The organism is Mycobacterium sp. NGS33, assembly GCF_059812885.1.
Genome location: NZ_JCALDN010000006.1, coordinates 111,901 through 220,344, shown reverse-complemented (window position 1 = coordinate 220,344; position 108,444 = coordinate 111,901). Strand labels below are relative to the sequence as shown.

Sequence of the window (108,444 nt, the reverse complement as noted above, 5' to 3'; positions counted from 1 at the left end):
CCGGTTCAACGCGGTGGCGGTGGACAACCCGAACGCCTGGATCCGCACCCCGTCAAGCGCCGACGACATCAGCCGGCCGGGCCCGCAGAACCGGATGATCAGCTGGCCCTACACCAAGCTGATGAATTCGAACAATATGGTCGACCAGGGCGCGGCGCTGGTGCTGACCTCGGTCGGGGAGGCGACCCGGCTGAAAATCCCGGCCGAGCGCTGGGTGTACCCGCACGCGGGCACCGACGCCCACGACACCGCGTCCATCGCCGAGCGCCACGAATTGCACCGCTCAACCGCGATCCGGATCGCCGGTGCGCGGGCGCTCGAGCTGGCCGGCCTGGGCATCGACGACATCGACTACGTCGACCTGTACTCCTGCTTTCCCTCCGCGGTTCAGGTGGCGGCGGCCGAGCTCGGCCTGAGCGCCGACGATCCCGCCCGCCCGCTGACGGTGACCGGCGGCCTGACGTTCGCGGGCGGCCCGTGGAGCAACTACGTGACGCATTCCATTGCCACCATGGCGGAGTTGCTGGTGGCCAATCCGGGCCGGCGCGGCTTGATCACCGCCAACGGCGGCTACCTGACCAAACACAGCTTCGGGGTGTACAGCACCGAACCGCCGGCCGAATTCCGTTGGGAAGACACGCAACCGGCCGTCGATCGGGAGCCGACGACGGACGCGGTGGTCCAGTGGGAGGGCGTCGGCACCGTGGAAGCCTGGACGACGCCGTTCGACCGCGACGGTCGGCCCGAGAAGGCATTTCTGGCCGTGCGTACGCCCGACGGGTCGCGCGCGCTGGCCGTGGTCACCGATCCCGCTGCGGCGCAGGCGTCGGTGCGTGAAGATATCGGCGGCGCCAAGGTTGCCGTCGCCGCGGACGGCAGCGCGACGCTGCACTAGCCCGGCCGGCAACATCACAGCAGGTCGCCGAACCGTTACCGGACTAACGGTCGCGTAGCCCGTGCTTACTTGCCTATTGTTGAATGCTGAGGGTTGGGGGAGGTGAGCCCAGGTGCACATCCTGGTTACCGACGCCACCGGCGCACTCGGGCGGCTGGTCGCTGGGCAGCTGATCGCTGCCGGGCACACGGTCACGGGCATTGCTGAACTTCCCCACCCATGTCTGGACCGCAACGTCGAGTTTGTTTGCACGTCGCTGCGCGATCGGGTCCTGCGGGAGCTGGCCGACGAGGCCGACGCGGTGATCCACCTGGCCCCCATTGACCCGTCCGCGCCGGGCAGCGCGGATATCGAGGGCCTGGCCCGGGTGACCGACGCCGCGGCCCGCGCCGGTTCCCGGCTGCTGTTCGTATCGCAGGCCGCCGGGCGCCCCGAGCTGTATCGGCCGGCCGAGGACCTGGTCTCGTCGAGTTGGGGACCCACCGTGGTCGTCCGGATCGCACCGCCCGTCGGTCGCCAGCTCGACTGGATGGTGTGCCGCACCGTGGCCACCCTGGTGCGCGCCAAGACGTCGGCTCAGCCCATCCGGGTGCTGCACCTCGACGACCTGATGCGGTTCCTGGTGGCCGCGCTCGACACCGACCGCACCGGTGTGGTGGACCTCGCCAGCCCCGACACCGTCAACCTGATCACCGCCTGGCGGGTGTTGCGTGCCACCGACCCGCGATCCCGGTTGCATCGGGTGCGCAGCTGGTCGCAACTCGTCCCGGATATGAATCTTTCTGCCGCACAAGAAGACTGGTCGTTCGAGTTCGGCTGGCATGCTCTGGACGCGGTCGCCGACACCGCGCGCGGACTCGTCGGTCGCCGGCTCGACACCGCGGGCGCGATCAATCACGGCGGTCGACTCGCCCTCCCGGTCGAAGTGCTCGCACACGGGAGGCGGTCCGAGGACGCGCGCAGCGCGGCGCCCGAAGGCATCGAGGGCGAATTCGACGACCAGATCGATCCGCGGTTTCCGGTCTTCAGTGGTTCCGCCCTCAACGAGGCGCTGCCCGGGCCGCTCACCCCGATAACGCTCGACGTCCAACTGAGCGGATTGCGCACGGCGAGCAGGGTATTGGGCCAGGCGCTCGCGCTCGGCGGCGCGGTGGACGAGGAATGGGGCAGCAGGGCCATCGCGGTGTTCGGCCATCGTCCCTACGTCGGGATCTCGGTCAACATGGTTGCGGCCGCTCAGCTGCCCGGCTGGGATCAGGAGGCGCTCACCCGTGACGCCCTCGTCGGCCGGCCCCACATCGGCGATCCCCTCCCGCTCGGTGAGCCGGCCCTGGTCGGCGGCGCCCTGGGCTCGCTCGCCAAGGCCGTCGCCGCGGGTCGGTCGGTGGCGCTGCTGCGCCATCTGCGGGCCGACACGCGCGCCTACGCCGCCGCCGCGACCGCGGAACACCTCGACGCCGACCAACTGGCGCTGCTGCCGGAGGCCGCACTGGAAGTTCGGCTCCGGCTGTTGCGTGACCGCATCCATCAGGGCTGGATCCTCAACGCGCTGTGGCTGATCGACGCCGGCGTTAGCGCCGCGACACCGGTGCGCGGCCAGGCGGCCCGCGGCGTGTCCGGGGTGGGCATGATCGCCGACAGCCAGCTCGTCGCCGCCGAGATCGCCGGGTTGGCGGCGGCGCTGCGCGCCGACCCCCCGTTGTGCGCGCTGGCCGCCGACGGCAACCTCGCCAGCATTCGCGCATTGTCGCCCAAGACCGCCGCCGCCGTGGATGACGCCGTGGCGCGGATCGGGCACCGCGGGCCGGGGGAGGCCGAGTTGGCCAGCAAGACATTCGCCGACGATCCGACGATGTTGCTGATCGCCGCGGCCGCCTGCGAACAGCCCCAGATGCCGGAGGAACGGCAGGCCCGCGCGGCCCGCGGTTCGCGGGAGCTGGCCTACGACACCACGATGCGGTTCACGCATGAACTCCGGATGACGTTGCGCGCCTTGGGTTCTCTGCGGGTCGAGGCGGACCTGATCGACGATGTCGACGACATGTACTACCTGACCTGCAACGAACTGGTCACCCTGCCCGGCGATGCGCGGCTGCGGATCAAGCGCCGCCGCACCGAACGCGAACGGCTGCAGGTGCAATGCCCGCCCGACGTCATCGACGGCGCGTGGGCTCCGGTCCAGCGCGGTTCCGACGACGCCGAGCGCACCGCCGGCTGAGCCCGGCCGAACCGGTCCGCCGGCGGTGACCGAGGACGCGGCCCTCCCGGCGCTCAGCTCAACAGCTCGCGCAGCGCCAGCGCATTGCGGACCGCGTGGCCGCCGAGGTCGTTGTTGAAGTACATCCACACGTCGCGTCCGTCGCCGTCCCAGCCCGCGATTCGCTCGGCCCAGCGCCGCAAATCGTCGTCGGAGTAGGAGCCGGCGTAGTTGGCTTCCGGATCCGGGCCGTGCATCCGGATGTACACCAGGTCGGTCGTGGCGCGGGGGATGCACTCGAGCCCGAGGCCGCTCATCACCACATAGGCGGCGCGGCGGCGTTCCAGTAGCTCGAACACCGCGGGGTCATTCCACGAGGGGTGGCGCAATTCGACGGCGACTCGGATCGACTCGGGCACCAACGCCAGAAACGAGTCCAGGCGCGCGTCGTCGCGCTGCTGCTCGGGGTGCAACTGGGCGAGCAGGACGCCGTGCCGATCACCCAGCAGGCGCCAACAACGTTCGAATCGTTCGATCCACGGTTCGGGTGAGGCCAGCCGGCGGTAGTGGGTCAGTCCGCGGTGCGCCTTCACCGACATGGTGAAGCCCTCCGGCAGCTGGCGTCGCCAACCCGTGAAGGTCGAATCCTGCGGCCACCGGTAGAAACTGGCGTTCAACTCGACGGTGTCGAACACCTCGACGTAGCGGGCGAGGCGGCGCCCCGACGGCGTGCCCGTCTGATACAACACATTCACCCAGTGGTTGTAGGACCACCCCGAGGTACCGATGCGTATGGTCACGGGCCGCTCAGCCGGTCACCCGTGCGCGCACATCGTCGTCCAGCGACGCCCTGACCAAAGCGGCGGCCAGCCGCGCATTCGCCTGCGGCGCAAGCGATCCCAGCCTTTCCGGATCGGTGGGCAAGCCCAATCGCTTGGCGGTGCGGGTAGTCCGGTCATCGAAATACGGACGCACCCAGGTCCACACGTCTTGCACTTCGCGCAGGTAGATGTCGGCACCGGTGTCACCGATTCCCTTGAACTCCTTGAGCATTCGTTTGGCCGCTGTGGTGTCGTGCCGGCTGCGGTCGGCCAGCCGGCGCAGATCACCGGAGTAGTCGTCACGAACCCGGTCGGCCATGTCCGCCAGCCGTGTCGCCGAGCTCTCGTCGTAGCGCACGTAGTGCGCACGCCCGAACGCCTCGATCATGGTGTGCCGGTCGGCCGCCTGCACGGCTTTGGGGGTCCGCAGGCCGGCTTTGAACAGTTCGCGCGCGGCGGCCATCGCGATGCCGGCGTCGATCGGCTTGCTGGCGAGCATGCACAGGACGAGAAGCTGAAACAGCGGCATCGGCTTGTCGCTCAGCTTGATACGCGCCTGCGAGGCATACGTCGTGCCGGCAACGTCGAGCAGTCGTCGCACCCGCTTGTCCATACGCACCCGCGTACCCGCGCCCCGTGCGAGCAAACCGCACGCTACTTGGGCGGCAGGGTGCGCGCGTAGCCGACTCCACGGCTCACCCAGCCCTGCAGCTGCCGTTTGGTCCGCACGCCCGCGGCGTCGACACGCAGCCAGCCGCGCATCTCTCGGCCGCCCATCACCATGGGGTGGACGTGCGCACGTCGTAGGAGCGATTCGAACTCGGCGGCGGGCGCCCGCACCAGCAGCCCGCCCTGCCCGCTCGCGGCCACCGACATGTTGCCGCCGACCAGAAACGCCAGGCCGCCGAACATGCGTTTCTCCTCGATGCCGGACTCCGCACCCAACAGCTCGCGGATCCGGTTGGCCAGGTCTTCGTCGTAGGCCATGGAATCAGTCCAGATCGACGCGGACGGTCAGCAGGTCGCTGCCCATCAGGCGCACCACCGCGCTGTTCATCCGCGGCAGTTGGCCCAGCCGCTGCACGGCATCGTCATCGGGCAACAGGTGTGCGGTGCCGTTGCGCCACCGTCCGCCAACCCGCACGCGCACAGCGGGATTGGCTTTGATGTTGCGGACATAGTCGGAGTGCTCGCCGTGCTCGGAGACCATCCAGAACTGGTTGTCCACGACGCGCCCGCCCACCGCCGTCCGGCGTGGCCGCCCGCTCTTGCGCCCGGTGGTTTCCAGCATGGTCATCGGCAGTTGCCGACCCACCGGGTTGACGAGCAGCCGCTGAACCCGATGGACCACTTGCCGTTTCAGTTTCGCCAAGTCACTCATGGCTTGGATTCTGCCGCAAACGAGAACAGCCGCCACATGCGCGGCGGCTGTCTCGTCGTGCGGCTTACGCGACGTAGGCCACGAACTGTCCGCCGGGCAGGAAAACGCCCCACTGGTTGACGTTCGGGTTAAAGACGACCGGGTAGTCGCCCGGCTGGCCCGGCGGCGTCCAACGCGCCGGGTACCCGAAGCCGACCGGGTCGTTGAAGTGCCCCGGCGGCGGGAATCCGTGCTGCCCCGGCGGAAGCGGGGTGCCCGGGCCGTTGCAGTTCGCACCGGGCCCGCCGACGCAGCCCGGCACCGGAGGATTCGGCCCATGCGGGTCGGCCTGCGCCAACCCGGCACCGATTCCCACCGCACCGGACGTCAAAGCACCCGCAATTGCAGCGCTAGCAGCAATTTTGTTCAACCTCATGATGAACTCCTTATCCAGCCAATCGGCCGCCAGCGGCGGCGTCACGGCAGTGATCTGTTGTTCGTCACCCGCGCCGTGTGGCGTCGGGTAGAGGTCACACCCCCCTCGGCCGGTCTTCCCTCTGCGCTGACAGATACCCGGCCCCGGGGGAGGCCAAAACGTTCCGGCCCTCCCCGGGGCCCACTCGGCACGGGTTCAACAACGCACGGGCGCCATCACGCGGCCACCACCCCGGCGTCCTGCGCCGCCGGCTCCAGCGCCTGCGCAACGATCTCGGCGACATCGGTCATCGGCCGCACGTCCAGCGCCCCGAGCACCTCGCCCGGCACGTCATCCAGGTCGGGCTCGTTGCGCGCCGGAATGAAAACCGTTGACAGTCCGGCACGTTGGGCCGCCAGCAGCTTCTGCTTCACCCCGCCGATGGGCAGCACCCGCCCGTTCAGCGTGACCTCGCCGGTCATGCCGACGTCGGAGCGGACCTGACGCCCGGTCGCCATCGACACCAGCGCGGTCACCATGGTGACACCGGCCGACGGGCCGTCCTTGGGCACCGCACCCGCGGGCACGTGCACGTGGATGCGCCGGTCCAGCGCGTGGGGATCGACCCCCAACTCTGCGGCGTGCGAGCGGACGTAGGACAGCGCGATCTGCGCCGACTCCTTCATCACGTCGCCCAGCTGACCGGTCAGCTGCAGACCCGGCTCACCGTCGGTCGCGCCGGCCTCGATGTAGAGCACGTCACCGCCCAGACCCGTCACGGCCAGGCCGGTGGCCACGCCCGGCACCGCGGTGCGCTCGGCCGACTCCGGCATGAACCGCGGACGGCCCAGGTAGTCAACGAGATCGGGCTCGTCGATGGTCAGCGACGCGGCGTCGTCTGCCAGCTTGGTGGTGGCCTTGCGCAACGCCTTGGCCAGCAGCCGCTCGAACTGCCGCACACCCGGCTCGCGGGTGTAGTCCGCGGCGATCTTGCGCAACGCGGCGTCGGTCACCGTGACTTCGTCCTCGGTCAGCGCCGCCCGCTCCCGCTGCCGGGGCAGCAGGTAGTCACGCGCGATGGCGACCTTGTCGTCCTCGGTGTAGCCGTCGATGGCCACCAGTTCCATGCGGTCCAGCAGTGCCGACGGGATGTTCTCGATGACATTGGCGGTGGCCAGGAACACCGCGTCGGACAGGTCCAGATCCAGATCCAGGTAGTGGTCCCGGAAGGTGTGGTTCTGCGCCGGGTCGAGCACCTCCAGCAGCGCCGCGCTCGGGTCGCCGCGATAGTCGGAACCGACCTTGTCGATCTCGTCCAGCAGCACAACGGGATTCATCGACCCCGCCTCACCGATCGCGCGCACGATGCGGCCCGGCAACGCGCCCACGTAGGTGCGCCGGTGCCCGCGGATCTCGGCCTCGTCGCGCACGCCGCCCAGGGCGACGCGAACGAACTTGCGACCCAACGCCCTGGCCACGCTTTCGCCCAGCGACGTCTTGCCGACGCCGGGCGGCCCGGCCAGCACCATCACCGCACCCGAACCCCGTCCGCCGACGACCTGCAACCCACGCTGGGCGCGGCGCGCCCGCACGGCCAGGTACTCGACGATGCGGTCCTTGACGTCGTCCAGCCCGTGGTGATCGGCGTCCAGGACTTCCCGCGCGGCCCTCAGGTCGGTGGAGTCCTCGGTCCGGACGTTCCAGGGCAGGTCGAGCACGGTGTCCAGCCACGTGCGGATCCAGCCGCTTTCCGGGCTCTGGTCGCTGGACCGCTCCAGCTTGCCGACCTCGCGCAGCGCGGCTTCGCGCACCTTCTCGGGCAGCTCCGCGGCCTCGACGCGGGCGCGGTAGTCATCCGAACCGTCCGGCTCACCCTCGCCCAGCTCCTTGCGGATGGCGGCCAGCTGTTGGCGCAGCAGGAACTCCTTCTGCGTCTTCTCCATGCCCTCGCGCACGTCCTCGGCGATCTTGTCGCTCACCTCGACCTCGGCGAGGTGCTCGCTGGTCCAATCGATCAGCACGCGCAGCCGCTCGGTGACGTCGACGGTCTCCAGCAGTTGCCGCTTCTGCGCGTTGGTCAGGTACGAGGCGTAACCGGAGGTGTCGGCCAGCGCCGACGGATCGGTCAGCCTGTTGACGTAATCGATGATCTCCCAGGCTTCGCGGCGCTGCAGCATGGCCAGCAAGAGCTTCTTGTACTCCGCGGTCAGCGCCTTGATCTCGTCGGTCGTTTCGGTCTCGGGCACCTCGGTCACCTCGACCCACAGCGCCGCCCCGGGTCCCGACGCTCCCGCCCCGATCTGGGCCCTGCGCTCACCACGGACCACCGCGGCGGTGCCGCCCCCGGCGATGCGCCCGACCTGCAGGATCTTCGCGATCACGCCGTGCGAGGGGTAGCGGTCTTCGAGCCGGGGGGCGATCAGCAGTTGGCCCGATTCGCTCGCCTGAGCGGCGTCGATCGCCGCGCGGGCGGCGTCGTCCAGCGCGATCGGCACCACCATTCCGGGCAGCACGATGGTGTCAGTGACAAACAGCACCGGCACCGACTTGGCTTCAGCCATCAAATCCTCCACAAGTTGAGTCTGATGCGCTTAACCCAGCCCGGCGGCGGTTTGTTCCCGGCCAGGTCAGGCCCCGGCCGAATGTGCGACCGGCCTCACACCTGCGGCGGCAGGGGGCCCAGTCGCCGGAGCTGCGTGACGTGCTGGGGCGTCAGCTCGTCCAGGCAGGTGACGCCCAGCAGCGCCATGGTCCGCAGAATCCCGCCGCGCAGGATGTCGATCGCGCGGCTGACTCCTGCCTGGCCGCCGGCCATCAGGCCGTACAGGTAGGCCCGCCCGACCAGGGTGCAGCGGGCCCCCAGCGCGATCGCGGCGACGATGTCGGCGCCCGACATGATGCCGGTGTCTACCAGGATCTCGGTGTGTCGCCCGAGCTCACGCGCGACCGTGGGCAAAAGGTGGAAGGGTACCGGGGCCCGATCCAGCTGGCGCCCACCATGATTCGACAAGACGATGCCGTCGACGCCGCGGTCGACGACGGCGCGCGCGTCCTCGATTGTCTGAATTCCTTTTACGACGAGCTTGCCGGGCCATTGCGCCTTGATCCATTCCAGGTCGTTGAAGGTGAGGCTGGGATCGAACATGGTGCTCAGGTATTCGGCGACGGTGCCCGGCCAGCGATCCAGCGAGGCGAAGGCCAGCGGCTCGGTGGTCAGCAGATCGAACCACCATTTCGGATGCGGCACGACATCGAGCACGGTGCGCAGCGTCAGTGTTGGCGGGATCGTCATGCCGTTGCGGTTATCCCGCAGCCGGGCACCGGAGACCGGCACGTCGACGGTGGCCAGCAGCGTGTCGAAGCCCGCATCGGCGGCGCGCCGCACCAGTTCCATGGAGCGCTCGCGATCGCGCCACATGTAGAGCTGGAACCACTTTCGGCCCTGCGGGACGGCGGTGACCAGATCTTCGATCGCGCAGGTCCCCAGCGTCGACAGCGAGAACGGGATCCCCGCTTCGGCTGCCGCTCGCGCGCCGGCGATCTCGCCCTCGGTGTGCATCAAGCGGGTGAATCCGGTGGGCGCGATCCCGAACGGCAACACGACCGGCTGGCCAAGTACATTCCAGCCGGCGGTCACCTGGGAGACGTCGCGCAGGATCGTCGGGTGAAACTCTATGTCGCGGAACGCTTGTCGCGCGCGCTGGATGGACAGCTCGTCGTCGGCGGCGCCGTCGGTGTAGTCGAACGCCGCCTTGGGGGTGCGGCGCTTGGCGATGGCGCGCAGGTCCTCGATGGTGTAGGCGGCGTCGAGGCGGCGCCGGGTCGCGTTGAGTCGGGGCCGCTTGAATTGGATCAGCGGTGCGAGGTCGCGCACCTTGGGCACTCGTCGTTGGACCGCCTTTCGCCTTTCGAGTTCCATAATGTGCAACCGTAGTCATATGGAATCGGCAGGCGACCCCTTCGATCTCAAGCGTTTCGTGGACGCCCAGGCTCCCGTGTACGGCAACGTGGTCGGCGAACTGCGCGACGGGCGCAAGCGCAGTCACTGGATGTGGTTCGTCTTCCCGCAGCTGCGCGGCCTGGGCGGCAGCCCGACGGCGCTGCGCTATGGCATCTCCTCGCTCGAGGAGGCCCGCGCCTACCTCCGGCACGACCTCCTCGGTCCACGCTTGCACGAGTGCGCCCAGCTGGTCACCGCGGTGCAGGGACGTTCCGCCGGGCAGATCTTCGGCTCGCCGGACGACCTCAAGCTGCGCTCGTCGATGACGCTGTTCGCCCGCGCCACCGAAGACAACGAGGACTTCGTCGCGGTGCTCGACAAGTACTACGACGGCCGCCAGGACGAGCTGACGTGCGAGCGCCTAGGCCGGACGTAGAATCCGCCAGCCGTTCGCCTCGACGGTGACCGCGTCGACGACCTCCTGCGGCGGGGCCGCCGAGCCGCCGAGCACCTCGGCACGAGGCGCGCCCAGCTCCGGCAACGACACACGCAGCGGATCGTCGTCGATGTTGAGCACCACCAGGAGGGCATCGTCGCCGTTGCGCGTCTCGTAGACGTAGTGCCGGTTCTGCAGCAGCAGCGCGGTGGTGGATGCCGCATGCAACCAGGGGTAGCGGCGTCGCAACCCGACCAGGTATTGGTGCAGCCGCCAAATTTCGATGCCGAAGCCATCGAGTTGCAGTGGGGGAGAACCGAACTCGGGGCGCACCGCGTCGTCGCCGCCGAAGCGTTCTTCCTTGACGCCGCGGAATCCCAGTTCGTCGCCGGCGTACACGCTGGGTACCCCGCCGACCGTCAGCAACAGAACCAGCGCGTGGGCGACGTGTTCGCGATTTTCCAGGCGGCTGGCGATGCGGGTGACGTCGTGGTTGCCGATGAACGTCAGCGGCGAGAAGCCGGTCAAGAATTCGTTGTGGCGCTGCAGCGCCCAGTCCAGCTCGAAGAAATTGCCGTCGTTGAGGCCGCTCCAGATCGCCTTCCACAGCTCGTATTGAGTGGCCGAATCGAAGGTGGCGGCCTTGACGACCGCGGCGTAGTCGCCGTGGATGAGTTCCCCGACGAACCAGGCATCCGGGTAGCGCTCGCGCACCCGCGGCAGCGTGGCAGCCCAGAAGTGCTGTGGCACGGCATATGCCGCGTCAAGTCGCCATCCGTCGGCGCCGCGGCCCAACCAGTGCGCCATGACGTCGACGGTGTAGTCGACCACTTCCGGATTGTCGTGGTTGAGGGTGATCAGCCCGTCGTGGCCTTCGAAGGTGTGAAACCGGCCGGGCCGTCCGCGAAACCAGCGTGCGGCCGCGTCGTTGTCGGCCGCCTCGCGGTAGCGCGCGAAATCCTGGCCGACGTGGTTGAACACCCCGTCGAGCAGCACCCGCAGCCCGCGGCGATGCGCCTCGGCGATCAGGTGGTCGAAGTCGTCGTCATCGCCCAGTCGGGGGTCGATGCGGTAGTGGTCGGTGGTGTCGTAACCGTGTGTGCGCGAGGCGAAGACGGGCCCCAGGGCAACGCCGGAGGCCCCGAGTTCGATGGCGTGGTCCAGCCAGTCGACGAGCCGCCGCAACCGGTGCTCCTCCGGTTGCGGCGGCTCGCTCGCCTGCGGGGTGGGAAACGCTCCCACGAACCCCAGGGGATAGACCTGCCACCAGATCGCGTGCTGGACCCAGGCGGGCCCGGTCACGGTTCTGGTCACGGCTCGATCAGCCGACGGTGGCCAGCGTCTGGGAGGCGATGATCGCTTGCGCCACGCCGGAAATGATCGCCGCGGCCTTCAGCGCCTCCTGGATGGTTTCCCGGCTGACTCCGGCCTCGCGCAGCGTGTGCTCATGAGAGGCCACGCAGTCCGGGCAGCCGTTGATCGACGACACCGCGAAGGACCACAGCTCGAAGTTCGCCTTCTCCACGCCGGGGTTGGCGATGATGTTCATCCGCAACCCCGCGCGCAGATCGTCGTACTTGCCGTCCAGGAAGCCCCGGCCACGGTAGAACACGTTGTTCATGCCCATGATCGACGCGGCTCCCAGCGCCGCGTTGTACGCCTCGGCGGACAGGATGTCGGCCGCCTCGGCCCCAATCTCGGCGAGCACCTGGGTGTTCCGCGTGGCGGCGGCACTCGCCAGCAGGGTGCCCCAGAGCTGCTCCTCGTTGAGCTCGGTCGTGCGAGTGATCGAGCCCAGGTTGAGCTTGAGGTCCTTGGCGTACTCCGGCAGCGCTTCTTTGAGGTTTTCGACGCTCATCTCGCCTCCTTATCCGACCTTATGCGATCCACGCCCGGATCAGGCCGACTGCTTGAGCAGCTCGGTGGCGTCCAGCGTCGGGTCACCCTTGCGCCAGTTGCACGCGCACAGCTCGTCGGACTGCAGGGCGTCCAGCACGCGCAGCACCTCTTCGACGTTACGGCCCACGGAACCCGCGGTCACAGAGACGAACTGGATCTCGTTGTTCGGGTCGACGATGAAGGTCGCCCGGTCGGCCACGCCGTCGGCGTTGAGCACCCCGGTGCCCAGGCTCAGCTCGCGCTTGATGTCCGAGAGCATCGGGAACGGCAGCTTCTTCAGGTCCTCGTGCTGCGCGCGCCAGTTGAAGTGGACGAACTCGCTGTCGATCGAGACACCGAGCACCTGCGCGTCACGGTCGGCGAATTCGTCGTTGAGCTTGCCGAACGCGGCAATCTCGGTGGGGCACACGAAGGTGAAGTCCTTCGGCCAGAAGAACACCACGCGCCACTTGCCGGCGTGGTCCTCGCTGGTGATGGTGGTGAAGTAGTCCCCAGGCTGCTTGGCGTCGACCTTGGACAGATCGCCCGCGATCAGCGCAGTGAGTTCGTAGGCGGGGAACTGGTCGCCGATGGTCAGCAGAGGCATATCGCTCCTTATCTGGAATAACTCAAGATTAGATGTCCTCCACCATGTTGCCGCGTAGCCTTATTGAAGTAAAGGTGATATTTCCCACTAGACTCATAGGTATGTCCGATAAGACTTATCAGCCCACGATCGCCGGCCTGCGCGCCTTCGTGGCGATCGCCGAGAAGCGGCAATTCAGCAGTGCCGCAACGGCTCTCGGCGTCAGCCAGTCAACGCTGTCGCAGGCCCTGGCGGCGCTGGAGACGGGCCTGCGCACCCAGCTGGTCGAGCGCTCGACGCGGCGTGTCTTCTTGACAGCGCAAGGCGCCGAACTGCTCCCACGCGCCCAGGCGGTCGTCGACGCGGCCGACGCGTTCAGCGCCGCCGCGGCCGGCTCCGCGGATCCGCTGCACACCGGCATGCGGCTGGGGCTGATACCGACGGTGGCACCCTATGTCCTGCCGACAGTGCTGGCCGGGATCGCCGAGCGACTCCCCGGCCTGACCTTGCGGGTGACCGAAGACCAGACCGAACGGCTGTTGGCGGTCCTGCGTGAGGGCGCGTTGGACGCGGCCCTGATCGCCCTGCCCGCCGAGGGCGCCGGCGTCACCGCGATCCCGATCTACGACGAGGATTTCGTCCTCGCCCTGCCGCCCGGCCATCCGCTGGCGGGCAAGCGCCGGGTTCCGGCGACCGCGCTGGCCGACCTCCCGCTGCTGTTGCTGGACGAGGGCCACTGCCTGCGCGATCAAGCGCTCGACGTCTGCCACAAGGCGGGGGTGCGTGCGGAGCTGGCCAATACCCGGGCGGCTTCGCTGGCCACCGCGGTGCAATGCGTGACCGGCGGCCTGGGCGTCACCCTCATCCCGCAGAGCGCGGTGCCGGTCGAGGCGTCGCGCAGCCGCCTGGGCCTGGCGCAGTTCGCCGCGCCCCGTCCGGGGCGGCGGATCGGTCTAGTCTACCGCTCGTCGAGCGGGCGCGACGAGTCCTATCGCCAGCTCGCCGCGCTTATCGGCGCAGTGATCAGCAGCCACCACCAGGTGCGACTGGTGAAGTAGGCCTGCGCGGCCGCCCGGCCCAGGTAGGTTCTGCCTATGGAAAAGGTGATCGCCGTGCTCAGGCGTGCCGAGCCGGATGACGCGTGGTGTGCCCGGCAACGGGGTCACGTCGCCGACGCGCTGCTGCAACTGGGCGTCGCCGGGCTGCAGATGAACGTTCGTGACAGCACCGTGCGTCACTCGCTGATGACGTTGACCACCCTGGACCCGCCGGTCGCGGCGGTGGTGAGCATGTGGACCCAGCAGTGCTACGGCGATCAGATGACGGCGGCGCTGAAATTCCTCGCCCAGGAATGTGAGCAGGTCGCCGCGTATCTGGTCACCGAATCCGTCCCGCTGATTGCGCCCGCGGTCGAATCCGGTTCTCGCACACCGGGTTTGGCTAACATCGCGCTGCTGCGCCGGCCCGCCGACATGGACCAGGCAACCTGGCTGACGCGTTGGCAGGGCCAGCACACCTCGGTGGCCATCGAAACGCAGTCGACGTTCGGCTACACGCAGAACTGGGTGGTGCGGGCCCTGACTCCGGACGCGCCGGGAATCGCGGGCATCGTCGAGGAGTTGTTCCCTATCGAGGCCATCACCGACCTCCACGCTTTCTTCGGAGCCGCCGATGACGAGGAGCTACAGGACCGGCTGGGCCGAATGGTCGCCAGCACCAGCGCCTTTGGCGCGAACGAGAACATCGACACGGTGCCGACGAGCCGCTACGTCTTCGCCAGCCCGTTCAACGGATGAGGGGCTCACATGACCACACTGCGCGACGCTGTCGCCTTGGCCGCCGCGGAAAGCGGTCTGGCGGTGGTGTCGACCGTTCGCGCTGACGCGACGGTCCAGGCTTCGCTGGTCAACGTGGGGCTGCTGGCACACCCCGCGGACGGTCAGCCCGTGCTGGGCTTCACCACCTACGGCAAGGTCAAGCTGGCCAACCTGCGGGCCCGGCCGCAACTGGCCGTCACCTTTCGCAACGGGTGGCAATGGGCGACGGTCGAGGGCCGCGCCGAGCTGGCCGGCCCGGACGACAGCAGGCCCTGGTTGACGGACGCCGATCAGTTGCGCTTGTTGCTGCGCGACGTGTTCACCGCCGCGGGCGGCACCCACGACGACTGGGACGAGTACGACAGGGTGATGGCCTCCGAAGGCCGCGCCGTGGTGCTGATAGCGCCAACCCGCGTCTACAGCAACGGTTAGCCCCGTTAGGCTGCTGGCGTGACGCTGCAGATCGACGACGACAAGCGAGTTCGCACCCTCACGCTGAACCGGCCCGAGGCGCTCAATGCGTTCAACGAAGCCCTCTACGACGCCACCGCCGAGGCGCTGCTGGCCGCCGCCGAGGATCCCGAGGTCGCGGTCGTGCTGCTGACCGGCGCGGGCCGTGGTTTCAGCGCCGGCACCGACCTGGCCGAGATGCAGGCACGAATCACCGACCCCGACTTCACCCCGGGTAAGCACGGCTTCATCGGACTGATCACCGCGCTCAGCGCGTTTCCCAAGCCGCTGATCTGCGCGGTGAACGGCGTGGGCGTGGGCATCGGGGCCACCATCCTGGGCTACGCCGACCTGGCGTTCATGTCGTCGACCGCCCGCCTGAAGTGCCCCTTCACCAGCCTGGGCGTGGCGCCCGAAGCGGCCTCGTCATACCTGCTGCCCCAGCTGGTGGGGCGACAGAACGCGGCCTGGCTGTTGATGTCGTCGGAATGGGTCGGCGCCGACGAGGCGCTGCGGATGGGGTTGGTCTGGCGGGTCTGCGAACCCGACGAGCTGCTGGCGCAGGCCCGTCAACACGCGGAAATCCTTGCCTCCCGGCCGATCTCGAGCCTGATGGCCGTCAAGCACACCATGATGGAACCCGTCCGGCCTGAGATTGTGGCGGCCACCGCCCGGGAGAACGCCCACTTCGCCGAACTCATGGGCGCGCAAGCCAACGCCACGGCCCTGGCCGCCTTCAACAAAACGTGAAGCAATAAACGCTGACGCGCCGGCTAGGCCGACTGAGCCGTCTCCAGCTTGGCCGAGGCGGCGAGGATGGCCCGCAGCGTGCGCCGGCAACGACCGCAGTCACCACCGGCCCCGCACGCGGCCGCGATCTCCTTGGAGGTTGATGCGCCCTGGGCGACGACGTCGCACACGGTCTGGTTGGTGGCCCCAACACAAAGGCACACGTACATCAGCGCACCTCCTGCATGCCGGCGTCCCCTTCGTCGAAAGCTCGGACGGGCGTCTGCGATTCGTCCCCGCCGCCGGCAATCCCGTTCACCGGGCACCGTGGCGATGACGCCGAATACACCTGCCGCGTATTAGTGCAGTCTATCCTAACTTCGTTAGCCCAGTCTAACCTAACCAAGGGGCGACTTACCGCGCTAGGGGGCTCACTGAGCGCAGCCAAACCTTGCTGGAACATTCCCACCGGCCGTGGCAAAGTGCTGCTACAGCCCAGGTTTGTGCGCTCCAGCCCAGCGCATCCGCCGCGGTCACATACGACAGCCGCTCACACCATAGGAGTGACAATGCAAGGGGATCCGGAAGTTTTGCGTCTGCTCAACGAGCAGCTGACCAGCGAGCTCACCGCGATCAACCAATACTTCCTGCACTCCAAGATGCAGGACAACTGGGGTTTCACCGAGTTAGCTGAGCACACCCGGGCCGAGTCCTTCGACGAGATGCGCCACGCCGAGGCGATCACCGACCGCATCCTGCTGCTCGACGGGTTGCCGAACTACCAGCGCCTCTTCTCGCTGCGCATCGGTCAGACGCTGCGCGAGCAGTTCGAGGCCGACCTGGCCATCGAATACGAGGTGATGGAGCGGCTCAAGCCGGCGATCATCCTGTGCCGGGAAAAGCAGGACTCCACCACCGCCACCCTGTTCGAGAACATCGTCGCCGACGAGGAGAAGCACATCGACTACCTCGAGACCCAGCTCGAGTTGATGGACAAGCTGGGCGTGGAGCTGTACTCGGCGCAGTGCGTGTCGCGGCCACCCAGTTGACCCGGCCGGCGGCGAAATAGGTAACGTCGTAGAAGGTATGACGAGCCCGAAAGCAGCGACCCGATCTCGCCCGGCTTCCGGTGCCGCCTCCACCGGCGAGCTGATCAGCCCCCAGCGACGCAATCTGATCTTCATCGCGATCGTGCTCGGCATGCTGCTCGCCGCGCTGGACCAGACCATTGTCGCGACGGCGCTGCCGACCATCGTCGCCAACCTGGGCGATGCCGGCCATCAGTCCTGGGTCGTCACCAGCTATCTGCTCGCATCGACCATCGTCACCGCGCTGGTGGGCAAGCTCGGCGACGTGTTCGGCCGCAAGCGCGTATTCCTAACGGCCGTAGTCTTTTTCGTCATCGGCTCGATATTGTGCGGACTGGCGCAGTCGATGGCCATGCTGGTGGGGGCGCGCGCCCTGCAAGGAATCGGCGGTGGCGCCATCACCGTCACGGCCAGCGCGCTGATCGGCGAGATCGTCCCACTGCGGGAGCGGGGCCGATATCAGGGTATCCTCGGGGCGGTCTTCGGCGTCACCACGGTCATCGGTCCGCTGCTCGGCGGCTACTTCACCGACTACCTGAGCTGGCGATGGGCCTTCTGGGTCAACGTGCCGATCTCGGTGGTGGTCATCTTCGTTGCCGCAGCGGCGATTCCCGCGCTGACCGCGTCCGCCAGGCCCGCCATCGACTACTCCGGGATTACGTTCATCGGCCTGGGCGCCGCGGGCCTCACACTGGCCACCAGTTGGGGCGGCACCCTCTACCCGTGGGGATCACCGACGATCATCGGACTGTTCGTGGGCGCCGCGGTGGCGCTGGGTGTGTTCGCGATGGTGGAGCGCCGCGCCGCCGAACCCATCTTGCCCATTCGGCTGTTCGCCAGCCCGGTGTTCGCCGTGTGCTGCGTGCTGTCCTTCGTCGTGGGCTTCGCCATGCTGGGCGCGATGACCTTCCTGCCGACGTATATGCAGTACGTCGACGGTGTCTCGGCGACCACCTCGGGCCTGCGCACCCTGCCCATGGTGCTCGGGATGCTGGTCACCTCGACCGGCAGCGGCACCATCGTCGGCCGGACCGGCCGATACAAGATCTTTCCGGTGGTCGGCACGGCGCTGATGGCGCTGGCCTTCCTGCTGATGTCGCGGATGCAGCCGTCCACCTCCACCCTGATCCAGTCGCTCTACCTGGTGATCCTCGGCGCCGGCATCGGATTGTCCATGCAGGTGCTTGTCCTCATCGTGCAGAACACGTCGAATTTCGAAGACCTCGGTGTCGCCACCTCGGGTGTGACGTTCTTCCGGACCATCGGAAGTTCGTTCGGTGCGGCCATTTTCGGCTCCCTGTTCGTGAACTTCCTCAACCGCCGAATCGGTCCGGCCCTGGCGGCCAGCGGCGCGCCCCCCAGCGCGGTCAGTTCGCCCGGGGCCTTGCACCGGCAACCGCATGACGTGGCCGCCCCCATCGTGGCGGCCTACGCCGAGTCGCTCACCCAGGTCTTCTTCTGGGCGGCGCCGGTGGCTCTGGTCGGATTCGTGCTGGCGTTGTTCTTGCGCGAGATTCCGCTGCGCGATATCCACGACAGCACAATCGATCTCGGCGATGCGTTTGGCATGCCGACCACCGAGACGCCCGACCAGATGCTGGAGAACGCGATCGCGCGGATGCTGCGCGGCGAGACCGGCATGCGGCTGCGCAGCATCGCCATGCGGCCCGACTGCCGGCTCGACGTCGCCGGGCTGTGGGGGGTCTTGCGGATCAATCGCTACACCCAGATGTACGGGACCGCCCGGCTCACCGACATGGCCGACCACCTACGGATACCGTTCGAGGTTCTCGAGCCCACCTTCGCCCGCCTGGTATCGGGGGGTTACGCGCAGCGCGACGGCGAGCAGATGTGGCTCACCCCGGCCGGGGGACAGCAGGTCGCGTACGTGCACTCGCTGCTGTTGGCCTGGCTGGTCGACAAGCTGGCCCGGTCACCGGGATTCGAGGGCCGCCCGGACCGCCGCGCGGTGGAGGCGGCGCTGGAGCGCGTCGCGCATCGCGTTCTGGCCCAACGGGATTGGCATGAGGAACAGCCGACCATGGCGATCCCGTCGGCCGCTCGCTAGCGGGTGTCGATGCGCATTCGCCGACATCGCCGTCCCGGGTGATGACGCGGGCGTACCATCACGCCATGAGCCGAATCGGAACATTTGCTGACGACGACCTGGCCGGCTGGTTTGTGAAGTCTCCGGACATCGGCGGCGCGCTCGGCGGCTTCAGCCAGGCGGTGTACACCAAGAACCGGTTGCCGTTGCGCACCCGCGAACTGGCCCGCGCCGTGATCGCCCACCGCAACGAATGCGTCGTCTGCGTCAACACCCGCGACGAAGACGGACCCGCCGCGGGCGTCGACGAGGAGCTCTACGACCACGTCCACGAGTGGCGCACCTGGCCCGGCTACAGCGAGCAGGAGCGGCTGGCCGCCGAGTTCGCCGACCGCTTCGCCACCGAGCACACCGCGCTGCGCGACGACGAAGACTTCTGGAGCAGGTGCGCCGAACACTTCTCCGACGAGTTGCTCGCCGACCTGGCACTGTCCTGCGCGCTGTGGGTCGGCATGGGTCGAGTGCTGCGGACCCTCGACATCGGCCAAGCCTGCAAACTGACCATCCCCAGCCGCGGTTAGTTTCTCCCAGCCCGGGCAACCGGTTCTTGACGCGCGCCCGCCGGGCACAAAAGCCGGGCCGTCGATGTTGCGCTGTGGGTGAGAGAACTCAGAGGGAGGCGGCGGTGAAGATTCGCTTCGGCGTCGGCCTGGGTGGCGATAGCGCGCCGGACCAACTGGCCGCCATCGTGGATCACCTCGAGGCCAGCGGGGTGGACTCGCTGTGGTTTTCCGAATTGTTGTACTCCCCGGCGGTCGATCCGATGGTCGGCATGGCGTATGCGCTTGCCCGCACGACCAGATTGAAGGTGGGCACGTCGGTGGCCGTGCTCCCGGGCCGGCACCCGGTGCTGGTGGCAAAGCAGTTGGCGTCCCTGGCGGCCGTCGCACCCAAACGGGTCCTTCCCGTCTTCGGCTTACGTTCGGCGATACCGGCCGAACGCGAGGTCTTCGTGGTCCCCGAGGGCGAGCGCGCGGCGGTGTTCGACGAGTCGCTGCGGCTGCTGCGCGCGGCGCTGGTTGAGGAATCGGCGACGTTCACCGGCCGGTATTTCAGCGTCAGCGACGTGGCCGTCGCGCCGAGACCGTCACCGCCGCTTGACATCTGGGTGGGCGGCTCGGCGCCGGCCGCCTTTCGACGCATCGGGGCGCTGGGCGACGGCTGGCTGGGCAGTTTCCTCACTCCGGCTGAGGCGCGGGCCGCGCGCGATGCGATCGAGCTAGCCGCGGCGCACGCCGGCCGCAGCATCGAGCCCGACCACTTCGGCATCTCGTTGGCCGTGTGGGAGGGGGAGGGGGAGCTGCCGGAGCAGGTGGCCGCGGCGGTACTCCGGCGTCGGCCGGACAGTGACCCTAACGAACTGATCGCCGCCGGGTGGGACCGGCTGCACCGGCAGCTCGACGCCTACATCGAGGCGGGTTTGACGAAGTTCGTCATCCGGCCGGTGGGTAAGGCACCGGTGGACGGCTTCCTCGATCGGTTCGTCACCGAACTCGTCGGCCGGCAGAACTGAGCTGCGGTGATGCCGTTTGCCGTGTGGAGCAGTGCGGGGTTGGGAGAATGGCTGCCATGACCGGCACACCGCTTGCCGCCGCGGCGATTGCGCAGCTGGAGGCCGAGGGCGTCGACACGGTCATCGGCACGGTGGTGAATCCGGCCGGGCTCACCTTGGCCAAGACGGTCCCGATCCGGCGGACCGACACGTTCGCGGATCCCGGCCTGGGGGCCAGCCCGTCCTGGCATGCGTTCGCCATCGATCAGACCGGGATCGCCTTCACCCCCGATGTGGGGGTGGTGGGGGACCAGCGCATTCGGATCGATCTGTCGGCGCTGCGCATCGTCGGTGACGGGCTGGCCTGGGCGCCCGCCTCATTCTTCGAGCAGGACGGCGCGCCGGTGCCGACCTGCAGCCGGGGCACGCTGCGACGCGTCGAGGCGGCGCTCGCCGAAGCCGGCCTGGAGGCCGCGGTCGGGCACGAAATCGAATTCCTGCTGGTCGGCCCCGACGGCGCCCGGCTGCCGTCGACGCTGTGGGCGCAGTACGGCCTGGCCGGCGTGCTGGAACACGAGGCGTTCGTTCGTGATGTGATCGGATCGGCGATGGGGGCCGGGATCGCGATCGAACAGTTCCACCCCGAGTACGGCGCAAACCAGTTCGAGGTCTCGCTGCCGCCGCGGTCCCCGGTGGCAGCCGCCGATCAGCTGGTACTCATGCGGCTGGTCATCGGGCGCGCGGCGCGCCGGCACGGGCTGCGGATCAGCTTGTCGCCCGCCCCCTTTGGCGACGGCGTTGGATCCGGTGCGCACCAGCACTTTTCGCTGTCGGCTCCGGGAGGCCCGCTGTTCTGTGACGGCGACGGACCCCGGGGCATGACCGCGGCGGGGGAGAGCGCGGTGGCGGGTCTGGTTCGCGGGATGCCGGAAGCCCAAGGAGTAATGTGCGGGTCGATCGTCTCCGGCCTGCGGTTGCGGCCGCGCAACTGGGCCGGCGCCTATGCGTGCTGGGGCACCGAAAACCGCGAGGCCGCGGTGCGATTCGTCACCGGGGGACCCGGAAGCCCGCGCGGCGGCCACGTGGAGGTCAAGATCGTCGACCCGTCCGCGAACCCGTACCTGGCGACGGCGGCCATCCTGGGCCTCGCCCTGGACGGGATCAAGCGCCAGGAGACCCTGCCGCCGGAGGTCCCGACCGACCCGGCCACCCTGCCCGAATCCGACCGCGCGCGCGACGGTATCGTGCGCCTGACCGATTCGCAAGCCGAAGCGATTGCGGCGCTTGATAATTCGGAACGGGTGCGCCGCATCCTGGGCGACCCCGCGGTCGACATGGTGGTCGCCGTTCGCCGCCTGGAGCAGGAGCGCTACGGCGACCTGGCCCCCGAACAACTGGCGGACAAATTCCGCATGGCCTGGAGCCTGTGACGGGCGATCATGGTCTCCGACACTCGCGCCCTGGCTCAGCACATCGGCGATGTGGCGCTGATCGATCAGCATGTCCACGGTTGCTGGATGACGCCCGCCGACCGGCCGCGATTCGAGAACGCGCTCAACGAGGCCAACAGCGAACCCATCACCCATTCGGGCTTCGACTCACAACTCGGGTTCGCGGTCCGCGCGCATTGCGCTCCCGTCCTGGGTTTGCCCAAACACGTTGGCCCGACGGCATATTGGGAACGCCGCAGCCAACTCGACGAGGACGAATTGGCGCGCCTGTTCTTGACGGCCGCCGGGGTGAGCGACTGGCTGGTGGACACCGGGATCGGCAGCGGTGACGTCGCCGGGGTCGCGGATATGGCCCGGGTGTCCGGCGGTGATGCCGGCGAGCTCGTTCGCCTCGAGGAGGTCGCCGAGCAGGCGGCGCAAACGCAGGGTGACTACGCGGCGGCGTTCGAGGAGATCCTGCACCGGCGCGCGGCAGGCGCCGCCGGCACCAAATCGATCCTGGCCTACCGAGGCGGGTTCGACGGCGACCTGAGCGATCCGACGCCGGCGGAGGTCGCCGAAGCCGCAAGCCGCTGGCGCGACCGCGGCGGTACGCGGTTGCAGGACAGGGTCCTGCTGCGGTTCGGGTTGCATCAGGCGCTGCGGCTGGGCAAGCCCCTGCAGTTCCATGTCGGGTTCGGCGACCGCGATTGTGATCTGCACAAGGCCAACCCGCTGCTGCTGCTGGACTTTCTGCGCGAGACGGCAAACGTCCCGATCGTGCTGTTGCACTGTTACCCCTACGAGCGCGAGGCTGGCTACCTGGCCCAGGCGTTCAACAACGTCTATGTCGATGGCGGGCTGAGCGTCAACCACCTGGGGGCGCGGTCACCCGCGTTCCTTGCGCGATTGCTCGAGATGGCACCGTTTTCCAAGATCCTTTATTCGTCGGACGGATTCGGTCCGCCAGAACTGCATTTCCTCGGCGCGATCCTGTGGCGCAGGGGCATCGAGCGGGTACTTCGCGAATTCGTGGACCGCGGCGAGTGGTGCGAGTCGGACGCCATCCGGGTGGTCGACCTCATCGCCCGCGACAACGCCACCCGCATCTACCGCCTGACACGTCGCGACGGCCGGCCGTGACCACCCATCCGAAGCCGACCGATTCCCGGCCTCGCGGGCCGCGGAGCGTTCGGCGCGGCGGCCGGACGCGACGACTGGCCGCAGCTTTCGGGCAGGTGGTCATCGGGCCCAATACCGCGGTCGCTTGGCGCGTGCGCGCGCGTGACGTTGCACGGCTGGGTGGAGGTCAAGGGAAAGCACGATCCGGTCCGCGTCCGGGTGCTGGATGCGCTGGCGGAATAGCAGCACTTTCGTCGTCTGGAACGCCAGAAGTTTTTCCAGATTCGCCTGTGGCCGTCCGTTCGGGCGCCTAGGCTTCGATCGACGAATCGGGCAAACGTCGCCAAACTGAAGATGGACTAGGGAGGTTTGGGCACGTGTTGTCCCGTGCTGCGTTCGTCATCGCAGCCGTCGTCTTCGGCGCCGCCGCTGTGGCGCCATCGGCCTACGCGTCACCCAGCGGCGGTTGCTACACCGCCAGTTCTGGTGACTGCGTGCCATATCCGCAAAAGGGCGGCCCGCAACCGCCGGGGGCCACGGCCCAGTGCTCGGATGGAAGTTGGTCTTTCAGCGAGCACCCGCATGCCAGTGGGACCTGCCACGGTCACGGAGGCGTCCAGCAGTACTTGTAGCCATCGGCTGCCAACAACACCGGGATGGTCAAAGCACGAGGGGTGACCATCCCAGGTGTTTGCGGCGGCCCGGTATTTACCGGCCCAGCCGGCTTCATCTACGGCGTTTGACCCCCGGTGACGCCGGGGTATGCGTCCCGTCATGGCGACCGCGCAGGACGTCTTGAATTGGGCTCGCGACAAAGTTGTGTCGTGGGTGCCCAAAGCCGACCTTGACCAGCGGGATCCGGATTACATCCGCGATCAGCTGCCGGGAACCTGGTTGCTGGCGTCGTTCTATTTCAGGGCGGACGTGCGGGGTTTGGACCGCATTCCGGCCGAGGGACCGGTGCTGCTGGTGGGCAACCACAGTGGCGGCAATGTACCGCCCGACACCTTCGTGTTCACCCTCGCCTTCTGCTCGTATTTCGGCGTCGAGCGGCCTTTTTACCAGTTGGCCCATGACCTCGTCGTCTCCGCCCCGCCGCTGGGAGCGTTGCGGAAATTCGGCACCGTCGCCGCCAACCCCGAAAATGCCCGTCTCGCACTGGATTCCGGCGCAGCGTTGCTGGTCTATCCCGGCGGTGATTACGAGGTGTTCCGACCCTCGTGGGAACGTCACAAGGTGGACTTCGGCGGGCGCATGGGCTATGTCAAGCTGGCCCGCGAGGCCGGGGTGCCGATCGTCCCCGTCGCGAGCATCGGTGGGCAGGAGAGCGCGCTCTTTCTCAATCGCGGGCAGTGGCTGGCCAAGTTGCTGATGGCGGACAAGTTGCTCCGGCTCAAGAGCATCCCGATATCGCTGGCGCTGCCCTGGGGACTCAACATCAGCGACCTGGCGGGCCACATTCCGCTGCCCACCAAGATCGTGATCGAGGTTCAAGACCCGATCGAGGTCGACGGCGACGATCAAGCGGTGCATGACAAGGTGATGGCCTCCCTGCAGGGGGGCGTCGACCGGCTGGCCGCCGAACGACGATTCCCGGTGATCGGCTGATGCGCGTCGAACGCCGTTGCGTCATCAACGCCGACCGTGCCGCCGTCTGGAAAATCGTCAGCGACCCGGACTGTTACCCGTCGTTCATGGCGAGCCTAGAGCGGTGGGAGTCGTCGAACGACCAACCACCCGGCGTCGGTGCGCGGTACACCGTCCACTGGAAGATCGGCTCCGTACCCGTTGGCGGCGTGATCGAGGTGGTCGAGTTCGACGACGGCCGCGACCTTGCCTGGGTGGGAATTACCGGCGTAACGCTGCGCGGGCGGATGCGGTTGCGCGACAGAGGCGACGGCTGCACAAGGGTGACATTTCGGCTGTCGTATCAGGCGCCCGGGGGAATACTTGGGTATATCGCCGATCGGATCGCCGTGCGTCAGGTGGGACGCACACTGACGGAAACGTTGAAACGCCTCCGGAAACTGGCCGAGGCGTAGCCGCGATGATGCGTTTTACCGCCGTGGGCAGTAGACAGTCCACGTTTCCTTGAAAGGGGATCGTCAGACGAGCGCTGAGGCGTCGAATATCCAGCTGGTGTCGCCGGTCGCCAGCCCCTCGAAGTGGTTCGGGGGAGCGAAGGCCACCAGGCTGTTCATGTCCCAATAGTCTTTCCACACGGCGATCTTGCCGTCGACGACCTTGTGGACCGTCACGAACCGCAGCACGCCCTGCTCGCCCGTGGCGAAGGTCCAGGTCTCGGAGTGCTCGTAGAGCACGTCGGAACCGTTGGAGACCAGCACGCCCGGGTGGTTCTCGTAGCCGGCCAACTGCTCAAGCCCCATCCTCAGGCGCTGCACGATGCCCTCTGGGCCGCGCGCCGACAGTGCGGGGACCGGCATGTCGACGTAGAGGCAGTCGTCGGACAAAAAGGTCTTGATCGCTTCCCAATCTCGCCGCGAAAGCGCCTGCCACAGCCCCCGTACGACATCCTCGACCGCGATCATAGATACCTCTGTCATAGCGGCAAATAAACCCCGTCGCCGCCCCGGTGTCAACTGGTTCGGTCGTACTCGCGCACATACGGCCCAAGGGCCACCGGCAGCGACGACCATCCCCGCAGCACCCGGGTTTCGCGCCGGCTTCCGGCGCCCGCCGCGCGCACCTCGGGGAAGCGATCGAAAAACGTGCGCAGTCCGACTTCGCCCTCGGACCGGGCAAGGGCCGCACCCAGGCAGAAGTGCCGGCCGCCGGAAAACGCGAGATGCCTTCCGGCGTTTTCCCTTTCGATGTCGAAGCGGTGCGGATCGGGGAACACCGACGGGTCCCGGTTGGCGGCGGCCAGATACACCAGCACCAAGTCGCCACGGTGTAACTGCCGGCCGGCTATCTCGACATCGTCTCGCGCCATCCGCGCGGTCAGCTGCACCGGCGATTCCAGCCGCAGGATCTCTTCGACGGCGTTGGGCCACACCTCGGGACGCCGCCGGAGGGTGTCGAGATGCTCCGGCGCGTCCAACAGCATGCGAATACCGTTGCCGAGCAGGTTCACCGTGGTCTCGAAGCCGGCGGCCAACACCAGCCCGGCGATCGCCTGGAGCTCCTTCTCGTCGAGATACGTTTCCGCAGAACCGCCTTCGGCCGTCTGGATCAGCTGGCTCATCAGGTTGTCACTGGGGTCCAGGCGTAGCCGTTGCAAGTGCTCGGCGAGCCAGGCGCTGAAGCCGGCGATCCCGTCCTGCACGCTGCGGTACTGCCGCCATGGCAACCCGATGTCGAGGCTCGGCGCGGCCAGTTCGCCGAATTCCATTACGCGCCGCCGCTCCGACTCAGGCACACCGAGGATGTCGCTGATGATCGATACCGGAAGCTGCGAGCAGTACCGTCCGACGATGTCGACGACGCCGGACTCGCCGGCCAGCCGATCCAACAGCTCCGCGGCCGTCTGCTCGACCCGATCCCGCAGTGCGGCAACGGCTCTGGGCGTGAATACCGCCGACACGGTCTTGCGGTAACGGGTATGGTCGGGCGGCTCGACGGCCAGCAACGACGGCGCACGCAGCGGATGCAGCAGGTCGTCGCGGGTACGGCGCTCCAGCCATCGCAGTGGCGCCGGGAGATTCGATCCGAAGACCAGCACCCGGAAATCATCGGAGCGCAGCAGTTCATGCGCCAGTGCGTGATCCGCCGTCAGATACGCGACGCGGCCCTTCACCAGCTTGCCCCGCGCGCGGACTTCGTCGTAGTAGTGCACCGGGTCAGCGGCCACCGCCGGATCGGCGATCAGCCTGGCCTGGACCTCGCCCCGCCGGGCCCCGAGTGCCGCGGCCCCCCGGATGAAGCCATGCATCGCGAACCAGTGCAATCGTTCCCTCACTGGTTCCTCCCTCGATCAGGTGCCGTTTCGAGCCTAGGCCCCGACCACCTGCGGAGTCAGCACTGCGCGACGATTTTGAAGTCCGTGGTGACCACTTTGTTGGGGTTGCTGCTGTTGATGCCGTACGCGCTGCCCGTGATGGTGTAGGCGTCGTTATTGAGATCGACGTGCGCGTCGCCCACCCCGCCCTGCCAGAAGCTGCCGCTGAACCCGTCGACGTTGCGAATCTTGACCCACTGCGGCATCACCCGATAACCGCTGAGCAGCACCACCGCTTCGACCCCGCCATCGCGGTCGGGGATGGTGATGGTCCGATACATCTGGTCTTGCCGGCACGCCGGGGGACGCGTCGTGTGCGTGGCACCGTCGATGGTCAGACGCGCGGCCCGGCGAGGTGTCGTCTGCGCGGCGCTGCACCCCGCGACGCCGACGACGACGACTAGGCAAACCAAAGCGACTGTGAGCAAACGCTTTTGCACCAGCCGACCTCCTTACTAACGCTTCGGCACCAGCGCGGGCAGGGACTTGACGATGCTGCGTCGCACGAATTCCGGGCTCAGGCCCTTGAACAAGTCAATCAGGCGAATGCTCTTGGGTACATACCAGTGCAACCGCTTCTGGTTGTGGTAGGCCTGCCACGCCGTCTCGGCCACGCTGCTTGCCGGCATCAACCGGAGCATGCCCTTCTTGGGGGCGGTGGCCCGCAGTTGCTCCGCCGTCATGGGCGCTCGGCCGTCATCGGAGTGGTTGGTCGTGGTCGTCAGGATGGCGGTGTCGATCAGACCGGGCAGCACGTCGGCGACGCGCACCCCGTGTCGCTGCCACTCCACGCTCAGCGCCTCGGTCAGACCTTTGACCGCGTGCTTGGTCGACGAATAGACGGCCAGGCGCGGCATGCCGTAGGTCCCCGAGGACGACGACGTGGAGAACATCAGGCTGCCCGGGGTCTTCTTGAGATAGGGCAACGACGCGTATGCGCCCGTGAGGACCGCCTTGAAATTCACGTCGACGACGCGCATCGCGGCGTCGTAGGGCACGTCCTCGAACCAGCCCGATTCGCCGATGCCGGCGTTGTTCCACATCATGTCGAGCCCGCCGCCGCTGTTGCCGGCGCAGAAGTCGGCCAGCGCGCCGTCGAGGGCTAGCTTGTCCGTCACGTCGACGACGCGGGTCCAGAGCCGATCGCCGCCGAGTTCGTCGTTCAGCGTCGCCAGGCCGTCTTCGTTGCGGTCCACCGCGCCGACGCGCCAGCCCTTGGCGTGGAACAGCTTGGCTCCCTCGCGACCCATGCCGCTGCCCGCACCGGTGATGAAGACGGATTTCACGAGCCTCAGTCCGCCTCGACCACGTCTTTGATGCGGTTCAGCGTCTTGGTCATGTCCCGGATGTTGCGGCGTTTGCGCAGGAAGCCGCCGAACAACCAGTACACGCCGAGCCACGGCGCCGGGTTGAGCCGAAACGACTCGGTGACGTCCGTCCCGCCGCCGCTCGGCGCCAAGCGGTAGTGCCAGTTGTTGACGGCCCTGTCACCGAGGAGCACCGCGAAACCGAATTCGCGGCCCGGTTCGCAGGCGGTGACCTTGCAGGTCGTCCAATACACCGGCCCCATCTCATTGCGCCGGACGTGACCGCGGAATTTCGCACCCAGGGCCGGGCCGTTCGCATCACCGAGCCACTCGGCTTCAAAAACTTCCGGCGAAAACTTTCCGGTGTTGCGGACGTCTGCGATGAGGTCCCAGATCTTGGCAGCAGGCGCAGCCATATGAACAGTCGCCGAACCTTCCATGGGCTGATCCAAACACAGGCGGGCGCCGGGTCATAGACCGCAGGTGCGTTTCATCAGTGCGGTACGGCCGCCTGGATCAGCCCGTTGATGATCTGCTTGATGCCCTGAGCCGGGTGCGAGTACCAACCGATCGGCAGGCCGGACTGCGCGCCACACTTTGGCCAGGCCTCCACGCCCTCTTCGGCGAAAACCCGGTTGGCGACGGCGATTTGCTGCTCCCTGGACGCGGCAGCTGGGTTGCCGACACCGCCGTAGCGGGCCCAGGTGCTCGGTTTGAACTGCAGCCCACCGTAATTGCCGTTCCCGGTGTTGGCGTGCCAGTTGCCACCGGATTCGCACTGGGCGATCGCGTCCCAGTTGGGAGCGGGTTCTGCGCTCACCACACCCGTGGACGAAGCCATCGACGCTGCAACGACCCCGCCGACCATTACGGACTTGACGAGAAGCTTGCAGAGATATTTCATGTCCAGGATTTCGGCACGTGTAGCCAAAGCGTTACCTATTCGAAAATGGCGCGAGATATGCCATCTATCTGGGGAAATCGCCTTATCGACAGGCCAAATGGGACAGTTAGAAATTGGTGAGGAAAAATTAAGTTATTGCTGGCAGTAGGACTGCGTCGCTGATGACAGGGCCCGCTGGTAGAGGTCGTCGAGCGCACGGTCAGCGACGACGCCGCTTCTCGCCGCGTCGAGTTGGGCGGCGCATTCCGGCGAGTGCAGAACGCCCCAGTCGGCCGACAGCTGAGCCAGCATCGTTTGGTTGAGGGCGTCGATCGCCGAGCGTGACGACGATAGGTCCGGCGCCTCAGCCGGAGCGCTGCCCGGATCGAGTTTCCAGTCCGCGAACCGGCCATATTCGACGGCCTCGGTGGCGCTGATCTGGTCCCCGAAGACCCGGGTGACGTAGCCACGGTCGATGCGTTGGGCGACGGCCTGGTCGCCCAGCCTGGCCAGCTCTTGCCGTACGCGCGCCGGATCTTCGATGGCGCCATGGTTGTGCCACTTGTAGGCGGCGACCGGGTCCGCGATCTGCAGCCGTTGTGCGGCGGCGTCGACCAACGGGGTGAGTGGACTGGTGGCGTCCGCCCGAGCGGGCGCGACCAGCAGCGCCAGGCTCACGACCGCGATCCCACAACGCACTACTGCGCCTGACGGAGTCGTCAGGCGCAGTAGTGACCGAGCGGGTGGTGGGTTATCCGCCGCCGCCCGGGGAAGCGCCCAGCGTGCCCTGCAGGTCGGGCTTCATGGCGTTGAGCTGAGCTCCCCAGTACTCCCAGCTGTGCGTTCCGTTGGCGTTGAAGTTCCACACCGCGTTGTGACCGCCGGCGCCGTTGTAGGCGTCCTGAAACTTCAGGTTGCTGCTGCGCACGAAGTTCTCCAGGAACTCGGCCGGCATGTTCGCCCCGCCGAGCTCGGACGGCGTGCCGTTACCGCAGTACACCCAGAGCCGGGTGTTGTTGCCGACCAGCTTCGGGATCTGCAGGGTCGGGTCGTTTCGCGCCCATGCCGGGTCGCTCGACGGCCCCCACATGTCGTTGGCCTTGTACCCCCCGGCGTCACCCATCGCCAGACCGATCAGGCTTGGCCCCATTCCCTGCGACGGGTCCAACAGCGCCGAGAGCGAGCCGGCGTAGATGAACTGCGCCGGGTGGTAGGCGGCCAGGATCATCGCCGACGAACCGGCCATCGAGATGCCGACCGCCGCGCTTCCGTTCGGCTTCACACTCTTGTTGGACTGCAGGTATTGCGGCAGCTCACTGGTGAGGAAGGTCTCCCACTTGTACGTCTGGCAGCCGGCCTTACCGCAGGCCTGGTTGTACCAGTCGCTGTAGAAGCTGGACTGACCACCGACCGGCATGACGATCGACAGGCCGGACTGGTAGTACCACTCGAACGCCGGGGTGTTGATGTCCCAGCCGTTGTAGTCGTCCTGGGCGCGCAGACCGTCCAGCAGATACACCGCGGGAGAACCGTTGCCGCCGCTTTGGAACTGGACCTTGATGTTGCGGCCCATGCCCGCGGACGGCACCTGCAGGTACTCGACTGGCAGGCCCGGCCGCGAAAACGCATTCGCGGTTGGAGCGCCGCCGGCAAGACCGATCAGGCCCGGCAGTGTGGCTGCCGCCGCTGTGCCGACCAAAAGCCGGCGCCCCCAGGCCCGGACCTTCTCGCTCAGATCTGTCATACCTGCCCCTTGTCGATGTGGTCAGTGTGATCGTGGTCTCACAGGAATTTACCGTGTGAGTCCGTCAAATGTCGATTGGGACGCGAACGCGTCTCGTTTCGGCATCGCTTTTCACTTCACAATTTCGCCACCCGGCACAACCGGGCGGCGACACGCCCCGCGTACCCGCTGCACGGCCACCCCACACACCGGGTAGGGAAACGCCAGGCAGCAGCGGGTTTACGACGAGTCGAGCGCGCTCGGCGGGCGGCGCCGCTACCCCGTTATAGAAAGCCCCCGAAATGACGCGCGGGACGGGCATTTATTTTGCGCCGTCGATAAAAACGGCGTTCGTTTCGGTGCGGGGGGACCGCGCCGTACCGATCCCGCGTCGTCGCGCTCCCGCAACCGGCGCCACGGCGCCGACGCATCGACGCGGCGAACCCGCCTGCGGCGCCTGCCCGTTTCGCCGCGTCGCCCTTCCCATCTGGCGATTCCGCGCCGATGGCCGACCGGCGCAGCCGGACTTGCGCCGACCGCGTAGGCTGCTGTCGAAGCAAGCCGATGAAGACCACGCTATCCCGGGTCTGTTCCGGCTCTCACGAATCACCGCGCCCGCGGCTTCATGGTGCGCGTAGATGCGGTCGAGGGCGTCGGACGCGGGACCGATTGGGGCATAGATTTGGACACGGTTCTTGGCCTGTCGGTGACGCCGACCGCCGTTGGTTGGGTCCTCGCCGAAGGACACGGCGCAGACGGCACCATCCTGGATCACCAGGAACTGGTCTTGCGCGCAGGCCACGGGGTGCGCGCCGTGGGTACCGCAGAGCAAGTCGTGGACGAGGTACTGCGCGTCGACACGGCGGCGGCTGCGAGCGATCGCCGGCTGCGTGTCATCGGAGTGACTTGGAACGACGAGGCATCCGCACAGGCCGCGCTGGTCTTGGAGGCGTTGACCGATGCGGGATTCGACAATGTCGTGCCGATCCGGTTCCTCGAGGCCATCGAGACGTTGGCTCAGGCCATCGCGCCCGTCATTGGCTACGAGCAGACTGCCGTCTGCATCCTCGACCACGACCTGACGACCGTGGTCATGGTCGACACGCACGACGGTGAGACCCGGACGGCCACCAAGCAGGTGCGCGGCGGCTTCGACGGCCTGACCCGCTGGCTGACCGGCATGTTCGAGCGCAGCGGATGGCAGCCCGGCGGCGTTGTCGTGGTGGGCGCCCACAGCGACATCGAGGGTCTCTCCTGGCAGCTCGAAAAGACTTTGCCGGTACCGGTTTTCGTGCAATCGATGGCCCAGGTGACGATCGCGCGCGGTGCGGCGCTGTCCGCGGCTCGCAGCACCGAATTCACCGACGAGCAGCTGGTCGAGCGCGTCAGCGAGCCCGCTGCGGCACCCACTCAGAAGCGGCAGTTGTCCTATGCCGGGGCCGTGACCGCGTTGGCCGCCGGTGCCATCACGTTCGTGGGCTCGGTGTCACTCGCGGTGGGGATTCACGTCGGCCCGGCCAGCGCCGCCGGCGGTCCGAGGCACGCCACCCACCCGCCCACGCCCCAGGTGGCCGAGGCGGTCGCGGCCGTCGCGCCGCTTCCGGCGGCCCCACGGACCAAGTCGCCCCTACCGCAGGCCAAACCCCCTGCCGGCGAACCGGTTTCGCAGCCCAGCGTTCCGGAGGAGGAGCCGGGCGTTAACGGCGAACGACAGGCGGACGGCGCTAACCGACAGCCCTACCTGACGCGGGTACTCGAGCACATACCCGGTGACACCGGCGATCCGGCGACCGACCCGCAACCCTGACTTCGCCCGGCGCCGGCCAACGGCAGCGCTCAGTTGCCCTGGGCGCGAACGGCGGAGAAAGACAACGACACGTCGTCGGCGACCTGTACCGATCCCATCATCAGCGAGTACGGCTTGATGCCGTAGTCGGATTGGCGAACGGTGGATTCGACTGACATCCGCCATGATTCCCCGAGATCTTGCGCGTGCACCTCGACGACGTGGTCCCGCGACACGCCCCGGATTTCCAGGGTGCCAGCCAGACGGTAAGCACCGCCGACGTTGTCGATGACGTCTGCGCTATAGCGGATCTCGGGGAATCGATTGGCGGACAATGATTTCAGGGCGTTCGACCGCACCAGCACCTTCTCCACCCCGGACAACCCTTTGACGCCGCCGTCGCCGCGCAGCACGTCGAGCGAATCGGTCTCGACCGTGAGGCGTGCGCTCACGGGTTGGGAGTCCGACCAGCCCACGGTGGCGCGCCAGCGCGTCATCGCGATGGTGAGCCGATGGCCCATCCGTGCCGCCCTGCCGGTGACGCCGGTGTACAGCAACAACTCACCGTCGGCCGGGCCGATTGTCCACACCGCGTCTTGGTCAGAAGTCACGAATCGACTGTGTCACATGGTCAAAACGGTGCGGTAGTGCGCCCGGCCCCCTTCCAGGGCCGCGTAGCCCTCCGCGGCTTGCGATAGCGGCAGTTCCTCGATCCAGGCGCGCACACCGGACACGACCGCGAAATGCATTGTGTCCTCGACATCTTTCGCCGTCCCGGAGGGGTGGCCGACGATGCTGACGCCCGGCGTTATCAGCTGCACCGGGCTGATCGGCAGCGGCTCGGGCGTGACCCCGATGGTGACCAGTTGGCCCTGGGGGAGGATGCCGCCGACCGTGGCGGCCATGGCCTGCGAATTTCCGGCGGTGGCCAGGACGACCGTTGCGCCGCCCAGATCCTTGAGCGCTTCGGCGGGGTCGTTGGCCGTGGAGTCGATGTAGTGATGGGCGCCCAGCTTTCGGGCGTCGTCGGCCTTGCCGGTGCCGCGGTTGATCGCGATGGTCTCGAAACCCATGGCCCGCGCGAATTGCACGCCGAGGTGTCCCAGGCCGCCGACGCCGAGGATCGCCACCCGGTCGCCGGGCAGCGCCTTGGTGTGCCGCAGGGCGTTATAGGTGGTCACGCCGGCGCACCCCATCGGGGCGGCTTCGGCGTCGGAAAGCTCGGACGGTATTCGCGCCAGCGCGCTCACCGGCACGGTCACCGACTCCGCGTATCCGCCGGGATACTGCCAACTCGGCACCTTGCCGTTCTCGCAGTGGATGAACAGGCCTTTGCGGCATTGGTCGCAGCGGTAGCAACACCCGCCGAACCAGCCGACCGCGACGCGATCGCCGATTGCGAAATCCTGGACGCCGTCGCCGATTTCGGCGATCGTGCCGGCGATCTCATGCCCGGGAGTCAGCGGCCACGAAATGCCGGGGAAGCCGCCGTTGACGAAGTGCGCGTCGGTTCCGCAGATGCCGCACGCGGCGACGGTCAGCCGTACCTCATCGCGACCCGGCGGCTTGGTTTCGGCGTCGACCAGCTCCAAAGCTGCGCCGGCGGACGGGACATGGACGGCTCGATGAGTGGGCATGCCCTTAGCTTGTCACCCCTGGGCCTGATGTGCGACAGGACATTTCTGAGCGCCGTTGGTGTGGTAGTCGACCTGCCAGTGCTTGATTCCATTGAGCCATCCCGACCGCAGCCGTTCGGGCTTGCCGACCGATTCCAGGTCGGGCATGGCATCGGCGATCGCGTTGAACATCAGGTCGATAGTCATCCGCGCGAGGTTGGCCCCGATGCAGTAGTGCGCGCCGGTGCCACCGAAGCCCACATGCGGGTTGGGGTCGCGCAGGATGTTGAAGGTGAACGGGTCGTCGAACACGTCCTCGTCGAAATTGGCTGAGCGGTAGACCATTACGACGCGCTGACCCTTTTTGATCTGCACGCCCGACAGCTCGTAGTCCTCCAGGGCGGTCCGCTGGAACGAGGTGACCGGGGTGGCCCACCGGACGATCTCGTCGGCCGTGGTGACGGGACGCTCCCGTTTGTACAGTTCCCATTGGTCGGGGAAGTCGGTGAAGGCCATCATGCCCTGCGTGATGGAGTTGCGGGTGGTCTCGTTGCCGGCCACGGCCAGCAGGATGACGAAGAAGCCGAACTCGTCGTCGGAGAGCTTGTGTCCGTCGACGTCGGCCTGAATCAACTTGGTGACGATGTCTTCCCCGGGGTTCTGCGCCCGGTCGGCGGCCATCTGCATGGCGTAGGTGATCAGTTCGACCGAGGCACCCATCGCGTCGTTGCGGGCGAATTCCGGATCCTGGTCACCCACCATTTCATTCGACCAGTGGAAGAGCTTCATGCGGTCTTCCTGCGGCACGCCCAGCAGTCCGGCGATCGCCTGCAGCGGAAGCTCACAGGACACCTGCTCGACGAAGTCGCCGGAACCGGCAGCGGCCGCCTTCTCGACGATCTGACGCGCGCGCTGCTTCAAATCGTCGCGCAGCAGCTCGACGGCGCGCGGTGTGAAGCCGCGGGAGATGATCTTGCGCAGGTGGGTGTGCTGCGGGGCGTCCATGTTGAGCAACACGAACTTGCCGGTGTCGCGCTGTTCGCGCACCGTGCCCTCCTTGTACCGGGGCAGCGCCGTGTTCTGCAGGCTGGAGAAGACGTCGCTGCGCCGCGAAATCTCTTTGACGTCCTTGTGCTTGGAGACCACCCAGAAGCCGCCGTCATCGAATCCGCCCACCCCGTTGGGCTGTTCGTTCCACCAGATCGGCGCTGTGCGGCGGAGTTCGGTCAGTTCTTCGACGGGCAGCCGCTCGGCGTGGATGTCCGGGTCGGTGAAGTCGAATCCGGGGGGCAGATTGGGGACCGGCTTGGCGGTTGGCTCGACGGTTGGCATGGCCCGCTCCTCGATGACGAAGTGGTCTAGTCGTCCTTGTGCAAGGAAACCACTGCCGCACCTTGGTTGGGAAGCATTGACGCAAGATCGCCGGGCGCGAATTGGAACGTGTTCCTCACCCGGCGTTTCGCGCCCTGTAGCGCGCCGGCCGCCGCCGATCGGGCCCGCACGCCGGAACGGTCTTGTGGCCGACGGTCCGACCGATATGCTTTGGTGCAGGTCACCGGCGACGACAGGCGGGGTAGGACATGATTCGGCAACTGCTCAGCGCCGCTTCGATAGCGGGCATCACCATCGGCTTGGCACCGAGCGCGGCCGCCGGCTATGACGGCGACGTGCCGGGCATGAACTATCAGGCTTCGCTGGGTGCGCCGTGCGACAACTACGAGCGCTTCATCTTCGGACGTGGGCCCAGCGGCCAGGCCGAGGCCTGTCACTTCCCGCCCCCCAACCAGTTCCCGGCGGCGACCACCGGGTATTGGGTGGCGTCGTATCCGCTGTACGGAGTCCAGCAGGCCGGCGCCAAGTGCCCCGGCCCGCAGAGCGCGGCGCAGTCGGACCGCGGACTTCCGATGCTGTGCTTGGGACCTCAAGGATGGCAAGAGGGCTGGTTCACCGGCGCAGGGTTCTTCCCGCCGTCCGAGTAACGACCATGGCCGACCGCCCGCCGGCTCAGCATCCGATTCCACGCTGGCTGCGTTTGGTGCTGGCGTCCGACCGGGCCGGCTCGGCCTGGTACATCGGGACCGGCTTCTTCTTCGCGCCGGTGCTGGCGGTGCTCTCGCCCTGGCCGACCGTCACCGCCGTGCTGTGGGGTGTCATCGCGGTGGCCGGACTCTGGCTAGGATTGCTGGGCATCGCGATGGCGGTCGGACTGGCCCGAATATTGCGCTCCGGGGCCGAAATTCCCGAAGACTACTGGCGCAGCTTGGTGCACTACTAGGCCTGGACGGGCGTCGGCGCCCGCGGAGAAATGCCGCGCGACCCCGTCTAGAGTCGTAGCAACCATCCCGCAACAAAAGGAGACTCGAGATGGCCTTCAATGCCAGGGATGCAGTCGACGCGGTCAGGGACATCGCTACCAACGCCGTCGAAAAAGCCTCCGACATCGTCGAACACGCGAGCGACATCATCCGCGGCGACCTCGCCGGCGGCGCCAGCGGCATCGTCCAGAATTCGATCGACATCGGCACGTACGCGGTGGACCGGACGAAGGAAGTGTTCACCGGCCGCGACGAAGCTGACGACGTCTAGGCGCGCCGCCTCCGCGTTAAACGGAGGCAGCCTCGTTCAGTTCGTCCAGCCGGTTGGTGGCCTCCAGGTACTCCTGCACCCAGCGCTCGATGACCGTTGAGGTCTTCTCCACCTTGGTGAACTGCCCGACCACCTGGCCGACCGGGTTGAATGCCACGTCGACGGATTCGTTCGGGTACCTGTTGGTGGCCCGCACGGCCATGCCGGAGACCATGTACTGCAACGGCATTCCGAGCGGCTTGGGGTTCTCCGGGGCCTCCCACGCCTCGGTCCAGTCGTTGCGCAGCATGCGGGCCGGCTTGCCGGTGAACGAGCGGCTGCGGACGGTGTCGCGGCTGCCGGCCTTGACGTAGGCCTGCTGCTGAACCGGGGTGTTCGAGGACTCCTCGACCATCAACCACTGCGATCCGGTCCACGCGCCCTGCGCGCCCAGCGCCAGCGCCGCCGCGATCTGCTCACCGCTGCCGATGCCGCCGGCGGCCAGCACCGGAACCGGGGCGACCTCCTTGACGACCTGCGGCCACAGCACGATCGAGCCCACCTCACCGCAGTGCCCGCCGGCCTCGCCGCCCTGGGCGATGATGATGTCGACGCCCGCGTCGGCGTGCTTGCGTGCCTGCGAGGGGGAGCCGCACAGCGCGGCGACCTTGAGCCCGGCCTCGTGGATGTGCTTGATCATGTCGGCCGGCGGGGTGCCCAGCGCGTTGGCGATCATCTTCACCTTCGGGTGCTTGAGCGCCACCTCGACCTGGGGCGTGGCCGTCGCCTCGGTCCAACCGAGGAGCTGCAAGCTGTCGCCGTCGCTTTCCTCGACCGGCACACCGTGGTCGGCGAGGATCTTCTTGCCGAAGTCAAGGTGCTCCTGCGGCACCATCTTGCGCAGCGTGTCGGCAAGCTCCTCCGCGGACAGATGGGAGTCCATGCCTTCGTACTTGTTCGGGATCACGATGTCGACGCCGTAGGGGTGGTCGCCGATGTTCTCGTCAATCCAGTTGAGTTCGATCTCCAGCTGCTCGGGCGTGAAGCCGACCGCCCCGAGCACGCCGAACCCCCCGGCCTTGCTGACCGCCACGACGACGTCGCGGCAGTGGGTGAAGGCGAAAATCGGGAACTCGATGCCGAGTTCGTCGCAGATAGGGGTGTGCATTACAACTCCTGGAAGCTCGCCGAATTGGAACGTGTTCTAGTTTAGTACGTAGCGCACTGACGTGGCCAGCGGGTCCTGACCTGCGCCTTGTGACTACGACCCGTCACCGCCGTCAGATCGCGGCGCTGTTCGCCACCCACAGGACGAGAAAGGCGAGCATGCAGGCGGCGCTGAGCAGATGGTCGCGGCAGACCGAGCGCGCCAGGCGCGTCTGCTCGGGCGGACTGTCGTCGCGGTGCCCGAGTTGCACCGCATCCGGAACCGTGTGCGTCAGCGCCAGCATCGTCGGGATGCCGGCCAGCGCGGCCGACGTCACCAGCAGCCAACCGGGATCGTGCCCCCGCGCGGCCTGCAGGACCAGCGTTCCGAGCAGGGTGAGCATGACGAGCGCGATCAACCGGCTCATCGGCCGAGACGTGGTGGTCGCGCGGTGGTAATACGCCGCGATGGACGCGAGCACGGCCTCAGGCAGGTCGGTCGCGGCCTTTCGGTAGCGAAGAACCTGGACGTCGAAGATCAAGTCCATCCACAAGACGGCGAGCAGGAACCCGCTGCAGGCCGTGAGCAACGAGGCCATGGCACTCACCTCTGATCCATCCCGGAACTGTGCACCGCACCGCGGCTGCCACTTGGACCCATTGTTCTCGGCGGCGCAATAGGCGGCGGGGGACCGGCGCAGCGTTGGGTCGCTCCCCGCATGGAATCACTTGTGCCACTTCTGTTTCAGTGGTTTCGGAGTGGCCTTTCTTGTCGGTGTCGGGGCCTAGTATTCGAACATGCGTTCGATTGATGGCGAGGAGCTTCGGGACGATGTCGAGGCGTTGCGCGCCGCCATCTCCCGCTTCCAGGACCATTCGTACGAGGCGTTGACCACTCCGGAGCGGTTGGGGCTGTTGGGAACGCTCGAACGCGAGGTGCGTCGCATGCAGGCTCTCGGCCACCAGTTGATCAATCAGATTGGCCAGCAAGCGGATCCGGCCGAGTTGGGCGGCAAGCTGTCCTGGGCGTTGGCCGATCGGCTGCACATCACCCGCGCGGAGGCCAGCCGGCGCATCGCCGAGGCCGCCGAGCTGGGCCCGCGCCGCGCACTGACCGGTGAACCGCTAGCGCCGCTGCTGCCCGCCACCGCGGCAGCCCAACGCACCGGAGCCATCGGGGCCGACCACGTGGCAGTGATCCGGCGGTTCTTTCACCAGCTGCCCGAGGCCGTCGACCTCGACACCTCTACGCACGCCGAACAACAACTAGCCACCAAGGCCACCCAATTCCGCCCCGACCAGCTCGCCACACTGGCCCGGCGCCTGATGGACTGCCTCAACCCCGACGGCACCTACACCGACACCGACCGCGCCCGCATGCGCGCACTGATGCTCGGCCACCAGCAGACCGACGGCATGTCACGGCTCAGCGGCTGGCTCACCCCCGAAGCCCGCGCCACCCTCGAGGCGGTACTGGCCAAACTGGCCGCCCCCGGCATGGCCAACCCCGACGACCAACAGCCCCTCGTCGACGGTCCACCCCCCGAAGACGCGATCCAACGCGACACCCGCAGTGCGGCCCAACGCAACCACGACGGCCTCAACGCCGCCCTACGCGCGGTCCTGGCCAGCGGAAAACTCGGACAGCACAACGGCTTACCGGCAACGATCATCGTCACCACCACCCTGGCCGCCCTCGAATCAACCACCGGCACCGGCCTCACCGCCGCCGGCACCCTGCTACCCATGTCCGACGTCATCCGCCTGGCCCGCCACGCCCACCACTACCTGGCGATCTTCGACCACGGCACCGCCCTAGCGCTCTATCACACCAAACGCCTGGCCTCACCCGGGCAACGCATCGTCCTACACGCCCACGACCGCGGCTGCACCCATCCCGGCTGCGACGTCGCCGGCTACTACTGCGAAGTCCACCACGTCACCGACTGGGCCCACACCCACCGCACCGACATCAACCAACTCACCCTGGCCTGCGGCCCCCACCACCGCCTCCTCAACCACGGCTGGACCACCCGCACAAACACCCACGGCGACACCGAATGGATCCCACCACCACACCTCGACCACGACCAACTCCGCACCAACACCTTCCATCACCCCGAAAAACTCCTGTCCGACGACGAAGGCGATCCATAGCGGCTAACGGGAGATACGCGTCCAACCGGAGTTAATCTGCGCGAATACGCCGATGTTTTGCTACGCGTCGATCGCCAACCGGGTCTTGCCCACACCGCTTGAAATTCAGCTACCGGCGCGGGTGCGCGCCTTGTCCCGCGCTCTCGGCGACCGGTTGCGGCTGGGCCACATCCTCAGCATCGAGGCGCTCGTGACCGTGACGACCGGCGACCTCACCGCGGCGCGCGCGGTCGCCGAGGAGGGCTGTGAGCTTTCCGAGGCGATCGGCTACCGTGCCGGCCTGGTGCGGTGCCATTGGTGCCTCGGACTGGCGGAACTAGGGCGCGGCGATGTCGCTCGGGCCATCGGAAATTTCCGTGCCGCCAGTGCGGTGGCCGAAGCAGGTCACTATGCGAACTTCCAGAAATTGGGGCTCGCCGGCCAGGGTATGGCGCTGGCGTGCCAGGGCGACGTCGACGCGGCGAGGGCTGCCGCAGACCAGGCGGTAGACGGCGCCGACGAGTTTGGGAGTCTTTTCGCCGGCATCGCGTACACGGCGTTGAGCATGGCGGCTTTGGCCTCGGGCGATGCTGCGACCGCACGGGATGCGACGGATGCGGCCTACAGATACGGGATGAGTGTCATTCCGGGGTTGGGCGCCGTGGCACGGACGTTCAGTGCGCAGGCGGCATTGGCTTACGGAGATCTACTCACGGCGCGCCGCGCGGCAGACGGAGCGGTAACGACCGCCTCGGGCTGGTACTCGATGTGGGCGCTGGCCACGCGTGCGCGAGTGGCGATGGCGCAAGGCGAGCCAGAGCCAGCCGAAAGCGATGTCCGCGCGGCCATTACGTGCGGGGTAGAAGCGGGGGCTTACCTGGGGATCGCCGACAATTTGGAGTGCCTCGCCGCCTTGACCGCCGATCGTCCCCAGGCCGCACGGCTGTTCGGCGCGGCAGAGACAATCCGGCAGCGCAGTGGCGAAGTCCGATTCAAGATCTGGGATAGCGGCTACCAGTCCTCGGTCGCCGCACTGCGTGATGCCATGGAGGCGAAGGCTTTTGACTCCGCGTGGGCAGAGGGTGCGGCCCTGTCCACCGACGAGGCGATCGCCTACGCCCAGCGCGGCCGCGGTGTGCGTAAGCGACCGACCAGCGGCTGGGGTTCGCTCACGTCGACCGAACGGCAAGTGGTGGAGCTGGTCAGCGAAGGCCTGGGCAACGCCGACATCGCGAAGCGACTGTTCGTCTCGCCGCGCACCGTGCAAACCCACCTCACCCACGTCTACGCGAAGCTCGGGCTATCCTCGCGCGTGCAACTCGCCCGGGAAGCGGCTCAACGCACCTGACCCCCCGACGATTCGTAGTGGCGCATCCCTTGATCCAGTACCGAGCGACCGGGTACCGTAGTGCTGCCAATTACGAAACTACGCGTAGCGTAATTGGCTTCCAAGCCACCGAGAGGATCTCCCGTGATGCGTAGCCGCTACGCCGGCGATCCCTTCACCACGTCCACACCCGAGATCGCAGCCGCGCTAGAGGATGTCAGCATCCCCACGCTGCTGCTCTCGCTCGTTCACATCACCGGCGACCCACGATTCATCCGCGACTTCAAGCAGATGGGCATCTTCCTCAACGAGGTCCAGGGCTTCATGTCGGAGGACGACAAGGCGCGGGCCCGGGCCGAGGCCCTGTCGGTGATCACCGAGTACCGGGACCGCGGCTGCCCCGAACCGCAGCCGCTGAGCCCCGAACTCATCAGGGAGATGATGGACTGGGCGGCTTGTGAACACGTGCCCGACGACTACTTGCCACTGGTCTCCGAAGAGCTCGATCTCGACGGCGTCGACCCCCGGCGACCGGCCGCGCTGCCCGCCGAGCGCGCCGCCGAACTTCCGGTCCTGGTCGTGGGGTGCGGCGAATCCGGCATCCTGGCCGGTGTGCGCCTCAAGCAGGCCAACATTCCGTTCACCATCGTCGAGAAGAACGCGGGTCCCGGCGGAACCTGGTGGGAGAACAGCTATCCCGGCGCCCGGGTGGATGTGGCGAACCACTTCTATTGCTACAGCTTCGAACCCAACAACGACTGGACGCATTTCTTCGCCGAGCAATGCGAGCTGCAGGACTACTTCACCAAGGTCATCGACAAACACGACCTGGCCGAGCATGTGCGCTGGCGAACCGAGGTTCTCGCGGCCGAATGGAACGACGACGACGGCGCGTGGAGCGTTTCGCTGCGCTCGTCCGACGGCCAGACGACCACCGTGCGCGCCCGCGCGCTCATCACCGCCGTGGGGCAACTGAACCGTCCGAACATCCCCGCCTTCGACGGCGCGGACACCTTCGCGGGGCCCTCATTCCACTCGGCAGCCTGGGATCATTCGGTAGACCTGAAAGGCAAGCGGGTCGCGCTCGTCGGCGCCGGCGCCAGCGGCTTCCAGATCGCCCCCGCGATCGCCGAGGACGTGGAGCACCTCACCGTGTTCCAGCGCACCGCGCAGTGGATGTTCCCGAACCCGATGTATCACGACGAGGTCGGCGACGGGGTGCGCTGGGCGATGCGTCACCTGCCGTTCTACGGCAGGTGGTATCGGTTCCTCGTGCTCTGGCCCGGCTCGGACAAGGGCCTCGATGCGGCCGAGGGCGACCCGGGTTACGCCGACCAGGAGCACGCCGTCAGCGACATCAACGCCGCCGCGCACATGATGTTCTCGCAATGGATCACCAGTCAGGTCGGCGAGGATTCCGAGTTGTTGACCAAAGTGATGCCGGACTATCCCGCCTGCGGCAAACGCACCCTGCAGGACAACGGCAGCTGGCTGCGAACGCTGCAGCGCGACAACGTCGAATTGGTCCGCACACCCATCGACAAGATCACCCCGCGCGGCATCGTCACCACTGACGGCGTGGCTCATGACGTCGATGTCATCGTGTACGCCACCGGGTTTCGGCACACCGACGTGCTCTGGCCGCTGAAGGTCACCGGCCGCGGCGGCACCGATCTGCACGAGATGTGGGGGAGCCGGCCGTATGCCTACCTGGGCATCACGGTCCCGCAGTTCCCGAACTTCTTCATCGTCTACGGCCCGGGAACCCACCTGGCCCACGGCGGCAGCCTGATCTTCCAGTCCGAGCTGCAGATGCGCTACGTGGACCAGTGCCTGGCGCGACTGGCCGAAACCGGCGTGCATTCCCTCGAACCGAAACCCGAAGCCGCCACGGATTGGCACCGGCGGACGCAGACCCAGATCAAGAAGATGGTGTGGTCGCATCCGGCGGTCAAGCACTCGTATTTCAAGAACGCCGACGGGGAGATCCACACGGTGAGCCCCTGGCGCCTCAACGAATACTGGTCGGCGGTGCGCGAGCCCGATTGGTCACAGTTTGTCGTCCGGACCAAAGATTCGGCGCGACAGGGAAAGTGAGCACGTCAACATGCGCACCGTAGTCGTCGACGGTCCCCGCAGCATTCGGGTGGACACCCGGCCCGATCCGGCCCTTCCGGGGCCCGACGGAGCGATCATCGAGGTGAGCGCCGCCGGCATCTGCGGATCCGACCTGCACTTCTACGAGGCCGACTTTCCGATGCCGGACCCGATCGCGCTCGGTCACGAAGCCATCGGCACCGTCGTGGAAGCCGGACCGCAGGTGCGCAACGTCAAGGTCGGCGATCAGGTGATGGTCTCCTCGGTCACCGGCTGCGGCGCATGCGCGGGATGCGCCACCCGCGATCCGGTGATGTGTCACTCCGGATTTCAGATCTTCGGCGGCGGCGTGCTCGGCGGCGCGCAGGCCGATCTGCTCGCCGTGCCCGCCGCGGACTTCCAGCTGCTCAAGATGCCCGAGGGCATCAGCACCGAGCAGGCGCTGCTGCTCACCGACAACCTGGCCACCGGCTGGGCCGCGGCGCAGCGGGCCGATATTCCCTCGGGTGGCACAGTGGCGGTGTTCGGCCTGGGTGCGGTCGGCCTGTGCTCGCTGCGCAGTGCGCTGTTTCAGGGTGCGGCAACGGTTTTCGCGGTCGATCAGGTCGATGGCCGCCTGCAGCGTGCCGCCCGATGGGGCGCGACGCCCCTCAAAGTGCCGGCGCTCGAGGCGATCCTGGCCGCGACCGCAGGCCGCGGCGTCGACGCGGTGATCGACGCCGTCGCCACGGACGCCTCCCTGACCGACGCGATCAACGCCGTCCGGCCCGGCGGCACGGTTTCGGTCGTCGGCGTGCACGACATGAATCCGTTTCCGCTCAACGCGCTGGGGTGCCTGATCCGCAGCACGACGGTGCGGTTCACCACGGCGCCCGTGCAGCGCACCTGGCCGGAATTGATTCCGCTGCTGCAGTCGGGCCGGCTCGACGTCGACGGCATCTTCACCACCACAATGCCGTTGGACGACGCGGCCAAGGGTTATGCCACCGCGGAGTCGCGATCGGGCGACGACGTGAAGATCCTGCTCAGGCCCTAGGTCGTCACCGGGTCGCCGTGATGTACTGCGACCGCATGAAGCTGTCGATCTTGACGTCGACGTCCGGCGGGGTCATGCCGTAGCCGGCCTGAAGGTCGAGCGTGTTACGGACGGGTGCCACGGCCCAGTCGTGCGCGCTGAGCCACTCCGCGGGGTCCGACTGGGGTTCATAGGTGAGGGCCGAAAAGTCCACATTCCCAGACACGTTCACGCCGGGGTGGTTCGTCTCCAGGGCGTTGAGTTGGTCGTGGTCCAGCCGCGATCCCAACGCACCGATGGCGATCCGGCTGCCCGGCGCGCTGAGCCCGCTGATCCGGGTGAAGAGCGCGTGCTGCGCCTCGTCGGTGAGGTAGGGGAGCAGCCCCTCCACCGACCAGGCGCTCGGGATCTCGACGTCAAACCCGGCCGCTTCCAACGGCCGCGACCAGTCGGTGCGCAGATCGGCGGCGACCTCGATCCGACGGGCCTTCGGGGTCGCGCCCTGCTCCGCTAGGACCCGGGACTTGAATTCGAGGACCTTCGGCAGGTCGACTTCGAAAACCCGTGTGTCTTGCGGCCATTGGAGCCGATACGCGCGCGAGTCCAGCCCGGCGGCGACGATCACCGCCTGCCGGATGCCCGCCGCGGCGGCCTCCTCGAAGAAGTCGTCGAAGAACCGGGTCTGAACTCCGTAGAGGCGCGGGAAGGCCGTCTCGTCGTCGGAGGTGCCCGGGTTGGCAAGGACACCCGCCAGATACGGGTCCCGCGACGCGGCGATGAACACTTCCGCGTATTCGTCGCGCACCAACGGCCGCGGGCTCACTGCGTGCAGGGCACGCCATCCCGCGACGAGCAAGGCCGTGTATCCCACGCTGCTGACGATGTCCCACTTGTCGTCGTCGGAACGGAGCGACCCGAATTCGGGTGTGGTGCTCATGGTTGCCCTCCCGTCGGCGCCGGCCGTGACGAACCGCCGTGTCCACGGTACCCGCGGGGGCCGGCTCACAGCTCCAAGAACACCGTGACGGGCCCGTCGTTGACCAACTCGACCTGCATGTTCGCACCGAACACCCCGGTCTGCACCTCGGCGCCCAGCCGCCGCAACGCCTCGGCGAACTCCGCCACCAGCGGCTCGGCGACCACTCCCGGGGCGGCCGCGTTCCACGACGGGCGGCGGCCCTTGGCGGTGTCGGCGTACAGCGTGAACTGGCTCACGACCAAGACGGGTGCGTTGACATCGGCCGCGGAACGCTCGTCGGCCAGAATCCTTAGCTGCCATAGCTTCTCGGCGAGCCGGCGCGCCGTGTCGGCGTCGTCGCCATGGGTGACACCGACGAACGCCAGCAGGCCCTGGCCTGCAGGACGGATGGCGCCGACCACCGCGCCCTCCACCGAGACCGTTGCCGAGGCGACCCGTTGCACCAACACCCGCATGGGCCTCGATGGTGCCAGACCGGCCCGGTGAATCTTGGGTACGCTCGATGAATGTCCGTGCTCGTCGCGTTTTCCGTCACCCCGATGGGGGTGGGCGAGGGCGTCGGTGAGATCGTCGCCGAAGCGGTTCGGGTCGTTCGTGATTCGGGGCTGCCCAACAAGACGGATGCGATGTTCACCGTCATCGAAGGCGAAAGCTGGGCAGAAGTCATGGCCGTGGTGCAGCGCGCGGTGGAGGCCGTGGCCGCCCGGGCGCCCAGGGTCAGCACGGTGATCAAGGCGGACTGGCGCGCCGGGACCAGCGATGCGATGACGCAGAAGGTCGCCTCAGTCGAGCGTTACCTCTCCGGGGGCTGACCCCGCACCGCCAGTCGAAACGCCCGTTCGGCCGCGTCGCCGTGGACGGCGAACACCACCTTGCCCAGCGCGCCCGGTTGGTGCCGCCGCACGGCCTCGACCATCAGTCGCGCCGCCTCGTCGAGCGGGAAACCGCCGACCCCGGTGCCGAATGCGACCAGCCCGAGCGAGCGGCAGCCGAGTTCGTCGGCCCTGCGCAGCGTCGAGGCCGTCGCGGCGGCGATGATCTCGGCCGACGTCGGTCCGCCCAACTCCATGGTGGCGGCGTGGATGACGTAGCGCGCCGGCATGTCGCCGGCCGTGGTCTCGATCGCTTCGCCGAGCCCGATCGGCGCCTTCGCGGTCGATTCGCGCTGCACGTCCGGCCCGCCGGCACGCGAGATGGCCGCGGCCACACCGCCGCCGTGGCGCAGCTGCGTGTTGGCCGCGTTGGCGATCGCGTCGAGTTCGAGCTTGGTTACGTCGGCCTGCCTCACCTCTAACTCGATCATGGGCCCATTGTCCTTCCGAATGAGCATCCGCGGAGCCCATGCGTAGGCTCAGGGCGGTGAGCGCACGCGCGGGAATCGTTGTCACCGGAACCGAGGTCCTGACCGGACGGGTCCAAGATGCGAACGGCCCCTGGATCGCCGATCGCCTCCTGGAGCTGGGCGTCGAGCTGGCCCACATCACGATCTGCGGCGACCGGCCGGCCGACATCGAAGCACAGCTGCGGTTCCTGGCCGGCCAGGGCGTGGACCTGATCGTCACCAGCGGGGGCCTGGGGCCGACGGCCGACGACATGACCGTCGAGGTGGTCGCGCGCTTCTGCGAACGTGAGTTGTTGCTGGACGCCGAGGTCGAGGAGAAGATCGCCAACATCCTCAAGAAACTGATGGGGCGCAATCCCGCGTTCCAATCCGCCTTGGATCCCGGCACTTTCGAGTCGCTGCGGGCGGCCAATCGCAAGCAGGCGATGGTGCCGGCGGGCGCGCAGGTGCTGGACCCGGTGGGGACCGCTCCGGGCGTCGTGGTGCCCGGCAAGCCGACCGTGATCGTGCTACCAGGCCCCCCGCGCGAGCTGCAGCCCATGTGGCACACGGCCATCGAGACGCCCGCGGCACAAGAGGCGATCGCCGGCCGGACCATCTATCGCCAGGAGATGCTGCGCATGTTCGGGCTGCCGGAGTCGGGGCTGGCCGAAACGCTGCGCGACGCCGAGACGGCCGTGCCCGGCTTCGAGCAATTGGAGATCACCACCTGCCTGCGGCGCGGCGAGATCGAGATGGTCACCCGTTACGAGCCGGATGCCGCGGACGCGTACGCGCAATTGACCAAGCTGCTGCGGGAACGGCACGGGCATCAGCTGTACTCCGAGGACGGCTCGCGCGTCGACGATCTGGTGGCCCAGCTTCTAGCCGGTCATCGGATCGCGACGGCGGAGTCCTGCACCGCGGGACTGCTGGCCGCGCGACTGACCGACCGGGCCGGGTCGTCGGATTATGTGGCCGGCGGTGTCGTGTCCTATTCGAACGAGGCGAAGGTGGAGTTGCTCGGCGTCGACCCCGCGCTGATCGACACGCACGGCGCGGTGTCCGAGCCGGTGGCCGAGGCGATGGCCGCGGGTGCGCTGCAGCGCTTCGGGGCCGACACCGCGGTGGCCATCACCGGGATCGCGGGCCCGGGTGGGGGTACCGACGAAAAGCCGGTGGGCACAGTCTGTTTCAGCGTGACGGCCGCCGGACGAACCGATACCCGCACACTGCGGCTTCCCGGCAACCGGTCGGATATCCGGGAGCGCTCGACGACGGTGGCCATGCACCTGCTGCGGCGCCTTTTGGGCGACGGCGCGTAGCGTCACGTCACTTCGCTTGCGAGGAAGGCGGTTTCGGTGGTGCCGAACCGGATTCCGGTGGCGTCCTTCCCGATCAGCGTCAGCGCCGCGACCGCGATCAGGACCGTCACGATCGTCGCGGCCAACGCGAACGGGTAGCCGTGCGATTCGGCGAGGCGTTCCTGGATCGGTAGGTTGAACGCCGCCAGCAGGTTTCCCAGCTGGTAGGTCACCCCGGGGTAGAGGCCGCGGATGGCGTCCGGGGACATCTCGGTGAGGTGGGCGGGGATCACCCCCCACGCGCCCTGCACGAAGAGCTGCATCAAGAACGAACCCAGGCACAGCATCGCCGCGCCGCGCGAGTACGCGAACAACGGGACGATGGGCAGCGCCAGGACGGCACAGAATACGACGGTGTAGCGCCGGCTGAATCGCTGCGACAGCGTGCCGAAGACCAGGCCCCCCACGATGGCGCCGACGTTGTAGACCACCACGATCCACTTGACCGTCGTGCTGGACAGCCCGGCACCCTGATTGGTGTGCGCCCCCAGGAAGGTGGGGTAGACGTCCTGCGTGCCGTGGCTCATCCAGTTGAACGCCGTCATCAGCAGCGCCAGGTAGATGAACCGCCGAATGATGGCGCCGCTGCGCAGCACGTCGCGGATCCGGGTGCTGGTGAGCTTCATCTGATCCTGCGCGGCTTCCCACACCTCGGACTCCTCCACGCGGTAGCGGATGACCAAGCTGATCAGGGCGGGAACGATGCTCAGACCGAACAGCCACCGCCACGACAGCCCGATCCAGTCGATGACCACCAGGGAGGCGACGCTGGCCAGCAGGTAGCCGAAGGCGTACCCCTCCTGCAGCAGCCCGGAGAAGAACCCGCGCCGCTCGACGGGGACCTTTTCCATGGCGAGCGCGGCGCCCAACCCCCACTCGCCGCCCATGCCGATGCCGTACAACAGTCGCAGGATCACCAGCACGGTGAAGTTGGGCGCGAACGCGCACAAAAAGCCGACCACGGAATAGAACATCACGTCGACCATCAGCGGCAGGCGCCTGCCGACGCGGTCGGCCCACAGCCCGAACAGCAGTGCGCCGACGGGCCGCATGATGAGGGTGGCCGTCGTGACGAAGGCGACCTCGGCCTTGCTGTGGTGGAACGTCTTGGCGATGTCGGCGTACACGAGCACCACGATGAAGTAATCGAAGGCGTCCATCGTCCAGCCGAGCAACGCCGCGATGAAAGAGTTTCGCTGATCGGCGGTCAACTTCTTTTGAGGACTTTGTGTGGTCACGTCAGCATCGTGGCCTACCCAGCGCGCCGGCGCGACTTGTTCCACGATGTGGGCTGCGGGAGTAAGTTCCGGATACATGCGGATCATCGACGCCGACGGACACGTGGCCGAGAATTCCTCGCTGGCAGTCGAAGCGATCAGACGATGGCCGGAGCACGTCAAGCCCAGCACGGACGGTCGGCCGGGGTTGACGCTGGAGGGCCGCAACTACCCCGAGGACACGGGGCCGGGCGCGGGGTGCCCGCCCGAACACGGGATCAGCAAGGCGCCCGAGATCAACTGCCGCTCACCCGAGGGCGTGCTGGGGGATGCCGATCGCGATCACATCGACACGATGGTGCTGTATCCGAGCATGGGGCTGTGCGCGCCCAGCCTCGAGGACCCAGAGTTCGCCGCGGGATTCTCGCGGTTGTACAACCAGTGGATCGCGGACTACTGCGCCGCGTCCGGTGGCCGGCTGCGCGGGGTCGCCGTGACACCGATCGAGCACGGCCGCGTCGCCATCGACGTCATGACCGAAGCCAAAGAGCTTGGGCTAGTAGCCACTTTGGTGCCGCCCGCACTCAAGAGCCGCAACCTCGACCATCCCGACCTCGATCCGTTCTACGCCGCCGCCGTCGACCTAGGCATGCCGTTGGGTGTGCACGGCGCCCCGGGCATCCACCTGCCCAAGATCGGTGTGGACCGCTTCACGAACTACATTCAGGTGCACTGCATCAGTTTCCCGTTCGACCAGATGACGGCGATGACCGCGATGGTCTCCGGCGGCGTCTTCGAGCGCCACCCAGCGTTGCGGGTCGCCTTCCTCGAGGCCGGCGCGGGCTGGGTCCCGTTCTTCATCGATCGGCTGCACGAGCACTACGAAAAGCGCGGCGATTGGGTCCAGGGCGGCTGGCGGCGTGACCCGCACGACTATCTGGCCGCCGGAAACATCTGGGTGACGTGCGAACCGGAGGAACCGATCCTGCCCGGCGTGATCGACGTGCTGGGTGACGACTTCATCATGTTCGCCAGCGATTACCCGCACTGGGACGGTGAGTGGCCGGAGAGCACCAAACACCTGCGCACGCGAACCGACCTTCGTGAGGACTCCCGGGAGAAGATCGGCGGGCTGAACGCGCAGCGCTTCTACAACCTGAACTGAGCGGCCGCTCAATCCTCGTGGCGGTCGGCCCGATAACCTGAGGGGAAAGCTTGGATTACTGGAAGGCGACGATCCGAGATGACTGACCAATGGTTCTCCGATAGCAGCGCGCCCGGACAGTTGACCCTCGCGGATCTGTGCGACCAGATCGAGCAGAAAATGCACCTCAACGCCGACAACCACAAAGCCCCGCAGGAGTTCCCCGACTGGCAGTCGTGTTTGGAGGATCGGGACGCCACGATTTACAAGTTGAGCGCGGCCGTGGTGAACCTGTGCCAGATGGTGAAGTACCTGGCGGCGCAGCGCGGCGACGCTTAGCGAGGAACCCAACAGTCAACAAGCCGCCGTTCGCGCACGCCGGGTGAGAGGATCGTGCGCATGGGCCCTTTCCTGCTTCGCGCCACACTGACCGGTTTCGCGCTATGGCTGGTCACGAAATTCGTCCATGGGATCACGTTCGTCGGCGGCGACACGAAGCTGGAGCGCGTCGGCATCGTCTTCGTCGTTGCCGTGATCTTCGGGTTGGTCAACGCGTTCATCAAACCGATCGTGCAGATCCTGTCGATCCCGCTGTACATCCTGACGCTCGGCCTGTTCCATGTCGTCGTCAATGCGCTGATGCTGTGGATCACCGCGCGGATCACCGAGCACACCACGCACTGGGGACTGCAGATCGATCACTTTTGGTGGACGGCGATCTGGGCCGCGATCGTGCTGTCGATCGTTAGTTGGTTGCTGTCCTTGGTGATTCGGCGTACCGGCGCCCGACGCTAGCCGCCGTTGGCCAGGCGCACCACGTCGCGCGCACAACCCCACGACAAGGTGACGCCGTTGCCGCCGTGCCCGTAATTGTGGATGCACCGCGCCCCACCCAGCGGCTCGGCTTCCAGCCGCACCGCCGGGCGGTCGGGACGCAGGCCGGTGATCACCTCGATCACGTCGGCGTCGTTGAGTCGCGGCTCGATCCGGCGACAGCGCTGCAGGATGCGTTCGGTGATGTCAGGGTCGGCCGCGGTGTCCCAACGCCCGGGGATGCTGATGCCCCCACACACCACCCGGTGCGGATGGGGGAAGTAACAGGTCCAGTCCGGGCCGCCGTTGATTTCCAGAAACAATTGCCGCAGACCGGGATTGGTGAGCACCACGTGCTGGCCGAACAACGGCTGCACGGTGTCGTCACCGGTCAGCGCTCCCGCGGCGAGCCCTGCGCAGTTGACCGCGATCTCGGCGGCGTCGGCGGCCTCCTCGAGGGACCGCACGGGACGCTCCTCGACTTCGCAGCCGGCCGTTGCCAGCCGCCGGGTCAGGTAGTCGAGATAGTGCGGCATGTCGATCATCGGCAGGGTCGCGCGGAACCCGGTGCCGGAGCCCTCGGGCAGATCCACCCTGTCGGCCGCACGCAGGTCGGGGATCAACGCCGCCGCCGATGACATCGCCTCGCTCGCGGTCAGCTCCCCGACGGCCAGCGCCGGAGCCAGCTGCACCCCGGAGTCGGGATTGCCGGCAAGATCGGTGAACACCCGCAGCGAGTGCTCGGTCCAGGCCAGCGTCTCGGCCGCGCGCGCGGCGGGTCGTGGGGGAAGCCAGACGGCGCCGGCCACCGCCGATGTCGTCCGCTTCCGCGTCGCGGCCGCCCAGACCCGTACCGGCCAGCCCGCCTCGGCGAGGCAGATGGCCGACGTCAGCCCGCTGACGCCGGCGCCGACGACGACGATCCGCTGCGTAGGTGCCACGGCGCCACGGTAGCGAAAACTGCCGGGCCGCGGAACGCGGCGGGTCCAGCGTCGGGCGCTTTACGGTCGATCAGGAATGCGCGGCTTGCGGCGCCGGTGAACCGGCCGGGGCCGACGAAGACGGCGAAGCCGGGGAAGCAGCCGGAGCCTGCGGGGCCGGCGACGCGGCCGGGGCCTGCGGGGCCGGCGAGGCCGACGGAGCCCGCTGGGCACCCCCGCCCAGGAGGCTGTTGAGGATGCCGAGCGTGCCCTGCACACCCGCGGGGGGCGCGCTGGGCGGCAGCGCCGCATCGGGCGTCAGCTGCCAGGGCTGGCAGCCCGAGGTCTTGAACGCCTTGTCGCCCGGATCGATCTGCACGACCTGGGGCTTCTTGGACATGGCGTTGTCGATGATGGTGCCGTCGGGATTGCCGGTCCGCTTCCAGTAGCAGGTGCCGTCGCCGACGGGGCCGCCGGAGCTGTAAATGCCGGGCACGATGTCGCTACCCACGGCGTAGATGCCGTCCTTGTCGATGGACGTCTTCGGCCCCGCCGGCGCGGGCGAGGCCCCCGGGGACGCGGCGGGTGACGGCGACGCCGAAGGCGCTGCCGGCGCCGCCTGCGACGGCGAAGCGGCCGGCGATGGCGAGGCCGACGCCCCCGGTGCGGGGCCGGGCGCCGGCCCCCGCGTCTCGTCCGGATCGGCGCTGGCGACGACCGTGGACGCGGCCCAGCCGGCGACCATCAGGCTCGCAGCGACCAACCTTGCCGCACCAGGTACTCCACCCATAGAGATCGAGGGTACCGGGGCGAACAACCTAATTCACATCGTTGTGAAATCCGCGGCGTGGCAAAGAACGCCTAGTCGAGCCGCCGCACCCGGCCCGCATACCCGAGCGCGTGCTCGTAGGTCTCGAGGTTGTCGCGGGAGATCTTCGCGTGCACCGGGCGTTCGAGAAAGAAGCGCAACACCGGGTTGTAGGCGTGATACGTCTCGTGGAATGTGAGCACGGTGCTGCCGTCGGGCTGCTCCTCGAGCCGGTGATATCCCTCGGCGCGCGACCACAGCGGGGCGCCGACGGCGACGTAGCGCGAGAGCTTGTTGAGTTCGGCCTCGGTCACGGTTTCCCACGATCGCGCCCTACCGCCGGTCAGCAGGTATTTGGGCACTTCGAAGACGCAGGTGCGGACCAGACCCTCGCCGGCCGCGTTGCCCTCGTTGAGGATTTCCATGCTGCCGGTGGGCCACGTGAGCACCCGCGGCCGCGGGGCGTTCGGTGGGGCCGGCGGATGCAGCACCCGCCAGACCTTGCCCGGCGGCGCGTCGACGTGGAATCGCACGGTGTAAGACCGCATCAGCGATCTCCGACCTGCCGTTCCCAGGTGTCCCAGTACGTGATGGTCTCCGCGGGCGGCCGCTTGGCCGGCCGGAAGTCGGTGCCGATCGTGTAGGCGACGGGGAACAGCGCCGCCTGGGTGACGGTGGGCGGAATGCCGAGCAGCTCGCCGACCTCCTTTTCCTTGAACAGATGCATCGTCGTCCATACCGATCCCAGCCCGCGCGAGCGCAGCGCCAGCAGAAAGCTCCACCCCGCGGGAATGATCGATGCCCAGGCCGCGGCGGCGATGCCCGGTTCGGCGGTGTCGATGCGCTCGTTGAGGCAGGGGATGACGTGCACGGGCACCTCCGCCAGCGTCTCGGTCAGGCTCATCGCGCTCTGGTACACCCGCTGCGTCTGGTCGTCGCTCGCGTTCTGGGCCGCATAGGCCAGGTACTGCGCGCCGATGCTGCGGTAGATCTCGGCGATCGCGGCACGCTTGTCCGCATCGGTGATGACCAGCCAGCGCCAGTTCTGCGTGTTGCTCGCCGTGGGCGCCTGCATCGCCAGCTGGATGCACTCCAGGATCACCTCGCGACCGACCGGGCGGGTCAGGTCGAGGCGTTTGCGAACCGACCGCGTGGTGCTCAGCAGTTCGTCGACGGTGGCGATGTCCATTGGTTCCTTTCCGTTGGGTGATCAGAGATCGATGGCGCAGGACTGGTCGACACCGAGCACGCTCAGCGAGCGTCCCAGGCCGAGGAAGACGGCGACGCACAGCGTGAGATCCAGGATCTCCTCGTCGGAGAACGACTGCCGAAGGCGTTGGAAGAACGCGTCGTCCATCGATGCGTGGTCGGTGGCGAAGCGTTCGGCGTACTCGATGCAAAGACGTTGGCGCGCAGTGTATCCCGGGTAGCTGGCGTAAGCGGCGACGTTGTCGTAAAGCTCGGGAGCCACGCCGGCGTCCAGCACGGACTGGGCGCGGAAATCGGCGCAGGCGATGCAGTCGTTGATCATGGCGATGCGCATTCTGGCCAGCTCCCGTTCTTCGGCCGGCAGGATGCTCTGCTGATACGCGCCGCGGATCATGCGTTCGACCATGCCGCCGAGTTGCGGTCGCAGCGTCCAGATCATGGCGGCTTCACCGCCGGGGCCATCCGGCACGTTGAGACGGGCCATCGCGAACTCCTGCCCGCGGAAATAAGCTAGCCAGCTGAGCAAACCAGACTCGTCGCTCGGCTGTCTAGGGTGCGGGGCGACGGTTGAGGATGCGCTCGGCCTCACCGACCATGTCGGCGACGATCTCAGCGGCGGGTCGGATATCGCGGATGCATCCCACCCCTTCGCCGATGAGGATGGCGGCAGTATCGAAATCCTCGGCGGCGACGGCATTTTCGTAGGCGTCGACCGCTTCGGGCAGCCGCGCCGACAGCTCGACCTCGTTGCCGTGCCAGGTGTCCAGGAAGGGATTGCCCAGCGCCCGCACGGTGTACTCGGCGGGCCAGTCGAGGCGGCGCACCACGTCATAGACGCGGGTGCGCACGGTGTCGTCCCCGCCGGCCGCCACGGCGCGCTGCTGGGCTCTGGGCGAGACGAGCGCTTCCGGTGTCGCCCAGAACCTGGTTCCGACGACCGCGCCGTCGGCCCCCAACGCCAGCGCAGCCGCCAACCCGCGGCCATCGCCGACGCCGCCCGCGGCCGCCACCGATGTGCCGGGCGCCCGGTCCGCCACGACGTCGACGACCTCGGGGACCAGGGTGAACGTCGAGCGCACGCTCATGCCGTGTCCTCCGGCCTCGCCGCCCTGTGCCACGATGACGTCGGCGCCGGCATCCAACGCGCGCCGGGTCTGATCGAGGTTTTGCACCTGCGCGATCAGCGGTACGCCGGCCGCATGGATGCGATCGGCGAAGGGCTGCAACTCGCCGAACGACAGCATCACGGCCGCGGGCCGCCGGTCCAGCGCGATGTCGAGCACCCCCGGGTTGCGGGCCAGGCTCCAGGTGATGAACCCGTATCCGACCCGGGCCCCCTCGGCCAGCTCGATCTGCGTCTGCAGCCATTCGGCGTCGGGATAGCCCCCACCGATCAGGCCGAGTCCGCCCGCTTGTGTCACCGCCGCCGCGAGCCGGCCCCCGGAGACCAGGGCCATCGGCGCGAGCAGGACGGGCTGCTCGATCCCGAACAGTTCGGTCAGGCGCGTCGTCAAGCCCGTGGCGGGGCTCACTTGAGTTCACCGGTGAGGAACTGGGCCCTCCCGTGGCCGAAAGACCAGTCCTCGTCGTCGTTTTCGGTGACCGAGACGATCAGGTCGGCGGGGTCGAGCCCGCACCGGGCGGCGAGGCGCGACGCCAGCAGCTCGTAGAACTTCTGCTTGAGCTCGCGCGGACGCCGTCGGCTCACCACGTGCACGACCACCTGGTGAGACGACCGATTGATGCCCAGACCGGTGTCGAGCGTGACGATCTCGTGCGCCGGGTGAGAATGCACCACCTGGTAGCGATCCCTGGCCGGAACGCCGAACGCCTCGACCACCGTGTCGTGGATCGCGTCCAGCAGCGCGCGGACCTCCGACGGCGTACGACCCTCGATGAGGTCGATATACAACAGCGGCACTTTTCCTCCCGAAACATCAGCGCGGATTGCGCATGCTGTGCAACCGACGGTAGGTCTCCCGCAATCCCGCGTGAAATGCCTGCTGTGAGGGATCTATGCTCATCGGGCATGGACGTGGTGCAATCCGGCCGGATCGAGTTGCGTCACCTCCGGGCGTTCGAAGCGGTGGCGCGCCTCGAGTCGTTCACCCTGGCCGCCCAGGAACTCAGCATCACCCAGCCCGCGCTGAGCCGCACCGTCAAACAGCTCGAGGACGCGCTCGAAGCGACGCTGCTGGACCGCAGTTCGCGCCACGTGGCGATCACCCCGGCCGGGCGGGTCTTCCTCGGTCACGTCGAGCGGGTCCTGGCCGAGCTGGGGCGCGGCGTCGATGCGGTCCGGCAACAGGCGAGCATCCGCCTCGGGTTCAGCTGGCTGCTGCCCGACCCGTGGGCACAGGACACCGTTGCGCGGTTCGAGCGGGCCACCCGGACCACCGTCAGCCTGATCCGCACCGACGACGCCCTCGGCGCGGTCCAGCAGGGCAGGGTCGATATCGCCCTGGTGCGCGGCCACGTCACCTCGACCGCCGTTCGGCTGGTGCACCTTTTCGACGAACCGCGGGTGGCGGTGTGTTCGGTGCATTCGCCGCTGGCAAGGCGAACGAAGTTGGAGTGGGCCGAGGTGCCCCGCTGGCCGCTGGTGGTCAACACCGCCAGCGGCACCACCGGGCCGTGGTCGTGGCCGGCGGGGGATGGGCCCGAAACCATCATCGAGACAACGAATTTCGACGAGTGGATCGAATCCGTCGCTGCAGACCGGGGCATCGGGGTCATTCCCGACGTCGCCATCAGGCGCAACATCCATCCGGGTGTGCGGTTCGTCGCGCTGCGGGGCGCACCCGACATCCCCGTCGCGCTGGCGTTTGTGAAGCGGGCCAACAGCCCGGCGCTCCGGCGCTTCATCGAGGCCGCCGTGGACGCCGCGGCCGACCAGTGACGGATTCCCCGCGGGGGCGCGGTCAGGCGAGCGGCGCCAGACCGGAGCGCACCAGACCCAAACTTGCGGCGACGTCTTCGCCGAGGTCACCGGAACAACCTCTGCGGCCCCAATTCTCCACCGCCGCAACCAGTGCCGCGGCGATCGCGGAACCCGCGACCTCGGCCAACAGATCGATGTTCGCCAGCTCCGGATTGCGCCGCCTGACGAAGTCGGTGAGCACGCCGGCGAACGAGGACTGCACGACACGCAGGTGACCGGCAATCCGCTCGGCGCTGATCAGCTCCGCGCGGGCTGTCGCGGCCTGGCGCACCACCTCGAGGTCGTGCGGGAAGGTGGCCACGCTGGCCAGCACCGCATCGAACAGCGATTCCGACGGCGGACGCTGGGCAAGCGCGTCGGCCAGCCACTCCAACTGGGTCTCGTAGTCGGCGAAGAGCACGGCCTCCTTGGTGGGGAAATGCCGGAAGAAGGTGCGTTCGGTGACGCCCGCCTCGCGGGCCAGCTCGGTGACCGTGACGTTGGCAAACCCCTTGCGCGCAAAGCTCTTCAACGCCGCTTGGCGAAGCGCCTCGTGCGTCGATCGTCGCCGTTGTTCGTGACGGTTGCCCGGGCCGGTCATCAGCGGTGATCGTATCCCAGGCCGGCGGGTCAGAACTGACATCTTTTAATTATGTCAGGACTGACATATTCTGGCATGCGGTTGCCGGATGGAGGGTCCAGAACATGAGCACGGGTTACGACGCGATCGTGGTGGGCGCCGGCCACAACGGGCTGACCGCCGCGGCGCTCTTACAGCGGGCGGGGTTGCGCACCGTCTGCCTGGAAACCAACACCTACGCGGGAGGCATGGCGGCGACGGTCGAGTTGATCGACGGTTTCCGCTACGAGATCGCCGGTTCGGTGCAGTTCCCCATGGCAAGCGAACTCGCCAAGGACCTCGGGCTGGATACGCTGCCGGCGGTGGAGCCCGACGTGATGTCGACGAACATCGGTGAGCACGGCGAAGAGCCGATGATCTTCTACCGCGACCCGATGCGGTTGATGACGCACCTGAGCGACAAGCACGGGATCGATGCCGTCACCGGCATGGCCGAACTGATCGGCTGGAGTCGGGGACCGGCGAAGGCGCTGGGCCGCTTCGACGTCCGCCGACCGCCCAAGACTCTCGACGAGATGTATGCGTGCGCGACCGACGACGATGAACGCCGTGCGATTCACGAAATGCTGTTCGGCTCGGCCATGGACGTGATCGACCGCTACCTGCCGGACAGAGAAAAGCACGCGGTCATGCGCGGGATGCTGGCATTCCTGGCCGTCAACTCGACCTACCGCGGCCCGTACACCCCAGGCAGCGCAACCTGTTTGGCCTTCGCGCTGGCGGTGCCCGACGACAGCACCGCGATGATGACCAAGCTGAGGGGCGGCATCGGCGCGCTCACCGAACACTTGCGTGAGCTCTTCGTCGCCCATGGCGGCGAGATCCGGTTTCGCACCAAAGCCGAGGAGATCCTGGTCGCCGGGCAGCGGGTCACCGGCGTGCGGCTGCGGGACGGGTCGACGATCTCGGCGCCGATCGTGGTGTCCAACCTGTCGCCCGACGTCACGCTCACCGGGCTGATCGCACCCGAACATGTTCCCGCGCGGCTGGTCTCGCGCGTCTCCGGCCGCGACCACCGCGCCTCGTTCGTGCAGATCCACTTCGCCCTGGACGGGCTGCCCGAATTCGCCCCGCCCTACGAGTTCCTCAACGAGGAAGACATGCAACAGTCGGTGGGCATCTTCGGGTCACCCGAAGAGCAGCAGCTGCACTGGGAAAACTGCCGCCGGGGCGTCGTTCCGGACAACCCGTCGATGGGCATGCAGATCCCGTCGGTGCACGATCCCAGCATGGCGCCGCCCGGCAAGCACGCGGCCAGCGCGTTCGCGTACGCGTTCCCGGTCGAGGCCGACCGTGATCAGCATGGCCATCTCAAAAACGAGATGGCGCAACGGGTTATCGACAAGATCACCCGGTTGGCGCCGAACTTCAAGGACATCGTGATCCGCCACATCACGTTCGCGCCTTATCACATGAACACCATGTTCGGCGCCCCCTCGGGCGACTTCTGCCACGGGCTGCTGCACCCCGACCTGATGGGGCCGAATCGGCCCGGGCCTAAAGGCTTTCTCGATATGCCCATCGGAATCGAAGGCCTCTATCTCGCCGGTGCGGGATGCCACGGCGGGCCCGGAATCACGTTCACTCCCGGTTACAACGCCGCCTATCAGGTGCTCGACGACGCGTCGTGACAGGCCGAATCAGCCGCCGAACACCCCGGTGAGCTGGGCCTGTGCCGTGGCGGCGCCGCCGATCGTCTGTGCCGCCTGCACCCCTGCCAGGCCGGCGGGCAGCTGATAGTCGTTGGGCAGCTGATAGTCGTTGGGCAGCTGATAGAGGGTGAACCGGTAATGATGCGTGCCGGTGCCCGCCGGGGGACAGGGGCCCTTGTAGGCCGGCTGGCCGGCCGTGTTCGGCAGAGCGGTCGCCCCGGCCGGGGTCTGACCATCGGCGGTGCTCCCGGAACCCGGAGGGATTCCGACGACAACCCAATGGACGTAGAGCCCGTTGACGGCGTCGGGGTCGTCGACCACCAGCGCCGCACCCAACGGCGCCGTCCACGTCAACGGCGGTGCGATGTCGGCACCCTTGCAGGTGTACTGGACCGGGATCGGCGCCCCGTCGGCGAAGGCGGGACTGGTGATGGTCAGTGATCCGCCGGCGGGTGCCCGCGGCGCCGTGCGGCCCAGGGTGGTGATCTTCGGCGCCGACGACGTCGTCATGTGGCCATCGCCTTGGCCGCCGCAGCCGGACAGCGCCGGCGCAATGGCCAGCGCACCGAAGATCGCTGCGATGCGGCCAAGCCTGCCCGCCGACGCCGGTTCCATGACTACCAGTCTGACTCCCGCGCCCGCGCTCGGGAAGGACCCGATTTCATCCGCGCGGACGGCGGTTACTGTGCGCGCTTCTCGACTTCGAGGACCCGCTTGCGCAGGCCCTCGGTGGCCGTGTCCATCAGGCTCTTGGCCCCCTTCTTCACCAGAAATCCAGGGACCGGCGCCACCAGGTCCACGGTGAGCTCGAAACGGACCCTGGTGGCGTCGCCCTCGGGGGTCAGCGTGTACCGACCCTCCTGAGCACGTTGCTGTTTGGCACGGACCAACGTCCAGCCCACACCGTCGTCGTGAACGGTGTATTCGAGTTCCTGCTCGTCGCTGACGCCGACGAGCTTGACGACCTGCCTGGACCTGGTCGGACGATTCTGGTCGTCGCGCTCGAGCACCTCGACCTTCTTGTGCGCCGACGACCACTCGGTCAACGACTCGAGGTCGAAGAGCACATCCATGATTTCGTCGGGCGTCGCCTCGATGACGACTTCGCGGGAATCGGTGATAGCCATCCCGGGGAAATAGCCCGAGCGGTCTGGCGCGAAACCAGTCGCCGGGGGCGGCTAGAGGCTCGCCCGGGCGCCAACGTGCGCGAGTCGGGGGAGGATGACGTCGCGCCATCCCGGCCCCATGCGTTCGAACGCGCGCGCCATGCGGCCGTCGTCGAGGTCAAAACCGCTGTGCTCCAAGAAGACCCGGGTGCCGGCCCCTTCGGCTTCCAGCCGCCAGGTCAGCGTCCAGGCCGCGGTGAACGTGTAGACGAAGCGGTGCGGTGCGTCGACCTCGAGCACCGTGCACGGCTGCTTGCCATAGCCCGGCATGTCGAGGGTGAACTGGTGACCTACCACCGCGGCCACCTCCCCTTCGGCCCACCAGAGCTTCATCAGTGCGGGTTCGGTGAGCAATCGCCACACCTTGGCCGGTGGCGCCGCCACGAATTGGTCAACCCGGATCGTCGCGGGCCCTGACGTTTCGGTCATTCCAGCTCCTCTGCCACCTCGGCGAGCGTGGCCAGTCGGCCGCGCCAGAACTTCTCGAAGGGATGCAGCCAGTCGCCGAGCTCCGCCAACGGCTCGGCGGTCAGGCGGTAGATGCGATGACGTCCATGCGGCTGGTCGGCCACGAGTCCCGCGTCGCGCAGCACCTTGAGGTGCTCGGCGACCGCGGGCCGGCTGAGCTCAAACCGATCGCTGAGTTCCCCCGCCGACAGCGGCTGGGCGACGAGGATCTCCAGCAGTTCGCGCCGCACCGGGTTGGCCAGGGCAAGGAAGACACGATCGACACTCGGCACGTTCGCCAACATATGTCGGATATTCCCGACATGTCAACTATTTCCGACATAAATGCCGCCGCGGCATCCACGCTGCCCGCAGACCGGGACGGCTACCTTGCTGGATGTGCATCTTGACTGGGAATGGTTGACCGGCAGCGTGCGTCGCTGCCGGCTTCCGTTCTGCGACGTGACCGTCGGGCTGGTGTGGGGCCGCAGCGGCGCAGTGCTCGTCGACACCGGGACCACGCTCACCGAGGCGGCGGCGATCGACGCCGACGTGCGGCTGCTCGCGGGGCGCCCGGCGACCCATATTGTGTTGACGCACAAGCACTTCGATCATGTGCTGGGCTCGTCGCTGTTCGAGGGGGCGCAAGTCATCTGCACCCCCGAGGTCGCCGAGTATCTTTCCTCGGCGACCGGTGACCTCCGCGAGGACGCGCTGCGTCATGGTGCCGACCCCGCCGAGGTGGACGCGGCGGTCGCGGCCCTACGGCCCCCGCGCAGCGGCGGTTACGACGCCACCATTGACCTGGGGGATCGGGCGGTGACGATCGCCCACCTCGGGCGTGGCCATACCGCCTCGGATTTGGTGGTGCTCGCGCCCGCAACGGAAGGCGGCCAGCGGACCGTGGTCTTCACGGGCGACCTGGTGGAGGAGTCCGATGACCCCGCGATCGACGCCGACTCCGACGTCGCGGCCTGGCCCGCGACCCTGGACCGGCTGCTGGCGGTCGGTGGGCCCGACGCGATCTACGTCCCGGGCCATGGCCGGGTCGTCGACGCGGAGTTCGTCCGCCGTCAACGGGACTGGCTGGCGCGTCGCGCGGCAGCCCCGTGACCGATACCGTATCGAAACGTATTGTCTCCCAACGCGTTGGAGTCGAAGGGCGCTCGCAAGAACCGGGCGGGCCAACAGTTTTGGCTCAAGTCCGTCGACCCTGATTGAACTGCCGTTGCCGGGGATAGACTCACGTTCAGTGAATTCGTGCGCGAAGAGGAGCGAAAGACATGGCGATCATTGAGAAGGACACCCAAGTCCGGCCATCGTTTGACGACGAGGTCGCTGCCACGCAGCAATACTTCGACGACCCGCGCTTCTCCCGCATCACCCGCCTCTTCACGGCCCGCCAGGTAGCGGAGCAGCGCGGCACCATCCCCACCGACTACACCGTCGCCCGCAACGCGGCGGCCGCGTTCTACGAGCGGCTACGCGAGCTGTTCGCCGAGAAGAAGAGCATCACCACCTTCGGCCCCTACTCGCCCGGCCAGGCCGTCGCCATGAAGCGGATGGGCATCGAGGGGATCTACCTGGGTGGTTGGGCGACCTCGGCCAAGGGTTCCACCACCGAGGATCCCGGACCCGACCTGGCCAGCTACCCGCTGAGTCAGGTGCCCGACGACGCCGCGGTGCTGGTGCGCGCGCTGCTGACCGCCGACCGCAACCAGCAGTACCAGCGCCTGAACATGAGCGAGCAGCAGCGGGCCACCGCCACCGAATACGACTACCGGCCGTTCATCATCGCCGACGCCGACACCGGCCACGGCGGTGACCCGCACGTGCGCAACCTGATCCGCCGCTTCGTCGAGGTCGGGGTCCCGGGATATCACATCGAGGACCAGCGGCCCGGCACCAAGAAGTGTGGCCACCAGGGCGGCAAGGTGCTGGTGCCGTCCGACGAGCAGATCAAACGCCTCAACGCCGCGCGCTTCCAGCTCGACATCATGAAGGTGCCGGGCATCATCGTCGCCCGCACCGATGCCGAGGCGGCCAACCTGCTGGACAGCCGGGCCGACGAGCGCGATCAGCCGTTCCTGCTCGGCGCCACGAACCTCAACATCCCGTCGTACAAGTCCTGCTTCCTGGCGATGGTGCGTCGCTTCTACGAGCTGGGCGTCAAGGACCTCAACGGCCACCTTCTCTATGCGCTGCCCGAAGGGGAGTACGCCGAGGCCTCGGCGTGGCTGGAGCGCCAGGGCATCCAGGGCGTGATCTCCGATGCGGTCAACACCTGGCGCGAGAACGGTCAACAGTCGATCGACGACCTGTTCGACCAGGTCGAGTCGCGGTTCGTGGCGGCATGGGAGGACGACGCCGGGCTGATGACCTACGGCGAGGCCGTGGCCGAGGTGCTCGAATTCGATGCCAGCGAGGGCGAGCCGGCCGACATGAGCGTCGACGAGTGGCGGGCCTTCGCGGCGCGTGCGTCGCTGTACTCCGCCAAGGCCAAGGCGAAGGAACTGGGCGTCGACCCGGGTTGGGACTGCGAGCTGTCCAAGACCCCGGAGGGCTACTACCAGATCCGCGGCGGCATCCCGTACGCCATCGCGAAGTCGCTGGCGGCCGCGCCGTTCGCCGACATCCTGTGGATGGAGACCAAGACCGCCGACCTGGCCGACGCCAAGCAGTTCGCCGATGCCATCCACGCCGAGTTCCCCGAGCAGATGCTGGCCTACAACCTGTCGCCGTCGTTCAACTGGGACACCACCGGCATGACCGATGAGCAGATGAAGCAGTTCCCCGAGGAACTGGGCAAGATGGGCTTCGTCTTCAACTTCATCACCTATGGCGGACACCAGATCGACGGCGTCGCGGCCGAAGAATTCGCCACCTCGCTGCAACAGGACGGCATGCTGGCGCTGGCGCGCCTGCAGCGCAAGATGCGTTTGGTCGAATCCCCTTACCGCACACCGCAAACCCTGGTCGGCGGGCCGCGCAGCGACGCGGCGCTGACCGCCTCGTCGGGTCGCACCGCGACCACCAAGGCGATGGGCGAGGGGTCGACCCAGCACCAGCACCTGGTGCAGACCGAGGTGCCGAAGAAGCTGCTCGAGGAGTGGCTGGCGATGTGGAGCGAGAACTACAGCCTGGGGGAGAAGCTGCGGGTGCAGCTGCGGCCCCGCCGGGCCGGCTCGGACGTGCTGGAGCTCGGGATCTACGGCAACGACGACGAGCAGCTGGCCAACGTCGTCGTCGACCCGATCAAGGACCGGCACGGCCGCAGCATCCTTCAGGTCCGCGACCAGAACACCTTCGCCGAGAAACTCCGGCAGAAGCGGCTGATGACGCTGATCCACCTCTGGCTGGTGCACCGCTTCAAGGCCGACGCGGTGATCTACGTGACGCCGACCGAGGACAACCAATATCAGACCGCGAAGATGAAATCGCACGGCATCTTCAGCGAGGTCTATCAGGAGGTCGGCGAGATCATCGTCGCGGAGGTGAACCGGCCCCGCATCGCCGAACTGCTGCAGCCCGACCGGGTCGCGCTGCGCAAGCTGATCAACAAGGAAGATTAGCCAGCAACCCACCGGCGGCCGCCCATCCACCGATGCGGCGGCCGCTTGCGGATTGCGTGATCCAGGGCCGACTCGCACCGGCGCGCCGCCCGCGCCCGCCGCGAACCACTCTCGTCACCGGGGTGTCCGACGCGCATCGGTTCGCCGTCCGCGGTCCGATGCCAAAAATTTACCGTGCGCACAGTTGCACAGGTGTAGGATTTAGCTTGTAACAAACGCACCGAGCTGAGGGGAGCGCCCGATGAAGACCCCAATCACGAAGGCAATCGCGGTGTTCGGCGGTGCAACGGCGGCCGTTTTGACGGTCGGATTCGGTGCCGCGGGTGTTAGCCCGGCCGGCAGCACAACGGCGGTGGCGCCGCATCCGTCGTCCAGTGTCGCGACGACACAGCCCGGCACGTCCGTCCCCGGCGCCCACATCGCCACGCTCGTCGGGTGCATTCCGGGAGCGAATTGCTAGCAGACCGCCGTTCGCGATGGCCCGTCACATCCCCGTGACGGGCCATCCTCGTCTCGGCGGATTTCGCCGCCCGAATCTGTTTGCGCGGCGACGCCCCGGGGTAAGAAAAAGTGGGCGGCGCGAAGTGGCGCATGTGGAGATTGGGGGATCTGATGAGATCTGGACCGAGGACGACGGTCGCACTGCTCGGCGGTGCGGCGATGCTCGTGTTATCGGTCGCCTGCGGCGGCGGCCATAAAGGCGGCCCCAGCAGCACCACCACCCCGACGACCACCCCGTCGTCTAGCGTCGCGCCCACCACTGTGCCCGGTGGCGGCGAACCCGGCGGCCCCAATGGCGGCGGCGGCAGCGTGCCCGGCGGTCCGACCGGTGGCGGCGGACCCGGCGGCGGTGGCGGCGGCGTGCCGGGTGGCCCGACCGGTGGCGGCGGCCCCGGCGGGGGCGGCGGCAGCATTCCCGGCGTCGGCGGTGGCGGCGGCGGACCGGGCGGCGGCGGAGGTTGCGTCGGCAACGTCTGCGGCGGCTACTGATCGCCCGATGAGCCAGCGCTAAAGCGCAAACACCAAGACTTGCTCCCTAGCCGGTGGGGCCGGGATAACCTGGCCCCATCGGCTAAACCCTGCGTCTGGGCCTAGGGCGGAGCCCGCATTCCGAGTTATGGTTCTGGCCAACTCGGATGCAAGGGGACGTCAATGTCGAAGCTGCGGTTCGGATACTTCATCGCCCCATTCCACCGCGCGGGCACCAATCCGACGCTGGCCTTGCAACGCGATCTCGCGTTCGTCGAGCATCTCGATGCCCTGGGTTTCGACGAGGTCTGGTTGGGCGAACACCACTCGGCGGGTAGCGAGATCATCAGTTCCCCAGAGATTTTCATCGCCGCCGCCGCCGAACGCGCGAAGCGCATCCGGTTCGGCACGGGCGTCATCTCGCTGTCGTACCACAATCCGTTGTGGGTCGCCGACCGGCTGATGCTGCTAGATCACCTCACGCACGGCCGCATCATCGGCGGCGTGGGCCCGGGCTCACTGCCCAGCGACTCGTCGATGATCGGGCTCACCCCGACCGACACCCGCGAGCTGCTGGAAACCAATCTCGACATCGTCGTGCGGCTGCTGGCGGGCGAGACCGTCAGCGCCAAGACCGCCACCCATCAGCTCTTCGACGCCAAGCTGCAGCTGGCCCCCTACTCCGACGGCGGGATCCCGCTGTCCGTCGCGGCTGTCGCCTCGCCCACGGGCGCGCGGTTGGCCGGCAAGCACGGCATCGGCCTGCTGTCCATCGGGGCGACGCTGACCGTCGAGGGTTTCAACGCGCTGTCCTACCACTGGGGCATCGTCGAGGAGCGCGCCGCGGCCTTCGGCACCCAGGTCGACCGCAGAAACTGGAGCCTGGTCGGTTTGTTCCACCTCGCCGAAACCGAGAAGCAGGCGCGCGAAGAGGTCAAGTTCGGCATCGAGCCGTGGTTCCGGTACTTCCAGAAGGTGGCCGCGTTCCCTCAGATGACGATGCCCGGGGAACAGCTCGACGAGATGATCGACGTCATCAACGACAATGGCGCGGGCGTGATCGGCACCCCCGAGCGGGCGCGCGAACAGGTGCAGCGGCTCTGGGATCAGTCCGGCGGGTTCGGCTGCATGCTGCAGATGGGTCACGAGTGGGCGAACCCCGCCGCCACCCGGCGGTCCGCCGAGTTGTTCGCCGCCGAGGTCATGCCCCACTTCCAGGGCCAGGCGCAGCCGACGCTGGACGCCGCCGCGCGCGCCGGTCAGGCCCGCGAGAACCTGGCGCAGTCGCAGCTGGACGCCGTCGCGCACATGACCAAGAAGTATGAAGACGAGGTCGAGGCGAAATAGCGCCTCGTTGCGCGGCTTCATATCGGGCCGACAGCCGGGACCCAGTGGGCGGCTAAGGACGCGGCGCATACCTGGAGGATGAGCAGCGACAGGCCCCACCCCACGACGACCGGCGGACGCCGCGGCGTGCTGCGCCTCGTTGTCGGGATCGCCGCGACCCTGGCCATACTCGCGCTGTACGACGCCGCTCGCGTCGCCACACCCGGGGGCGCGCCGGGATGGGCTTTGGCGAGCCGGACGGACCTGGCCGTTGCGCCCGAGGCGCCGCCCGGCCTGACCGGCGGCGGTTTCGCGGCCGATGACGACGATCAGTCCCGGCTGCAGGAGCAGCTCGACCAGCAGCAGCTGCAGCAGTCCATGCAACAGGCCGAACAGCAAAACGAGCAGGCCCAGCAGCAGTTCAATCAGGACATGCAGCAGCAACAAACGTACGAAAACCAGTTCAACGAACCGTAATTCGTGAATGGCAGCGTGGCGGCCGCTTCGCGCGGCCGTCACGCGTTCTGCGACAAGGTCAGCGCCCGGCGCGGGATTCCCGTTCGGCCGCCTTCACCAGCCGGCCCGCGAAGAACCGGACCGCTCCACCCATGGCCGCGCGCATCAGCGGACCCGTCCCGCGAACGCCTTCGGTGAACGAACCCGTCCAGCGGATGTCGGTGCCGCCCGCCGCATTCGGCGTCAGGACCACCTCGCCGGCGTAATCCTGCGCCGGGGTGCGCGGGCCCACCAGCTTGTAGGCGTGGCGCCGGTCCGGCTCGTAGGCGACGGTTTCCTCCTGCACGTAGACGGGCCACATGCCCACCTTGCGTATAGCTCCGATGCCACCCGGGGCGGGGTCGCCCTGGCGCGCCCAGCTCGAGTGCACCACGATCGGCTTGGCCCACTGCGACCAGTTCGCGCCGTCGGCCACCAGCCGGAACACCGTCGCGGGGGGCGCGCTGCTGGTGCGAGTGACTTCGAAGGAATAGTTGCGGCCCGGCATGACGACTCCTGGTGGTAGCAAACGGACGGCCCTGGACGCCGCTCGCCGGTAGGCTACCGCCCGTCCCGCGCTATAGCGGGATTGGGTTCGGCGCTGCGCCGCGCACCTTGGGCGTCCGCTGACCCGACGACCCGTAAAAGGGCCTGCGCGCGAACGCCACTGGCTAGTCTCCACTCGAAAGGTGGGAGATGGTTCTGAAATTGCGGGTGTCGCCCGATCTGATCGGCGGCGACGTGGAGGCCGGCTACGGCAAGGTGGCCGACGCGTTCCGGGCGACCCTTCGCGACGGCGCCGAGGTCGGCGCGGCCGTCGCCGTCTACCGCGACGGCGTCAAGGTGGTCGACCTGTGGGGTGGCTACCGCAACGGGCTGACCAAGGATCCGTGGCAGGCCGACACGATGGTGAACATGTTCTCCACGACCAAAGGCGTCGCCGCCCTGGTCGTGGCGGTGGCGGCCTCGCGCGGACTCATTTCCTATGACGCCAGGGTCGCCGATTACTGGCCGGAATTCGCGCGGGCAGGCAAGGGGGACGTCACGGTCCGCCAACTTCTGGCCCATCAGGCCGGAGTCTGCGCGCTCAAGCCGAAGCCGACGCTGGCCGACGTGGCCGATCCGCAACGGTTGTCGCCGATCCTGGCGGCCCAGGTGCCGGCGTGGCGGCCGGGCACCCGGCACGGCTATCACGCGATCACGCTGGGCTGGTACGAGTCCGAGTTGATCCGCCGGACCGATCCGGCCGGGCGCACCCTGGGCCGGTTTCTGGCCGACGAGATCGCCGCGCCGGCGGGACTCGACCTGCACATCGGCCTGCCCGCCTCGGTCGACCGCGCTCGGGTCGCCCATATTCACAATTGGGCGCGCGCGGAAACGATGCTGCATCTGGGCGTCATGCCCGCAGGATTCGTGGGCGCGTCGCTGAATCCGGTTGGCCTGACGGCCCGCACCATCGCGGTCCCGCGCGGCGTCAACCCGTTCGACGGCGACTACAACCGCGACGACGTCCGGGCGGTCGAGATCCCGTCGGCCAACGGCATCGGTACCGCCCGGTCGGTGGCGCGGATGTATGGCAGCGCGGTGTGCGGGGGCGCCGAGGTGCAGCTGCGCCAAGACGTCCTCGAGGCGCTGACGGCGCCCGCGGTTCCGCCGAGCCGCGGCGTGCGCGACAAGGTGATGCACATCGACGTGGCGTATTCCCTGGGTTTCTGTAAGCCCGTGCGGCAGTTCACGTTCGGCTCGTCGGATCGGGCGTTCGGCACGCCGGGCTTTGGGGGATCATTCGGGTGCGCCGACCCCGACACCGGCGTCGGGTTCGCCTATGTCATGAACCGGCTCGGGTTTCACCTGTGGAGCGACCCGCGTGAACTCGCGTTGCGGCAGGCATTGTTTCGCGACGTGCTGGGGGTGCGTCCGCAGAGTTGACGCCAACAACGGCCGTCGCGAGTGGCATCCTGGCCAGGTGGGCCTGATATTCCGGTTGGCGGAGCTGCTGATCTTGATCCTGCCGCTGACCGGCGCGATCATCGCCGCGGTGCGCGCATTCGGCGCCTACCGCCGGCGCGCCGACGAGCGGTCGCGGGAAATCGGTCCACCACCGGCACCCGGCACGGCCACCGCCGATCGGGCGGGCGTGAATCAGGCGGCCCAGTGGCGCTCGATCCGCCGCGTTCTCGATGAGCACGGCCGCACGGACGCGCGCTGGCTGGAGTACGAACTCGACGTCGCCAAGCTCCTGGACTACCCCCTGATGACCGACATGCGCGACGCAAACACGATCGCGTTCCACAAAGCCAAGCTGCGGGCCGACTTCCTGCGCCCCGTCAAGGCCGAGGACCTGCTCGACGACCGCGAAGGCGCCGCGCGATACATGGCCGCCGTCGAGGACTACGTCACCGCGTTCGACGCCGCCGAGTCCGAAGCGATCCGCCGTCGCCGCACCGATTTCTCCCGGGCGGATCAGCAGCGAATTGCGCGGGCGCAGAGCCTGTTACGGGTCGCGGCCGATCCCGGGGCGGCGCCCAACGAACGTCAGCGCGCCTACGACGTGGCCCGCAGCGAACTCGACGGCCTGCTGGTGCTGCCGTCGGCGACGCAGGCCAACCTCGAGCGCGGGATCTCCGGCGAGCTCGAGCGATAGGGCCGGCGATCGGATGACCGCGACACCCGGGCCGCCGGCCGCCCAACCGAACGAGCCACCAGGCCTCGAGGGGTTCCCGCGCACGCCGCCACCGCTTGCCGGCCCGGTGACGTTCGACCAGCACTGGCGCGATGTGACCTTCATCCATTGGCCGGTGCGTCCCGAAAGCGTCGAGACGATGTACCCGCCCGGCACCCGTCCCGACGTGTTCGCCGACGGGATGACCTACGTCGGGCTGATCCCGTTCGCCATGAGAAGTACCAAAGTTGTTGGTGCACTTCCGCTCCCATATTTCGGGAGTTTTCTGGAGACCAACGTCCGGCTTTATTCGATCGATGACGCAGGTCACCACGGCGTGCTGTTTCTGTCGCTCGAAACGGCGCGATTGGCCGTCGTTCCCGTCACCCGCCTCGGCCTCGGTGTCCCCTACACCTGGGCCAGGATGCGGCTGCGGCGCCACGACGGACGCATCGGGTACGACAGTGTCCGCCGATGGCCCCGGCGCGGCGTGTACAGCCGCATCGAGATCGCCGTCGGCGACGCGGTCGAACCGACGCCGCTGGAAATCTGGCTCACCGCCCGGTGGGGCGCACGCACGGCCGGCCGGACGTGGTGGGTGCCAAATGAACACGGACCCTGGCCGTTTCGCGCCGCGGAGGTTGTCGGGCTGGACAGCGAGCTGGTGAAGGCCAGCGGGGTGCGGCCGGTCGGCGATCGGTTACGCGCGCTGTATTCCTGCGGTGTGCGAACGCGTTTCGGCCGCCGGCAGCTGGTCCGTTGAGCTACGGACAGGTGTAGCCTCCGTCGATCACGACGTCCGAACCGGTCATGTAGCTGGACGCCTCGGCGGCCAGATAGACGTAGAGGCCGACGAGTTCCTCGGGCCGCCCGATGCGGCCGAGCGGGATTTTCGGCTCCCACTGGCGGTGATACTCGGTTAACGGCTCGACGAGCTCGGTGAGGATGTAGCCGGGGCTGACGCTGTTCACCCGGATGTTGTGCGGAGCGAACTCGACGGCCATGGCCTTGGTCAGGTGGATGACGGCCGCCTTGGCGGCACAGTAGTGGCCGACCTGCTGCGGAACGTTGATGATGCTGCCCGACATGGACGCGGTGTTGATGATGACGCCGCCGCTGCCTTGCGTGACCATCGCCCGGGCCGCCGCCTGCGCGGTGAGGAAGACCCCGGTCACGTTGGTGTCCTGGATCCGCTGAAATTCCTCCGGCGACATCTCCAGCATCGGAACGACCGCGATGATGCCGGCGTTGCACACCGCGACGTCGATGCCGCCCAGCTCGGCGGTCACCTGGTCCACCATGCTGGTCACCTGGTCGGGTTGGGTCACGTCGCATCGGATCGGCACGATCTCGCCCTGGACATCGCCGGCGTCCGCCGCGAGCTCGTCGGCGACGTCGTGCAACGCATCGAGATGCCGGGCCGCGATGGCCACGTGGGCGCCGGCCTGCACGTAGGCCTGCGCGACTTTCCTGCCGATCCCGCTGGACGCCCCGGTCACCACCGCCCGCTTGCCGCGCAGGCTGAACAACTCCAACACGTTCATTCGATCTCCCCATTCATACGAGCGACCCGAAAACCGAAACACGTTCTAGTGTGTCCGCTATGGGCAACTTCACCAGGGCAGAAATCGATGCAGCCGTCGAGAACTACACACGGGTCGTCGAAGGGTGCAGCGCCTCGGGCGACTGGCGGCCGTTCGCGGACCTGTTCACCGAGGACGTCGTCTACACCGAGCATCACTACGGCGTCTTCCACGGACGCGAGGCGGTCCGCGACTGGATCGTCGCGGTGATGGCGCCGTTCCCGCACATGCGCTTTCCCAGCGACTGGATCGCTTACGACGAGGACAACGACGCCATCGTCGTCATGATCAAGAACCTGCTCGACCACCCGACCGATCCGAACGGCGAACCGTTCTGGTTCCCCAACTGGACCCGCCTGGTCTACGCCGGAGACGGGCTGTTCTCCAGCGAGGAAGACATCTACAACCCCGACCGGGACGCTCCCGGCGTCGTCGCGGCCTGGATGCAGGCGGGCGGCCAGCTCGCCACCACCGAGATCCTGCAGCCCAGCACCTGACGCCCTACCGCCGAGCGTGCGGTCCGCGACGCATCAGCGGCGTGTCGCGTCGTGAATCGCGCGCTCGGCGTGGGAATCCGACCGCCTGCGCCGCCGCGCCCGGACCTTGCCCAGCGCCTGATCCCAGGCGAGCAGGGTGGTGGCCTTCACGTTGGCGGGCTTCACGCTGTCCTTGGACAGCAGCGCCGTCGCGGCCGCCTTCGTGGTCGCCGACGCCTTCGACATGTGGCCCGAATCGAACGGGGGCTGCGGGTCGTACTCGAGCGCGAGCTGGATCGCCTTCGCGCGGGATTCGCCGGCGATCTGTCCGGCCAGCCACAACGCGAGGTCGAGCCCGGCGGACACGCCCGCACTGGTGACGATGTCGTCGGAGTGCACGATTCGCTCGTCGGCCACGGGAACCGCGCCGAATGCCTTGAGCGCGGGGACCGTCAGCCAATGCGACGTCGCCCGCCGGCCGTCGAGCAGCCCCGCGGCCGCCAAGATCACCGACCCTGAGCACACCGACGTCGTCCAGCTCGCGCCGCCATGGGCCCGGCGCAGCCAGTCGAGCAACGCGTCGTCGCGGGCGTGCACGGGAGTCGACGGACCGCCGGGAACGAGAATGACGTCGGGGGAGGGCGTTTCGGACAGCGAGTGGGTGGCGCCGATGACCAGCACCCCGGAGTCGGCGGTGATCGGTCCCGCCTCGTGCCACACGAAGCGCACCTCGGCGCCGGGCAGGTTGCGCAGCACCTCGTACGGCCCGATCATGTCGAGCGCGGTGAATCCGGGGTAGGCCACGATGGCGATCTGGGTCATCGGTGTCGTCCTTTCGGTGTCAGGCGAAAGCCTTGCGGTATTGGTCGGGCGAAATGCCCACGCGGCGAAGGAAATTGCGCCGCATGGTTTCCGCGGTGCCGAAGCCACACCGGGCGGCGATGGCGACGACGGTGTCGTCGGTCTCCTCCAACTGCCGGCGCGCGGCTTCGGTGCGGATGCGTTCGACGTATTGGCCGGGCGCCTCACCGATTTCGGCGGTGAACACCCGGGTGAAGTGGCGCGGGCTCATCGCGGCGCGGCGGGCCAGGTCATCGATGCTGTGCGGGCCGCCCGGCTCCGCCTCGATCCTCTCCTGCACCTCGCGAATCGAATCCCGTCGGGCCCTCGGCATCCACACCGGCGCCGCGAACTGGGTCTGCCCGCCCGGTCGGCGCAGATACAGCACCAGCCAGCGGGCGACCGTCTGCGCGATCTCGGTGCCATGGTCGTCCTCGATCAGCGCCAGCGCCAGGTCGATGCCCGCGGTGACGCCCGCGGCGGTCCACACCGTCTCCGAGCTCCGCACGAAGATCGGGTCGGCATTGACCTCGATGGCGGGGAATTCGGCCGCCAGCCGCTCGGCGAACGCCCAGTGCGTGGTCACCCGTTGCCCGTCCAGCAGCCCCGCCTCGGCCGCGAGAAACGCGCCGGTGCAGACCGTCACCATGCGGCGGGCATGACCGGAGACGGTCTTGACCCAGGCGACGAGCTCGCCATCGGAGCGGGCCGCCTCCACGCCCGCGCCGCCGGGCAGCACCACCGTGTCGATCGGGTCGGCCGGGTCCGGCAGCGGGGTCGTCACGAAGGCCAGCCCGGTCGCCGTCGCGATGGGTTGGCCGCCGACCGAGGCAAAGGCGACGTCGTAGCCGCCGCCGGTCAACAACGACGCGCCGGTGAACACGTCGTAGGGACCCACCACATCGAGCGCCTGCACACCGGGGAAACCGGCGATCACCACCTTGCGAGGCATGGATTCAGTGTTGGACACGCGGGGGCATGTCGTCTACGCCATGTACCCCACGAATTAGGACACGGGACCTGCCCCATGACGGCCGCGGCGGCCTTGGCAGACTGTTGCCCATGGCACAGATAACGTTGCGTGGAAACCCGATCAACACTGTCGGCGAGCTGCCTGCCGTCGGATCAAAAGCCCCGGCCTTCAGTCTGGTCGGCGGCGATCTGGCCGCGGTCAGCAGCGAGCAATTCGACGGTAAGCCCTTGGTGCTCAACATCTTTCCGTCCATCGACACGCCGGTGTGCGCGACGAGCGTGCGGACCTTCAACGAGCGCGCCGCCGGCGGCGGGGCGACGGTGGTGAACGTCTCGAAGGACCTGCCGTTCGCGCAGGCGCGGTTCTGTGGCGCCGAGGGCATCGAGAACGTCAAGACCGCGTCGGCGTTCCGGGACAGCTTTGGTGAGGACTACGGCGTCACCATCACCGACGGCCCGATGGCCGGATTGCTCGCCCGCGCCATCGTGGTGGTCGGGGCCGACGGCAACGTCGCCTACACCGAGCTGGTGCCCGAGATCGCGCAGGAGCCCAACTACGACGCGGCTCTGGCGGCCGCGGGCTGATCTTAGCCCGCCGCGCGTCAGGCCTGGTCGAGTTCGGCCCGGCCCACTCGCTGCGCGGTGGCCGCCAGCACTTCGCGGCAGCCACGCCACATCTGGGTGATGATGTCGGCGGCCGGGGGCAGGTCCTGGATGCGTCCGGCCACCTGGCCGGTGTTGGCGACGCTCGCGTCTAGGTCGCCGTCGAAGTAGAGCCGCTGCACGCGTTGTAGCGCGGCGGCGCCCGCCTCGGCGGACGTCGCCGCGTCGAGCCGCTCCGCGGCGGGCGTCCGGATGACGCGCATCATCCGGTTGCCGTCGAGGGGCAGCAGGACCGTGCCGGTTTCGTCGGCGTCGACGACCGCTTGCTTGAGGTTGCCGTGCACCGGCGATTCCGCGGAGGCGAGCAGCCGGGTGCCCATCTGCACCGCCTCGGCGCCCAGCACGAAGGCGGCCGCCATGGACCGCGCGTCGCAGATCCCGCCGGCCGCGACGATCGGGACGTCGACGTGGGCGGCCACCAGCGGCAGCAGCACCATGGTCGACGCGCCGAACCGGTTCTTGAAACCGCCCCCTTCGACGCCTTCGACCACGAGCCCGTCGACGCCGGCGTCGACGGCCTTCTTGGCCGCGGCCAGGGTGCCCACCACGTGGAACACCGTGATGCCCGCGTCGTGCAGGCGTTCGGTGAAAATCGATGGGCTGCCGGCGGAGGTGGTCACGAATCGAATGTCGTTGGCGACAAGCAAGTCCAGCATCGCAGGATCACGGTTGAACAGCAGCGCGATGTTCGCGCCGACGGCACCGGCGGTCAACTCTCGCACCCGCCGCAGGTCGGCTCGTCCCTGATCCGAGGTGGTCTCGATGATTCCCAGCGCACCGGCGTTCGACACCGCCGCGGCAAGTTGGGCCCCGGCGATATAGGTCATGGGCGCCTGGATGATCGGGATGTCGATGCGCGCGAGCGCGCAGACGCGGTTGGTTGGTGGACCGGGGACGCCGGTGGTCATCGGTCCCGCGGATCGACGAGGTCGCGGAAGCTTTCCGACCGGTGGACGGATGCACCCAGGCTTCGCACCCGGTCGGTCAGCGCTCGGTCGGAGGTCACCACGCGAATGTCGTGCGGCGCAGCGTCGGCCGCGACCAGCGCGACGATCTCGTCGTCGGCCGAATTCGCCGCGGCCGTCGGCGCGTGCGCTATCTCGATCACCGATGACGTGAGGGCCGTCGACGGCGGTCGCTCAAAAACCACGGTCACCGTTTCTCCTTGGCTCGACGCCCATCGATCCAGCTTGTCCACCAACGTGACCATCGCACCGTCGCGGTCCTTCCACCAGCCATCGGGACGGCTTCCGATCACATTCATGCCGTCGACAATCCAGCGCACAACCCACACCGTAAACGACGTGTCGCGACGGGTGATTTTCGTTCGCAATGCCCGGAGCGGTTGATACGGTCACCCTCATGACCTCGATCGCCGACACGCAAGACCGGGTTGTGGCGCTGGCCCGCGGTATGCGGGAGCTGGTGCAGTCCGAAGCCGCCGCATCCGAGCGGCTGCGCACGCTGACCCCGGCGATCGTGGATGAGATGTGGGCCAGTGGGCTGATGTCGGCGTTCAACCCGGTCGCGGCCGGTGGCGTCGAGCCGTCGTTCGCCGAGATGATCGAAACCTGGATCGAAATGGCTTGGCAGGACGGGTCATTCGGCTGGGTGGGGATCGCCAATCTGCCGTCGTCGTTCGCCGCGGCGGCATACCTGCCCGACGACGGCTTCGCCGAGGTGTTCACCGCGCACGACAACCGAGTCACCCTGGGCGGCCAATTCTTTCCCAATGGGCAGGGCGCCGCCGTCGACGGTGGCTACCGGGTGAGTGGCGCGTGGAACTTCGGTTCGGGCGTCGGTCACGCCGAATACGTTGCCGCCGGCTTCCTGCCGATGGACGACGGCGAGATGCGCTGGATCAGTGAGGGTTTCCCCGAGATGCGCGTCGCCGTCATTCCGCGGGACGAGATCAGCTTCAACGACGGCTGGTTCGTGCAGGGGCTGAAGGGAACCGGTTCCTACGACTACAGCGCTTCAGAGGTATTCGTGCCCGAGAGCCGCACGTTCGAACTGTTCGTGCGGCAGCCCTATCGCGGGACGTCCCCGGCCACCCGCATGGGGCTGATGCCGGTGACCGCGGCCGGGCACGCGTCGTGGGCGCTGGGCGTGGCAAAGAGCATGCTCGACGATGTCCAAGAGCTGGCCGCGACGAAGTTCCGGATGAGTGACATGGCGTCGCTGGCCAGCCGCCCCACCTTCCAGAAGGGCCTGGCGCATCACCGCGCGGCCTGGCGCGCGGCGCGGCTGTTGGTGCTCGACGCGTTCACCACCGCGGAGGCGGCCGTGGCGGCGGGGCAGGAACTGACTCCGGCGCTTCGGGCCGACATGCGGGTTGCCGCCGTCTACGCCACCGACATCGCCCGCGGCTGCGCCGAATGGGCCCACCTGGTCGCCGGCACCAGCTCGATCCGCGAGGGCAGCCGGTTGGAGCGCGCCTTCCGCGACATCTACACCGGGACGCAGCACGCGTTCATCAGCGAGAAGGTCGCCATCGACGTCGCCCAGATCTGGCTGGGCATCATCGAAGACCAGCCCGGGCTGTAGGCCGCCGGCGCCTGCGCGACGGGCTCGCCAACGTTGACCGATTGACGGACGGGCAATCATGCCTTCGCTACCATTGCGCGCATGCGCGGTGCAAAAATCCTGATCACCGGTCCGACCGGTCAAATCGCCACCCCCCTCGCCCGGGCGCTTGCCGGCGACAACGAGGTCTGGGGGATCGCCCGTTTCACCGACCCCGCGGCGCGCGAAGGCCTCGAGAAGGCCGGGATCCGTTGCGAGAAAGTGGATCTGGCGGCTGGCGACTTCACCGGCCTGCCAACCGATTTCGATTATGTCCTCAACCTGGCGGTGGCCAAGAGCGGAAGCTGGGACAAAGACCTTGCGGCCAACGCGGAATCGGTCGGCCTGCTGATGGCCCACTGCCGCAACGCGAAGGCCTTCCTGCACTGCTCGTCGGCGGCCGTATACGACCCGCCGGGCGACGAGCCGCGCAGCGAGCGGTCCGCCCTGGGCGACAACCACAAACCGCTCTTTCCCACGTATTCCATTTCCAAGATCGCCGGCGAAGTGGTGGCCCGCTCGACGGCCCGTGTTCTCGGCCTGCCCACCACGATCGCGCGGCTCAACGTTCCCTACGGCGACAACGGCGGTTGGCCGTTCTACCACATGGAGATGATGCTGGGCGGCATCCCGATTCCCGTCCCACCCGGTGAACCCGCGCGCTACAACCCGATTCACGAGGACGACATCATCGCCACCATCCCCAAACTGCTCGAGGTCGCGTCGGTCCCGGCGACCACGGTCAACTGGTGCGGGGAGCAGACCGTCAGCTTGCAGGAGTGGTGCGGCTACCTCGGATCACTCGTCGGCGCCGAACCGGTCTTCGAGCCGAGCGACCAAGCGTTACGCGGCAATCCCACCACCATCGACCGCATGCACGAGCTCATCGGCGGCACCTCGGTCGACTGGCGCGACGGATTGCGTCGCATGGCGGCCAAGTTCCACCCGGAGCTGATCGGCGTCTAACCGGTTGCGGGGCAACGGTATTGCCCCCGCGAATCAAGCCCGGCCCCGCACTGAGCGGGGCGCGGGGGGAGCGCCCTTGGACGGCTGGCCGGTCGGGGTGGCAACATCACCTGGGTGACCAGCACACCGGAGGCCGCGGCGCAGCGCCTGCGCACCCTGGTCCTGTTGCGCCGCGTTCGTGACCGCATCGACAGGGACTACAGGCAGCCGTTGGACGTCGAGGCGCTCGCGCGCGGGGTGCACATGTCCGCCGGCCACCTCAGCCGCGAATTCCGGCGCGCCTACGGCGAATCGCCGTATTCCTACCTGATGACGCGGCGCATCGAGCGGGCGATGGCGCTGCTGCGCCGGGGCGACCTGAGCGTCACCGAGGTCTGCTTCGCAGTCGGTTGCTCGTCGTTAGGCACCTTCAGCACCCGATTTACCGAATTGGTCGGTGTGCCGCCCAGCGCCTATCGCCGTCGGTCGGCTGACGCGCTGGCGGGCATGCCGCCGTGCTTGGTCAAGCAGGTGGCGAGACCGATCAGGAATCGAGAAGCGGCCGCCATCGGACCGCACCTAACCTGACCGCATGACCATCACCATTCACTCGAGTTTCCTTCCCCATGCGGATCCGGAGTCATCGCTGGCCTTCTATCGCGACGTCCTCGGGTTCGAAGTTCGGCTCGACGTCGGCAAGGGCACGATGCGATGGATCACGGTCGGTCCGCCGAACCAGCCGGACACGTCCATCGTCTCGAACCCGCCCGCGGCCAACCCGGGTCTCACCGACGACGAGCGCCGCACCATCGCCGAGATGATGGCCAAGGGCAGCTACGCCACACTGCTGCTGGCCACCAAGGACCTCGACGGCACCTTCGAACGGCTGCAGTCCTGCGACGTCGACATCGTCCAAGAACCCACCGACCAGCCGTACGGGCTGCGCGACTGCGCCGTCCGCGATCCCGCGGGAAATCTCATCCGCATCCAACAATCGCGCTGAGCCCACCCGGCTGCGGATGCTTGACCAGCCGAGTGCACAATGCTAAGCAAGTGCTCAGCACTCGAGCGCATGGGGCGCCGGGGCGCCACGACTGGCAGGGCGAAAGGGATCAGATGACGGTGCAGGCGGTATTGGACGACCTTCGCAAGCGCCCCGGCGCGGGTGACGTCATCGCGGTTATCGATCCCGCGACCGAGGAGACGATCACCGAATTCACCGATTGCGGGCAGGAAGCGGTCAACGACGCCGCGGCGAAGGCGAAGGAGACCTTCGAGTCGGGGGTCTGGGCGGAGCTTCCCGGCCGCGAGCGCGCCAAGATCTTGTGGCGCATCGGGGAGCTGATCGACGAGCACGCCGAGGAGTTCGCCCAACTGGACTCGCTCAACACCGGCATGCCGCTGCTGCAGGCCCAATTGCAGATGTCGACCTGCTCGGAGTTCTTCCGCTATTACGCCGGTTGGTGTTCGAAGATCAACGGCGTCGCCTACGACGTGAAAACCGACGGCATCGCGACGGACAACTACGTCAACATGCACGCCTACACCCTCAAAGAGCCGTACAGCGTTGTGGGCCTGATCTTCCCGTGGAACGGCCCCATCTTCAACGCCAGCGCGAAGCTGGCGCCGGCCCTGGCCGCGGGCGGCAGCCTGCTGGTCAAGCCGGCCGAGGAGACTCCGCTGTCGGCCCTGCTGTTGGACCGGCTGATCCACGAGGCCGGCGTGCCCGAGGGTGTGGTCAACCTGCTGACCGGATACGGCCACACCGCCGGCGCCGCGATCACCGCGCACCCCGACGTCCAGAAGGTGGCCTTCACCGGCTCGACCGAGGTCGGCAAGGAGATCGTGCGGGCCTCGGCCGGCAACCTGAAGAAGGTCACGCTGGAACTAGGTGGGAAATCGCCGGTGCTGATCTTCGACGACGCCAACCTGGACAACGCCATCATGATGGCGTCGCTGGGCATCTTCGTGCACTCCGGCCAGGGCTGCGTGTGCGGGTCGCGCATCTTCGCCCAGCGCGGTGTCTACGACCGGGTCGTGGAAGGCATTGCGATGATGGCGAATTCGTTCAAGTTGGGCGCCCCCAGCGAGGAGGGCTGCGTCAGCGGGCCGCTGATCAGCCAGAAGCAGCTGAACCGCGTCATGGGCTTCATCGACGAAGGCAAGAAGGACGGTGTCGAGGTGGTCACCGGGGGCCACCGGTTGGACCGCAAGGGCTACTTCGTCCACCCGACGGTGCTCACCAACGTCGACACCAGCATGCGGCTCTACCAGCAGGAGATCTTCGGTCCGGTGGTAACCATCCTGCCGTTCGACGACGAAGACGAGGCCGTGGCGTTGGCCAACGACACCACCTACGGCCTGGCGGCCACCGCATGGACGGAGAACCTCGGTCGGGCCCACCGGATCATGCGGCGACTGCAGGCCGGCAGCGTTCAGGTCAACTGCCAGTTGGTGTTCGACCACGATGTGCCGTTCGGCGGCTACAAGCAGTCCGGCTGGGGTCACGAGTTCGGCAAAGAGGGCCTCGAGATCTACCTGAAGACGAAGTCGGTCTGGGCTCAGCTCTAACCCGTTGCCCTAAACCGTTGCGGCACAACGAAAGTCCCGGGCCCTCGTCAGGTCCGGGACTTCTCCGACGGCCGTCAGACGAGTCAAGATCCCTTGTTGTAGCGGGTGAGGAATCCGATGGAGGCCACCGCGGCGGCCGTGCCGATCACGCCCCACAACACCACCTGGAAAGCCATCGCGCCGAAGAACCAGCCGAAAGTCATTCCGAGGTAGAGCATCCAGATCAGTCGGTAAACGCTCCAGATCGCAAGCAGGCCGGTGCTGATCCCGATGTACAGGCTGCGCTGCCGATCGACGCGGTTGATCTGCTCTTGGATGCTGCTCGGCACGATGTTCATTTGCTGTCTTCCTTTCCTGGGGCGCCGCCTCCTTGGCGGCGTCATGGCAGCAAGTACAGCCGCGCCCGGCGTCTACCGATCCCAATCACGCGTCACCGCCCAAACCGGCCCGACGAATGCAGGGGCGTCCTACCCTGCAGAAGGGGGCCTGAGGAGGGTTGGCTCGATGAACGTGATGCGCTGCATGGTCCGGGTCTTCGCCGTCGCCGCGCTCGCCGTGCCGCCAACGGCGTCGACATTGGCGGCCGGTCCGGCGGCCGCGGATCCGCCGGCCACCCAGTCGATCACGGTGATGGCCGTCGGGCCCGGCGGCGAAGCGATCAACGGCTACCACGTGGCGTCCGGACCGGGCACCGTCGGGCAGGCGAGCGAGTGTTCGCAGCCGTCGCCGTCGGCGGCGGCCGACAACGTGTACTACTGTTCGCCGAGCGCGGCCGGAGCCGGCACGTGCTGGCCGTCTACGCCGGGATCGCTTCTGTGCGTGGACAATCCGTGGGACATGCAGATGCACCGGGTGACGTTCGACGGCAACCTTCCGCCGGTGCACGCGACCGCCGACCCGGACCCGTTCGCCCTGACCCTCGACGACGGCACCCGCTGCCTGCTGCGCAACGGTGGCGCGTGGGGTGGGCGCGCCGACGGGTACGTCGGCGTCTACGGATGCGGCGGCGCGGGCAGTGATCTCGCCGTGTTGTGGCTGCCCAGCCAGGGCGCCGGATCCTGCATCGATCGCTCGTCGGCGGCGTGGACCGTCAAAGTCGGTCGCCTCGGCGCGCCGGACGCCGTCCTGCCACCGCCCGCGACCCGAGCCGTGACCGCCGCGTGGTTCGCGGGAGGCAGGGCGGGCCAATAGCACGGCGCCGGTGCTGCTATAACGCAACGTATGTCTGGTCCAGGGCACACGATCACCCATGTCTCCGATACCGCCCGGTGGACGGCGCTGCACCGGGCAACCGAATCGGCCCGCCCCGATGCGCTGTTTTGTGACCCGCTGGCCGAACGCCTCGCGGGCGAGCAGGGCCGCGCGATCGTCGACCACGTTCGGTGGGCGGACCGCAGCGGTTGGTGGTTGGTCACGCGGACCAAGCTCATCGATGACGCCATCGCCGACGCGCTCGCGCACGGCTGTGACCGCGTCCTGAATCTGGCCGCCGGCCTGGACACCCGGCCCTATCGCTTGGACCTCCCGCCCGACCTCACCTGGGTTGAGGCCGATCTACCCAAGCTGCTCGCCGAAAAGACGCAGCTGCTGGCCGATCAGACGCCGCGCTGCCGGCTCAACGGCATAGCGGTCGACCTCGCCGACCCGCCGGCCCGAGACGCCTTCTTCAACGAAGCGCTGGCCGGCGCGACGAAGGCCTTCGTGCTGACCGAGGGGCTGTCGATGTATCTGGAAGCCTCCGACGTCGCTGCGCTGTCGGGGGCGATCAAGCGACCCGAGGTCGCCTGGTGGATGATCGATTTCGCCTTTCCCGGCCTCAGGGAGCGGATCAACAAGAACGTCGCCGGGATTTCGGAAAACGCACCCTTCAGGTTCGCGCCCGAAAACGGGCTGGCCTTTTTCGAAGACCTGGGCTGGCGAGCCGTCGAAGCGGAATCGTTGCTGGTGGCCGCGAAACGGTTCCACCGCCTACCGCTATGGATACGCCCGCTGACCTGGCAGCGGACGGATTTGCGCCGCCCGGGCGGCAGGCCCACGACCGCGGTCGCGCTGCTGACGCATTGAGGCGAGCCGCCTACCAGACCCTGATCCAGTCGACGAGCATGTCGGCGGGATAACTGCCCGGGCCCGGGTCTTCGCCCCCCGAACCGGCGACCGCGAGGTTGAACACCGGATAGACCGTGTATCCGGCCCCGTTGAACGGCCAGTCGGGCAGCGAGCTCGCCGGCACGTCGAAGTAGGGCGCGGCGCCGTCGGTGTAGTCCTTCCAGAAGCGGATGCCTGAGGCGTCCCACTGGGTGCGCCAGGTGTGCCAGGCGCTGTCCACCGCGATGTTGTGGGTCTTCCATTCGCCGCCGTTGGCCTTGGCATGGACGGTGGTCGCCGAGGGCCACTTGCCGTTGCCGTACCACTCCATGACGTCGATCTCGCCCTGATCGTCATTGCCGAGCCAGTACGCGGGCCAGGCGCCCGGGGTCAGGCAGTTCAGTTTGATCCGGGCTTCCCAGGTGTGGCCGACGCCGCCGCGCCACAGGCTCTGCACCTTGCCGCTGTAGTAGGTGGGCCCATCCTTGGCGGCGCGCAGCACCAGGTTGGAATTGCCGTCCACGAACACGTTGCGGCGGTCGTCGCGGTACTGCCCGATGTGCTCGGGCAGCTCCCAATAGGTCGGGTCCTTGATCGTCTCGCGGGCTTTGGCCACCGCCCATTTCGACGCGTCGGGGGCCGAGCCCGCCGGACCATCGAATTCGTCCGAGAAGATGTAGTTCCCGGATTGGCCGCTCGGCGCGGCGGGCGGCGGTATTCGGCCGGCGGGCTCGCCCTGGCGGGGCGGGTACGCCCAGGCCTTCGAGGCGGGCAGCGTGGCTGCCAGCACCCCGACCCCGGTGGTCAAAATCATGCGGCGGCGGTCCATCTCCGGCATAAGCAAGGGACCCTAGCAGCCAACCGGGTACGGGGTTGAAACGGAATTCTGTCGGTGCCCGTCGCTATCATCCTGATTGCGGTCGGACCAGCGTGGACGACAGCACGGCAGTGGCAACGGATTACGCTCGCAAATTCATGGCCAATTCTCATCTTGGCGGATGGTTTGGTCTCAGGATTCGGCGGGCATTCTGGAATCACGATCCGATAACCACACTGTTGTAGCTTTTGCGGGTGGTACTGAGAGGAGTGACGATCGTGGCGAATACACCAGAAGGCACGGTTATTTTCCTTCAGTCCCATCCTGCGTGGGCCGCCGCTCAGCGTCGCGAACGTGAACGCAATGAAGCAATGCGCCGCCACCCCTCATTTCGCGCCCGCCAGCGCGCCGCGGCGGGCAACCCGGTCGTTCCGCTGGTCCGCAACTTCAAGCTCTACTCGAGCGGCAACACTCCAGCCTGAATTTCGCCACGAATTGTGGTGACCCCGACGCCCATCCGGGTCCGAAAAGGTATCGCGGAACTTTCGAATTAAAGGGGCTTATCACCCAGCCCTCACCCAGCCCTCGACTTTTGGTTGAGGGTATTTACTTGCGCCTCCAGGGCTACTACTGTGCGTAGTAGCCGTTAGTCGGGAGAAGCCAATGTCCAACGACTGGGATTCGGTAACAGCGCACCGTTCGGTCACCGCGGCGATGATCGGTTTCGCGGCCGCGTTTGCGCTCCACGCGGCCGATCATTTTCGGCGGGGGATGTCGGCGTCGCCGCCGTCGGTCATGGTCGGCGGAACGATTCAGGGATTGTTCGTGATCCTTGCGGTGGTGCTGGTTTTGCGTAATCACCCGTGGGCGCCCCGGGCCGCAATCATCGTCGGGTTCGGCAGCGCGGTCGTGTTCGTCTACGCACACGTGCTGCCGACATTCCTGCCGGCCTTTCAAGACAGCTTCACGTCGGGACCGCGGATCAACGTCACCTGGTTCTCCTGGCTCACCGCCGTCGGTGAGATCGGGATGGGGCTGATCCTCGGCTCTGTGGGTCTGCACGTCAGACGCGGCGAGGCCATCGACGCGCCTGCCGATCGACGTCGCGAACCCGCGTAACGCGCTAACGCCCCGGTGGCGTTCGGTCGGACAATCTCGCTTATGTCAGTCACGCCCGGACGTCGCGGCACCGATGTCGAGCACACCGCCGCCCGCTGGGTCGTCAACCTCGACGATCGGGTCGTCGACATCGTCGAATTCCAGCCGCAATGCCCGGGACATGATCGCGTGCATCACGTACATGGTGGTCGTATAGGTGAATTCGAGGATCTCGGTGTCGGTGAAGATCTCCCGCAACTGGGTGAATAACCGCTCGGGTACGCGACCCTGTTGGCCCGCAAGGCAATCCGCGTAGGCCAGCAACAGCCGCTCGGTGTGATCGAAACACTCGGCGGTCTCCCATGACGGTATGGCCGCGATCTTCTCCTCGGACAATCCCGCCGACCGGCACGCCTTGCAGTGCTGCGAGAAGACGAACTGGCTTCCCACCACCCAGCCCGCCCGGATCTGGCCCAATTCGCGGTGGTCGGCCCGGATGGAGACCTCTTCGCGGTAAAGGCGAAAGCCACGCACGGCATGGCGCAGGACGGCGGGGGACTGCGCCATCACGGTCCACCAGTTGCCGGGGGTTCCACCGACAGTTCCCGGCTCGGCCACCGGATCTCGATCGCCGAACATGAAGTTGTACATCTTCAGCGTGAAGTCGTCGCTGACTTCGGCCCGCGGGATCGGCTTCAGGCGCGGCATTGCGCCTCCTCTCGGCTGGCGGCACAATCTCGCAAGACTGCGGATTGCTTCCGATCGTAGGTTCTGCCGCTGCGGCACCACAGTTCGCGGCAGCTCAGGGGCGCAGGCCTGAGAGCACCATCGCGGCGAAAGTGCCGCCGATTTCGGTCAGCGAGTTGCGTCCGCCGGGGACATACCAACGGTGGATCCAGTTGTACATGCCAAGAATGCCGAGCATCACCAGCCGCGGGTCCAGGTCCGAGCGAAAGACACCGCCCGTCACGCCTTCTTCGATGATCGCCAGGAGTGTCTTGCCGTAGCTCTCCGCGTTGCTGACGATGCCTTGCGCCCCCGCAATCGTTGCGATGTGCTGACTTTCACCGAACAGCACGAAAAGCTCGGGATGGGCGACCAGGTCCTCGATGTAGGACGCCAGGGCGCGACGCAACTTCTCCTCGGGCGCGGCGACCGACTCGAGCGCTTCGCGGCAATGCCTGGTCATTTCGTACGCCGGTGCCTCGATGAGGGCGAGCAGCAATTCTTCTTTGGTGCCCACGTAGTAGTAGAGCGAGGCGCGATTGATGCCCACTTCGACGGCGATGTCTTCGAGCCTCGTCCTGGCGAACCCCTCACGACGGAACACCGCCGCGGCGCCTTTCAGGATGGTTTGCCACCGCTCGTTCGATGCATGGCGGTCGGCGTTTCGCCGCTCACGGCGGCGCCGCGCGTTGTCGCTCTGCTGACGTACGGCTGGAATCGTTGGCCCCCCTCCGCGAGTGGTGGTGTTGCCAAAATACGCCATTGAGCGACCTGACCTGAGCATTAAGCCGTCTCTCTACGCGGCCGCTCATGGTGACTCGACTGGTCAGCTTTGTAACCCACAACCTGCCGTTAGGCATGCCATGCCGGCGCGTTGTTGGTACGGCCTGGGGTTAGGGCTCCGTCGCCGAGGCCGGTTAGAGCTTGCTCGCGACGAAGTCGGCGGCTTGGTTGGCCATGCCGGCGTCGATGTAGGCCCCGGCGAGATGCTGTGGCCAGTTTTCCTTCCAGGTGTTCGGGTCGGCCGGGTTGCAGATGGGGTCGGCGCCGTGGCACAACTCGATGGTCCGGTCGTTGTAGGTGGGATTGAAATTCGTGATCGGACCCACCCATTGGCTGCCGTTGCCGAACAGGGCGACGGCGGCGACGTGCTGATCGACGCCCGGTGGCAGCGGGCTGTCGAACCCGAACGCGCCGATCGGGGCCGCCAGCACGACGTCGGTGACCGCCGCGCCCAGCGAATAGCCGCCCAGCACCAGCCGGGTGTCGGGGCAGTTGTTGACCATGTCCTGGATGTGGTGGCTCATGTCGTTGGCGCCCTGGGCGACCTCGGTGTCGGCGGGATACTGCACGGCGTAGACGCCCACGGTCCTGTTCACCTTGGAGCGCAGAGCGCTGATGAACGCGTTGCCCAGCACGCCCGGACCCGCCGCTTCGTTACGTCCCCGGGCGAACACGACCTGTACCGGTGGGCAGTTCGCGGCCGCCGCCGGTGGCGCCGCGCCCGGGGCCCCGGGCGGAAGCGCCGTGGCGGGCAGCAACACGGCGGCCGCGGCCATGACCGCGGCCACCCAGACACCAGCAAATTTTCGGATAAGCAAGGCGCGCACGCCCATGATGGTAAAGCGAAGCCGTTCTGGCCGCTGGGCAGGCGTCGAAGAGAGCCCCGGTGATCGCTGAGCGCGAACATCGACCACGGTGTCGGCGGCGTCGATCGAGGCGATAGGTTCAGCTGATGAGTCACGTCGAGGCCAGTGCGCCCGAGCGCTTGTTCGCGCTGGCCGAGCAGGTACAGGGTTTCATGCCGGCCGACGAGGGCCGCGCGCTCTACGACGCCGCGCTCCGGTATCTCGGCGGCGGGCTGGGCGTCGAGATCGGCACCTACTGCGGCAAATCCACGCTGCTGTTGGGCGCGGCCGCCCAACAGACGGGCAGCGTCCTCTACACGGTCGACCACCACCACGGGTCCGAGGAGCACCAGCCCGGGTGGGAGTATCACGACGCGTCGATGGTGGACGAGGTGACGGGCTTGTTCGACACCCTGCCGGCGTTTCGTCGCGCGCTCGACACCGCCCAGCTCGATGACCACGTCGTCGCGATCGTCGGGAAGTCGCCGCTGGTGGCGCGGGCGTGGCGGGCGCCGCTGCAGTTCTTGTTCATCGACGGCGGCCACAGCGAAGCCGCCGCAAACCAGGACTTCGACGGCTGGGCCAGGTGGGTCGCCCCCGGCGGGGCGCTGGTCATTCACGACGTGTTCCCCGACCCGAAGGACGGCGGGCGGCCTCCCTACTACATCTATTGCCGCGCAATCGATTCCGGACAGTTCCGGGAGGTGTCGGCCACCGGATCGTTGCGGCTGCTCGAACGCGTCAGCGGCCAGCCGGGGGAGCCGGTCTAGCGGGAATTCGGGTTACCGGCCCGGGCCGGTGACGACGCATTCGCAGTCGAAGTCGGTCTGCAGACCCACCGGCAGCGCGTCGCCGCGGAAGATGCCCGCGCCGGCGGTGGTGTTCGACAGCGCGTCCGCCGCCAAGATCATCGCCGCGCCCGTCCAGGTGGTGCGCTCCTCTGGCCACCGTTTTCCGTCCGCGAAAACCAAGCCCGTCCAATAGGATCCGTCGTCTTCGCGCAGGTGCTGCATCGCGGCGAACTGCCGGTGGGCGGCCGAACGCTGCCCGATGGCATCCAGCGCCATCACCAGCTCGCACGTTTCGGCGCCCGTCACCCAGGGCCGATCGCCGACGCACCGGATGCCCAGGCCGTCGACCACGAAGGCGTCCCAACGCTGCTTGATGCGTGCCGCCGCCGCCGGACCACGCAAGGCGCTACCCAGGATGGGGTAGTACCAGTCCATCGAGTAGCGGTCCTTTTCCGTGAACGCCTCGGGATGCGCGGAGATGGCGTGCCCCAGGCGGCCGAGTGCCAGTTCCCACTCCGGCTGGGGATCGTCGACCAACGCGGCCAGGGCAAGCGCACAGCGGATGCTGTGGAAAATGCTCGAGCACCCGGTCAGCAGGGCCTCCGGCAGTACACCGGCTTCGCTTCGGGCCCAACCGATCTCGCCGTAGCCCACCTGCATGTCGATGACGAAGTCGATCGCTTTGTGCACCACCGGCCACATCTGGGCCGCGAACGACTCGTCGCCGGTGACCAGCACGTGGTGCCACACCCCGGCGCCGATGTAGGCACAGAAATTGCTATCGCTGTTGGCGTCTTCGACCACCCCCGCCCGGAACTGAATGGGCCAGGAGCCATCGGGGCGTTGGGTGCGCCGGCACCAGTCGAAGGCGGCCCGCGCCGGCTCCAGCAGCCCGGCGGAGGTCAATGCCATCGCACACTCGATGTGGTCCCACGGATCGGTGTGCCCGCCCTCGAACCAGGGGATGGCGCCCGTTGATTCCTGTGTGGCGGCGATGGACAGCGCGGTCTGCCGGCATTGCTCGGGAGTCAACACCCCCGCGACGGCGGGCGGATTAGACCGATGCAACTGAATATCCTTCAGTCGGCTGGGTTTTCGCCTCCTGCGGCTTCACGAAGTACATCGCGACGCTTTTGCCCACTAGCGGATTGAGCAGCGACTCCGCCAGCTGGGTGATCTTGGGCCGCTGCATCAGGTCCCACACCAGGAGCTTGTGGTAGGCGGTGACGGCGCGGTGGTCGGTGTTCTGCACGCCCACCGCGCATTTGAGCCACCAGAAGGGGGAGTGCAACGCGTGGGCGTGATGGGTATGGGTCAATTCCATCCCGCCGCCGGCGATCTTGCCGCGCAATTCGCTGGCCCGGTAGATGCGGACGTGGCCGCCCTCGTTGGCGTGGTATTCGTCGGACAACAACCAGCACACCCGTTCGGGTAGCCACCGTGGCACGCTGACCGCCAGCGTGCCACCGGCTTTGAGCACCCTGATCAGCTCGGCGATCGCCACGTCGTCGTGAGGGATGTGCTCAAGGATCTCCGACGCGATGACGCAGTCGAATGTCTCGTCGGCGTAGGGCAACCTCAGCGCGTCGCCGACGACCACCTTCGCCGACGCACCGACCGGCGCCTCGCCGGTCTCGGCCATCGCGCGCAGAATCGTGTCCACCGAACGTAATTCGGCTTCGGCGCGGTCGAAGGCGACGACGTCGGCGCCGCGGCGATACGCTTCGAACGCGTGCCGGCCGGCTCCGCATCCCACGTCGATGACCTTGCTCGACGGCCCGATCCCGAGCCGGTCGAAATCGACTGTCAGCATGGCGCTCCGCTCTGCGCGTTGCGGGCGATCGCCCGCTCGTAGACCCGAACGGTCTGGGCTGCCACGGCTTCCCAGCTGAAGACGTTGACGGCGCGGGTTCGTCCCGCCTTGCCGAGGCTGCGGCGCTTTTCCGGCGAGTCCAGGAGCTCCCCGAGCGCGTGGGTCAGGGCATCCACGTCGGCGGGCGGCACCAGTTCGGCGCACGCACCATCGGTCCCAAGGACTTCCGGCAGGGCACCGACGCGGCTGGCGACGATCGGGGTCCCGCTGGCCATGGCTTCCACGGCGGGCAGCGAAAAGCCTTCGTAGAGCGACGGAATGCAGGCGACCTCCGCGGAGGCGAACAGCGCGGCCAGCTCGGCGTCCGACAGTCCGCTGGTGATGTGCACGATGTCGGAGATCCCGAGTTCGGCGATGAGTTTGTGCGTCGGGCCGTTAGGTTCGACCTTGGCAACCAACCGCAGTTCGAGATCGCGCACGGTGCGCAGCCGGGCGACCGCCTGCAGCAGGGTGCGGACGCCCTTGAGCGGGGTATCGGCGCTGGCGATCGCGATGATGCGGCCGGGCTCGCGGGGACCGGATCCCGGTTTGAACAGCTCGGTGTTCACGCCCAGCGGCACGACGTGAAGCTGTTCCGGCGCGACGCCGAAGTCGGCGACGATGTCGGAGGCCGACGACGACGAGACCGTCAACAGGTCGGGGATGTGGCGGGCGACCTCCTGCTGCATGTCCAAGAACCCATACCAACGGCGCACCAACGGTTTTCGCCACCACCGCGCGGCGGCCAGATCCAGCACCCGGTCGCGGGTGATCGGGTGGTGCACGGTGGCCACCACCGGAAGTCCCGCCTCGGCGATGCGCAGCAGGCCGGTGCCCAGGCTCTGGTTGTCATGGACGACGTCGAAATCGGCTGTGCGCTGGGCGAGTAGCCGCGCGGCCCGCATCGTGAACGTCCGCGGTTCGGGAAAGCCCGCTGTCCACGTGGTGAGCAATTCCCTGACGTCAATCGAGTCGCGAATCTCGCTGGGCCGCGGTACCCGGAACGGGTCGGGTTCCCGGTAGAGGTCGAGGCTGGGCACTTCGGTGAGCCGGACCCGCGGATCGAGCAGGTCGGGATACGGCTGGCCGGAGAACACCTCGACGTGGTGACCGAGTTCCACCAGACCGTGGCTGAGATGGCGCACGTAGACGCCCTGTCCGCCGCAATGGGTCTTACTACGGTAGGACAGCAGGGCAATTCGCATACTCAACTCTTCTTTGCTGGAAAATGACCGCGGAATGGCGCCGAATACATCGCGGTCAACGGACTCCCGAACTCCGCGACAGCAAACTGGACATGTGTCCAGACTATAGTTCGATCACCTAATCGTGCGCAACGAGCCGGGAATTCGCCGTCGCTCGCGCAGGCGGCCCCCGGGATGTCCGACACGCAAAGATCATGCCACTGGTCGGTGTCCGCCATCTTTCCGACCGGTCGGTTACGAACGCGAGACGCCGACGTTGATCGGCGCTGACCGGCGACGATCGCCCGGGGGCGGGCGCGGGGCTTTTGCTACCATCGCGCGGTGCGGGATTCGGCCGGACCGAGTGCACGCGGCGATGCGCGGTCGCCGTCCAGGCGCGAGGTCCTCAAATACGCCGGCGCCTATGTCGTGGCGCCGGCCCTGCTGAGCCTGGGCGCGCTGGCCGCAGGCCCGGACGGCTCGAGGGCCTCGGCGGCCGGGATGAAGCTGATCGATTTCGCCGAGCGCAGGATCGCACCGGAGGAAATCAAGTCGGCGGGCTATGACGGCGTGGTGAATTACGTGTCGCAGTCGCGGCCGGGCGCCAACTTCGAAGCCAAACCGCTGACCCGGCAGTACGCCGATGCACTGCGCGCGGCGGGCCTGCATATCGTCAGCAACTTTCAATACGGCAAGCCCGGGTGGCCCGATCCGTCGGATCTGACCCGCGGCTATGACGGCGGCGTGGCGGACGCACGCACGGCCATGGAGCTGCACTCGGCGGCCGGAGGCCCGAACTCGGCCCCGATCTTTTTCAGCGTCGACGATGACATCGACGCCAACACGTGGAATACCCTTGCCATGCAATGGTTTCGGGGCATCAACTCGGTGTTGGGCGTGGGCCGCACCGGCATCTACGGACATGCCCAGGCGTGCGGGTGGGCGATCAGGGACGGCGTCATCGGGCCGTCCACCAGCGCCGGGCACCAGTGGGCATGGCAGACGAGGTCGTGGTCGCACGGCGAACGCGAACCCGCGGCGGTGCTCTACCAGACGGTCGTGAACAGCCCGGGCAATCCGGGGCCGCTACTCGGCGGCATCAATGTGGACGTCGACGACGTCCTCGCCGCCGATTTCGGGCAGTGGGACCTGGACCGCTGAACCGCACGGCATGAAAGAACGGCACTCCGCGAGCCATCCGCTCGCGGGGTGCCGCTTTTCGTCGGTGACCGGGTCTTACTTGAGGTCGAACCGGTCGTTGTTCATCACCTTCACCCACGCCGCGACGAAGTCCTCCACGAACTTCCCGTGGTTGTCGTCCTGGGCGTAAACCTCGGCCAGCGCACGCAGCACCGAGTTCGAGCCGAACACAAGGTCATTCGGGGTCGCGGTCCACTTGAGCGCGCCGGACGCGCGGTCGTGCCCTTCGTAGACGTTCTCCGCGGTCTCCGAGGCCTTCCACTCGGTGCCCATGTCGAGCAGGTTGACGAAGAAGTCGTTCGTCAACGCGCCCGGCCGGTCGGTGAAGACACCGTGCTTGCTGCCGCCGTGATTGGCGCCCAGCGCCCGCAACCCGCCGACCAGCACGGTGAGCTCCGGACCGGTCACGCCGAGCATGTAGGCCCGGTCCAGCAAGAGCTGCTCGAGCGGGGCCTTCTCGCCGGGCCGCGCATAGTTGCGGAACCCGTCGGCCCGCGGTTCGAGCACCGCAAACGACTCCACGTCGGTGGTCTCCTGCGAGGCGTCGGTGCGCCCGGGGGCGAAGTGCACCGAGATCTCGTAGCCGGCGTCCTTGGCGGCCTTTTCGACCGCGGCGGAACCGGCCAGCACGATCAGGTCCGCGATCGAGATCTTCTTGCCGTCGGAGGCCGAGGCGTTGAAGTCCTGCTGGATCCGCTCCAGCACCGGCAACACCTTGTCGAGTTCGGAGGGCTCGTTGACCTCCCAGCTCCGCTGCGGTTCGAGGCGCAGCCGTCCGCCGTTCGGGCCACCGCGCTTGTCGGTGTTGCGGTAGCTGACCGCGGCCGACCAGGCGGTCTTGACCAGCTGCGGGACGGAGAGACCGGACGCGAGGACGTTGCTCTTCAGGTCCGCGATGTCCTTCTCGTCGACCAGCGCGTGGTCGACCGCCGGCACCGGGTCCTGCCACAGCTGCGGTTCGGGAATCCACGGTCCCAGGAAGCGGGTGACCGGTCCCATGTCGCGGTGCAGCAGCTTGTACCAGGCCTTGGCGAAGGCGTCGGCCAGCTCCTCGGGGTGGTCCAACCAGCGCCGGGTGATGTCGCGGTAGATCGGGCTTTCCCGCAACGAGATGTCGGTGACCAGCATCGTCGGGGCGCGTCCCGGTCCGCCGAACGGATCGGGGATGGTCCCGGCGCCCGCGCCGTCCTTGGCGGTGAACTGCCAGGCCCCGGCGGGGCTCTTGGTCAGCTCCCACTCGTAGCCGTACAGCGTCTCCAGGAAGGAGTTGTCCCACTTGGTCGGCGTCGGCGTCCAGACCACCTCGAGGCCGCTGGTGATGGCGTCCTTGCCCACGCCGCTCCCGAAGGAGCTCTTCCAGCCCAGCCCCTGCTGTTCGATCGGGGCGGCCTCGGGCTCCGGACCGACCAGGTCGGCGTCGCCGGCACCGTGGGTCTTGCCGAAGCTGTGGCCGCCGACGATCAGCGCGGCGGTCTCCTCGTCGTTCATCGCCATCCGGCCGAAGGTCTCCCGGATGTCGATCGCGGCCGCGACCGGGTCCGGCTTGCCTTCGGGGCCTTCCGGATTGACGTAGATCAGACCCATGGTGGTGGCGCCGTAGGGCTGCGCGAGATCGCGGTCGCCCGAGTAGCGCTTGTCGGTGCCCAGCCACTCTTCCTCTTCACCGAAGAGGATCTCCTCGGGCTCCCAGACGTCTTCGCGGCCGAAGGCGAAGCCGAACGTCTTGAATCCCATGGATTCCAGGGCTGTGTTCCCGGCAAACAGCAGCAGGTCCGCCCAGGAGATCTTGTTGCCGTACTTCTTCTTCAACGGCCACAGCAGCCTGCGCGCCTTGTCCAGGCTCGCGTTGTCCGGCCAGCTGTTGAGCGGCGCGAAGCGCTGCATGCCCTGGCCGCCGCCGCCGCGGCCGTCATAGATGCGGTAGGTGCCGGCGGCGTGCCAGCTCATCCGGATGAACAGGCCCCCGTAGTGGCCGTAGTCGGCGGGCCACCAGTCCTGCGAGGTGGTCAGCAGCTTGATCATGTCGGCCTTGAGCGCCTCCACATCGAGCTTGGCGAACTCCTCTGCGTAGTCGAAGTCCTCGCCGAGCGGGTTGGACTGCGCGACATGCGGGTGCAGCCTGGACGGGTCTACCTGGTTGGGCCACCAGTCCTGGTTTGTCCGTGGCGCACTCGACTTCGGCTGCGGTGAAGGGATTGCTGGGTTTTCACTTTCGCTGTGGCTCGCCGTCCCTGCGCCGGGCTCGGGTGGACGGCTAGCGGATGTATCAGATGACACAGCATTCCTTTCGAGGGTGGGTGAAACGGGCTGCGATCACGGTTGTGATCAAGAGCCTGCCGTCGTGCAATCGGCGCACAGGCCCCAGTAGATGACTTCGGCCTCGTCGAGGACGAAGCCATCGAGAACGTCGTCGTCGTCGGAGGGAGTGAGGCAGGGAGCGTCACCGACGGCGCAGTCGATGTCGGCGATGATCCCGCAGGATCGGCACACGACGTGGTGATGGTTGTCGCCGACCCGCGACTCGTAGCGCGCGACCATGCCCAGCGGCTGGATGCGCCGGACCAGACCGACGGCGGTCAGCGCATTGAGCACGTCGTAGACGGCCTGGCGCGAAACATCGGGCAGGCCAACCCGGACCGCCGAGAAGATGGTCTCGGTGTCGGCGTGCGGATTGGCGTCCACGGCTTCCAGCACGGCAACCCTGGGCCGGGTCACCCGCAGGTCGGCCATCCGCAACCTGTCCGCGTAATCGGCCGTCGATGACACGCCACCAATATGACGCACTTATTTGGAACGAGTCAAGACTTTATTGTGAAGTGGGGCACAACGGCGAGTGACGAATGAGTTGGGTCACGCTCAGGTGGGTTTCAGGGCGCTGCCCTTGCGCCAGTCGTCCCAGCTCAGCGTCCAGTCGCCGTTTTGCGCCAACGTCAGCGGCGGTCCGCCGCTGTTGCGGACCTCGACGACGTCGCCCGGCACCGAAAATTCGAAGAACCATTTCGCGTTGTCGGCGTTGAGATTCAAGCAGCCATGGGACGTGTCGCGATGGCCCTGGGCCCATACCGTCGCGTCGAGCTCGTGCAGATAGATGCCGTCGCTGCTGATCTTGGTGGCCCAGTTGATGGTCTCGCGATATCCGAGCCTGGAGTTCTTGGGCAGCCCGAAGGTCGACGAGTCCATGATGACGGGATTGCCCTTGTCCAGCACGGTGTAGATGCCCGAGGGCGTCCATAGCGAGATCGTCTTGCCGCCGACGTCTTCGGTGCCGCCCATCCCCATGCTGGTGGGCATCGTGCGTACCAGGGTTCCGTTGTCGAAGACGCTGACCTGGTGGGTGGCGTCATCGGCGATCGAGACGTGTGCGTCGCCGATCCGAAACGACACCTTGGTGTCGTCTTGCCCGAACAGGCCGTCGCCCAACGCTATTCCGTAGATCTTTGCCTCGACGGTGACGGTTGTGCCGCGGGCGTAGTAGTGCTCGGGCCGCCAATGGGCGTTCTGGTCGTCGACCCAGTACCAGGATCCCTCGACTTTCGGGTTGGTCGTCACCGACAGCTGTCGCTCGGCGGCGGCACGATCGGAGATCTTCTCGTCGAAGTGCGCCACGATCACCGTCCCGACGCCGTAGGTGCCACCGTCGTGCAGCGCGGCCTCCGACGTAGCGGTGAACGACACCTTGGTCTGGTTGGACGGCTTCAGCGTGGAGAAGGACGAAACCTGCTTGGCCGCAACACCACTGACGCCGCTGCTGGTGATCGTGAGGGTATAGGTGCGTCCGTAGCCCAGCGGGACGGTCGGCTTCCACACCGTGTTGTCGGGGGTCATGACACCCTCGACCGGTTTGCCGCTCTCGTTGACCATGTCGACGCCGGTCAGGGTTCCGTTCTCGGCTTTGACCGTGACCGGGGCGACCGGGTCGACGTCACGGGAGTCGGGGGCGGGAGTGATCGTTATCTGGGCCGGCCCAGCGGTTTTCGTGGGCGCACCGCTTTGACCGCAGTGGCCGCCCGGGCAATGTGTGGTCGACGCAACGTATATCGCGGCCACCGCGGCGACGAGCACGCACACCGCGAGCAGGAGTCGGCGCGGCCGGCTGACCCGGTGGATCCGGCCGACGAGCTGGTCACTGTTCTTGGACATCATGGAGCTGCCGGATCCCTGCTTTCTGGTTCTCGCAGGCGTGGAAAGTTCTGCCCAGCGAAGTCGATGTTGTAGATGAGGTATCCCGCGACATGCGGTTTCTAAACCGCCGGGCGTCACCCGGGCCTGCAACGGGCCTTCGCGAGAGATCATGTCTTCATGGCCGATGACGAACTCGACAGCCTCTACGAGGCGGCGCCGACGGAGTTCACCGCGCAGCGCACCAAATTGGCCGCCGCGGCCAAACAGCGCGGCGATGCCGCCGCGGCGAAACGGATTTCCGCCGCCAACAAGCCGACGACGGCCGCGTGGATCGTCAACCGGTTGGCGCTGCGGCACACGGATACCCGGCAGCGGCTCGCCGACCTCGGGGAGCGGCTGCGCGCCGCGCACGCGGCGATGGATGGCGGCCAAATCCGGGACCTGACGGCCCAGCAACGCAAACTCATCGACGAGCTGTCCCGCAAGGCGCTCGACGCGGCCGGTCTCACGCAACCGTCGGCGGCCGTGCGCGAAGACCTGACCAGCACGCTGCAGGCCGCCATCGCCGACCCGGAGGTCGGAGAACGCCTGGGCCGGTTGACCCGCCCCGAGCAGTGGTCGGGCTTCGGCGCCTTCGGCGGCGCGGTTCCGGAATCGGCGGATGTGCCGCGCGAACCGGCGAAGCGCCCCGGCACGCCGGCGCGGAAGCGGCCTGCGGCGCAGTCGGCGGACGCCGGGGCGCAGGCGCAACGGCGAGAGAAGTTGAGCGCGGCCGTCGACACCGCCCAACGCGTCAAAGCTGAGGCCGATGACGTGTTGTCGCGGCGACAGGCCCAGCGAGCGGCCGCCCGTCGGCGACGTGACGATGCGGCGCGGGCGCTGCGGGCGGCCGAACGGGAACTCGCCACCGCCGAAAAGGACCTCGGCACCGCCGAAAAGGACTACGACGAGGCCCGGCAACTGAGCCGCGCCGCCGCGGCATCGATGCAGGACGCCAAAGCGCGGTTGAAGCGGGTGTGAGCCCGGCCGGGCGTTTCCCCGGGCCGGGCCGGGGTATCAGCAAAGCCGTGACCTCTTTGTGGATGACAGAACGAACAGAACAGCCCTGGACCGCAAGCCGGCTTGACCAAGGCACCTCGTCCGCCGATGTCATCGTCGTGGGCGCCGGCATCACCGGCCTGATGACGGCGGTCCTGCTGGCCCGCGCCGGCAAGGACGTGTTGGTGCTGGAGGCGCGCACCGTGGGGGCGTGCGCGACCGGCAACACCACCGCCAAAATCAGCCTGCTGCAGGGCAGTCAGCTTTCCAAGGTGTTACCGCGGCACGGCCGGGACGTGGCACGCGCGTACGTGGACGGCAACCGCGAAGGCCAGGAGTGGGTGCTGGACCACTGCGAGGCCAAGGGCGTGGCCGTGCAGCGCGAGGACGCCTACACCTATGCCCAGTCCGTGCGGGGTGTCCCGTCGGCGCGCGCGGAACTGGCCGCGTGTCAGGCGGTGGGACTGCCGGCGGTGTGGGACGACGACGCCGACGTGCCGTTCGCGTATCACGGCGGGGTGCGACTGGCCGACCAGGCGCAGTTCGACCCGATGTCATTCCTCGACTCGCTGGCCGTCGAACTGCTCGACCGGGGCGGACGGCTGGTCGAGCACAGCCGGGTCCGGCGGGTCTCCTGGCGCGGCAAGAAGGTGCGCGTGCAGGTCAACGACGCCGCCGAGCGAGACGTCGAGCTGCAGGCCGACCAGCTGGTGCTCGCCACCGGCATCCCGATCCTGGACCGGGGCGGGTATTTCGCGCGGGTGAAGCCCAGCCGCTCCTACTGCCTGGCCTTCACGGTGCCGGGCAACATCACCCGGCCGATGATGATTTCCACCGACTCGCCGACCCGTTCGGTGCGATATGCCCCGGTAGCTGACGGGGAGAGGCTGATCGTGGGCGGGGCCGGTCACACCGTGGGGCGGGAGAAGAGTCCGTCCCAGGCGCTGGACGAGCTGTCGGCGTGGGCGCGCAAGCACTATCCCGGTGCCGTGCAGACCCACTTCTGGTCGGCACAGGACTACACGCCCATCGACCATCTGCCCTATGTGGGCCCGATCCTGCCGAGCACCGAAAGCATCTTTGTCGCAACGGGATTCAACAAGTGGGGCATGACCAACGGCGCCGCCGCGGCGCTGGCGCTGTCGAGCCGCATCCTGGGCGGGCGGATGGATTGGGCCCGCGCGTTCGCCAGCTGGAGTCCGCACGAGCTGTCGGGTCTGACGACCGCCTTGCAGGCCAACCTCGAGGTCGGCTTCAACCTGACGAAGGGGTGGATCACCCCGGCGATACGGACGCACCGCCGCAGCCCGGTCGACGGGGAAGGCGGTGTGGTGAGCGGCCCGCCATGGCATTTGGAGGCGCGCTGTCGCGTCGACGGGACCGAGCATCGCGTCTCGCCGGTGTGCCCGCACCTCGGCGGGATCGTGAACTGGAACGACGCCGACAAGGCGTGGGAGTGCCCGCTGCACGGGTCGCGGTTCGCGCCCGACGGCACCTTGCTGGAAGGGCCGGCCACCCGCGATCTGACCGCGTAGACCGGACGTCCAAGTCAGCCCGTCTTTTCAAAGACGAGCCAGCGCAACTCGATTGGGGAATCGTCGCGCTCGACGTCGAACACATCGAGTCCGCCGGCCCAGCCCTCGAACCATCCCGTGGGCGGCCAGGCGTCCGAAGCTGATCGCGCCTTCTCGTACTCGTAGGCGGAGTCGTCGGCGATCGGTTCGAAAGGCAGGCCGGCCGCCGCCGCGGCCACCTCGTCGCGGGTGAAGATCATGCTGTTGCACTGCTGACTGAATTGCACCGCGGCGTCGTCGGGAACATAGCCGTCGCGGGCCAGGAAGGTGTTGAAAACCAAACGGCCGCCGCGGGCCAGGCAATCGGTGGCGAGTTCGAACATGCCGCGCAACTCGCGCGTCGTCCGGAAGTCGGACACCACCTCCGAGAGCACCATGAGCTGGTACCGCTCCCGCACGCCCTCCATCGCCGTGAAGACATCGCTCTGAATGACGTTCACACTCAACGATTCACCCGCCGCGTCGGCAACGATCACCTCCGCGAACTTGGCGGTCATCTCGACCGCGTCGACCGGATGTCCGCGCCGGGCCAGCGCCAGCGCGTTGCGTCCGGTTCCCGCGCCGACGTCCAACACCCGATAGGCCGAAGGATCCGCCGCCTCCGCCGCCAGGGCCAACACGCGTGCGTCCGGTTCGGTGCCGAACAGCGGCGGCGGGCGGACCTGCACCCATTGGTCATAGTCGGCCTCGACCGTGCGCCAGTCGGCTTGGACCCGGAAATTCACGTCCGTCCCGAACGGGGCCTGATAGGAGATCAACACCTCCGAGCGGGGGGAGGCCTTGAAGGCCTTCGCCAACTCGACTTCCAGCGCGGCCCGCAACCGTGCCGAGTTTTCCGGGGTGTACCAGACGCCCAGGGTGGCGCAGACGTTGCCGCACAGCTGGACGTACTCGTCGAGGAGGGCAGGCACCGCGGGCACCCTGATGTGGCCCTCGGCCGACAAGCGCCGATACAGCCGCCTGATCATCGCTTCGCGCAGCATCGGCGGGTCGAACGACGCATTCGGCGGATCCTGCACCAGAACCTTTTACATGACCTTCTGGCTTTACACCACCGCTCGGGCCAACTGGCGCTCCGGCTACGCGCGGCGGACGGCGCGTTCGAGGAGATCGGCCGCCGCCGCGACGCTTTCGGTGGGTTTGGTCATCCGGGTGGCGACCTCCCTGGCCCGGCTGAGGTAGTGCGCAGAGCGCACCGAGCGCAGGTCGGCGACCAACGAGTCCAGGGTGGAGGCGGAGAACGCCCGCTCCACGCCGACTTCCAGCTTGCCGACCGCGGCGGCCCAGATCGGTTGATCGAGCCAGAGCCACAGAATCAGCATGGGCACGCCGGCCCGCAGGCCCGCGGCGGTGGTGCCCGCGCCGCCGTGGTGCACGATCGCTCGGCAAGCCGGAAACACCGCGGCATGGTTCACCGTCTCCACGATCTTCACGTGGTCGGCGGGCGGGATACGGGTGAAATCGTTTGGGCCGCTGCAGATCAGCGCCCGCTCGCCGATCTGCGCGCAGGCCGCGCTGATCACGGCGACCGTCTCGGCGGGTGAGGTGACGGGCGTGCTGCCGAATCCGAAATAGATGGGCGGCGTGCCGTCGGCTATCCAGGACAGCACGTCGTCGTCGACCTCGGCGGGCAGTCCGAGGGTCAGCGACCCGACGAAGGGCCGCCGGTATCCCGAGCCGGCCCATTGTTGTGCCAGCTCGGGCGCCAACAGCTCGTCGTAGGTCTGAATCTCCAGCGGCGATCGCGCCGGCGGTGCGTCGGGCAGGCCGAGCGCTCGGCGCTGCGCGCTCTCGGCCGCGCCGGTGACGTCTGACTGCAGCCCGCCCAGCTCCAGGGTCTCGGCGGGAAAGAAGTGCAGCGCCGTCAGCGGGATGCCGAAATGTTCCGCGACGTTGGCGGCGAGCCGCTGCTCGTTCATCCCAGCCACCAGCAGCTCGGCATCCGCCGCCAACGAGACCAGCGTCTCGCTCTTGCCCATCCATACCGCGGTGACCCGCTCGATGACTTGCGGCAACGCGCTCATCGGGTTCTGCACATTGCGGACGAACGTGGTGGCCATGTTGATCTGCTCGCGGCTGTCGGGCCCGTAGGCGATCGCCGCAAGCCCCACCGACTCGGCCATGTCGAGCTTGTCGGGCGGGACCGCGATCACCACGTCGTGTCCTCGGTCGTGCAACTCCCGGGCGACGGCGACGCAGGGCTCGACGTCGCCGCGGCTGCCGTAGGCGGCCAGCACAATTTTCATCAACAGACCTCACTCGCGGGGATGGGAACAAATCCAAGCAGAATCGAGGCAGCCCGACTCGCCGGGCGCGCGCGGACCCAGCTGACCAAGGCTTTTGCGGACGGCTGCGCCGCGGACGGCCGCTCCGGTGCGGTGGGCGCGGTCCGCGCCCATCCGGTTGAGAACCCGCTGAGGGAGATTTGCGCAGTCCGCGCAGAACCCTTGTGAGGTTCCGATGTCATGTACAGGTAACCTATCGTTAACCCACGGCAACAATTTCGCTGTATTCGTTGACGTGGGAGCACCTGCAACGCGTAAGACCGGTCCGCTACCGCTGGGGACGGTCTTATTCGGCCGTGTTCGTTCGCGGCACTGGCAGCACCGGAGGGAAAGCGATTTGTTTGCTGCTCGGCTGGTTATCCCCATACGACGCGCATCGACATCGTCGAGCGCCCTCGCGGTCATGATGGCAATCGGAGGAGAACGACATGGACTTCGCGGTACTACCGCCGGAGGTTAACTCCGCGCGGATGTACGCCGGTCCGGGGTCGGGACCGATGCTGGCCGCCGCGATGGCCTGGGACGAGTTGGCCGCCGCGCTGCAATCGACGGCGACCGCATACGAGGCCGAGATCACGGCGCTGACCTCCGGCCCGTGGGTGGGCCCGTCGGCGGCATCCATGGTCGCCGCCATCACCCCCTACCTGGAGTGGATGAGGACCACCGGCGCGCAGGCCGAAGAGGCCGCCAACCAGGCCAGAACCGCGGCGTTCGCCTACGAGACGGCGTTCGCCGAGACGGTGCCGCCCCCGGTGGTCACGGCCAATCGCACCCTGCTGGCGACGCTCGTCGCCACGAACGTTCTCGGCCAGAACACGCCCGCGATAGCCACGACCGAGGCGGAGTACGCCGAGATGTGGGCGCGGGACAGCGCGGCGATGTTCGGCTACGCGGGGTCCACGGCGGCGGCGACGCGGCTGACCCCTTTCACGCAGCCCGACCAGACGACCAACTCCGACGTCGCGCAATCCGACGCGGTGGCCCAGGCGACCGGAACCGCAGCGGGGAGCACGCGTAACGCCGTGCAGCAATCGTTCTCGGCGGTACCCAACCTGCTGTCGAATGCCGCGCTGAGTCCGGCCGCCGTCGACCCGACGTCGGCGACGGACCTGCTGAACCTCGAGGCCGATCTCATCACGGTTTTCCTCGACGCACCTGGCAGCGTGGTTGGGATGGGCGTCGACGCGCCCACGGCCACGATCGCCCTGCCCTTCGACATCGCCGGCGCGTTGACCGGTTTCCACACCGACGACATCGTCAGCGGCTGGGCCGGGGTGCAGTCCTGGCCGGGCACCGGCGCCGTGCCGCCATCACCATTCCCGGTCATCACGAACCCGGCGGGCGGATTCGGAACGTTGGCGTCGGCCGGGCTCGGGCAGGCCAACACGGTCGGCGGCCTGTCGGTCCCGCCGGGCTGGGCGGCCGCCGCCCCCGCGATTCGCCCGGCCGCCTTGGTGCTTCCGGCCACCACCGCCGGCGCCGCCGCACCGGCCGCCGCCGCGGCGGCTTCCACCGGCACCGGAAGCCTGCTCGGTCAGATGGCTACGGCCAGCATGGCCGGGCGCGCGATGGCCGGCACCGGTGGCGCCCTGGGCCGCGAACGGGCCCGGGCCGGTGAGTTCGAGAAGGCGACGCGCTCGGCGCCGAAGGAGCCGACGACCGAGCCGACGGAACCGCCGCAGGTTGCCCCGGGCGGACCGATCACCAGCATCGCCGCCGAACTGCGCGAACTCGCATCGCTGCGCGACGCGGGAATTTTGACGCAGCAGGAATTCGAAGAGCAGAAAAAGCGCCTGCTGCCCGGCTGATTCGGACGCAGCGGCCGCGCGTTCGTCACTCGATCCGCACGGGGTCAACGATTCAGCGGTGATTCGGCCGTGGCGCCGCCTTGCCGGTGCTACCGTTTGCTGGCCATCCGACCGTCGACGGGATTCGGTAGCCCACATGTTCAGGTTCCGGCTCGCCCCCGCAGCCCGCGCGGGGGTGGCGGGCGCGTTCATTGCTGTGGCGGGGGTTCCGCTGGTGGCGTGCGGCTCCGCGCCGCCTGCGACCCCGGACGCTACCACCTCGGTGACCAAAGTCGTTGCCGCACAGAGCAGTACGTCAGCTGCGCGCACGCACGGGCCCGCGCCCTCGAGCGCCCCCGGGATATACGGCGACCCCGCGGCCGCGGCGAAGTATTGGGCGGCGCAGTCACTCGAGGACAACTGCGGCCTCATCTCGGTCGCCGATGTGGTCGGTGAACTCACCGGCACCGCACCGACCGAACGGCAGATGCTGGACCTGGCGGAGTCGACGCCCTCGGGGGTCAATCCGGGGCCGATCTACGCGCCGCGGAACGACCCGAGCCATTCGGGGCCCGACAACGGCATCTCCATGTCGGACCTGGTCATCCTGCTCGATCACTTCGGTATCAAATCGGAGATGACCGCCGAGTCCGACCGGGACCGCAACGGCCTGCCCCTCCTCGAGCAGTACCTGGCGCACGACCGCAAGGTCATCGCGTTCGTCAACTCGTCGGTGATCTTGAACGCCGACGACCAGCGCGCCAAGGCCGACCACTTCCTGGTCGTGACGGGCATCGACACCGGCAGAGATATTGTTCATCTCAACGATCCCGGTATCGACCACGCCGACGAACAAGTCGGCGTCACCGCGTTCATGACGGCGTGGCAGACCAGTGATCAGTCCATCGTCGTCACGGCGGCCCGCGGCTGATCACTGGTAGCGCCAGGCGGTTTCGGGCACAGTGTGCAGTACTACCGAGCGAGGTGCCTGATGGAGAAGTCGTCCGCCCCCGACGCTGCTGGCGCGGTGCAGATGCGAGTGCAGGCGCTGCTTCGGTATCCGGTGAAGTCGATGCTGGGCGAGACCCTCGATTGCCTGCCGGTCGACGAGCGCGGCGCCGACGGCGACCGGCGATTGGCACTGCTCGACGGCGAAACGGGGCATGTCGCCAGCGCCAAGAATCCCCGGCTGTGGCGTGATCTTTTGACGTGCACCGCGCATGCGGACGTCCAGGGGGTGCGCATCCGGCTGCCCGATGGGACCGACGTGGCCGCCGATGATCCCGGCGTCGACGAGCTGATCTCGAGGTTGACGGGACGGCGGGTCCGACTGATCGCCCAGCGTCCCGACGGTGCGACGCTGGTGCGCCCCGATCCGGAGCAACTGCTCGAACTCGGTCTCGACGCCGAGGTCGGGGGCCGCATCCTGCGGATCGCCGCGGCCACCCCGGGCGAGTCGTTCACCGACGAGGCCCCGTTGCACGCGGTCACGACGGCCACTCTCGAGCACATCGGTGTGGAGGCGCTGCGCTATCGCCCGAATGTGGTGATCGCGACACCGCCGGGCTATCCGCCTTATGCCGAAAACGACTGGGTCGGAAGCGAAATCGCCGTGGGCGAGGCGCGGCTGCGCGTCCTCACGGCCACGTCGCGCTGCGTGGTTCCCACGCTCGAGCACGGACCGTTGCCCCGGGCGCCGCAGGCTCTTCGGATCCCCGCGGCCGAAAACCGGTTGGACACAGGCGGTCACGGTAAACAGCCATGCGCGGGGGTCTACCTCGCCGTGGTGACCAACGGCGTCATCCGCGTCGGTGACGCGGTCACCCTGGGGCCATAGACCACCGTCTGCGTCGGCGGCGCGACGCGGCGTCACCCGCCCAGGTTGCGCACCGCCGTGTCGAGTTCCTCTGCCTGCTCGGCCAACTCGCGGTCGGACAGCTCTGCGTGCCCGACTCGCTGTACCAGCTCTTGGCGCGTCGCAACCTGCAGGGCGCCCCGGTATTCGTCCGAGTTCAGCTCCGCCGGCGTGACGACCGCGGCACGCCCCTCGATCACCACCAGCGCCGTGTCCCCGTCCTGGCTGGCGAGCAATCGGCGGACGTCGTCTGCACCGATGGTCACGAGCCGCCCCGTCCGGTTCGTCGTTGCAGCTCTTCGATCAGGCTGGAGGCCTGCGCCTTGGTGAGACTGTCGGGAACCTGTTCGCCCGCTTCTTGCGCCAGCGTGTTCAAGTAGCTGCGCTGCGGACCGGTCATGGGCTCATCGCCGGTCACCCACTGCGACTGGTCCTTTTCCGGATTCTCCTGTGGCGCCTGCGCGGCATCGTCGGCCATGCACTTGGCTATGCCCGCTAGCGGACCAACGTAATCGCGAGCCGCTGCAAACGGTTTCCGCACGCTAGCCGGCCGCCCCGGTCATCTTCATCACCAGCAGCACCGCCACCGCGATGAACGCGACGACGAAGAAAACACGGCGACCACGGTCAGCACGAAACTGGGAGTGAAGCGGCGGGTGTTCGGCGGCTGTGGTGCGACACCCCCGAGGTCTGGGGCGCGGCCGGGGGAGTGGCGCCCGGCGCGCTGCCCCCTCCGGGCTCCAGCCCGGGAATCTGCGTCGGGTCAGGATCGGGCGGTTGCGCAGTCATGATCGACTCCGGCCCTTTCGTCGCGGGCGGCGTGAGGGACATTCGGTCGCATCGCCACCCGAATGCCCCACCGACAGTTGGTCGGGGTCGCACCACGATTGCGCGACCCGTTCGACGGGGCAGGCGATGGTGACCGGTCGCGCCCTGGCCATCGGGGATGGCAGGTGATCACCGTGTTGACCGCGCCCAGCACTTCGTTTTTGGCGGGCTGTAGATAGCTCACCGCGTGCTCCCTCCGTCGGGGCATGGCGGTACCCGCCCACGAGCCATCCAAACCGAGCGCGCAGCCGCCAGTTGCCGGCGCCGATTGGCGCCATGGGCGGTGTCAGCGCGCGCCGGCCCGCACAGGCGGGCGGGGATCGTTCGAAAGGCCTGTCGCTCAACAGGTCCCGGGTGGGCGCGGGACTGCGGCTCAGATCTCCGAGTTCGGGGTGGGACTTTGCGCGGACTCCCATTTGGCCTCGAGCGATCTCGTCACCCTGGTGCCGGCGGGCAGGTCGAGCTGAAAGGTCTCGCCGCGGTCGGTCTCGAACGTGAGGAGATATCCCGCGTCGCTGGCGTCTTTGAAGACGACTTTGTAGGGCTGTTCACCCGAACCGCGGTCCACGGCGATGATGTCGCCAGGGGTGACGTCGTCGATCAGGTCGTTGCCGGACACTTTGGACATAAGGTCGACGTTAGCGGAACCGGCGCGGCGCTCGCCCATGGCCCGGTAGGCCTAGGCGACCCGCTCGAGGGGCCATTTCGTTCGTTTTATGCGCGATACCGGGCCCGCCCGGGGTGAAAACTGCGGCGGCGCTTGGTGTTTCATCACGAATCGCGCGCCGGCCCCGGTCGTCGACGCGTGACCCGCGACACGCCAATGTTTGAGCGGCTCAGTCCGTGGAATCACACACCTGGCACGGACGAACGTTCCTGGCCACCCTCAAGGAGTATTTCGATGAGTGAGCACAACAAGGCCGACGAAGCGCGCAGGGGCCTGATCGACTCGATCAAAGGCAAGGCAAAAGAGGTCGTCGGCGCTGTTACGGGCAACGAATCGCTGACCGCCGAGGGGCAACTCGAGCAGACCCAGGCGCATGCACGCAAGGAAGCGAACACGACGGAGGCGGTGGCCGAAGCCCAGGCCAAGCAGGCGCAAGAGGATGCGGCCGAAGCCAGGGTCGAAGGCGCCCAGCAACGCCTGGCGGCCAACGCCCAGGCCGTGGCCGCGGAGAATTCGATCGAGGCCCAGGAGGCCGCGCAGAAGCGGGCGGCCGACCGCGCGGCGCTTCAGCAGGCCACCGCCGCAAAGACCCAGGCCGAGGTGGACGCGCAGCGCGACATTCAACGAGCCAGGGCCGAAGAGCGGGCGGAGATCCGCGAAGCGTCCGAAGACATCATCGACGCCGTCGCCGAACACCAGACCTCGGTCCAGGTGGCCCGCAACGACCAGTCGGAAGCCGAGCGACTGCGACGCCATGCCCAGAACGTGACCGACGAAGCCGACCTGCCCTGACGGCGGGGCCTCACACAGGAGAAGTTGATGAAAATTTCCGAAGTCCCGTTGGCAGTTCTGCGGTTTCACTACCAACTCGCCCGGTTCCCGCTGCAGTTGATCGAGGATCGTGTGGTCAACCGCATCCCGACCGAAGCACCCGCCCGACTGCTCTATGAGCGCTCACTGGGCATGCTCGACAGCACCGTGGGCAACGCGCTCGGCGACCCGACGATCGTCGAACGGGGCGCCGCCCTGGTCGATCGCAGCGACGCGCTGGGACGGGCCGCTCAACTGGACGCCAGGGCTGCGGCCCGGAAGGAACAGGCCGACGCGAAGCTCAAGGACGCCCGCGACGAGGCGGTCCGCGAGCGCGAGGAGGCGCAGGACGCCACCAAACAGGAGGTCCAAGAGGCGCGCATCGACGCCGAGCGGCGCAAACGCGAAGCGGCGCAGTCGGCGCAGCAGCAGAGCGCCGCGGCCAAGCAGCGCGCCGACGAGGCAGCCGCCAAGCGCAAGCAGGGGGTCGAGTCAGCCAAGCGCCAGGTGGAAAACCGGACTCAGGCCGCCGAGAAGGCCGCGGCCAAGGCCTCGGCGGCCAAGGTCGACGAAGCCGAGGACAAGCTCGGCGAAGCGGCCGGCAAGCGGGCCGAGGCGGATCGTGTGGCCGAGCTGGCGGCCGCCGAGAAGCGGCAACGGCAAGAGGAGCGGGCCAACGACTGAGGCGCCTCAGGTCTGCGGCGAAGCCTGGTTGATCCTGTTGGCCGCGAACGTGGCGGCCTGGGCGGTCATCCCGGCGTCGATGTAGGAGACATGGGCCATGATGTTGCCGCCGCCGGAGCAGATCGGGTCGTCGGGCGCGCACAGGCTGGTGACCTTGGCGCCGTACGCCGGATTGATCGTCGGTAGCGGCTGACCGCCCCACAGCATGGTGGAGAACTGACTGGTCGGCTCACCGAAGAGGGCGACGGCGGCAACGTGGTTCGCCGCCGACGGCGGCAGCGCGTTGGTGGCCAGGTCGATCACCGTCGAGCCCTGGGAATAGCCGCCGAGCAGGATGCGGGAGTTCGGGCAGCTGGCGATGACGTCCTGGATGTGCGCGCTTGCGTCGTTGGCGCCGGCGTTGGCGCTGTTGTGGTAGTCGTCGTTGGCCGGGTAGTTGACCGCGTAGACGTCGACGGACTTACCGCCCAGCTGCGAGGTGAGCGAGTCGACGAAGGCCTGTCCGATGTTGCCCAGGCCGGGCTCCTGATGGGTGCCCCGGGCGAAAACCACCGAGACGTCCGAGCAGGGATCGGCGGCGGCGGTGGGGCCGCCGATGGGTGCACTCAGCAGCGCCCACACCATCAGAACCGGGATACCAACCAAGCGAGCAAGTCCGCGTGCACTCATGCCGAAATCCTGTCATATCGCCGGTTCCGGCGGTCCCGGCGGTTGGCGCTGGCGCGGCCGGGCGCCTTGGATCTGGCGAATAACCTTGCCGCCCAACGTCAATGGGCTACGAGCGGATGGCGCGGATGCGAATGGGTCCGGACCAGTCACCGTCGGGGTCGACGGCGTTGCCACGCTGGGTGA

General features: G+C 67.8%; 123 protein-coding genes and 1 pseudogene (2 of these 124 cut by a window edge). 59 read left to right on the top strand and 65 right to left on the bottom strand.

Annotated elements, in window-relative coordinates:
- Both AC5Y5B_RS14205 and AC5Y5B_RS14200 read left to right on the top strand, forming a co-directional pair.
- Window positions 1-895: the 3' portion of an acetyl-CoA acetyltransferase gene (locus tag AC5Y5B_RS14205; RefSeq protein WP_112633463.1), read on the top strand. Its footprint begins 590 nt before the window's first position; the window shows 895 of its 1,485 coding nt (coding positions 591-1,485); its start codon lies beyond the left edge, outside the window; it ends in the stop codon at window positions 893-895.
- Between the two features lie 112 nt (window positions 896-1,007).
- Window positions 1,008-3,113, top strand: a complete 2,106-nt coding sequence (locus tag AC5Y5B_RS14200) for an NAD-dependent epimerase/dehydratase family protein (RefSeq protein ID WP_112633464.1) — start codon at window positions 1,008-1,010, stop codon at window positions 3,111-3,113.
- Window positions 3,114-3,166: 53 nt separating this feature from the next.
- Here AC5Y5B_RS14200 and AC5Y5B_RS14195 read toward each other — a convergent pair whose 3' ends face one another.
- From AC5Y5B_RS14195 to AC5Y5B_RS14165, 7 genes are all read right to left on the bottom strand, one after another.
- A complete protein-coding gene (locus AC5Y5B_RS14195) occupies window positions 3,167-3,892 on the bottom strand; it encodes a DUF72 domain-containing protein (protein WP_112633465.1) in 726 nt (241 codons plus the stop codon).
- A 7-nt stretch (window positions 3,893-3,899) separates the two neighbouring features.
- Window positions 3,900-4,526 (bottom strand): endonuclease, encoded by a 627-nt coding sequence (locus AC5Y5B_RS14190; protein WP_112633466.1) that lies wholly within the window; start codon window positions 4,524-4,526, stop codon window positions 3,900-3,902.
- 41 nt (window positions 4,527-4,567) lie between these two features.
- Window positions 4,568-4,900, bottom strand: coding sequence for a TfoX/Sxy family protein (locus AC5Y5B_RS14185; protein WP_112633467.1), 333 nt, complete (start codon window positions 4,898-4,900; stop codon window positions 4,568-4,570).
- A gap of 4 nt (window positions 4,901-4,904) precedes the next feature.
- Window positions 4,905-5,294 (bottom strand): nitroreductase family deazaflavin-dependent oxidoreductase, encoded by a 390-nt coding sequence (locus AC5Y5B_RS14180; RefSeq protein ID WP_112633468.1) that lies wholly within the window; start codon window positions 5,292-5,294, stop codon window positions 4,905-4,907.
- Between the two features lie 64 nt (window positions 5,295-5,358).
- Window positions 5,359-5,709 (bottom strand): hypothetical protein, encoded by a 351-nt coding sequence (locus tag AC5Y5B_RS14175; RefSeq protein ID WP_112633516.1) that lies wholly within the window; start codon window positions 5,707-5,709, stop codon window positions 5,359-5,361.
- 215 nt (window positions 5,710-5,924) lie between these two features.
- Window positions 5,925-8,249, bottom strand: coding sequence for an endopeptidase La (gene lon, locus AC5Y5B_RS14170; RefSeq protein ID WP_205869118.1), 2,325 nt, complete (start codon window positions 8,247-8,249; stop codon window positions 5,925-5,927).
- A 95-nt stretch (window positions 8,250-8,344) separates the two neighbouring features.
- A complete protein-coding gene (locus AC5Y5B_RS14165; RefSeq protein ID WP_112633470.1) occupies window positions 8,345-9,607 on the bottom strand; it encodes an alpha-hydroxy acid oxidase in 1,263 nt (420 codons plus the stop codon).
- A 19-nt stretch (window positions 9,608-9,626) separates the two neighbouring features.
- Here AC5Y5B_RS14165 and AC5Y5B_RS14160 point away from each other — a divergent pair, with 19 nt between their 5' ends.
- Window positions 9,627-10,064 (top strand): DUF1810 domain-containing protein, encoded by a 438-nt coding sequence (locus tag AC5Y5B_RS14160; protein ID WP_112633471.1) that lies wholly within the window; start codon window positions 9,627-9,629, stop codon window positions 10,062-10,064.
- Here the strand turns inward: AC5Y5B_RS14160 and AC5Y5B_RS14155 are convergent.
- The 3 genes from AC5Y5B_RS14155 to AC5Y5B_RS14145 are packed head-to-tail and all read right to left on the bottom strand — an operon-like array spanning window position 10,050 to window position 12,549.
- On the bottom strand, window positions 10,050-11,366 hold the full coding sequence (locus tag AC5Y5B_RS14155) for an alpha-amylase family protein (protein WP_500005653.1): 1,317 nt from the start codon (window positions 11,364-11,366) through the stop codon (window positions 10,050-10,052). The genes AC5Y5B_RS14160 and AC5Y5B_RS14155 overlap by 15 nt on opposite strands.
- Window positions 11,367-11,385: 19 nt before the next feature.
- A complete protein-coding gene (locus tag AC5Y5B_RS14150; RefSeq protein WP_500005644.1) occupies window positions 11,386-11,922 on the bottom strand; it encodes an alkyl hydroperoxide reductase in 537 nt (178 codons plus the stop codon).
- 39 nt (window positions 11,923-11,961) lie between these two features.
- Entirely contained in the window at window positions 11,962-12,549 is a 588-nt protein-coding gene (locus AC5Y5B_RS14145) for a peroxiredoxin (protein ID WP_112633474.1), read from the bottom strand.
- A 101-nt stretch (window positions 12,550-12,650) separates the two neighbouring features.
- On the opposite strand from AC5Y5B_RS14145, the gene AC5Y5B_RS14140 reads away from it, so the two are divergent.
- The 4 genes from AC5Y5B_RS14140 to AC5Y5B_RS14125 are packed head-to-tail and all read left to right on the top strand — an operon-like array spanning window position 12,651 to window position 15,545.
- Window positions 12,651-13,586 carry a hydrogen peroxide-inducible genes activator gene (locus AC5Y5B_RS14140; RefSeq protein ID WP_112633475.1) on the top strand — a complete coding sequence of 312 codons (936 nt, stop codon included), beginning with the start codon at window positions 12,651-12,653 and terminating at the stop codon, window positions 13,584-13,586.
- 36 nt (window positions 13,587-13,622) lie between these two features.
- Window positions 13,623-14,324, top strand: a complete 702-nt coding sequence (locus AC5Y5B_RS14135; protein ID WP_500005643.1) for an EthD domain-containing protein — start codon at window positions 13,623-13,625, stop codon at window positions 14,322-14,324.
- Between the two features lie 9 nt (window positions 14,325-14,333).
- A complete protein-coding gene (locus AC5Y5B_RS14130) occupies window positions 14,334-14,777 on the top strand; it encodes a TIGR03618 family F420-dependent PPOX class oxidoreductase (RefSeq protein ID WP_112633476.1) in 444 nt (147 codons plus the stop codon).
- A gap of 18 nt (window positions 14,778-14,795) precedes the next feature.
- Entirely contained in the window at window positions 14,796-15,545 is a 750-nt protein-coding gene (locus tag AC5Y5B_RS14125) for an enoyl-CoA hydratase/isomerase family protein (RefSeq protein WP_112633477.1), read from the top strand.
- Between the two features lie 23 nt (window positions 15,546-15,568).
- Here the strand turns inward: AC5Y5B_RS14125 and AC5Y5B_RS14120 are convergent, their stop codons facing one another.
- Window positions 15,569-15,754 carry a (2Fe-2S)-binding protein gene (locus AC5Y5B_RS14120; RefSeq protein ID WP_112633478.1) on the bottom strand — a complete coding sequence of 62 codons (186 nt, stop codon included), beginning with the start codon at window positions 15,752-15,754 and terminating at the stop codon, window positions 15,569-15,571.
- Window positions 15,755-16,093: 339 nt separating this feature from the next.
- Between AC5Y5B_RS14120 and bfr the strand changes: the two genes are divergently transcribed.
- From bfr to AC5Y5B_RS14075, 9 genes are all read left to right on the top strand, one after another.
- Window positions 16,094-16,573, top strand: coding sequence for a bacterioferritin (gene bfr, locus AC5Y5B_RS14115; RefSeq protein WP_112633479.1), 480 nt, complete (start codon window positions 16,094-16,096; stop codon window positions 16,571-16,573).
- Between the two features lie 37 nt (window positions 16,574-16,610).
- Window positions 16,611-18,680 carry an MDR family MFS transporter gene (locus AC5Y5B_RS14110; RefSeq protein ID WP_112633480.1) on the top strand — a complete coding sequence of 690 codons (2,070 nt, stop codon included), beginning with the start codon at window positions 16,611-16,613 and terminating at the stop codon, window positions 18,678-18,680.
- A gap of 65 nt (window positions 18,681-18,745) precedes the next feature.
- Window positions 18,746-19,240: a carboxymuconolactone decarboxylase family protein gene (locus tag AC5Y5B_RS14105; protein ID WP_112633518.1), complete on the top strand. Its 495-nt coding sequence runs from the start codon at window positions 18,746-18,748 to the stop codon at window positions 19,238-19,240.
- 104 nt (window positions 19,241-19,344) lie between these two features.
- Window positions 19,345-20,232 (top strand): TIGR03854 family LLM class F420-dependent oxidoreductase, encoded by an 888-nt coding sequence (locus AC5Y5B_RS14100; protein ID WP_500005642.1) that lies wholly within the window; start codon window positions 19,345-19,347, stop codon window positions 20,230-20,232.
- Window positions 20,233-20,288: 56 nt separating this feature from the next.
- On the top strand, window positions 20,289-21,641 hold the full coding sequence (locus AC5Y5B_RS14095) for a type I glutamate--ammonia ligase (protein ID WP_500005641.1): 1,353 nt from the start codon (window positions 20,289-20,291) through the stop codon (window positions 21,639-21,641).
- A 9-nt stretch (window positions 21,642-21,650) separates the two neighbouring features.
- On the top strand, window positions 21,651-22,784 hold the full coding sequence (locus AC5Y5B_RS14090) for an amidohydrolase family protein (protein WP_500005640.1): 1,134 nt from the start codon (window positions 21,651-21,653) through the stop codon (window positions 22,782-22,784).
- Between the two features lie 356 nt (window positions 22,785-23,140).
- Entirely contained in the window at window positions 23,141-23,395 is a 255-nt protein-coding gene (locus AC5Y5B_RS14085; protein WP_112633484.1) for a DUF3761 domain-containing protein, read from the top strand.
- Window positions 23,396-23,537: 142 nt separating this feature from the next.
- A complete protein-coding gene (locus AC5Y5B_RS14080; RefSeq protein WP_112633485.1) occupies window positions 23,538-24,371 on the top strand; it encodes a lysophospholipid acyltransferase family protein in 834 nt (277 codons plus the stop codon).
- Window positions 24,371-24,805 carry an SRPBCC family protein gene (locus AC5Y5B_RS14075; RefSeq protein ID WP_289176299.1) on the top strand — a complete coding sequence of 145 codons (435 nt, stop codon included), beginning with the start codon at window positions 24,371-24,373 and terminating at the stop codon, window positions 24,803-24,805. The genes AC5Y5B_RS14080 and AC5Y5B_RS14075 overlap by 1 nt, the downstream gene beginning before the upstream one ends.
- A 63-nt stretch (window positions 24,806-24,868) precedes the next feature.
- Here AC5Y5B_RS14075 and AC5Y5B_RS14070 read toward each other — a convergent pair whose 3' ends face one another.
- The 8 genes from AC5Y5B_RS14070 to ag85B form a co-directional block, all read right to left on the bottom strand.
- Window positions 24,869-25,312, bottom strand: coding sequence for a nuclear transport factor 2 family protein (locus AC5Y5B_RS14070; protein ID WP_500005652.1), 444 nt, complete (start codon window positions 25,310-25,312; stop codon window positions 24,869-24,871).
- A 47-nt stretch (window positions 25,313-25,359) separates the two neighbouring features.
- Complete coding sequence (locus tag AC5Y5B_RS14065) at window positions 25,360-26,682, bottom strand: cytochrome P450 (protein WP_500005639.1); 1,323 nt, start codon at window positions 26,680-26,682, stop codon at window positions 25,360-25,362.
- A gap of 56 nt (window positions 26,683-26,738) precedes the next feature.
- Window positions 26,739-27,161 carry a lipoprotein LpqH gene (locus AC5Y5B_RS14060; protein WP_500005638.1) on the bottom strand — a complete coding sequence of 141 codons (423 nt, stop codon included), beginning with the start codon at window positions 27,159-27,161 and terminating at the stop codon, window positions 26,739-26,741.
- A gap of 15 nt (window positions 27,162-27,176) precedes the next feature.
- On the bottom strand, window positions 27,177-28,007 hold the full coding sequence (locus AC5Y5B_RS14055) for an SDR family oxidoreductase (RefSeq protein WP_112633490.1): 831 nt from the start codon (window positions 28,005-28,007) through the stop codon (window positions 27,177-27,179).
- A gap of 5 nt (window positions 28,008-28,012) precedes the next feature.
- The gene (locus AC5Y5B_RS14050; RefSeq protein WP_205869124.1) at window positions 28,013-28,486 is read right to left on the bottom strand and encodes an SRPBCC family protein; all 474 of its coding nucleotides are present in this window, start codon (window positions 28,484-28,486) and stop codon (window positions 28,013-28,015) included.
- A 35-nt stretch (window positions 28,487-28,521) separates the two neighbouring features.
- The gene (gene rpfC, locus AC5Y5B_RS14045) at window positions 28,522-28,959 is read right to left on the bottom strand and encodes a resuscitation-promoting factor RpfC (RefSeq protein ID WP_500005637.1); all 438 of its coding nucleotides are present in this window, start codon (window positions 28,957-28,959) and stop codon (window positions 28,522-28,524) included.
- Window positions 28,960-29,064: 105 nt separating this feature from the next.
- On the bottom strand, window positions 29,065-29,598 hold the full coding sequence (locus tag AC5Y5B_RS14040; protein WP_500005651.1) for a chorismate mutase: 534 nt from the start codon (window positions 29,596-29,598) through the stop codon (window positions 29,065-29,067).
- A gap of 64 nt (window positions 29,599-29,662) precedes the next feature.
- Window positions 29,663-30,655 (bottom strand): diacylglycerol acyltransferase/mycolyltransferase Ag85B, encoded by a 993-nt coding sequence (gene ag85B, locus AC5Y5B_RS14035; protein WP_112633493.1) that lies wholly within the window; start codon window positions 30,653-30,655, stop codon window positions 29,663-29,665.
- Between the two features lie 661 nt (window positions 30,656-31,316).
- Between ag85B and AC5Y5B_RS14030 the strand changes: the two genes are divergently transcribed.
- Window positions 31,317-32,441 (top strand): DUF7159 family protein, encoded by a 1,125-nt coding sequence (locus AC5Y5B_RS14030; protein ID WP_500005636.1) that lies wholly within the window; start codon window positions 31,317-31,319, stop codon window positions 32,439-32,441.
- A 29-nt stretch (window positions 32,442-32,470) separates the two neighbouring features.
- On the opposite strand, the gene AC5Y5B_RS14025 is transcribed toward AC5Y5B_RS14030, so the two are convergent.
- Genes AC5Y5B_RS14025 through AC5Y5B_RS14015 form a run of 3 tightly spaced genes read right to left on the bottom strand, consistent with a single transcriptional unit; the run spans window position 32,471 to window position 35,368 of the window.
- Complete coding sequence (locus AC5Y5B_RS14025; protein WP_500005635.1) at window positions 32,471-33,031, bottom strand: YceI family protein; 561 nt, start codon at window positions 33,029-33,031, stop codon at window positions 32,471-32,473.
- 12 nt (window positions 33,032-33,043) lie between these two features.
- Window positions 33,044-34,057: an alcohol dehydrogenase gene (locus AC5Y5B_RS14020; RefSeq protein ID WP_500005634.1), complete on the bottom strand. Its 1,014-nt coding sequence runs from the start codon at window positions 34,055-34,057 to the stop codon at window positions 33,044-33,046.
- 12 nt (window positions 34,058-34,069) lie between these two features.
- Window positions 34,070-35,368, bottom strand: coding sequence for a cytochrome P450 (locus AC5Y5B_RS14015; protein ID WP_500005633.1), 1,299 nt, complete (start codon window positions 35,366-35,368; stop codon window positions 34,070-34,072).
- Between the two features lie 248 nt (window positions 35,369-35,616).
- Between AC5Y5B_RS14015 and AC5Y5B_RS14010 the strand changes: the two genes are divergently transcribed.
- The 3 genes from AC5Y5B_RS14010 (at window position 35,617) to AC5Y5B_RS14000 (ending at window position 36,622) form a co-directional block, all read left to right on the top strand.
- Window positions 35,617-36,015 (top strand): hypothetical protein, encoded by a 399-nt coding sequence (locus AC5Y5B_RS14010; protein WP_112633498.1) that lies wholly within the window; start codon window positions 35,617-35,619, stop codon window positions 36,013-36,015.
- Window positions 36,016-36,020: 5 nt separating this feature from the next.
- Complete coding sequence (locus AC5Y5B_RS14005; protein WP_112633499.1) at window positions 36,021-36,311, top strand: hypothetical protein; 291 nt, start codon at window positions 36,021-36,023, stop codon at window positions 36,309-36,311.
- 89 nt (window positions 36,312-36,400) lie between these two features.
- Window positions 36,401-36,622, top strand: coding sequence for an Rv1893 family protein (locus tag AC5Y5B_RS14000; RefSeq protein ID WP_112633500.1), 222 nt, complete (start codon window positions 36,401-36,403; stop codon window positions 36,620-36,622).
- A gap of 16 nt (window positions 36,623-36,638) precedes the next feature.
- On the opposite strand, the gene AC5Y5B_RS13995 is transcribed toward AC5Y5B_RS14000, so the two are convergent.
- Both AC5Y5B_RS13995 and AC5Y5B_RS13990 read right to left on the bottom strand, forming a co-directional pair.
- Window positions 36,639-37,769, bottom strand: coding sequence for a nitronate monooxygenase (locus AC5Y5B_RS13995; protein WP_112633501.1), 1,131 nt, complete (start codon window positions 37,767-37,769; stop codon window positions 36,639-36,641).
- 112 nt (window positions 37,770-37,881) lie between these two features.
- Window positions 37,882-38,346, bottom strand: a complete 465-nt coding sequence (locus AC5Y5B_RS13990; protein ID WP_112633502.1) for a hypothetical protein — start codon at window positions 38,344-38,346, stop codon at window positions 37,882-37,884.
- Window positions 38,347-38,545: 199 nt separating this feature from the next.
- Between AC5Y5B_RS13990 and AC5Y5B_RS13985 the strand changes: the two genes are divergently transcribed.
- The 4 genes from AC5Y5B_RS13985 (at window position 38,546) to AC5Y5B_RS13970 (ending at window position 44,343) form a co-directional block, all read left to right on the top strand.
- Window positions 38,546-39,904 carry an HNH endonuclease signature motif containing protein gene (locus tag AC5Y5B_RS13985; protein ID WP_500005632.1) on the top strand — a complete coding sequence of 453 codons (1,359 nt, stop codon included), beginning with the start codon at window positions 38,546-38,548 and terminating at the stop codon, window positions 39,902-39,904.
- Between the two features lie 52 nt (window positions 39,905-39,956).
- Window positions 39,957-41,231, top strand: coding sequence for a response regulator transcription factor (locus AC5Y5B_RS13980; protein ID WP_500005631.1), 1,275 nt, complete (start codon window positions 39,957-39,959; stop codon window positions 41,229-41,231).
- A 126-nt stretch (window positions 41,232-41,357) separates the two neighbouring features.
- Window positions 41,358-43,307 carry a flavin-containing monooxygenase gene (locus AC5Y5B_RS13975; protein ID WP_112633504.1) on the top strand — a complete coding sequence of 650 codons (1,950 nt, stop codon included), beginning with the start codon at window positions 41,358-41,360 and terminating at the stop codon, window positions 43,305-43,307.
- A gap of 10 nt (window positions 43,308-43,317) precedes the next feature.
- Complete coding sequence (locus tag AC5Y5B_RS13970) at window positions 43,318-44,343, top strand: alcohol dehydrogenase catalytic domain-containing protein (RefSeq protein WP_500005630.1); 1,026 nt, start codon at window positions 43,318-43,320, stop codon at window positions 44,341-44,343.
- Between the two features lie 4 nt (window positions 44,344-44,347).
- Here the strand turns inward: AC5Y5B_RS13970 and AC5Y5B_RS13965 are convergent, their stop codons facing one another.
- Together AC5Y5B_RS13965 and dtd are read right to left on the bottom strand one after the other, a co-directional pair.
- On the bottom strand, window positions 44,348-45,259 hold the full coding sequence (locus tag AC5Y5B_RS13965) for a class I SAM-dependent methyltransferase (RefSeq protein WP_500005629.1): 912 nt from the start codon (window positions 45,257-45,259) through the stop codon (window positions 44,348-44,350).
- A 65-nt stretch (window positions 45,260-45,324) separates the two neighbouring features.
- Complete coding sequence (gene dtd, locus AC5Y5B_RS13960) at window positions 45,325-45,756, bottom strand: D-aminoacyl-tRNA deacylase (protein ID WP_112633507.1); 432 nt, start codon at window positions 45,754-45,756, stop codon at window positions 45,325-45,327.
- A gap of 51 nt (window positions 45,757-45,807) precedes the next feature.
- Between dtd and AC5Y5B_RS13955 the strand changes: the two genes are divergently transcribed.
- Entirely contained in the window at window positions 45,808-46,113 is a 306-nt protein-coding gene (locus tag AC5Y5B_RS13955; RefSeq protein WP_112633508.1) for an MTH1187 family thiamine-binding protein, read from the top strand.
- Here AC5Y5B_RS13955 and AC5Y5B_RS13950 read toward each other — a convergent pair.
- A complete protein-coding gene (locus AC5Y5B_RS13950) occupies window positions 46,095-46,604 on the bottom strand; it encodes a macro domain-containing protein (RefSeq protein WP_205869120.1) in 510 nt (169 codons plus the stop codon). The genes AC5Y5B_RS13955 and AC5Y5B_RS13950 overlap by 19 nt on opposite strands.
- 56 nt (window positions 46,605-46,660) lie before the next feature.
- On the opposite strand from AC5Y5B_RS13950, the gene AC5Y5B_RS13945 reads away from it, so the two are divergent.
- Window positions 46,661-47,947: a competence/damage-inducible protein A gene (locus tag AC5Y5B_RS13945; protein WP_500005628.1), complete on the top strand. Its 1,287-nt coding sequence runs from the start codon at window positions 46,661-46,663 to the stop codon at window positions 47,945-47,947.
- A gap of 2 nt (window positions 47,948-47,949) precedes the next feature.
- Here the strand turns inward: AC5Y5B_RS13945 and AC5Y5B_RS13940 are convergent, their stop codons facing one another.
- Window positions 47,950-49,302, bottom strand: a complete 1,353-nt coding sequence (locus AC5Y5B_RS13940) for an MFS transporter (protein WP_500005627.1) — start codon at window positions 49,300-49,302, stop codon at window positions 47,950-47,952.
- On the opposite strand from AC5Y5B_RS13940, the gene AC5Y5B_RS13935 reads away from it, so the two are divergent.
- The 3 genes from AC5Y5B_RS13935 (at window position 49,301) to AC5Y5B_RS13925 (ending at window position 51,142) form a co-directional block, all read left to right on the top strand.
- Window positions 49,301-50,368: an amidohydrolase family protein gene (locus AC5Y5B_RS13935; RefSeq protein WP_500005626.1), complete on the top strand. Its 1,068-nt coding sequence runs from the start codon at window positions 49,301-49,303 to the stop codon at window positions 50,366-50,368. The two genes, AC5Y5B_RS13940 and AC5Y5B_RS13935, sit on opposite strands and share 2 nt — an antisense overlap.
- A gap of 78 nt (window positions 50,369-50,446) precedes the next feature.
- A complete protein-coding gene (locus tag AC5Y5B_RS13930; protein WP_112633513.1) occupies window positions 50,447-50,686 on the top strand; it encodes a hypothetical protein in 240 nt (79 codons plus the stop codon).
- 60 nt (window positions 50,687-50,746) lie between these two features.
- Entirely contained in the window at window positions 50,747-51,142 is a 396-nt protein-coding gene (locus AC5Y5B_RS13925; RefSeq protein ID WP_112633514.1) for a phage holin family protein, read from the top strand.
- On the opposite strand, the gene AC5Y5B_RS13920 is transcribed toward AC5Y5B_RS13925, so the two are convergent.
- The 7 genes and pseudogenes from AC5Y5B_RS13920 to AC5Y5B_RS13890 all read right to left on the bottom strand — a co-directional run bounded on the left by AC5Y5B_RS13920 (window position 51,139) and on the right by AC5Y5B_RS13890 (window position 56,018).
- The gene (locus AC5Y5B_RS13920) at window positions 51,139-52,101 is read right to left on the bottom strand and encodes an FAD-dependent oxidoreductase (protein WP_112633515.1); all 963 of its coding nucleotides are present in this window, start codon (window positions 52,099-52,101) and stop codon (window positions 51,139-51,141) included. The two genes, AC5Y5B_RS13925 and AC5Y5B_RS13920, sit on opposite strands and share 4 nt — an antisense overlap.
- Window positions 52,102-52,303: 202 nt before the next feature.
- Window positions 52,304-52,720: pseudogene (locus AC5Y5B_RS13915) on the bottom strand (Rv1352/Rv1906c domain-containing protein); the annotation flags it as partial.
- A 221-nt stretch (window positions 52,721-52,941) separates the two neighbouring features.
- Window positions 52,942-53,436 (bottom strand): SRPBCC family protein, encoded by a 495-nt coding sequence (locus AC5Y5B_RS13910; protein ID WP_112635577.1) that lies wholly within the window; start codon window positions 53,434-53,436, stop codon window positions 52,942-52,944.
- Window positions 53,436-54,077: a nitroreductase family protein gene (locus AC5Y5B_RS13905; RefSeq protein ID WP_500005625.1), complete on the bottom strand. Its 642-nt coding sequence runs from the start codon at window positions 54,075-54,077 to the stop codon at window positions 53,436-53,438. The genes AC5Y5B_RS13910 and AC5Y5B_RS13905 overlap by 1 nt, the downstream gene beginning before the upstream one ends.
- A 21-nt stretch (window positions 54,078-54,098) precedes the next feature.
- Window positions 54,099-54,581 carry a carboxymuconolactone decarboxylase family protein gene (locus tag AC5Y5B_RS13900; RefSeq protein ID WP_112635579.1) on the bottom strand — a complete coding sequence of 161 codons (483 nt, stop codon included), beginning with the start codon at window positions 54,579-54,581 and terminating at the stop codon, window positions 54,099-54,101.
- Window positions 54,582-54,645: 64 nt separating this feature from the next.
- The gene (locus AC5Y5B_RS13895) at window positions 54,646-55,629 is read right to left on the bottom strand and encodes an NAD(P)H-dependent flavin oxidoreductase (RefSeq protein ID WP_500005624.1); all 984 of its coding nucleotides are present in this window, start codon (window positions 55,627-55,629) and stop codon (window positions 54,646-54,648) included.
- Window positions 55,626-56,018 (bottom strand): tautomerase family protein, encoded by a 393-nt coding sequence (locus tag AC5Y5B_RS13890; RefSeq protein ID WP_500005623.1) that lies wholly within the window; start codon window positions 56,016-56,018, stop codon window positions 55,626-55,628. Before AC5Y5B_RS13890 ends, AC5Y5B_RS13895 begins: the two co-directional genes overlap by 4 nt.
- Window positions 56,019-56,126: 108 nt before the next feature.
- Between AC5Y5B_RS13890 and AC5Y5B_RS13885 the strand changes: the two genes are divergently transcribed.
- Window positions 56,127-56,996, top strand: a complete 870-nt coding sequence (locus AC5Y5B_RS13885; RefSeq protein ID WP_500005622.1) for a LysR family transcriptional regulator — start codon at window positions 56,127-56,129, stop codon at window positions 56,994-56,996.
- A 22-nt stretch (window positions 56,997-57,018) separates the two neighbouring features.
- On the opposite strand, the gene AC5Y5B_RS13880 is transcribed toward AC5Y5B_RS13885, so the two are convergent.
- A complete protein-coding gene (locus AC5Y5B_RS13880) occupies window positions 57,019-57,618 on the bottom strand; it encodes a TetR/AcrR family transcriptional regulator (protein ID WP_112635573.1) in 600 nt (199 codons plus the stop codon).
- A 104-nt stretch (window positions 57,619-57,722) separates the two neighbouring features.
- Between AC5Y5B_RS13880 and AC5Y5B_RS13875 the strand changes: the two genes are divergently transcribed.
- Window positions 57,723-59,288 carry a phytoene desaturase family protein gene (locus AC5Y5B_RS13875; RefSeq protein WP_500005621.1) on the top strand — a complete coding sequence of 522 codons (1,566 nt, stop codon included), beginning with the start codon at window positions 57,723-57,725 and terminating at the stop codon, window positions 59,286-59,288.
- A 9-nt stretch (window positions 59,289-59,297) separates the two neighbouring features.
- Here AC5Y5B_RS13875 and AC5Y5B_RS13870 read toward each other — a convergent pair whose 3' ends face one another.
- From AC5Y5B_RS13870 to AC5Y5B_RS13855, 4 genes are all read right to left on the bottom strand, one after another.
- A complete protein-coding gene (locus tag AC5Y5B_RS13870) occupies window positions 59,298-59,924 on the bottom strand; it encodes a YbhB/YbcL family Raf kinase inhibitor-like protein (protein WP_500005620.1) in 627 nt (208 codons plus the stop codon).
- Between the two features lie 65 nt (window positions 59,925-59,989).
- Entirely contained in the window at window positions 59,990-60,436 is a 447-nt protein-coding gene (locus AC5Y5B_RS13865; protein WP_500005619.1) for an SRPBCC family protein, read from the bottom strand.
- A 51-nt stretch (window positions 60,437-60,487) separates the two neighbouring features.
- The gene (locus tag AC5Y5B_RS13860; protein ID WP_500005618.1) at window positions 60,488-60,904 is read right to left on the bottom strand and encodes an SRPBCC family protein; all 417 of its coding nucleotides are present in this window, start codon (window positions 60,902-60,904) and stop codon (window positions 60,488-60,490) included.
- A complete protein-coding gene (locus AC5Y5B_RS13855) occupies window positions 60,901-61,227 on the bottom strand; it encodes an ArsR/SmtB family transcription factor (RefSeq protein ID WP_500005617.1) in 327 nt (108 codons plus the stop codon). The genes AC5Y5B_RS13860 and AC5Y5B_RS13855 overlap by 4 nt, the downstream gene beginning before the upstream one ends.
- Window positions 61,228-61,321: 94 nt before the next feature.
- On the opposite strand from AC5Y5B_RS13855, the gene AC5Y5B_RS13850 reads away from it, so the two are divergent.
- From AC5Y5B_RS13850 to AC5Y5B_RS13830, 5 genes are all read left to right on the top strand, one after another.
- Window positions 61,322-62,035 (top strand): MBL fold metallo-hydrolase, encoded by a 714-nt coding sequence (locus AC5Y5B_RS13850; protein WP_500005616.1) that lies wholly within the window; start codon window positions 61,322-61,324, stop codon window positions 62,033-62,035.
- A gap of 170 nt (window positions 62,036-62,205) precedes the next feature.
- Window positions 62,206-64,494: an isocitrate lyase ICL2 gene (aceA, locus tag AC5Y5B_RS13845; protein WP_500005615.1), complete on the top strand. Its 2,289-nt coding sequence runs from the start codon at window positions 62,206-62,208 to the stop codon at window positions 64,492-64,494.
- A 612-nt stretch (window positions 64,495-65,106) separates the two neighbouring features.
- A complete protein-coding gene (locus AC5Y5B_RS13840) occupies window positions 65,107-65,484 on the top strand; it encodes a hypothetical protein (RefSeq protein ID WP_289176297.1) in 378 nt (125 codons plus the stop codon).
- Between the two features lie 162 nt (window positions 65,485-65,646).
- A complete protein-coding gene (locus tag AC5Y5B_RS13835; protein ID WP_112631535.1) occupies window positions 65,647-66,810 on the top strand; it encodes an LLM class flavin-dependent oxidoreductase in 1,164 nt (387 codons plus the stop codon).
- Window positions 66,811-66,888: 78 nt separating this feature from the next.
- Entirely contained in the window at window positions 66,889-67,266 is a 378-nt protein-coding gene (locus tag AC5Y5B_RS13830; RefSeq protein ID WP_133259217.1) for a hypothetical protein, read from the top strand.
- 58 nt (window positions 67,267-67,324) lie between these two features.
- Here the strand turns inward: AC5Y5B_RS13830 and AC5Y5B_RS13825 are convergent, their stop codons facing one another.
- Window positions 67,325-67,792, bottom strand: a complete 468-nt coding sequence (locus tag AC5Y5B_RS13825) for an SRPBCC family protein (RefSeq protein WP_112631533.1) — start codon at window positions 67,790-67,792, stop codon at window positions 67,325-67,327.
- Window positions 67,793-67,980: 188 nt separating this feature from the next.
- Between AC5Y5B_RS13825 and AC5Y5B_RS13820 the strand changes: the two genes are divergently transcribed.
- From AC5Y5B_RS13820 to AC5Y5B_RS13810, 3 genes are read left to right on the top strand one after another with little or no spacing between them, the layout of a single operon-like run.
- Window positions 67,981-69,213 carry a serine hydrolase domain-containing protein gene (locus AC5Y5B_RS13820; RefSeq protein WP_112631532.1) on the top strand — a complete coding sequence of 411 codons (1,233 nt, stop codon included), beginning with the start codon at window positions 67,981-67,983 and terminating at the stop codon, window positions 69,211-69,213.
- A gap of 37 nt (window positions 69,214-69,250) precedes the next feature.
- Window positions 69,251-69,928 carry a hypothetical protein gene (locus AC5Y5B_RS13815; protein ID WP_112631531.1) on the top strand — a complete coding sequence of 226 codons (678 nt, stop codon included), beginning with the start codon at window positions 69,251-69,253 and terminating at the stop codon, window positions 69,926-69,928.
- 13 nt (window positions 69,929-69,941) lie between these two features.
- Complete coding sequence (locus AC5Y5B_RS13810) at window positions 69,942-70,709, top strand: YqjF family protein (protein WP_500005614.1); 768 nt, start codon at window positions 69,942-69,944, stop codon at window positions 70,707-70,709.
- 1 nt (window position 70,710) lies between these two features.
- On the opposite strand, the gene AC5Y5B_RS13805 is transcribed toward AC5Y5B_RS13810, so the two are convergent.
- Complete coding sequence (locus AC5Y5B_RS13805; protein WP_112631529.1) at window positions 70,711-71,490, bottom strand: SDR family oxidoreductase; 780 nt, start codon at window positions 71,488-71,490, stop codon at window positions 70,711-70,713.
- 59 nt (window positions 71,491-71,549) lie between these two features.
- On the opposite strand from AC5Y5B_RS13805, the gene AC5Y5B_RS13800 reads away from it, so the two are divergent.
- Window positions 71,550-72,026: a nuclear transport factor 2 family protein gene (locus AC5Y5B_RS13800; RefSeq protein ID WP_500005613.1), complete on the top strand. Its 477-nt coding sequence runs from the start codon at window positions 71,550-71,552 to the stop codon at window positions 72,024-72,026.
- Between the two features lie 33 nt (window positions 72,027-72,059).
- Here AC5Y5B_RS13800 and AC5Y5B_RS13795 read toward each other — a convergent pair whose 3' ends face one another.
- Both AC5Y5B_RS13795 and AC5Y5B_RS13790 read right to left on the bottom strand, forming a co-directional pair.
- Window positions 72,060-72,827, bottom strand: a complete 768-nt coding sequence (locus tag AC5Y5B_RS13795) for a DJ-1/PfpI family protein (RefSeq protein ID WP_112631527.1) — start codon at window positions 72,825-72,827, stop codon at window positions 72,060-72,062.
- Window positions 72,828-72,846: 19 nt separating this feature from the next.
- Window positions 72,847-73,797, bottom strand: coding sequence for a GlxA family transcriptional regulator (locus tag AC5Y5B_RS13790; protein WP_112631526.1), 951 nt, complete (start codon window positions 73,795-73,797; stop codon window positions 72,847-72,849).
- A 110-nt stretch (window positions 73,798-73,907) separates the two neighbouring features.
- Here AC5Y5B_RS13790 and tpx point away from each other — a divergent pair, with 110 nt between their 5' ends.
- Complete coding sequence (tpx, locus tag AC5Y5B_RS13785; protein ID WP_112631525.1) at window positions 73,908-74,402, top strand: thiol peroxidase; 495 nt, start codon at window positions 73,908-73,910, stop codon at window positions 74,400-74,402.
- Window positions 74,403-74,419: 17 nt separating this feature from the next.
- Here tpx and AC5Y5B_RS13780 read toward each other — a convergent pair whose 3' ends face one another.
- Both AC5Y5B_RS13780 and AC5Y5B_RS13775 read right to left on the bottom strand, forming a co-directional pair.
- Window positions 74,420-75,388, bottom strand: coding sequence for an NAD(P)H-dependent flavin oxidoreductase (locus AC5Y5B_RS13780; protein WP_112631524.1), 969 nt, complete (start codon window positions 75,386-75,388; stop codon window positions 74,420-74,422).
- Entirely contained in the window at window positions 75,385-75,765 is a 381-nt protein-coding gene (locus AC5Y5B_RS13775; RefSeq protein WP_500005612.1) for an NYN domain-containing protein, read from the bottom strand. Before AC5Y5B_RS13775 ends, AC5Y5B_RS13780 begins: the two co-directional genes overlap by 4 nt.
- Before the next feature lie 77 nt (window positions 75,766-75,842).
- On the opposite strand from AC5Y5B_RS13775, the gene AC5Y5B_RS13770 reads away from it, so the two are divergent.
- From AC5Y5B_RS13770 to AC5Y5B_RS13750, 5 genes are all read left to right on the top strand, one after another.
- Window positions 75,843-77,027, top strand: a complete 1,185-nt coding sequence (locus tag AC5Y5B_RS13770; protein WP_112631522.1) for an acyl-CoA dehydrogenase family protein — start codon at window positions 75,843-75,845, stop codon at window positions 77,025-77,027.
- Window positions 77,028-77,108: 81 nt separating this feature from the next.
- Window positions 77,109-78,011: an NAD-dependent epimerase/dehydratase family protein gene (locus AC5Y5B_RS13765; protein ID WP_500005611.1), complete on the top strand. Its 903-nt coding sequence runs from the start codon at window positions 77,109-77,111 to the stop codon at window positions 78,009-78,011.
- 114 nt (window positions 78,012-78,125) lie between these two features.
- Window positions 78,126-78,578, top strand: a complete 453-nt coding sequence (locus AC5Y5B_RS13760; RefSeq protein WP_112631520.1) for a helix-turn-helix transcriptional regulator — start codon at window positions 78,126-78,128, stop codon at window positions 78,576-78,578.
- A gap of 4 nt (window positions 78,579-78,582) precedes the next feature.
- Window positions 78,583-78,993 (top strand): VOC family protein, encoded by a 411-nt coding sequence (locus AC5Y5B_RS13755; protein WP_500005610.1) that lies wholly within the window; start codon window positions 78,583-78,585, stop codon window positions 78,991-78,993.
- Window positions 78,994-79,106: 113 nt separating this feature from the next.
- On the top strand, window positions 79,107-80,561 hold the full coding sequence (locus AC5Y5B_RS13750) for an aldehyde dehydrogenase family protein (RefSeq protein ID WP_112631517.1): 1,455 nt from the start codon (window positions 79,107-79,109) through the stop codon (window positions 80,559-80,561).
- Between the two features lie 83 nt (window positions 80,562-80,644).
- Here the strand turns inward: AC5Y5B_RS13750 and AC5Y5B_RS13745 are convergent, their stop codons facing one another.
- Window positions 80,645-80,899: a hypothetical protein gene (locus AC5Y5B_RS13745; RefSeq protein ID WP_500005609.1), complete on the bottom strand. Its 255-nt coding sequence runs from the start codon at window positions 80,897-80,899 to the stop codon at window positions 80,645-80,647.
- Window positions 80,900-81,065: 166 nt separating this feature from the next.
- Between AC5Y5B_RS13745 and AC5Y5B_RS13740 the strand changes: the two genes are divergently transcribed.
- Complete coding sequence (locus tag AC5Y5B_RS13740) at window positions 81,066-81,752, top strand: hypothetical protein (RefSeq protein WP_500005608.1); 687 nt, start codon at window positions 81,066-81,068, stop codon at window positions 81,750-81,752.
- 30 nt (window positions 81,753-81,782) lie between these two features.
- Window positions 81,783-82,625: a class I SAM-dependent methyltransferase gene (locus tag AC5Y5B_RS13735; RefSeq protein WP_500005607.1), complete on the top strand. Its 843-nt coding sequence runs from the start codon at window positions 81,783-81,785 to the stop codon at window positions 82,623-82,625.
- A gap of 10 nt (window positions 82,626-82,635) precedes the next feature.
- On the opposite strand, the gene AC5Y5B_RS13730 is transcribed toward AC5Y5B_RS13735, so the two are convergent.
- Entirely contained in the window at window positions 82,636-83,484 is an 849-nt protein-coding gene (locus AC5Y5B_RS13730; protein WP_500005606.1) for a glycoside hydrolase family 16 protein, read from the bottom strand.
- A gap of 257 nt (window positions 83,485-83,741) precedes the next feature.
- Here AC5Y5B_RS13730 and AC5Y5B_RS13725 point away from each other — a divergent pair, with 257 nt between their 5' ends.
- Complete coding sequence (locus AC5Y5B_RS13725; RefSeq protein WP_133259216.1) at window positions 83,742-83,945, top strand: hypothetical protein; 204 nt, start codon at window positions 83,742-83,744, stop codon at window positions 83,943-83,945.
- Between the two features lie 181 nt (window positions 83,946-84,126).
- Window positions 84,127-84,582 (top strand): hypothetical protein, encoded by a 456-nt coding sequence (locus AC5Y5B_RS13720; RefSeq protein WP_500005605.1) that lies wholly within the window; start codon window positions 84,127-84,129, stop codon window positions 84,580-84,582.
- A gap of 45 nt (window positions 84,583-84,627) precedes the next feature.
- On the opposite strand, the gene AC5Y5B_RS13715 is transcribed toward AC5Y5B_RS13720, so the two are convergent.
- The 3 genes from AC5Y5B_RS13715 to AC5Y5B_RS13705 all read right to left on the bottom strand — a co-directional run bounded on the left by AC5Y5B_RS13715 (window position 84,628) and on the right by AC5Y5B_RS13705 (window position 86,903).
- A complete protein-coding gene (locus tag AC5Y5B_RS13715; RefSeq protein WP_500005604.1) occupies window positions 84,628-85,269 on the bottom strand; it encodes a carboxymuconolactone decarboxylase family protein in 642 nt (213 codons plus the stop codon).
- Window positions 85,270-85,363: 94 nt separating this feature from the next.
- Entirely contained in the window at window positions 85,364-86,050 is a 687-nt protein-coding gene (locus tag AC5Y5B_RS13710) for a TetR/AcrR family transcriptional regulator (protein ID WP_500005603.1), read from the bottom strand.
- A 154-nt stretch (window positions 86,051-86,204) separates the two neighbouring features.
- The gene (locus AC5Y5B_RS13705) at window positions 86,205-86,903 is read right to left on the bottom strand and encodes a cutinase family protein (RefSeq protein ID WP_205869012.1); all 699 of its coding nucleotides are present in this window, start codon (window positions 86,901-86,903) and stop codon (window positions 86,205-86,207) included.
- Between the two features lie 119 nt (window positions 86,904-87,022).
- Here AC5Y5B_RS13705 and AC5Y5B_RS13700 point away from each other — a divergent pair, with 119 nt between their 5' ends.
- Window positions 87,023-87,685 carry a class I SAM-dependent methyltransferase gene (locus tag AC5Y5B_RS13700; RefSeq protein WP_112631501.1) on the top strand — a complete coding sequence of 221 codons (663 nt, stop codon included), beginning with the start codon at window positions 87,023-87,025 and terminating at the stop codon, window positions 87,683-87,685.
- 12 nt (window positions 87,686-87,697) lie between these two features.
- Here AC5Y5B_RS13700 and mmpH read toward each other — a convergent pair whose 3' ends face one another.
- Genes mmpH through manT form a run of 3 tightly spaced genes read right to left on the bottom strand, consistent with a single transcriptional unit; the run spans window position 87,698 to window position 90,763 of the window.
- Entirely contained in the window at window positions 87,698-88,774 is a 1,077-nt protein-coding gene (mmpH, locus tag AC5Y5B_RS13695) for an MMP endo-(1,4)-3-O-methyl-alpha-D-mannosidase (RefSeq protein WP_500005602.1), read from the bottom strand.
- Window positions 88,761-89,519: a class I SAM-dependent methyltransferase gene (locus tag AC5Y5B_RS13690; RefSeq protein WP_500005601.1), complete on the bottom strand. Its 759-nt coding sequence runs from the start codon at window positions 89,517-89,519 to the stop codon at window positions 88,761-88,763. The genes mmpH and AC5Y5B_RS13690 overlap by 14 nt, the downstream gene beginning before the upstream one ends.
- Window positions 89,513-90,763 (bottom strand): MMP alpha-(1->4)-mannosyltransferase, encoded by a 1,251-nt coding sequence (gene manT / locus AC5Y5B_RS13685; protein ID WP_500005600.1) that lies wholly within the window; start codon window positions 90,761-90,763, stop codon window positions 89,513-89,515. The genes AC5Y5B_RS13690 and manT overlap by 7 nt, the downstream gene beginning before the upstream one ends.
- Window positions 90,764-91,084: 321 nt before the next feature.
- Between manT and AC5Y5B_RS13680 the strand changes: the two genes are divergently transcribed.
- Window positions 91,085-91,903, top strand: coding sequence for a DUF1906 domain-containing protein (locus tag AC5Y5B_RS13680; protein WP_112631493.1), 819 nt, complete (start codon window positions 91,085-91,087; stop codon window positions 91,901-91,903).
- A gap of 75 nt (window positions 91,904-91,978) precedes the next feature.
- Here AC5Y5B_RS13680 and katG read toward each other — a convergent pair whose 3' ends face one another.
- From katG to AC5Y5B_RS13665, 3 genes are all read right to left on the bottom strand, one after another.
- Window positions 91,979-94,219, bottom strand: coding sequence for a catalase/peroxidase HPI (gene katG / locus AC5Y5B_RS13675; RefSeq protein WP_500005599.1), 2,241 nt, complete (start codon window positions 94,217-94,219; stop codon window positions 91,979-91,981).
- 48 nt (window positions 94,220-94,267) lie between these two features.
- The gene (locus tag AC5Y5B_RS13670) at window positions 94,268-94,708 is read right to left on the bottom strand and encodes a Fur family transcriptional regulator (RefSeq protein WP_112631489.1); all 441 of its coding nucleotides are present in this window, start codon (window positions 94,706-94,708) and stop codon (window positions 94,268-94,270) included.
- 90 nt (window positions 94,709-94,798) lie between these two features.
- Complete coding sequence (locus tag AC5Y5B_RS13665) at window positions 94,799-96,085, bottom strand: L,D-transpeptidase (protein WP_500005598.1); 1,287 nt, start codon at window positions 96,083-96,085, stop codon at window positions 94,799-94,801.
- Window positions 96,086-96,241: 156 nt separating this feature from the next.
- On the opposite strand from AC5Y5B_RS13665, the gene AC5Y5B_RS13660 reads away from it, so the two are divergent.
- On the top strand, window positions 96,242-97,084 hold the full coding sequence (locus AC5Y5B_RS13660; RefSeq protein WP_500005597.1) for a hypothetical protein: 843 nt from the start codon (window positions 96,242-96,244) through the stop codon (window positions 97,082-97,084).
- A 62-nt stretch (window positions 97,085-97,146) separates the two neighbouring features.
- Entirely contained in the window at window positions 97,147-98,637 is a 1,491-nt protein-coding gene (locus AC5Y5B_RS13655) for an FAD-dependent oxidoreductase (RefSeq protein WP_500005596.1), read from the top strand.
- Window positions 98,638-98,651: 14 nt separating this feature from the next.
- Here AC5Y5B_RS13655 and AC5Y5B_RS13650 read toward each other — a convergent pair whose 3' ends face one another.
- Together AC5Y5B_RS13650 and AC5Y5B_RS13645 are read right to left on the bottom strand one after the other, a co-directional pair.
- Complete coding sequence (locus AC5Y5B_RS13650; RefSeq protein ID WP_500005595.1) at window positions 98,652-99,695, bottom strand: class I SAM-dependent methyltransferase; 1,044 nt, start codon at window positions 99,693-99,695, stop codon at window positions 98,652-98,654.
- 60 nt (window positions 99,696-99,755) lie between these two features.
- The gene (locus AC5Y5B_RS13645; protein ID WP_500005594.1) at window positions 99,756-100,922 is read right to left on the bottom strand and encodes a glycosyltransferase; all 1,167 of its coding nucleotides are present in this window, start codon (window positions 100,920-100,922) and stop codon (window positions 99,756-99,758) included.
- Between the two features lie 467 nt (window positions 100,923-101,389).
- Here AC5Y5B_RS13645 and AC5Y5B_RS13640 point away from each other — a divergent pair, with 467 nt between their 5' ends.
- From AC5Y5B_RS13640 to AC5Y5B_RS13630, 3 genes are all read left to right on the top strand, one after another.
- The gene (locus AC5Y5B_RS13640) at window positions 101,390-102,769 is read left to right on the top strand and encodes a PPE family protein, SVP subgroup (protein ID WP_112631481.1); all 1,380 of its coding nucleotides are present in this window, start codon (window positions 101,390-101,392) and stop codon (window positions 102,767-102,769) included.
- 136 nt (window positions 102,770-102,905) lie between these two features.
- Window positions 102,906-103,679, top strand: coding sequence for a cysteine peptidase family C39 domain-containing protein (locus AC5Y5B_RS13635; RefSeq protein ID WP_500005593.1), 774 nt, complete (start codon window positions 102,906-102,908; stop codon window positions 103,677-103,679).
- A 60-nt stretch (window positions 103,680-103,739) separates the two neighbouring features.
- Complete coding sequence (locus AC5Y5B_RS13630) at window positions 103,740-104,585, top strand: MOSC domain-containing protein (protein WP_112631477.1); 846 nt, start codon at window positions 103,740-103,742, stop codon at window positions 104,583-104,585.
- 32 nt (window positions 104,586-104,617) lie between these two features.
- On the opposite strand, the gene AC5Y5B_RS13625 is transcribed toward AC5Y5B_RS13630, so the two are convergent.
- The 4 genes from AC5Y5B_RS13625 to AC5Y5B_RS13610 form a co-directional block, all read right to left on the bottom strand.
- A complete protein-coding gene (locus AC5Y5B_RS13625) occupies window positions 104,618-104,869 on the bottom strand; it encodes a hypothetical protein (RefSeq protein WP_112631475.1) in 252 nt (83 codons plus the stop codon).
- A complete protein-coding gene (locus AC5Y5B_RS13620; RefSeq protein WP_112631473.1) occupies window positions 104,866-105,081 on the bottom strand; it encodes a DUF3072 domain-containing protein in 216 nt (71 codons plus the stop codon). Before AC5Y5B_RS13620 ends, AC5Y5B_RS13625 begins: the two co-directional genes overlap by 4 nt.
- Window positions 105,082-105,230: 149 nt before the next feature.
- Window positions 105,231-105,392, bottom strand: coding sequence for a DUF6480 family protein (locus AC5Y5B_RS13615; RefSeq protein ID WP_500005592.1), 162 nt, complete (start codon window positions 105,390-105,392; stop codon window positions 105,231-105,233).
- Between the two features lie 412 nt (window positions 105,393-105,804).
- A complete protein-coding gene (locus tag AC5Y5B_RS13610; RefSeq protein ID WP_112631471.1) occupies window positions 105,805-106,059 on the bottom strand; it encodes a hypothetical protein in 255 nt (84 codons plus the stop codon).
- Between the two features lie 273 nt (window positions 106,060-106,332).
- Here AC5Y5B_RS13610 and AC5Y5B_RS13605 point away from each other — a divergent pair, with 273 nt between their 5' ends.
- Together AC5Y5B_RS13605 and AC5Y5B_RS13600 are read left to right on the top strand one after the other, a co-directional pair.
- Window positions 106,333-106,890 (top strand): CsbD family protein, encoded by a 558-nt coding sequence (locus tag AC5Y5B_RS13605; protein WP_500005591.1) that lies wholly within the window; start codon window positions 106,333-106,335, stop codon window positions 106,888-106,890.
- 27 nt (window positions 106,891-106,917) lie between these two features.
- Window positions 106,918-107,592, top strand: a complete 675-nt coding sequence (locus AC5Y5B_RS13600; protein ID WP_500005590.1) for an IF2 family translation initiation factor — start codon at window positions 106,918-106,920, stop codon at window positions 107,590-107,592.
- A gap of 6 nt (window positions 107,593-107,598) precedes the next feature.
- Here the strand turns inward: AC5Y5B_RS13600 and AC5Y5B_RS13595 are convergent, their stop codons facing one another.
- Together AC5Y5B_RS13595 and AC5Y5B_RS13590 are read right to left on the bottom strand one after the other, a co-directional pair.
- Window positions 107,599-108,261, bottom strand: a complete 663-nt coding sequence (locus AC5Y5B_RS13595; protein WP_500005589.1) for a cutinase family protein — start codon at window positions 108,259-108,261, stop codon at window positions 107,599-107,601.
- A gap of 106 nt (window positions 108,262-108,367) precedes the next feature.
- Window positions 108,368-108,444, bottom strand: partial view of a DUF3253 domain-containing protein gene (locus AC5Y5B_RS13590; protein WP_240631654.1) — the 3' portion only. Its footprint extends 283 nt past the window's final position; the window shows 77 of its 360 coding nt (coding positions 284-360); the start codon falls outside the window, past its right edge — the gene reads right to left on this strand; it ends in the stop codon at window positions 108,368-108,370.

Bases quoted from the DNA above. Each gene is read 5' to 3' on its own strand.
- AC5Y5B_RS14190 (WP_112633466.1), bottom strand. From the start codon at position 4,526: ATGGACAAGCGGGTGCGACGACTGCTCGACGTTGCCGGCACGACGTAT.
- AC5Y5B_RS14185 (WP_112633467.1), bottom strand. From the start codon at position 4,900: ATGGCCTACGACGAAGACCTGGCCAACCGGATCCGCGAGCTGTTGGGT.
- AC5Y5B_RS14180 (WP_112633468.1), bottom strand. From the start codon at position 5,294: ATGAGTGACTTGGCGAAACTGAAACGGCAAGTGGTCCATCGGGTTCAG.
- AC5Y5B_RS14175 (WP_112633516.1), bottom strand. From the start codon at position 5,709: ATGAGGTTGAACAAAATTGCTGCTAGCGCTGCAATTGCGGGTGCTTTG.
- lon (WP_205869118.1), bottom strand. From the start codon at position 8,249: ATGGCTGAAGCCAAGTCGGTGCCGGTGCTGTTTGTCACTGACACCATC.
- AC5Y5B_RS14165 (WP_112633470.1), bottom strand. From the start codon at position 9,607: ATGGAACTCGAAAGGCGAAAGGCGGTCCAACGACGAGTGCCCAAGGTG.
- AC5Y5B_RS14160 (WP_112633471.1), top strand. From the start codon at position 9,627: ATGGAATCGGCAGGCGACCCCTTCGATCTCAAGCGTTTCGTGGACGCC.
- AC5Y5B_RS14150 (WP_500005644.1), bottom strand. From the start codon at position 11,922: ATGAGCGTCGAAAACCTCAAAGAAGCGCTGCCGGAGTACGCCAAGGAC.
- AC5Y5B_RS14145 (WP_112633474.1), bottom strand. From the start codon at position 12,549: ATGCCTCTGCTGACCATCGGCGACCAGTTCCCCGCCTACGAACTCACT.
- AC5Y5B_RS14140 (WP_112633475.1), top strand. From the start codon at position 12,651: ATGTCCGATAAGACTTATCAGCCCACGATCGCCGGCCTGCGCGCCTTC.
- AC5Y5B_RS14135 (WP_500005643.1), top strand. From the start codon at position 13,623: ATGGAAAAGGTGATCGCCGTGCTCAGGCGTGCCGAGCCGGATGACGCG.
- AC5Y5B_RS14130 (WP_112633476.1), top strand. From the start codon at position 14,334: ATGACCACACTGCGCGACGCTGTCGCCTTGGCCGCCGCGGAAAGCGGT.
- AC5Y5B_RS14120 (WP_112633478.1), bottom strand. From the start codon at position 15,754: ATGTACGTGTGCCTTTGTGTTGGGGCCACCAACCAGACCGTGTGCGAC.
- bfr (WP_112633479.1), top strand. From the start codon at position 16,094: ATGCAAGGGGATCCGGAAGTTTTGCGTCTGCTCAACGAGCAGCTGACC.
- AC5Y5B_RS14110 (WP_112633480.1), top strand. From the start codon at position 16,611: ATGACGAGCCCGAAAGCAGCGACCCGATCTCGCCCGGCTTCCGGTGCC.
- AC5Y5B_RS14105 (WP_112633518.1), top strand. From the start codon at position 18,746: ATGAGCCGAATCGGAACATTTGCTGACGACGACCTGGCCGGCTGGTTT.
- AC5Y5B_RS14095 (WP_500005641.1), top strand. From the start codon at position 20,289: ATGACCGGCACACCGCTTGCCGCCGCGGCGATTGCGCAGCTGGAGGCC.
- AC5Y5B_RS14090 (WP_500005640.1), top strand. From the start codon at position 21,651: ATGGTCTCCGACACTCGCGCCCTGGCTCAGCACATCGGCGATGTGGCG.
- AC5Y5B_RS14080 (WP_112633485.1), top strand. From the start codon at position 23,538: ATGGCGACCGCGCAGGACGTCTTGAATTGGGCTCGCGACAAAGTTGTG.
- AC5Y5B_RS14075 (WP_289176299.1), top strand. From the start codon at position 24,371: ATGCGCGTCGAACGCCGTTGCGTCATCAACGCCGACCGTGCCGCCGTC.
- AC5Y5B_RS14070 (WP_500005652.1), bottom strand. From the start codon at position 25,312: ATGATCGCGGTCGAGGATGTCGTACGGGGGCTGTGGCAGGCGCTTTCG.
- ag85B (WP_112633493.1), bottom strand. From the start codon at position 30,655: ATGACAGATCTGAGCGAGAAGGTCCGGGCCTGGGGGCGCCGGCTTTTG.
- AC5Y5B_RS14020 (WP_500005634.1), bottom strand. From the start codon at position 34,057: ATGCCCACTCATCGAGCCGTCCATGTCCCGTCCGCCGGCGCAGCTTTG.
- AC5Y5B_RS14015 (WP_500005633.1), bottom strand. From the start codon at position 35,368: ATGCCAACCGTCGAGCCAACCGCCAAGCCGGTCCCCAATCTGCCCCCC.
- AC5Y5B_RS14010 (WP_112633498.1), top strand. From the start codon at position 35,617: ATGATTCGGCAACTGCTCAGCGCCGCTTCGATAGCGGGCATCACCATC.
- AC5Y5B_RS14005 (WP_112633499.1), top strand. From the start codon at position 36,021: ATGGCCGACCGCCCGCCGGCTCAGCATCCGATTCCACGCTGGCTGCGT.
- AC5Y5B_RS14000 (WP_112633500.1), top strand. From the start codon at position 36,401: ATGGCCTTCAATGCCAGGGATGCAGTCGACGCGGTCAGGGACATCGCT.
- AC5Y5B_RS13995 (WP_112633501.1), bottom strand. From the start codon at position 37,769: ATGCACACCCCTATCTGCGACGAACTCGGCATCGAGTTCCCGATTTTC.
- AC5Y5B_RS13990 (WP_112633502.1), bottom strand. From the start codon at position 38,346: ATGGCCTCGTTGCTCACGGCCTGCAGCGGGTTCCTGCTCGCCGTCTTG.
- AC5Y5B_RS13985 (WP_500005632.1), top strand. From the start codon at position 38,546: ATGCGTTCGATTGATGGCGAGGAGCTTCGGGACGATGTCGAGGCGTTG.
- AC5Y5B_RS13980 (WP_500005631.1), top strand. From the start codon at position 39,957: ATGTTTTGCTACGCGTCGATCGCCAACCGGGTCTTGCCCACACCGCTT.
- AC5Y5B_RS13975 (WP_112633504.1), top strand. From the start codon at position 41,358: ATGCGTAGCCGCTACGCCGGCGATCCCTTCACCACGTCCACACCCGAG.
- AC5Y5B_RS13970 (WP_500005630.1), top strand. From the start codon at position 43,318: ATGCGCACCGTAGTCGTCGACGGTCCCCGCAGCATTCGGGTGGACACC.
- AC5Y5B_RS13965 (WP_500005629.1), bottom strand. From the start codon at position 45,259: ATGAGCACCACACCCGAATTCGGGTCGCTCCGTTCCGACGACGACAAG.
- dtd (WP_112633507.1), bottom strand. From the start codon at position 45,756: ATGCGGGTGTTGGTGCAACGGGTCGCCTCGGCAACGGTCTCGGTGGAG.
- AC5Y5B_RS13955 (WP_112633508.1), top strand. From the start codon at position 45,808: ATGTCCGTGCTCGTCGCGTTTTCCGTCACCCCGATGGGGGTGGGCGAG.
- AC5Y5B_RS13950 (WP_205869120.1), bottom strand. From the start codon at position 46,604: ATGATCGAGTTAGAGGTGAGGCAGGCCGACGTAACCAAGCTCGAACTC.
- AC5Y5B_RS13935 (WP_500005626.1), top strand. From the start codon at position 49,301: ATGCGGATCATCGACGCCGACGGACACGTGGCCGAGAATTCCTCGCTG.
- AC5Y5B_RS13940 (WP_500005627.1), bottom strand. From the start codon at position 49,302: ATGTATCCGGAACTTACTCCCGCAGCCCACATCGTGGAACAAGTCGCG.
- AC5Y5B_RS13930 (WP_112633513.1), top strand. From the start codon at position 50,447: ATGACTGACCAATGGTTCTCCGATAGCAGCGCGCCCGGACAGTTGACC.
- AC5Y5B_RS13925 (WP_112633514.1), top strand. From the start codon at position 50,747: ATGGGCCCTTTCCTGCTTCGCGCCACACTGACCGGTTTCGCGCTATGG.
- AC5Y5B_RS13910 (WP_112635577.1), bottom strand. From the start codon at position 53,436: ATGCGGTCTTACACCGTGCGATTCCACGTCGACGCGCCGCCGGGCAAG.
- AC5Y5B_RS13905 (WP_500005625.1), bottom strand. From the start codon at position 54,077: ATGGACATCGCCACCGTCGACGAACTGCTGAGCACCACGCGGTCGGTT.
- AC5Y5B_RS13900 (WP_112635579.1), bottom strand. From the start codon at position 54,581: ATGGCCCGTCTCAACGTGCCGGATGGCCCCGGCGGTGAAGCCGCCATG.
- AC5Y5B_RS13885 (WP_500005622.1), top strand. From the start codon at position 56,127: ATGGACGTGGTGCAATCCGGCCGGATCGAGTTGCGTCACCTCCGGGCG.
- AC5Y5B_RS13880 (WP_112635573.1), bottom strand. From the start codon at position 57,618: ATGACCGGCCCGGGCAACCGTCACGAACAACGGCGACGATCGACGCAC.
- AC5Y5B_RS13875 (WP_500005621.1), top strand. From the start codon at position 57,723: ATGAGCACGGGTTACGACGCGATCGTGGTGGGCGCCGGCCACAACGGG.
- AC5Y5B_RS13870 (WP_500005620.1), bottom strand. From the start codon at position 59,924: ATGGAACCGGCGTCGGCGGGCAGGCTTGGCCGCATCGCAGCGATCTTC.
- AC5Y5B_RS13865 (WP_500005619.1), bottom strand. From the start codon at position 60,436: ATGGCTATCACCGATTCCCGCGAAGTCGTCATCGAGGCGACGCCCGAC.
- AC5Y5B_RS13860 (WP_500005618.1), bottom strand. From the start codon at position 60,904: ATGACCGAAACGTCAGGGCCCGCGACGATCCGGGTTGACCAATTCGTG.
- AC5Y5B_RS13855 (WP_500005617.1), bottom strand. From the start codon at position 61,227: ATGTTGGCGAACGTGCCGAGTGTCGATCGTGTCTTCCTTGCCCTGGCC.
- aceA (WP_500005615.1), top strand. From the start codon at position 62,206: ATGGCGATCATTGAGAAGGACACCCAAGTCCGGCCATCGTTTGACGAC.
- AC5Y5B_RS13840 (WP_289176297.1), top strand. From the start codon at position 65,107: ATGAGATCTGGACCGAGGACGACGGTCGCACTGCTCGGCGGTGCGGCG.
- AC5Y5B_RS13835 (WP_112631535.1), top strand. From the start codon at position 65,647: ATGTCGAAGCTGCGGTTCGGATACTTCATCGCCCCATTCCACCGCGCG.
- AC5Y5B_RS13830 (WP_133259217.1), top strand. From the start codon at position 66,889: ATGAGCAGCGACAGGCCCCACCCCACGACGACCGGCGGACGCCGCGGC.
- AC5Y5B_RS13825 (WP_112631533.1), bottom strand. From the start codon at position 67,792: ATGCCGGGCCGCAACTATTCCTTCGAAGTCACTCGCACCAGCAGCGCG.
- AC5Y5B_RS13820 (WP_112631532.1), top strand. From the start codon at position 67,981: ATGGTTCTGAAATTGCGGGTGTCGCCCGATCTGATCGGCGGCGACGTG.
- AC5Y5B_RS13810 (WP_500005614.1), top strand. From the start codon at position 69,942: ATGACCGCGACACCCGGGCCGCCGGCCGCCCAACCGAACGAGCCACCA.
- AC5Y5B_RS13805 (WP_112631529.1), bottom strand. From the start codon at position 71,490: ATGAACGTGTTGGAGTTGTTCAGCCTGCGCGGCAAGCGGGCGGTGGTG.
- AC5Y5B_RS13800 (WP_500005613.1), top strand. From the start codon at position 71,550: ATGGGCAACTTCACCAGGGCAGAAATCGATGCAGCCGTCGAGAACTAC.
- AC5Y5B_RS13795 (WP_112631527.1), bottom strand. From the start codon at position 72,827: ATGACCCAGATCGCCATCGTGGCCTACCCCGGATTCACCGCGCTCGAC.
- AC5Y5B_RS13790 (WP_112631526.1), bottom strand. From the start codon at position 73,797: ATGCCTCGCAAGGTGGTGATCGCCGGTTTCCCCGGTGTGCAGGCGCTC.
- tpx (WP_112631525.1), top strand. From the start codon at position 73,908: ATGGCACAGATAACGTTGCGTGGAAACCCGATCAACACTGTCGGCGAG.
- AC5Y5B_RS13780 (WP_112631524.1), bottom strand. From the start codon at position 75,388: ATGACCACCGGCGTCCCCGGTCCACCAACCAACCGCGTCTGCGCGCTC.
- AC5Y5B_RS13770 (WP_112631522.1), top strand. From the start codon at position 75,843: ATGACCTCGATCGCCGACACGCAAGACCGGGTTGTGGCGCTGGCCCGC.
- AC5Y5B_RS13765 (WP_500005611.1), top strand. From the start codon at position 77,109: ATGCGCGGTGCAAAAATCCTGATCACCGGTCCGACCGGTCAAATCGCC.
- AC5Y5B_RS13755 (WP_500005610.1), top strand. From the start codon at position 78,583: ATGACCATCACCATTCACTCGAGTTTCCTTCCCCATGCGGATCCGGAG.
- AC5Y5B_RS13750 (WP_112631517.1), top strand. From the start codon at position 79,107: ATGACGGTGCAGGCGGTATTGGACGACCTTCGCAAGCGCCCCGGCGCG.
- AC5Y5B_RS13745 (WP_500005609.1), bottom strand. From the start codon at position 80,899: ATGAACATCGTGCCGAGCAGCATCCAAGAGCAGATCAACCGCGTCGAT.
- AC5Y5B_RS13740 (WP_500005608.1), top strand. From the start codon at position 81,066: ATGAACGTGATGCGCTGCATGGTCCGGGTCTTCGCCGTCGCCGCGCTC.
- AC5Y5B_RS13735 (WP_500005607.1), top strand. From the start codon at position 81,783: ATGTCTGGTCCAGGGCACACGATCACCCATGTCTCCGATACCGCCCGG.
- AC5Y5B_RS13730 (WP_500005606.1), bottom strand. From the start codon at position 83,484: ATGCCGGAGATGGACCGCCGCCGCATGATTTTGACCACCGGGGTCGGG.
- AC5Y5B_RS13720 (WP_500005605.1), top strand. From the start codon at position 84,127: ATGTCCAACGACTGGGATTCGGTAACAGCGCACCGTTCGGTCACCGCG.
- AC5Y5B_RS13715 (WP_500005604.1), bottom strand. From the start codon at position 85,269: ATGCCGCGCCTGAAGCCGATCCCGCGGGCCGAAGTCAGCGACGACTTC.
- AC5Y5B_RS13710 (WP_500005603.1), bottom strand. From the start codon at position 86,050: ATGGCGTATTTTGGCAACACCACCACTCGCGGAGGGGGGCCAACGATT.
- AC5Y5B_RS13705 (WP_205869012.1), bottom strand. From the start codon at position 86,903: ATGGGCGTGCGCGCCTTGCTTATCCGAAAATTTGCTGGTGTCTGGGTG.
- AC5Y5B_RS13700 (WP_112631501.1), top strand. From the start codon at position 87,023: ATGAGTCACGTCGAGGCCAGTGCGCCCGAGCGCTTGTTCGCGCTGGCC.
- AC5Y5B_RS13690 (WP_500005601.1), bottom strand. From the start codon at position 89,519: ATGCTGACAGTCGATTTCGACCGGCTCGGGATCGGGCCGTCGAGCAAG.
- manT (WP_500005600.1), bottom strand. From the start codon at position 90,763: ATGCGAATTGCCCTGCTGTCCTACCGTAGTAAGACCCATTGCGGCGGA.
- AC5Y5B_RS13665 (WP_500005598.1), bottom strand. From the start codon at position 96,085: ATGATGTCCAAGAACAGTGACCAGCTCGTCGGCCGGATCCACCGGGTC.
- AC5Y5B_RS13660 (WP_500005597.1), top strand. From the start codon at position 96,242: ATGGCCGATGACGAACTCGACAGCCTCTACGAGGCGGCGCCGACGGAG.
- AC5Y5B_RS13655 (WP_500005596.1), top strand. From the start codon at position 97,147: ATGACAGAACGAACAGAACAGCCCTGGACCGCAAGCCGGCTTGACCAA.
- AC5Y5B_RS13645 (WP_500005594.1), bottom strand. From the start codon at position 100,922: ATGAAAATTGTGCTGGCCGCCTACGGCAGCCGCGGCGACGTCGAGCCC.
- AC5Y5B_RS13640 (WP_112631481.1), top strand. From the start codon at position 101,390: ATGGACTTCGCGGTACTACCGCCGGAGGTTAACTCCGCGCGGATGTAC.
- AC5Y5B_RS13635 (WP_500005593.1), top strand. From the start codon at position 102,906: ATGTTCAGGTTCCGGCTCGCCCCCGCAGCCCGCGCGGGGGTGGCGGGC.
- AC5Y5B_RS13630 (WP_112631477.1), top strand. From the start codon at position 103,740: ATGGAGAAGTCGTCCGCCCCCGACGCTGCTGGCGCGGTGCAGATGCGA.
- AC5Y5B_RS13620 (WP_112631473.1), bottom strand. From the start codon at position 105,081: ATGGCCGACGATGCCGCGCAGGCGCCACAGGAGAATCCGGAAAAGGAC.
- AC5Y5B_RS13615 (WP_500005592.1), bottom strand. From the start codon at position 105,392: ATGACTGCGCAACCGCCCGATCCTGACCCGACGCAGATTCCCGGGCTG.
- AC5Y5B_RS13610 (WP_112631471.1), bottom strand. From the start codon at position 106,059: ATGTCCAAAGTGTCCGGCAACGACCTGATCGACGACGTCACCCCTGGC.
- AC5Y5B_RS13605 (WP_500005591.1), top strand. From the start codon at position 106,333: ATGAGTGAGCACAACAAGGCCGACGAAGCGCGCAGGGGCCTGATCGAC.
- AC5Y5B_RS13600 (WP_500005590.1), top strand. From the start codon at position 106,918: ATGAAAATTTCCGAAGTCCCGTTGGCAGTTCTGCGGTTTCACTACCAA.
- AC5Y5B_RS13595 (WP_500005589.1), bottom strand. From the start codon at position 108,261: ATGAGTGCACGCGGACTTGCTCGCTTGGTTGGTATCCCGGTTCTGATG.